Consider the following 93,888-nt stretch of genomic DNA (forward strand, 5'->3'; position numbering starts at 1 on the left):
CCGACGACGTCGAGCAACTCAACGACGCGGTTCACGAATCGCTCAACGATCAGGCACGCGACCACCGCCTCAAACTCTCCTTCTTCAAGACCGCTCAACTCAGACTGTAAAGGAGCTCGTTGGCGGCGCGAGGGGCAATAGAACTCATCGGGGGCGGCGCCGGCGCGGGTGGCACGGGCAGTCGGCCGCGTAAGGCTCAGTGAGCGAGTGTCGCGCTTCGGCCTACTGTCGGCGCTGCCCAGGTGAGAAGGCGCACGGCTCGGGGTGGCCAAAACGGGCCTGGCGACGCGCCGCCTGGGCGACAATGCCGGGTTCGCTGCGGCGCGACGAGGGCCGTTGCGGCGTCGTACGCCGCAGGCCCGTTGCGCAGAGCGACGCCGTTTCGTTACACCCCGGGGGGCTGTAACGCTTCGCTAAGTCGTTGGCGGCCAGGCGCTTAACGCCGTTTTCGACACGTTCAAGCGTGACAACGCGCTCGCGGGCGCGCCGCGTTTGTTTCAAACGAACTCGAATCGGAAGTTTCCCGAAGAGACATCAAGCCGGCCGCAGCGGGCTGAAGGCCAGCACGAAGCGCTTCTCGCCGTGGTCGGCGAAGTGCACGGTCGCTCGGCGGCCTTTGCCTTGGCCGCTGAGGGTGACCACCTCGCCGCGGCCTAGCTCCGGGTGCTCCACCGCCATGCCGACGCGGAACGCGTCGGGCGACACACGCGGGCCGCCTGCGGCGCCGCCGAGCAGGGTCGATGCGGTGGTGACCGCGGCGCGCTCGACGAGCGCCGGGTCGACGCCTGTCGGCTTCTGCTCTTGGGCGTAGACGAACTCCTCGGGCGACCAGTCGGGCGAGAATTCGGCGTCGGGGTCGAGGCCCAGCGCGTCGGTTTCGGCCAGTTGATCGACGGCCATCGCCTCGGCCGGCAACTCCATCAAGAAGCTGCTGGGGATCGCGATCCGCCGCTGGCCGCGGAAGTCGCGCCGCAGCGCGTGGCTGAGCTGCAGCTCGCGCTCCGCGCGGGTGATGCCGACGAACGCGAGGCGGCGTTCCTCTTCGAGCTGCGCGGGGTCTTCGGCGGACCGCTCGTGCGGCAGGATGCCGTCCTCCACCGCCAGCAGGAACACGACCGGGAACTCCAGCCCCTTGGCGGCGTGGAGCGTCATCATGGTGACCTTGTCGGTGTCGTCCTCCCAGCCGTCGGTCTCGTTGACGAGCCACGTGCGTTCGAGGTACGCCTCGAGGCTCGACTCGGCCGCGGTCTCTTCGTCGGCGCCGAACGCCTCGTCGAACTGCCGCGCGTCGGTCAGCAGTTCTTCGATGTTCGCCAGGCGGTTGAGGTCCTCCTCGCTGTCGCTCTGGCCGAGGTGCTCTCGGTAGCCCGACTCGTAGAGCACGGCGCCGAGGGCCTCCTCGGCAGGACCGGCGATGTAAGCGTCCAGCCGGTCCATGATCGCGACAAACTTGCCGACCATCGTGGCCGCGCGCTTGCTGAGGCCATCGACCTGCGGCGCGTCGCGGGCCGCTTCGAGCATCGACAGCCCGTGCCGCAGCGCGTACTCGCCGAGCCGCTGGACCGTCTTCGCGCCGACGCCGCGGGGCGGGCTGTTGACGGTCCGCTCGAACGCCAGGTCGTCCTTCGGGTTGTTCATCAGCTGGCAGTAGGCCAGCACGTCCTTGATCTCCTTGCGTTGGTAGAACTCCTGGCCGCGCACCATCTGGAACGGGACGGCCTCGCGCCGGAAGACCCGCTCCACCGCGCGCGACAGCGCGTTAACGCGGTAAAAGACGGCGAAGTCGCTCCAGCGCCGCTCGCCGGCGGCGACCGCCGCCTTGATCGCCGCGGCCACGCCGCGGGCCTCGTCGTCGCCGTCGGCGTAGGTGACCAGTCGGACCGGCGGGCCGTCCGGGTTCTCGGTGAACAGCGACTTGGGCTTGCGCCGCTGGTTGTGCGCGATCAGCGTGTCGGCCACCGCCAAGATGGCCGGCGTGCTGCGGTAGTTCTGCTCCAGCCGGACGATCTTCACGCCCGGGTAGTCCGACTCGAACTCGAGGATGTTGTTCAGGTCGGCGCCGCGCCAGCCGTAGATCGACTGGTCCGGGTCGCCGGTCGCGGCGAGGTTCGGGTGGTCGACCGACAGCGCGCGCAGCAGCACGTACTGCGCGCGGTTGGTGTCTTGGTACTCGTCGACCATCACGTACTGGAAGCGCTCGTCGAGTTCGGCGCGGAGTTGCGGGTCGTCGTGCAGCAGGCGGGCCACGTGCAGCAGCAGGTCGTCGAAGTCGACCGCGCTGGAGGCCAACAGCCGCTGCTGGTACGCCGGGTAGACCGCCGCGACGATCTCGCTGAGCGGCACGCCGGTCCGCGGGCGGTACTCGTCGGGGCCGATCAGCCGGTTCTTCGCTTTGCTGATCGCGGCGGCGATGCGGTCGGGCGTGTAGCCCATGACGGGGATCTTCAGCGACTCGACGACCCGCTTCAAAGTCTGCCGCGCGTCGCCGGCGTCGTAGATCGTGTAGTTCGGGTCGAGGCCGACGCGGTCCGCGTACCGCCGGAGCATCTTCGCGCCGAAGCGGTGGAACGTGCTGACCCACACCCGCTGCCCGGGGGCGAGGCGCTCGACCCTAGCGCGCATCTCGGCGGCCGCTTTGTTCGTGAAGGTCAGCGCAAGGATCCGCCACGCGGGCACGCCCTGCGAGATCAGGTAGGCGATCCGGTGCGTGACGACGCGCGTCTTGCCGCTGCCCGGCCCCGCGAGGATCAGCAGCGGGCCGTCGACGTGCTCGACGGCTTCACGCTGCGCGCTGTTGAGAGTTGTCAGATCGATCAATCTTGGCCTTCCCTGTCACGCCCACCGCGGAGGGCGGAGGGCTGCTAGCACCGCGGCGCCGAGATTCGCGAATTTTTCGCAGAAACCGGGGTTGCCCGGCGGCGGTTCGTGGTAATTTTTGCGGCTTCTGAAAGCGGCTCGGAGGGAGCTGACCGCTTGTCGCGGCCGGCGTGCCGAGCGGCGGCGATCTGGGCCAAGCCCAGAGCGGCGCCTCACCGCCAACATACGAGGGAGGGACCCCGCTATGAAGACACGCGTTCCGCTCGACCGCGTCCAGGCCGCCAGCGACGATCTGCAACGGCGGCTCGAAATGAGCACCGCCGAGATCGGATTGGCGGTCCGCACGACCAACTGCCTCGAGGAAAAGGGCGTCTTCACCGTCAACGACTTGCTGCACTGCTCTCCCGAGGACCTGCTGAGCATCTCGAACTTTGGCGAGAAGACCCTCGAGGAGGTCTACAAGGCGCTCGAGAGTTTTGGCTTCTACCGCCCCGCTCGCGACGCGGCGCCGATCGCTTCGGCTGCGGGCAATCCTCCGATCGAGCCGTCGCTGGCCCGGCGGGCCAAGTAGCCCGACACGCCCATCCGATCGGCGGGCCGCGCCGCTGAAGGATCCGCTCGGGGCCGGCCAAGTCGCGATCCTCCGCACGCCGGCGTTGGCAGCTTAGACTAGGGGGCGGGGCGCCCGCGGCAGTCGCCGGCGCCCCGCCCGACTGGTTCGACCCGCTCGCGATGCGCCGCCGTTTCCCATTGCTGCTGAAGAAGCGCGGCCGCCGCCGCACGGGCTCGCCGTTTTGGGCGCGGGTCGGCGAGGCGCTCTACCACGCGCTGTTCGCCGCGGCGGGGGTGATCGGCCTCTGGTGGCTGTTTTCTGACGTGCTGTTGCCCGAGTGGCGGCTCACCGAGGAGGCCCGCAGCTTCACCGAGACGACCTGCCGCGTGGTCGGCAAGCGCGTGGCGCCGCGGCCCGGCCTGGCCGGCGACGAGTACTGCCCCGAACTGCGTGTCGAGTACACGTCGGCCGGCGGCGAGTCGATCGAAGTCTGGACCCGACACGGCGTCGGCCGCGACACACCGAGCTTCGCCGAGGCGTCCGCGCCGCTCGAAGAGTTCCGGATCGGCGAGACCCGAGCCTGCTGGTATGACCCGGCAGACAACCGGCGAGTGCTGCTGAGCGTCAACCGGCGCTGGTGGCCGTGGCTCGTGGTGTCGATACCGCTCACGCTGCTGGTCGCGGGCGTTGTCGGGCTGGTTCGCACGCTGGTCACGTCGCGGAGCACGCCGGAACAACGTTCGGCGATGCTGGCGAGTGGCTTGGAGGTCGGCGCCCTGGAGAGCGACCGGCCCCGCCCCGCGATCGCGTCGGGGCTCCCGCCGCTAGACGAGCTCGACGACAGCCCCGGCGTGCGGCGCGCCTACCGGCTACCGGCCGACACGGCGCCCGGTTGGCGGGTGGCGGGCATGGCGATCTTGTGCGCGGTCTGGAACGTGCTCGTCGCGCTGTTCGCCTACCAGATCGGCTCGGGCTACTTGTCGTCGATGACCCGCTTCGGACTCGCCGCGCTGGTCGCCGCGCCGCTGGCGATCATCAGCGTGCGGCTCACGATGGCCGTCTGGCGCGACGCGGTCGGCGCGGGCTCGGCGGCGCCCACCCGGATCGAAGTGGACCGGCAGCCGATCCGCCTCGGCGAGGAAGTCAGCGCGACGCTCTTGCAGTTCGGGCAGGGCCGGCTCCGCGAGCTCGCGGCCACGCTCGTGTGCGAGGAGTTGGCCACCTACCGCCAAGGGACCGACGCGCGCACGGCCATCGTCGAAGCGTTGCGGTTGAAGCTGCTCGACGAGCGCCGCGTCACGCCCAGCGGCGACGAGCCGCTCACCCGCGAGCTGGCGTTCCGGGTCCCGGCCGACGCCCCGCACTCGTTCGCGTCGCCGAACAACGAGATCCGCTGGTCCCTGGAGGTGACGGTCACGCCGGCCGGCCGCGCGGCCACGGTGCGGCGGTTCCCGCTGATCGTCTACCCCGCGGTCGGGGCGTCCGACGCCGGCCCTGTGCCACAAACGGCGCCGGGGGTCATCGCATGAACGACGCCCCACCCGATGAGCCCGGCGCGCAGGTGTGGCTCGACCGCGGCGGCCGAAGGTACGCACCGGGCGAGGAGCTCACCGGCGGCTACCGGGTGGGCGACTGGCGCGACGAGCCGCTCACGGCCGTCGAGCTCTCGATCCTGTGGTACACGTCCGGGCAAGGCGAGGAGGACTTGTACGTGCACCACTTCGAGCGGCGCCGCGAACCGTCGATGCCGTCGCGCGCCGAGGAGACGCCCTACGAGTTCGCCGTCCGGCTGCCCGAGAGCCCCCTCAGCTACGACGGCGTGATCGTCAAGGTATGTTGGGCGGTGCGTGTGCGTGGCTGCTTCCGATCCGGTCGCACCCGCTTGGTCGAACTCCCGTTCTGGCTCTCCAATCACCACGCATGACCAGGCCGCCCGCCCCGCCGAGCCGCTCGACGAACCCCTTCGCCACCTGCTGGACCGCGCCCGGCCGCTTGCCGTGGATCGACTCGGCGGGCGCCAGCGTGACCGCCGTGCTGCGTGCGGCCGAGGGGTCTGCCGGCGGCGCGGCGATCGTCGGCCCGCACGGCGCGGGGAAGTCGTCGTTGCTGCGTGCGCTCGCCGAGCCGATCCGCCGACTCGGCCGTCACACCGCGACCATCGACGCCGCCCGCGACGAACCGCCAGCCGGCCCCGCCGGAGTGTTGTTGGTCGAAGGGTTCGAGCGGCTCACCTACGGGCAGCGGCGGCGCCGCTTGCGTCGCTGGCGCAGCCGGGGATTGCTCCCGATCGTCACCCTGCATCGCCCCGCGGTGGCGTGGTTGCACGGGCTCCCAATCGCGACCCGGGTCGCGCCGGACGCGAGCCTCGTCGCCGAGCTGTTCGAGCGCTTGACCTTGGACAGACCCACGCCGGTCGTGCTGTCGGACGCGCTGCACAGCCATGCCCGGCACGGTCCCGATTTGCGCTCGGTCTGGTTCGACCTCTACTACCTGCACGAGCTGCGACGCCGGTCCGAGCGAACCCCGGCTTCACACGCCGCGTAAGGTTCAACGGCAGGGGACCGTCGGGCCAATGGACCGACGAGCCCGCGGGGGGGCGTCCACTGCTGGCGCCACGCATGCGGCGCCGCGCGGGTCGACGCCGGGGCGTCGCAATCGGCAAGGTCGCTGCGACCGGAAAGGCCGGCCAAATTGCGGGTTTGTTCAAGCCGAGAGTTGCCTTCGGCGGGGCCCGCGAGGTAGATAAACAAGACGGCTCGAAGCCACAACCAGCTCCCAGGTGTAACCCCGATGCTCCGCGCTCTCACCCTCGTACTGCTCGCCGCGACGACCGCCACGGCCTTTGGTCAAGGCGCCTGTTGCGCCCCGGCGCCGCAACCGATGGTCGCCTTCTCGCCCGTCGTGGCGGCGCCCGCGCCGGCCGTTGTTCAAACGACAACCGTCTCCTCGGGCTGGTACCCAGGTAAGTACCTCTCTGATTTCACGCGGAATCTGTTCGGCGTGAACGACACGACGACGACGGTCGTCACCCCCGCGACATTCGCCCCCGCGACCGTCTCCGCCGGGTACGCGCCAACCTACACGGCCGGCTTCACCCCGTCGGTGGCGTACCGCCCGACCTACCCGGCCAGCTTCGGCCCCGTGACGCAAACGGTCAGCCGACCCGTCGTGCTCTCGCCGGTTGCCTCCTCGCCGGTGATGGCAGCCTCGGGTTGCGACGCTTGCAGCACATGCGGCGTGGAGCAGGCTTACTACTCCAGCAACGCAGGCTACTCCAACGACCCGGGCGGGTGCAGCGCCTGCAGCGCCGGCTCGAGCTACGTCGCCCCCGCGGCGACGCCCGAGTACGCAGCCCCCTCTTCGGGCGACAGCTACCCGTCGGGCGGCGGCTACGACAGCCTTGACAACCGCCCCGGCTTGCCTAGCGACGCCAACGTGCCAGACGAGCGGAGCAACCTGAAGCCCGAGCCAGCCGACGGCGAGCTGTTCGACGACGAGCAGACCGACCCGTCCGCCGCGAGCGATTACTTCTCGCCGCCGCCGCTGTTCGCCCCTCCGAGCAACAACAACGTGGCCCGTCGCACCCACCCGGCGCCCGTCCGCACAGCGGTCTACCGCCAGCAAGCGGACGCTAGCCGCACCGCCTTCCGGCCGGCCTCGGGCGCCGACGCGAGTCGCCCGCAGCCGGTCCAGCGGCTCGGCGCCGACGGCTGGCGTTCGGCGACCGACTGACGCGGCCCTCTGCCCGACGGACCGAGCGGCGCGCTCGCCTTGACCCGCTAGCCCCCCGGCTGCTACTACGCCCAGCGTCCGTAGCGTCCGACCAGAGGCGGCGTAAGTGTCAGTGGCAAGCGAACGACGTCGGGGCGTCAGCCTAATCGGATTGCTCAGCGCCGCCGCGCTGTTCTTGCCGGCCCGCCACGCCGCAGCGCAGCGCGTGCAGATCCCGGCGTCGGGCCCGATCGCCCCCGAAGCGCCGGTGTGGGGCGCGCCGCCGGTTGGGCCGGCCGCGACTTTCGCGCCGCCGGCCGACCCGTTCGGGGTGGCGCCCCCGGCGTTCGACGCGTATTCGACGGCCGCGCCGTCGATCATGGGGCCGCCGCCGGCTTCGGTTCCCTACACGTACGTGCCGCCCGCCGGCGGCTACGCGCCGCCGGCCGCCAGCGCGCCGGCCTACGCGTTCGACGCCCCGCCACCCAGCGCCGGCTTGTACCCGGAAGGCTCGGGCCTCGGATGGCAGTCCGGGACCTACGGCTTCCAGCAGCCCGACGGCACGGTGACCCGCTTCAGGAAATTCCTGGCCCGGTTGCGGGTAGAGCACACGCTCCTTCTGGGCGACGACACCAACGACTCGCTGACGATCAACCGGACGGAGCTGGCTTCGACCTTCGCTCTGCCGGTGGCCGGCTCGGTCGACACGCCGCTGCTCATCACGCCGGGATTCGCGTTCAACTGGTTCGACGGCCCGGTCAGCCCGCCAGACGCCATGCCGCGCGGGCCCGACATGCCCCCGCGCGTGTACGACGCTTACCTCGACTTCGCGATGAACCCCCGCTGGACGCCCGAGCTCGGCGCGGAGCTCGGCGTGCGGGTGGGCGTTTACTCCGACTTCGAGCAGTTCAACGGCGACACGATCCGCGTGCTCGGCCGCGGGCTCGGCGTGATCACGATCACGCCGCAGTTCGAGTTGTTGCTCGGCGCCGTCTACCTCGACCGGCTGCGGACAAAGATCCTGCCCGCGGGCGGCATCCGCTGGCGCCCCACGCCCGAGTGGGACCTCTACCTCGTGTTCCCCAACCCCAAGATCCGCCGGACGCTCTTCTCGACCGGCTCGGCCGATTGGTGGTGGTACCTGTCGAGCGAGTACGGCGGGGGCTCCTACACGATCGAGCGCCCCGGCCTCGGGGACCGGATCGACTACAACGACCTGCGCGTCGCGTTGGGAATCGAATGGCAAACCCCCGCCCAGGCGACCGGCCACCTCGAGGTGGGCTACGTGTTCGACCGGGAGTTGATCTTCCAGAGCGGGATGCCCGCCAACTTCGACCTCGACGACGCGGTCATGTTCCGCGCCGGGATCGGCTGGTGAACCCAAGCTAGGAGCGCGTGTGGCGACAGGGACGTACTTTCGTGGCTGGGCGATCGCGGCGATCCTGATCGCCGCTGGGGCGGCGCCGGCGCAGCCGCGTCGGGCGTATGGGGTCGTCGGCCGCATGCCGCCGGCCCTGGAGGGCGAGGCGGAGTGGCTCGTGAACGTGCCGAACGTCGAAGGCGTGCGTCTGGCTCAGAGCACCGAAGCGGTGTCGCGGCCCGACACGAACGTGGGCGCCGACCCGGTCCTCCGCACTCCACCCGAACGGGGTCTGCTGCAATCGATCGACTTGCTGGCCGACTGGGCGCCACGGCTGGAGGACGACAGCGTAGGCCGGTCGACGTTCTCCGCCTCGGTCGGGTTGGGCGTGCCGCCTCACCTGTTGGGGATCCCGCTGCTGTTGACGCCCCGCGCGGCGATCCACCTGGTTGACGGCCCGGCCGACGCCGACGCGCCGCCACGGCTGTACGACCTCGACTTGTCGGTCGGCACGTTCAAGCAACTGGGGCCACGCTGGTCAGCCCGCGGCAGCGTCACGACGGGCGTCTACGGCGACGACTACTCGCTGGGTGAGAGCGACGCGCTCCGCGTGAGCGGCTTCGGGATCGCCCTGTGGGACGCGGCGCCCGGCTGGCAATGGGTCATCGGGGCGGCTTACCTGAACCGCGACGACATCGCTGTCGTGCCCGCCATCGGCGTGATCCACGACCGGGGCGACTACCGCTACGAGATCACCGCGCCCCGCGGCCGCGTGGTGCGGCGGCTGCCGCAGTCGCCCTACGGTGAACAACGGGCGCTGTACTTCGCGGCCGAGCTTGGCGGCGGCGCGTGGGCCGTGCGGCGGGCCGACGGCCAGACCGACACGCTCAACCTGTCGCGTTGGGGTGTCTTGTTGGGCTACGAGTCGGGCCCGGCAGCCGGCGGCTCGCCGTCCGCAGCCGGGGCGTGGAAGCGGCGGTACGAGATCGGCTACCTGTTCGGCCGCGAGCTCGAGTTCGCCGACACCGAAGAAGAGTTCTCCCTCGACGACACGCTGATCGTCCGCGGGGGATGGAGCTATTGAGAGCGGCGAGGAGCGAGATGAGCCAGCTCCCTCACGCCTCACGCCTCACGCCTCACCCCTCCTCTGCTATCTCTTCGTTCACCGAAAGTCGCGCGACCTCATCCGCAGCTTGCCTAGTCGATCGGTCATTGAGTCGATCCGCCACACGACCAGGTGGATCACCCCTTCGGCATGCTGCAGCTCGCCTTGGGCGATCCAAGCCGGCGAGCGCTTCGCGGTGCGGTAGTAGCGTTCCCACGTTCGGGCGTGGATGATCAGGTTGGCGGCGCCGGTCTCGTCTTCGAGGGTGACAAACGTGACCCCTTTCGCCGTGCCGGGGCGTTGCCGCAGCAGCACAAGGCCCGCCACGGCGACCCGCTGGCCGCCCGCCAAGTCTTGGAGCTGCTCCGTCGGCGTGACGCCCAGCCGGTCGAGCCGCTCGCGGTGAAAAGCGACCGGGTGGCTGCGGAGCGACAGCCCGAGCGATCGGTAGTCGGCGAACACCTGCTCCTCGCCCGCCTCGTCGGGCAGCGCGTCCGCCGGCGGCTCGTCGTCGGCCAGGCCGTCGAACAACGGGCGCGGGGCTCGGCTCTGCTCGCGCCCCATCGCCAGCCACAGGGCCTGCCGCCGCCCCGCGCCGAGCGAGGCGAACGCGTCGGCGTCGGCCAGGGCCTCGGCGTCGCGCTTGGCGAGCCGCGTGCGGCGGTGGAAGTCCTCCAGCGAGGCGAACGGCGCGTGCCGCCGCTCGACGACGATCCGGCTCGCCGCTTCCTGGCTCAAGGCGTTGACCATCCTCATGCCCAGCCGCAACGCGAAGCGGCCTTCGCCGTCGGCGCCGCCGACCGGCTCCAGTGTGCAGTCCCAATCGCTACGCGCCACGTCGACCGTCAGCGTGCCCACGCCGTGCTGCCGCGCGTCGCGGACCAGTTGCGAGGGCGAGTAGAAGCCAAGCGGCTGGCTGTTGAGCATCGCCGCACAGAACGCCGCCGGGTGGTGGTGCTTCAGCCAGCACGAAGCGTACACCAGCAGCGCGAAGCTGGCCGCGTGCGACTCCGGGAAACCGTACTCACCGAACCCCTGCAGCTGCTTGTAGCACCGCTCGGCGAAGCCCTCGTCGAGCCCCCGCGCCCGCATCCCCTCGAGCAATCGCTGGCGGTACTTCTCGATCTTGCCGGGGGTGCGCCAAGCGGCCATCGCGCGGCGGAGCTCGTCGGCTTCGCCGGGGGTGAAGCCCGCGGCGACCTCGGCGAGCTTCATCGCTTGCTCTTGAAAGATCGGCACGCCGAGCGTTCGTTCGAGCACACGCTTGATCGCCGCGCTGGGGTACGAGACCGGCTCGTCGCCGCGGCGCCGCTTCAGGTAAGGGTGGACCATGTCCCCCTGGATCGGCCCGGGGCGGACGATCGCGACCTCGATCACCAGGTCGTAGTAACAACGTGGCCGCAGCCGCGGGAGCATCGACATCTGTGCACGGCTCTCGATCTGGAACACGCCGAGCGTGTCGGCGCGGCAGATCATGTCGTACACGCCCTCGTCGCCCGGCGGCAACGAGGCGAGCGTCCACCGCTGGCCGGTGTGCCGCTCGACGAGCTCGAAGCACTTGCGTATCGCGGTGAGCATGCCCAGCGCGAGGCAGTCCACCTTGAGGATGCCCAGCGCCTCGAGGTCGTCTTTGTCCCACTGCACGACGGTGCGGTCGGCCATCGCGGCGTTCTCGATAGGGACCATCTCGCAGAGGGGCCCGCGTGTCATGACCATGCCGCCCACGTGCTGCGACAGGTGACGCGGGAAGCCGAGCAGCTCGGCGACGACCCGCAGCAGACGCTGGCCGACCGGCGAGCGCGGGTCGACGCCAGCCTCGGCGAGCCGCAGGGGGAGCTTGTCGTCGGTCCGCCAGCCGTCGACCTGCTTCGCCGCCGCGTCGACGCGGTCGAGCGACAGGCCGAGCGCCTTGCCCGCGTCGCGCAGCGCGGACCTCAAGCGGTAGGTGATCACGGTAGCGGCCAGGCCGGCGCGCTCGCGGCCGTACTTCTGGTAGAGGTACTGCAGCACCTCTTCGCGGCGCTCGTGCTCGAAGTCGATATCGATGTCGGGCGGCTCGCCCCGCTCCTCGCTGATGAACCGCTCGAACAGCAAGTCGCTCTGCTCCGGGTCGACGGACGTCACTCCCAGGCAGTAGCAGACCGCCGAGTTGGCCGCCGACCCCCTGCCCTGGCACAAGATGCCGCGCGACCGGGCGAACCGAACCAGGTCCCACACGGTGAGGAAATAAGCCTCGTAGCGCAGCTTGGCGATCAGCCGCAGCTCGTGCTCGAGCTGCCCCCGGACCTTGGCGCTGACCCCCTCCGGGTACCGCTGTCGGGCGCCGTCCAGGGTGAGCTCGGCGAGCCAGCCCAGCGGTGTGCGGCCGTCGGGCGCGAGTTCGTCGGGGTACTCGTAACGCAGCTCATCGAGCGAGAACCGGCAGAGCCCGGTGATCTCGACTGTGCGACGCAGGGCCGACGGGTAGTCGGCAAACAACCGACCCAGGTCGCGGCGCGAACGCAAGCAACGCTCACCGTTGGGGAAGAGCTCTTGGCCGTCGGATCGCTCGACCGTTTCGCCGCGCCGCACCGCGGTCAGCACGTCGTGCAGCAGGCGGCGCTCGGGCGTGTGGTAGTGGACATCGCCGGCGGCGGCCATCGGCAGGCCGGTGCGGACCGACAGGTCGGCGAAAGCCGCGAGCCGCGCGCGGTCGTCGCCGCCGCGGTGCGCGTCGGCCAGCAGCCAGCAGCGGTCGCCCAGCAGCTCGCGGTGCGGCGCCAGGCGCGTCGGGTCGGTGCGCGGCTCGTCGAGCGCGACGCCCGCCAGCAGCCCCTCACAGTGGTTCACCAGGTCGTCCCAATAGAGCCGGCAATCGCCCTTCTCGGTGCGCCGCAATCCGAGGGTGAGCAGCCGGCACAGCCGCCCGTAGGAAGCGCGGTCGGTCGCCCACACGACCGTGGTCGGCGCGTCGCAGAACGTCAGCTCGGCGCCGATCACCAGGGGGAGCCCCGCCTGCTTGGCCGCCACGTGCGCGCGCACCACCCCGGCCAGGCTGTTTCGGTCGGTCACCGCCAGCGCGGAGTAGCCCAGCTCGGCGGCGCGGGCCACCAGCTCGTCCGGGTGCGACGCGCCGCGGAGAAAGGAGAAGTTGGTCCGGCAGCGTAGCTCCGCGTAGGGCGGCGCGTCGGGGTCGTCGGTCGGCGTGGCCACGCGCGGCGGCGCCGTCGGCCGGCGTTTCGCGAAGGGGGGCTGGTCGGGCACGGCGAGACTCCTCCTAGGAACGCCCCGAGTAGCGCCACTGGCCCGACGCCAGGTCGCACACGAGCCACAGCCGCGCGCCGCCGGCGAGCTCGACCCAGTACGCGTCGCGTCGCACCGAGGCGCCGCGCCACCAACCGGTCTCGATCCGTTCGGGTCCCCAGCACCGCGTGACGCGCCGCCAGCCGCCGTGCTCGACCCGGACCGGCGCGCCGTGCGGGTCCGACTCGACCCGAGCCGGCTCACCGGCCGCGTCCAGCAGCAGCGGCCGGCGGCGGGTTCGCTCACGCAGCGCGTCGGCGAGCGGGAACTCTCGGCCCGGTTCGTCGACAGCCGGCGACAAGCCGTAGGCACGCTCGGGGAGAACGCTGCGCCGCTTCAAGACGCGCGTCACCCGCTGGGCGCCGCAGCGAGTCGCCAAGCGGTTGACCAGCAGAGCCAACTCGTGGGGGTCGTCTCGGGGGTCGTCGTGGAATAGCCGGCGCTGGCGCCGCTCGACTGGCGCCGTCGAGCCGATCACCACGCCGACCGCGTCGACCGCCCCGCGGGGCCTCAGACCCCCGGCGTTAAGAGCGACGAGCTCCGAGAGTTCTCTCGCCGAGTTTGTCGGGCGGAACAGACGCAGCACGATCCTCTGGTGCTCGCCGCCGTCGGCGAACTCGTAGACCACGAGCCCCCGCAACGCGCCGCAACGCCGACGCCGCATGACGGCGCACAACCGAGCGATCAGCTCATCGACCGCCCGTCGCAACGGCTCGTAGCTGGAGACCGCGGTCTCGAACGGCCACCGAGCGGCCAACGGTGGAGCGGAACGGAACGACACGAGCGGCTCGTCTGCCTCGCCGGTAAGCTGCGCGAGCCGCTTGCTCAACAAGCGACCGAACCGGGCCGGCAGGCCGTCGCTCGGCAAAACGAGCAATTGGCTTAGCTGACGCACGCCCAACGCGTCGAGGCGCTCCAGCGTGCCCGCGTCCAGGCGGAGCGACTCGACCGGTAGGCCTTCGGCCCTCTCTCGGCACACGCTGTTGTCGACGGTCACGGCGGCGCCGCCGGGCGCCACCTCGTGGCGCGCGAGGGCAATCGCCAAGCCCACTGTCGGCGCCGCGGCGATCTGTGCGGACAGCCGCTGCTGCCGGCAATGCCCGACAAGAGCCGCGAGCAGCCGGGCCTCGGTCCGCCACAACGGCGCAAGGCCGGTCAAGTCGAGCAGCAGGGCCGAAGGTTCGGGGGCGTCTTCCAAGGCGACAACCGGGCTGTAACGCTCGCAACCGCCTGCCAGCCTCTGGAGAGCCCGCCGGTCGGCGCCCGGTTCGTGGGGGGCGACCGCCAGCACGCCGTGTCCGGAAAGGGCCTCGGCCTCCGAGACCGTCATGCCGGGCCGCACTCCCAAGCGTCGCGCCTCGTCCGACAGGGCGGCCACCCGCTCGCCCCGGCTGTCGGCCGCGCCGATGACCAGCGGCCGACGCGCGAGCAGCGGCTCGGCGAGCCGGCGCCGCTGCACGGGCCAATCAGGAAGCCACACGCAGGCGATGCGTCGGCTGCGGTGGGTCGGTCGGCCGGGCATCGGGGAGAGGCTCGCTGGAGTCGCTGGTCGGGGCGGGCGGGGCGTCGTCGATGTGGCCGGTCCGCCAATCGATCTGCAGGTCGGCGGTCTGGCCGGCCGGGCCGTGGCGGTTGTGGCTTTGCACCAGCCGGACGCGTCGCAGGTCTCCGACACCGCCCGGCGGCGTCGGCGCCGGCTCGACGCGCCACTGCGCGTCGGCCCAACTCGGCTCGGACTCGTGTCGCCGGCTCCGGACCAGCACGCCGACGGCCTCGCCCGCCTCGGCGGCGAGCACCAGGCGGCGCGACGTTCGGTCGTCGAGCCGCCCCACGTTCGCCCACACCGCCGAGACGGCGCGGCTCCGCAGCGCACACTCGGTCGCCGCGATCGCGTCGTGTTGATCCCCCGGGCGGACCAACAACAACCGACGCGCGTCGGCGCCCCAAGCGATCGCGCACGGCGGGTAGAACACGCCGCGCGGATCGATCACCACAAGCTGACCACGCCGGCCGCTCGCCAAACGGCACAGCCACAAACCGATTAGCGCGGCCCCGCTGCCCGGCTCGGCCTCGATCAGGTCGAGCAACAAACGGGGGCCGGGCCAGCCCGGCGCGAGGCGCCGCCAACTCGCAGCGGGCGCTTCGGGCGGCGCCGATAAGGTGTGCAACACGCCTTTAGCCCCGAGTTCCTCGCGGAGGCGTTGCAGCTTTCGGAGCTTTTCTGGGTCGGGCGCCTGCATGGCGAGAGAGTGTACTTTTGAACACTCCTGCGTCAAGCAAATCTTTTTCGGCGCTCGCCAAGCGAGAGACTGCGGGGGCTCGGCGCGTTCTCCGGCGTAACGCCGGCCGCTGGGCCACTCAGCCCGTGCTGGGGCCCCGGCGGAGCACGCGGCCCTCGTCGATCGGCGTGAAGCCGATTTCTTCGTAAAGGGCGAGGGCGGCCTTGTTCTCGGCCATCGTCTGCGCCTCGACCATCGCCGCACCGCGACGCTGCATAAGGCGCAGCGATTCGTTCAACAGGTGGGTCGCCGCCTTCTTGCGGCGGTGCGACGGGTCGACCCACAAATCGACCATGCCCACCGTGGGGATGCCCCACGAGGTCGCCAGGGGCTCGATGTCCCAGAACAACACGTGGGCGATCTCTGCGCCGGTCCTCCGCTCCCGGAGGCCGAACCGCAGCCGGTCTTGCCCGCTCGTGACGCAGGCCTCCCACCAGTGCCGGGGCGGCGGCAGCACCGTTTGCTCGACCGAGGTGTCGCGCTTGATCTGCCGCGTTTCGCGGGGGCCGCCGAAGCGGTAGCGTGTCAGCTCACGCTGCATCACCACGACCCGGGCGGCTTCCGTGTAGTCGTTGCGCACAAAATGCGCCATCTGCAGCGGGTCCGACTCCAGCACGCCGGGCAACTCGCTGCCGCCGTAGAGCCCCAAGTAGAATGCGTCGAGGGGGCGGATGCCGCCCGCGTAGTGCACCGTGGCGCCGCGGGATTTTTGGTAGGCCTCGCTCCGGGCGATCAGCTCGTCGGCTAGCGCGTCGTCTTGTGCGTCGGCCCGCAGCATGAGCAGGTGGGTCGTGCCGAGGGTGGTGTCGATCGCCTCGCCCCGCTCGTCGGGACCGAAGCCCGCGTGGGCGAAGCCGACGACCTCGCCGCCCCGCTCCGCGACGAGCATCCCCTCCGGGTCGAACACCTGCTTGGAGAACACGCACAGCTCGAGCACGCCGGCCGTGACCGGCCGGGTCAGCCCGCGGTGCGGGGGCTGGCTACGCCACACCGACGCGATGCCGGGCGGGTCCGAATTGCGGAACGGCCGGATCTCGAACACGACGCAAAGTGGGCTGCTTGCGACCAGGAAACCGCCACGCGGCGCCGGCCGCCGGTCATGGAGCGGTCGTCGCTGGCTTAACCCAGATCGTATCGCCCTCGACGCGGACCCGATAGCGGCTCTGGCGGATGCTGCCGCTGAGCACCTGCTCGCCGGTCCGCACGTCGTACTGCCAGCCGTGCCAAGGGCACGTGAGCACGCAGCCTTCCAGGCGCCCCTTGCCCAGCGGCCCCCCCTGGTGCGCGCACAGGCCGTCGAGGGCGTACAGTTCGCCATCGACATTGGCGATCGCTACGATCGCGTCGCCGACGACCGTCTCGACCACGTGGCCCGGCGGCACGCCGTCGAGCCGTGCGGCCGCTGCCCAAGGCTGTTGGTCTTCGCTGTCCAAGCGGTCGCTCTACAAGAGACTGGCGGGCGCCGCCCCCCGTGCGCGGCGTCGCATCCCGGATTCGCCCCCCAGTTGTAACGCGGCTTGGGACGCCCGCTCAGACCCGGTCCGAGAGCGCCGCGGGCGAGAGGGCTTCAAGAGCCTCGGCGTCGGACTCCGCATCGGGCTCGCCCGGCGATGGGGGCTGCTCCGCGTCGTCGGCGACCGACCACTCGGCGAACACTTCGTCAGCGGCCAACAGCAGCAGCGTGTCGCCAGCCGCCGGCGCCGGCGGGGCGGAACTTTGCATTTCGAGCGGATCTTCCGGCGCGTCGGCCAGCGGGGCGACGAGGGAATAGGCTGCGAAAGCGGTCGGCGCTTCGGGCGGGTCGACGGATGATTCAACGGCTCCCAAGGCCGGCGCCGCGTGCAATGCGTCTCGCCAGACGGAGTAATCCGCCGCGTCGACGCGGCCGTCGCGGTTGCCGTCGGCTAGCAGGCCGACCCCGAAAGTCGACCCGTAGTTGCGGCGCCACACGCCGTAGTCGGCCTGGTCGACCAGGCCGTTCAGGTCGTAGTCGCCGGCAACGAGCGAAGGCCGGTAATACTCGACTGTGAGCGTCGGGTGGTAGGTGCTGTTGGGGTGGTTCGACGTCGCGTAGGGCATGTAGTCCGCAACGCCGTCGCCGTCGTCGTCGTTGGCGTAGCGCACACGGAATTGGGTCCGGTCGGTGGTTGAGACCAAGGGCAGGTGCGGATCGTCCAGGCGGCTGTAGATGGTCTGGCGGTCCGAGTACGCGGGCCAAGCGAACTTGGACACCTGCTGCTGCGTCGCGGCCGCATGCCAGTCGCTCGCCTGCAAGGCCTCGGCGCCGAAAGCAGGGCTGGCCAGATCGACGATCAGGTCGCCCCACGGCGAGTCGGCCACGCCGATCGGGATCGTCCCGGTCGGTCCGCCGCGCCGTGTGATGCCGATTGTCGCCTGCGTGATGATGGCGTCGTCCGGCAACGAGCCGGTGTCGAAAGAGAGCACCGGGCGGTACGCGCGGTTGGACGCGTCGTCGCCGAGCCGGAAGTACCACTCGCCGGACGAGAAGCTGCCGCCGACTCCGCTGTCGCGCGCCGACTCGAGCACGTGGCCGTCTTCGCTCGCGATCGAAACCAAGCGCGCGCTCTGCGGTGCGGGCAGCGGCGCCGCCGGGGGCGACTGGGCGGGGTCGGTGCTGTCGGTGAAGCGGACGAAGTCGATGGCGAAGTCGTCGCCGGAGACCATCGAGGGGTCGATCCTGAGCCGTGAGATCACCTCCGTCGCGTACGTGACGCCGCCCAGGTCGACGAAGTAGTCGTGGAACTCGCCGTCGGCGATCACGCTGAACGCCGCGCTCTTGGCCTCGCTCCAGGTCGGGTCGTTCTCGGTCTGGTAGAACAGCTGCGCCGCGCCGGCCGTCGCCTGCCGCATGCGGATCCACACGTACGGCGTCTCGCGGCTGTTGGCCCACGTGGCGGGCGACTCCACGAAGGGGTCCGGCCCCGAACTGGCGCCGCCGAAGACCCCGCCGGCGACGGCGGCCCCCGCCCAGTCGTTGAGGCCGCCCCAGCCCTCGGTGTCGCCGTCGGTGTCGAACTCCCATCGGGTGGGGCGGTCGAGCGCCTCGCCGTATTCGCGGTACTGGTTGCCCGACTGCACAAAGCCCGACCAGTTGGCGCCGGGCGAGAGGAAATTAATCGACGGGTCGCCGCGGTAGAAGACATTGTCCCGCAGCACGCCGGTGTGCGTGTCGTTCGAGCCTTGCGCTTCGCTGTTGATCTCGCTGTTCCAGGGGTCGACGGCGTTGTTGTAGAACACGTTCCGCTCGATCACGAGGTTCGTGTTCCGCCCGCCGGTGCCGAGGATGAGCAGGCCCGAGCCCGCGTTGCTGTGGACCACGTTGTCGCGGAAGGTCACGTTGTCGGAGTTCCCCTCGAAGTCCATGCCGCTGCCGTCGGCCGCCTGCGCGCGGTCGATGTAGGCGAACTCGCTCTGTTCGATCAGCAGGTTGCGGGAGTCTTGGACGAACCCGAGCGTCGTGCCGCTCCACGTGTCTTGCCCGCCGCCGCCGATCGAGTGGACGCGGCGGATCACGCCGCCGTCGACGCCGAACAGCTGGAACGCGCCGGCCAGGTTGCCGTACGCGACGCTGTCTTCGATCAGCAGGTTCGTCACGCGGCTCTTGTACGGCGCGGGGAAGTACCAGCCCGTGCCGAACAGGTGCGCCGCGTTGGTGCTCGAAACGTTGCGGATCGTGAGGCCGTCCAGACGGGTCGAGAACTCGGCGTCGTTCCACGCCTGACCGCCGACCCAGATCGCGTCGGACCACGCGTACTCGAAGTTGTGCTTCGAGGGATCGAGCGTCGGGTCGGAGAGGTCGCGGAAGTGCGAGTCCTCGATCTGCACGTTCTCGCCGCCGGGGTCGTCGAACTCGTAGCGCAGGTAGAAGCCGATCTTGGCGCGCTCCACGTCGATGCCGCTGATTTGCGCGTGGCTGGGGTTGGTCCAGACCAGCCCGCGCCCGAACTCGAGGTCGTCCGGCCGGAGGATCGGGTTGGGCCCGTCGCCGTAACGCGACACCGTGATCGGGTCGGCCGGCGTGCCCTTGCCGCGGAGATTCAGCTCCTCGGTGAACACGTCGCCGGCCCGGAGCAGCACCCGCTCGCCCGGCAGCAGCGGCAGGTACGGCGCCAGGGCGGAGAGGCCCGCCAGCGGCGCGTCGGGCGTCGCTCCGTCGCCGGCGCTGCCGGGCGCGGCGCTCACGTAGAAGTCGCGTGCGTCGGCGTCCTCGACGAGCCGCACGTTGTCGACCGCATAATGCGAGCCGCCGACGCGGACCTCGAGCGTCTGGCCGATGAACGACGGCAGCGCGTCGCTGCTGAACCCGACGACCACCCTCGTCCATTGGCCTTCGGGGATGTCGACGAACCTGATCGCCGGGTTCGCCGAGACAAAGTCGCCCGCGCCGGCAACGATCGCCCCGTTGGCGCGCAGCAGCACCGAGAGGCTCGAGTCGCCGCTGGCCAACGGGGCCACGTCGAGCGACAGCAGGTACCGGCGGCCCGCGGCGACGGTCGGCCCGCTCTGGCTGAGCGACCAGAAGCTGGCGTCGCCGAGCAAGAACTGATCCCCTTCGGCGGCGCTGCCGGCGGGCGCCGCGGGGCTGTCTCGAGAGGTCCGCGGGGCGCCGCTGACCGACCAACCAGCGGCCCCATTTGCGGGCGGCGCGCCGTCCGCCAAATCGGGCTCTTCGAACCCGGCGTTCGCTAGCGGGTAGACCGTGGCGAGGACCGTCCGCGGTTCTAGCCTTTCGAGGCTCAGCTCCGCACGCCGTGGGCGCGCACGGGCCTTCCTCCGCCGGCCTCCGTGGGCCTGGATCCGATCTTGCACTGCTCTCCCCTTCGCTCGCCGCTCGTGTTCGAGCCAAGCAGCACTTGGCGCAGCAAGCGCGAGCCTCTCGGTTCCGTTGAATCGGCGGATTGCCGCAGCACAACCACGGACCGCCTCCTCGCTACTCGTTCCGGCCGGCCAGAAACTAACGAAGATTCCGTCCCAAGCCGTGTCGGCGTCGCTCAGGCGGCGACCGGCGGCTGCTTGCGACGCGCCGCGCCCGGCGCCCCTTTCCAGCGGCGGTGGACCCACCAGTACTGCGAGGGCTCGCGGCGGATGACGTCCTCGATCCGTCGGGTGAACCACTCGGTCATCAGCGGCGTGGCGCCGAGTTGGAAGTCCGCCGAGCGGGGGTCGACCGAGTCGACCCCCGACACACGGTAGCGGAGCGCCGCCCCCCCCAGCCGCTGGACGCCGACGACGACCGTCGGCGCGCGGTAGGTGAGCGTGAACAGCGAGACCGCTTTGTGGGTCGACGCGGGTTTGCCGAAGAAGTCTACCCAGCACCCCTTGCGTCCGGCGTACTGGTCCCCCAGGAGCGTGAGCACCCCGCCGGCCGACAGGACGCGCTCGACCTCCTCGCGGCTGCCGTCTTTCGGCAAGATGTACTGGCCGGTCCGGCCGCGAAACTCGTTGACGAACCGGTCCACGTAGGGGTTGTCGATCGTCCTGGCGATCGTGTGGGTCGGCAAGCCAAACAAGCCGAGCAGATAGCCACCGAACTCGAAGTTGCCGTAGTGGGCGGAGATTACCACCTTGGGCCCTTCGTCGAGCAACGCGCGGAGCACCACGTCGTCGTGCTCTAGCTCGACCCAGTCGCGCCAAGTGGTGCGGTGCACCTTGCGGGGCGCGTGCGCGATCTCCGCGACCATCAAGAACAGGTGCCGCCACATCGCCAACGCGGTGGCCTCGCGCTCCGCGGCGGACCAAGCCGGGAACGCCGTGGCAAGATTCTCGTCCACCACACGGCGGCGGAGCCGGAGCACGTGATGGGCGAGCCAAGCGACCCCACCCGCCGCTCGCTCGCACGCCCACAGCGGCGCGGCCTGCACCCCGGCGACAGCCACGCGGAGGGCGAGGTACCCGGCGTAGTCGATCGGAGCTTGTCGGGAGCGACGCATCGCCGCAGTCTGGCGGATCGGCCGGCTTCCTCAAATGGCGATTGTGCCGCTTGAGTCGACAGCCTCCCCGGCAACCGGAGCGAAATCCTCACGGCCCGCCGCCGCTGCGAGTCCTCCGGACGGATACTTCGGCGCCCCCGGTCCGAGAAAAGCACAGCTCATGGCCAACTCCGCGATCATCGACGAAACGCCTACCGACGGCCTCTTGATCGATTTCAACCGAACCCTCTGCGCGGCGGTGCTCGAATCGACGCCCAAGGCGCTGCTGATGTGCGGGGCGAAGGGGACCTGTGTCGGCGTGTCCCGCCGCCCGTCGCGTCAAGAGAGCGAGATCACAGGCCTGATCGGACTGCACGGTCAGGTCAGCGGCTTCGCGGCTCTGGGGATGTCGGCCAGCCTGGCTCTGCACCTGGTCGATGGCCTCCTCGGAGAGCCATACGACAAGATCAATCCCCAGGTGGTCGACGGCGTCGGCGAAGTCGCCAACATCCTCGTCGGCGGCGTGAAGTCGGCGCTGTCGAGCACCGACTGGGCATTCGCGCAGATAACCGTCCCCTCGGTCATCGTCGGCGACGGCTACCACGTCGCGTTCGCGCGCGGGATCGAACTGCTAGACGTTGTGTTCGAGGTCGACAACCACAACGCGATCATCGCAACCGATCGACTGCTCCACGTGACGCTGTCGCTACTGAAGCTTTGAAGGAGTTGGCAGAAGGCAGTAGGCAAGGAGCCGTACTGGCCAGCCGACCATTCGCCGCCCAACACACTGCCCTCTGCCCTCTGCCCTCTGCCCTCTGCCTACTGCCTACTGCCCTCTGCCTACTGCCTACTCATCGGCGGCCCGCATCCACGTGGCAATCGCCGGCGTGTTGGCCACGATCTCTTCTGGCTTGAAGTACAGCGCGATCTCGCGGTGGGCGGCCTCTTCGCCGTCCGACCCGTGCACCAGGTTCATCTGCCGGCTCGAGCTGAAATCGCCGCGGATAGTGCCGGGCGCGGCCTTGATGCCGCTGGTGGCGCCGAGCATCTCGCGGACAACCGCGATCGCCTCGAGGCCCTCTAGCACGCCCGCCACGACCGGCCCCCCGGTGATGAAGGCTTCGAGCGTGGGGTACCACGCCTTCTCGACGTGCTCCGCGTAGTGCTCCTTCGCCAGCTTGGGGGTGATGTGCAGCAACTTCAGCGCGACGAAGTTCAGCCCCTTGTCCTCGAACCGGGTGATGATGCGTCCCAGCAGCCGACGCTGGAAGCAGTCGGGCTTGAGCAGGATGAGCGTGCGTTGCATTGCGGGCGGGGTACTGTTGAAAGGGCGGGCTCGGTTCGGGGCCGCAAATCTTAAGCCTCCGCCCGCCGTTGCTCAACCACACCCTCGCTGTGGGCCGGGTCGCGGAGTCCGCCGTGGCCCGCCGCGCCGCGCGATCAGCGGCCAGCCGACTCGACCGGGCCGCGCGGCCGATCAGCCTAGACACAGCCCCGCAGGTTGCTAGCCTCCCGCAACAGTCGGCCCCTTCAGGGGCTTTCCACCCCGAACCCGGGCGCAGCGGAATGGACCGACGCCAACTCGCCCTCGTCGCCGGCGCAGTCGCCGCGTGCCTGTTGGGCTGCAGCAGCAGCACGACAACCGTGCCAAACCCGTTCAACACGGCCGATCGGGTGCCGCCCCCGCCGCTGCGTGCGGGCGCGCCGCCGGCGGCCGCGTCGCCTTATTACCCGCAGGCGCCGGGCTATCCTCAGGCGCCTGCGACCTTTGCGCCGCAGCCAGCGGCGCCGGCTGCCAGCCCGGCGCCGGGCTCCGCCACGCCGGTCTACGGCGACCAGGTCGCCCCGCCTGCCTACCCAAACTACCAAGGCGCCGACGCCGGCCGCTCGCCGAGTGGCTCGCAACTCGCCGCGTCGGGCGAAGCAATCGCGGTGCCGGGCGACAACTCGAGCGTGCGTTTCGGCAGCCCTAATCGGCCCGCCGCGGCGCCGACGACCGAGGCCCTCGCGTCGAACGGCCAGGGGGACGTCGTCGGCGGGTGGATCGCCGGTTCGGCGCCGGTTCGCGGAGCGAACGCGGCCTCGCCGCGGGTGCGCCTGCCGGGGGAGACCGGCGTCGAGTCGCCGCTGCGTGTCGCGTCGCCGGGGGGATCGACGACCGGCTGGCGTTGAGCCCGCGCGTCCCCACGCGGCTCGCAACGATCTAGAATAGAGCCGTCCGGTCCCGAAGCTCCCCGCAACGCCCCCCGCGCCCTTGAAGACGGTCCCGCAAGGCGCTACTCGTCAGCTGCAATCGCTCGCCGGCGGGCCGGTCAAGCGGTTGCTCGCGCGGTGGGCGGGCTACATCGACCCGATCAACCGCCGCGCCCCCGAGCTCGAGGGACTCAGCGACTACGACCTCCGCAAGGAGAGCCTGTCGCTCCGCTACCGGGCCCGCAGCGGCGAGCCGCTCTCGCGGCTGCTGGTCGAGGCGTTCGCCCTGGTGCGCGAGGCCGGACGCCGGAAGCGGGACATGCGGCACTTCGAGGTCCAGCTGCTCGGCGGCATCGCCGCGCACCACGGCTCGATCATCGAGATGCAAACCGGCGAGGGCAAAACCCTCACCGCGACCCTGCCGATGTACCTGGCGGCGCTCGAGGGCAAGGGCGCGCACCTGGCCACGGTCAACGACTACCTCGCCGCGCGCGACGCGGAGCTGATGGGCCCCGTCTACCAGGCGCTGGGCATGTCGGTCGGGGTGATCCAGTCGCAGATGCCGCAGCCGGCGCGGCAGGAGGCCTACGCGTGCGACGTCACCTACGGGACGGCCAACGAGATGGGCTTCGACTTCCTCCGCGACCGCCTGCTCAAGCGGCGGATCAGCGAGGGGGCGCGCGACCTGTTCGGCGAGATGCTCACCGGCTCGGTCGCCCAGGGGGAGAAGCCGGTGCAACGCGACCTGCACTTCATGCTCGTCGACGAGGCCGACAGCATCCTCATCGACGAGGCCCGCACGCCGCTGATCATCAGCGCGGCCCCCGGCGCGGACGAACAGATCGCCGCCGAGGCGTACCAGTGGGCCGCCGCCGAGGCCGCCGGCTTCGAAGAAGACGAGCACTACGGGTACGACCACAAGGAGAAGCGCGTCGACCTGACGCTCGCCGGGCGCCGGCGTGTGCGCGCGCTGACGAAGCCCGACGCGCTGGACCACATCCCGCTGCTGGAGATCTACGAGTACGCCGAGCGCGCGATCAAGGTCCGCCGCGAGATGATCCTCAACCGCCACTACATCGTCCGCGACGGCGAGATCGTCATCGTCGACGAGTTCACCGGCCGCCTCGCCGAGGGCCGCAAGTGGCGCGCGGGCATCCACCAGGCGATCGAGGCGCAGGAGGGCGTCGAGATCACCTTCGCGACTAACCAGGCCGCGCGGATCACGATCCAGGACCTCTTCCTCCGCTACCGCCGCCTGGCCGGCATGACCGGCACCGCCAGCACCAGCGCGCCGGAGCTGCGGAAGATCTACAAGGTCCACTGCCTGCCGATCCCCACCAACCGCCCGCCGATCCGAAAGCAGTGGCCCACGCTCATCTTCGGCACGGCCCAGGCCAAGTGGCGAGCCATCGTCGAGGAGATCCTCGAGGTCAACCGCGACGGCCGGCCCGTGCTCGTGGGCACCCGCTCGATCGACAAGAGCGAGACCCTCTCGGCCCTGCTCGGCGAGGCGGGCGTCGAGCACACGGTGCTCAACGCGCGGCACGTCGCGAAGGAGGCGGAGATCGTCTCCGCCGCGGGCCAGCTCGGCCGCGTCACGGTGGCGACGAACATGGCCGGCCGCGGGACCGACATCAAGCTCGGCGACGGCGTGCACGACCTGGGCGGCTTGCACGTGGTGTGCACCGAGCTGCACGAGTCGCGCCGCATCGACCGCCAGCTCATCGGCCGCTGCGGCCGCCAGGGCGACCCGGGCAGCTACCGCCAGTTCCTCGCGCTCGACGACGAGATCCTCCTGCAAGGCTTCGGCCCGAAACGCTCCGAGCGGCTGGCGGCGCGCGGCAAGTCGGCCGGCGACGCCCGCCTGACCGGCCTCGAAGCGATGTTCACCCGAGCGCAACAGAAGGTCGAACGCCGCCAGTTCCGCGAACGCAAGGTGCTGCTCTACCACGAAAAAGAGCGGCAAAAGATGCAGCGGCAGATGAGCCAGGACCCGTACCTGGACACGGCGGGTTAGAAGGAACCGCCAAGACGCCAAGAGCGCCAAGGCCGCCAAGGATTCGGCTTGAGCCGAACGCGCTAGCGTCGGGCGATCGAAGCCGGGGGCCGTCGCGACACGTCGCCCGCGGCCAACGCCATCGGCTCGCGCTGAATACGGTAGCGTGGGTGGTTTTATCGGCGCGTCGTGGGTCGGCGATGTCTACGCTCAACCGCCGGCGGGTTCACCTTACGGCTGGGGATCGAGCGCGTTGGTTGTGTCGCTGCCGGTGGGCGCATCAATGCCGGAGCGGTCGAGCCTCGGCAGCCGTCTGACGAAGCCATCTGAGACGCCGTACCAATTCGTGCTATCGATCAGCAGCGTGACGGTCCGCATTTCGGTTGTCCAGCCACGCTCCTCGAAATCAAGTCCCTCCTTAACTTTGCCTTGCGGCTTGCCCTCCTGGTCGTAAGCCACTCGCAACTCAACCGTCTGCGGCTCAACGGGGTGGAGGCCACGCGACCAAACTAATCCAACGTTCTTCCCGGCTAGCCGCTCAGTCGCTTGGAAGTTGAAGACCTCGTGTTCGAAGCCGTCGGGGTCGTAACCCAGAAGCTCGTGGTTGAACGGATCGAACAGCTCATCCTGGGGCAGGTATTTGGGCGCAAGCGCGTCTAATGACTCGGGATACACGCCTTCGCGGCGGTGGCAGGCGATCAGGGCGAGCCGAACCAACTCGACGCGCCGCCGCGCTGCGTACGCGAGCTGCTCATGAAACAGTTGCGCCAGGGTTCGATTTTCGATGGTACCCGCGACATCGTGCGAAACGGCGGCGCTCGACCGCGCATGCCGCAGCCACTCGATCCGCTCGGACGTCGGCGCCCGGCGGATCCCTTTCGTCGCGTTGCCCGCGAGAAACTCGTATTCTTGGGTCGCCATGACCAACGCTGTGGCGGTCGGTTCCCACCAAGGTTGCGTCCGAGGACCGGCGACGCGTTCCGAAACGGCGAACACGTCCATCGCCGCCAACCAATCGATCTGGGCGCTGGTAATCACGGCGAGCGCCCGCCCGGCGCGCTCTCGCTCGCCCGGCGCCGACAGCGACGAGTAAGCGAGCCAGCGGAGCGGCGTAGCAGTTCGATCCTCTCTAGCGAGGAACACCGGCGGAGAGTCGCCGCGTAGGACCTCTTCCGCTTGCAGGTACGCGTCCATTACCCGCGCAACGCCCTCACCGACATTGGCCCGCTTGATCGCGCGGATCTCCTGTATGAGTTTGAGAATTTGTTCGGAGACGGCGCTTTGGGCCCAATCGACGGTGGCTTTCCCCAGCAACCAGTCGCCGCGCCACGTGACACTGCCCAACGGCAGTGGCTGCTGCGCGTCGATCCGCCATGCGGCCCCAAGTCGAGCGAGCGCCGGCATAGCATCAGCATTGTCGCTCGCGTCGGAATCGGCCACGCCGTCTAGCAGCACCATGATCAACGAGCCGGAAACACCCCTGAAGGAGGATGCTCCAAACACGTCGCGCGGCAAGCGGCAATCCACCTTGCTCAATTCGATGACCTCTCCAAACCACGCGTCGAGCCGCTTCCCTTCCAGCCCTTCACTGGCCGGTTGAGTAGCGCGAATGCCAAACTCTCCGCCGGAGCCGGGATGCCGCGCCGCAAGGTACTCGCTCAAAAGCCGCCGGTACGCGTCGGCGACCTCTTTGCCCCGCTCGCGGCGCTCGCGGGCCTCTTCGGCGAGCGTGAAGATGTCGCCCCCTTCGTTCGGGAAGAACGAGCCCGCGTAGCCGTGCCGCAGCAGCACGGGGTCGTCGAGCTGAGCGAGCCGCGCCGAGGGGACGCTGCACACGACGATCGCGGTCGGCGCGACCACCAGAGCGGCCGGCGCGAGCCAGTTCTTCCAGCTACTGCGCTCGAACATCCAGTCCCGCGAACGGAGCCAGCCGGCCGCCAACAACAGGGCCGCGATCGGCCCGATGAACCACCCCGGCGGCAGCAGCCAGAAGCCAGTGACTAAGCCCCAAGCCATCACGCCGACCGACGCGACCAGCGCAACCAGGCCCGCGAGCACATCGCTCCGCATCGCGATCGACGCGAGTTGGCCGACCGCATAGGCCAGCAAGCCGGTCAGCCACAGCACCGCGGTCGCGTGCAGGCCGGTCCGCGTTTGATCGACGATGCTCGCCCACAGGCCCTGGGCGCTATTGTTCATCGTGTAGATATTCCCGTACCACAATCTGCCGACATCGAACTCGACGTACACGCCCCAGATGAGAACACCCGCCGTAACGAGTGCTCCAAAGAGGACCAGCGGCGTCAGCCAAACGACCTGCCGCGCGAGCCAGGTGGTCCGCGGGCGGCCGGCGTGCTCGGCGAGGAAGCGGTAGCTCTCGCCGCGTTGGTCGGCTCGGAAGACCAGCGCGCCGTACAGCGCCGGCGTGAAGCCGAGCGACAGCGCGGTCAGCATCGAGGCGGTCTGGCTCCAAACGCCAGAGAATCCGACGATCAACGCCGTCGAAGCGGTCAAGAACGGCCCGAGCACGAGCGCGGCGAGCATCGTCCGCCACGACTGCCGCCAGGTCTGCCAGCACAAGCGGCCGAACGTGGAGCGCCAGGGCCGCCGCTTCGGCGAGTCTGTCGTCGTCGGCTTGGCCGTGGCGCGTGGCCGCCACGATGGCATGGCGGCGGTTCCGCTGTCGAGCCACCGCAGGCCGAGGCCCACGTCGATCACGCCGACCAGCGCGACGATCGCCAGCCGCACGGGCGTGGCGGCTTGGAAATCTTGAAGCGTGAACCCGTGCGCCGAGGGCGCCCACGCGAAGATCGCGAGCTGCGAAGCGACCGAAGCGGCGCCGATGCCCAGCACGGCCGCCAGCAGGGGTTGCCGCACCAGCAACGACGACAGCAGCCCGAACACGAGCGCCTCGGCCAGAAAAACAAACCCCTGCCCCGCGATCGCTCCGCCACGCGGCGCCACGGCGCCCCGGTCGAGCAGGGTCGCGACCGCGACCAACGCGGCGAGCAGCACGAGCGTCACCGCGGCGGCGGCCGCCAGCTTGCCCACCACCAGCGCCGCGCGGTTGCGCGGCAGCGTGCGGAGGAGCGTCACGGTGTTCTCTTCGTGCTCGACGGCGAACACCGTCACGGCCGCCGCGACCGCCATCAAGCAAGCCGCGCCGAAAGCCACCACCAGCCTCACGCCCGGCGGCGCCGACGGCAATGCGAGCGCCGCGTGCGCGAGCATCAACAACACCGCGCCGACCGCGACCGCGATCGCGAGGCCCGTCAGCCGACGGCGCTCCTTCCAGAAGAACCGCCGCGCCAGGCGCCACGTGTCGGGCCGCGTCGCGGCGATCATCGGTTCAGCGGTGGCGGTTTGCATGTCCGGGTATCCCCGCTTCTACTTGGGCGGCGTGTGTTCCGGCCGGGTGGGGTTTTCTTGCTGTGGGAGGGGTCTCCAGACCCCTCCCACAACCAATGGACTACTGATCTTGCACGCCCAACGGCTGTTCAGCCGGCGCTGTCGACGTCGCCTGCGGCTCGGCCGTCATGTACGCGACGAAAAGCTCTTCGAGCGACGGCGTGCGCGACTCCACGGCGACGACCGACCCGTGCCCGCCGATGCGGTCGATCTCCCTCGGGTCCTCCACGTCGCGCAGCAGCGCCTGCCACTGCCGCCCGCGGTGGGTCTGGCGGAGCACGCGGCCCGGCGCGGGGGGGAGCTGGGCGGTGGCCGCGTCGGTCGTGATCGTGACCTCGAACGCGCCGCGTTTGAGTTCGGCCAGCGGGTCCACGGCGACGACCCTCCCGGCCCGCATGATCGCCACTTGGTCGGCGACCCGTTCGACCTCGCCGATCAGGTGGCTCGAGAGCAGCACGGTGCGGCCCTGGGCCGCGATGTCGATCATGCTCTGGAGGAACTCGCGCCGCACGAGCGTGTCGAGGCCGCTGGTCGGCTCGTCGAGCACCAGCAGCTCCGGCTCGTGCGCCATGGCGAGCGACAACGCGACCTTCGCGCGCATGCCCTTGGACATCTTGCCGATCTTCCGCTGGGTCGGCACGCGGTACTGGTCCAGCAGGTTGCGGTAGCGTTGCTCGTAGCCGTCGGCGTAGAAGCCGGCGGTGAACCAGCCGATCTCGGCGGCCGTCATCCACTCGTAGAGGGTGGGCCGCTCGGGCACGTAGCCGACGCGGCGCCGGATCGCCTCGCCGCTGCGGCGGCTGTCGAGACCGAGCACGCCGATCGCGCCGTCGTCGGGCGGGAGCAGGCCGAGCAGCATGCGCACCAGCGTGGTCTTGCCCGCGCCGTTCTCGCCTAGCAGCGCGAAAACGCAGCCGGGCGGCACGTCGAGCGACACGCCGTCGACGGCCGTCGTGCCGCCGAAACGCTTGGTCACCCCCTCGACTCGGATCGTAGGCGTCACGGCGAACCCCTTCGTTGAGAAGCTTGTTTCTTGACCCGCTCGAGCTCGCCCAGGACCAGCGACTCGATCTCGTCCGGCGCGAGGCCCGCGTCGGCCACTTCCCGGAGGGCGGCTTGGACTCGCTCCTTGAGCAACGAACGCCGCTCCGCGCGGCACGCCCGCCGCGCGCCCTCGCAGACCGCCAGCCCCACGCCCGGCGCGGTCTCGACCACGCCGTCGGACTGGAGGTCGCGGTACGCGCGAGCGACCGTGTTCGGGTTCACGGCCAGCTCCCGGGCGAGCTCGCGCACGCTGGGGATCAACTCGCCCGGCGCGAGCGCGCCGTCGGCCACGGCGAACTTCACCTGCCTGGCGATCTGGTCGTAGACCGCGACGCCGTTCGTTGGGTTGACGCGCAGGAACATGGCGGCCGGCGGGGCGAACTAGTGTTCTACTACGGTGGTACAGTACCGGCGAACGCGGGCGGTGTCAACAGCTCGTCTGAGAGTGAACCCCGCGGCGTCAGCGCGGGGGGTCGGCTGCCCGCCGGAACAAGAATCAGACCGTGCCGCCAGGATTGTCGCTGTCCGACTCGCTTGTGAGCAGCAACCGAACCCCGTGACCGAACCAGGCCTCGACTCCTCGGCAGCCGGCAAAGGTTGCGTCCGAAGTCCGAGGGCGGCTAAGCTCGGCGTTACAACTTTTCGGCAACCGCAACTCCCGCCGTCGCTCCCGTGAGCAACGGCCGCTTCTCTTCCCTCCTCGCGGCGGCGCCCCTCGCCGGGCGCGCCGTCGACCCTATCGGAGCAGCGCCATGCGCGGCCTAGCAATCCTTTGCTTTGCGTTAGCGGCTGTAACCACCCTCGCAGCGATTTGGAGCTTGGGGAACGGCCAAGCGGAACGCGATGTGTGGTACAGGATCGGCCTATTCGCGATGCCCGTCGTGCTGCTGATCGGCGGCGTCTCGGCGATGAGGAAGTCGCGCTCAGCGCCGTAGCCGACGACCTGCGAGGCGCGTCCGCACGACGCCACCGGCGGAATGGGAAGCCGCCAACTACGGCGGCTAACGCGAGGCGTCGGCCGCGCGCTCTGCGCGGAACTCCTCGACGGCCCGCACTGTGTCGAGCAGCGATTCGGCGCGGAGCCGCTCCCGCAGGGCTGTCGCGAGCGCCGCGTCCGCCGCCGCGGATTGGGATTGCGCGTTGCTGGAGGCCTGGCTCGCTTCGGATTGGACGGCGCGGGCCGCGGTCAGGCGCTCGCGTAGCCGCGCGAGTTGGCTCTCGAGCTCGGCGACCTCGCGTCCCGCCGCGTCGGCCGCTCCGGCCGCTTCGTCGCGCTGCTTGGCGAGGGCTTGGGCGTGCCGCTCGGCGGCTTCGGCGGCGGCCGTCGCCGCGGCGACTTCGCCGGTCAGCCGCTCTCCGCTGGCCGCGTAGGCTGCGGCCTCGGCGGCGGCCGCGTCGCGCGCGGCCACGGCGGCGTCGTAGGCCCTCGCTGCCTGCGCGGCCGCTTCTCGGCAGCGGTTCACGGCGGCGCGAAGGGGGGCCAGGTCGGGCAAACCGGCGGACTGATTGGCGAGCGTCGCGAGCCGACGCTCGGCAGCGTCGCGCTCTTGGGTCGCTGTGGCGACCGCGTCGGCGAGCTGCTGTGGGTCGGGCCCGGCTTCGTCCAAAGCCTCTGAAGCTTCGCCCTCAGCCACCGCGCCGTCGGCCGCTTCGACCTGCGCCTGGGCGTCGGCCAGGCTTTCGGCCGCGTCGGCCAGCGCGAGTTCCGCTTCGGCGATGCGGGCGTCGTGTTCGGCGTGCTGCTGCTCGGCGGTGGCGAGGGCCCGCTCGGCTTTCTCGAGCTCTCGCGCGGCCGCGTCGCGTGCAGCCTGCTGCTGGGCGAGACCTCCTTCGGCCGCGGTCAGTCGCTCAGCGAGCGTCGGCGGATTGGGCGCCAGCTCGGCAGCGGCGGCTTTGCTCTCGATGTCGATCAAGCGAACCGCGCCGGTCCAGTCGCTGGCGACGACTCGGGCGCCGTCGTGCGTGAAAGCGACCGACAGGCCGATGTCGTCGAGCTTCGCTACTTCGCCTGCGGCGGCGCCGTCGGGCTTCCAGAGCTTCACCGTTTTGTCGCGGCCCGTGCTGACCAAGCGGCCATCCGGCGCGAAAGAGACGGCCATCGCCCCGCCGGGGTGCGCGTCGATCGCTTTGATCGGGGCGCCGTCGGCGCTCCACAGGCGGAGCGCGCCGTCCTCGCTGGTGCTGGCGAGCAGGCCCGCGTCGCGCCGCCACGCGACGGCCGTGACCGCCGCCTTGTGGCCGCGGAGGTCGGCCCGCTCGTGCCCGCCGTCGGCCTGCCACAGCCGCAGGCCGCCTGCCCGGTCGGCCGTTGCGAGCAGCCGCCCATCCGGGCTGTAGGCGAGAGCCGTGATCCAATCCGTGTGCTTCTCGCACGTGTAGAGGGTCTCGCCGTCGGCGACCCGGTAGGCGCGCACCTTCTTGTTCGGTCCTCCAATCGCAACGGCGGCGTTGTCGGCGCGCAGGTCGGCGGCGAGCACCGCGTCGACCTCGTCGCCGACGGTGGCGAGCCGCGCGCCGGACTCGACGTCGTAGAGGGCCGCCGTGCCCGCCGCCGCGGGTCGGCCGCCGGCGACCAGCAAGAGCGAGCCGTCACGGCTGAACCGGACCACCCGGACCGCGCCGTCCAAGTAAGGCAGCACGCCGAGCAACTCGCCCGACGCCACATCGTACAGCGACGCCTGCCGCTGCCACGCCACGGCCGCCACGGCCGCCCACGGGCTGGCGGCGACCGCGTCGACCGGCCCGGGCGTCGGCGCGGTGACAACCGGCTGGCGGAACACCCCGTCGGGCACGGCGGGGTCTTCCGGCTCGCCGATGGGCCCCGCCTCGACGGCGGCGACCGCCGGCTTTCGCGAGGCCTTCGCCTTGGAGTCCTTGTTTTCGAGCAGCCCCCCCTCGATCCACGCGCGGATCACCGCGAGCTGCGCTTCGGGCAGCTTGTCGCCGCCGGGCGGCATCGCGGGCTCCTCTGCGCCGGTGATCAGCAGCCACAAGCGCGAGCCGTCCGGGTCGCCCGGCGCGAGCGACTCGCCGCCGGCGCCGCCGGCGAGCGCGCCGTCGTAGTTGTCCAGCGCGAGGTCGCTCGCCGCGTCGTCCTGGTTGTGGCAACCCGCGCAGTGCTCGCGCAGGATCGGCCTGACGTGATCGTCGAACGTGACCTTCTCGGCGCAAATCGCCGCCGAACCGATCGTCAGAAGGCCGGCGGCGAGCGCTGCGCGTGCCGGGAACGTGTGACTGAGGGGCATCGATTCTCCAAGCTGCGCCGCAACTCGGTCCGACTGTGGGAAGTCAGTTCAATTGGTGGGAGCCCGAAGTCCCCCCACAAAGAACTCGAAGGCTTATCAGTGGTTGAACAAGAACTCTCTCGAATTGAGCAGCGCCCAAAACACGTCGCGTAGCTCCTCGACGGGGCGTGGGGACTCGCCGACGATCGCGAGCAGCTCGCCCCGCTCCTCGTCGGTCGGCCGGCGAGCGAGCGACCGCAGGCAGAGATCTTCGAGAACCTCCTCCGGCGTGCGGCCCTCGTCGAGCAGCCGCTCGATCAGCTTCCCGCCCGCGATCTTGCTGCGCACGGTCGCTCCGTTCATCAGGTGCAGCGCCTGGGAGAGCGTCGGGTCGTCCTTCGCCTCGCAGGCGCAGACGGTCTCTCGTTTGGAGCGGCCGAACGTGGTGAGGAAGTAGTTTCCGGCGCGGCCGTCGGCCAGCTCGGTCGCCCGCGCGCCCAGCGGCAGGTTGGGCAGCTTCTCGGGGGCTTCGGTCGCCTGGCTCAGGCAATCCAGGAGGACCTCGGCCGGCACGCGGCGCGTGTAGGCGTGGGCGAAGTTGCGGCGGTCGCCGGCGTTGGAGTCGTTTGGCTCGCACGACCGCTGGTACGCGTTGCTCGTGGCGATGTCGCGCACCAGCCGCCGCAGGTCGTAGTCGTACTCCACGAACTTCTCGCCGAGCCGCTCGTAGAGAGCCGGGTTGCTCGGCGGGTTGCTGACGCGCACGTCGTCGACGGGCTCGACCACCCCGACGCCGAAGAAGTGCGCCCAAACCCGGTTGGCGACGCTCGTCGCGAAGTACGGGTTCTGCGGCGACGCGACCCACTCGGCGAGCACCCCGCGGCGGTCGCGGCGCTTCGTGTCGGGCTCTTCGCCGCCGAGGAAGCGGGGCTTCACGTTGCGGCCGTCGACCGGGTGCTTCGCCTCGCCCGTGCCGCGGTTGTAGACCATCCACTCCCGGTAGTCGTCGGTCCGCTTGCGGGTGATCTGCGTGAAGAACGCCGTGAACGCGTAGTAGTCGTCCATCGTCCAGCGGTCGAACGGGTGGTTGTGGCACTGGGCGCATTGCAGGCGGATGCCCAGCAGCGACTGGGCCACGTTCTCCGCGATCTTCTTTGGGTCGGGCTCGATCTGATAGAAGTTCGTCGCCGGCGTGTCGAAAGTCGTGCCGCTCGCCGACAAGAGGTCGCGCACCATCTCGTCGAGCGGCCGGCGGGCGGCGATCTGCTCGGTCAGCCACTGCGAGTACAAGAACATCGGCTTGTACTCGACGCGGTTCGGCTCGGTCCGCACCAGCAACAAGTCGGACCACTTTTGCCCCCACAGGTGGTCGAAGCCCGGGTCCTCCAGCAGCCGGTCGATCGCCACCGTGCGGCGGTCCTCCTCGCTGTCGGCGAGGAACGCTTCTAGCTCTTCGACCGTTGGCAAACGTCCGGCGATGTCGATCGTCGCGCGGCGGAGGAACTCCCCGTCGGTCGCGTTGCCGCTCGGGTGGACCCGCAGCGTGCGCAGCTTCGCGTCGACCAGCTCGTCGATGTAGTTGGCGGGCGGCTCTTCGCGGGGCTCGAATGCTTCGTCGGTGGGCAGAACCAGCACCTGCGATCCGACCGTGTGCGTGTCGAACCGCGCGGTGACGAACGCCTCGCCGCGGCGGTCGGAGGTGACCCTGCCCGACGAGTCGATCGCGGCGGACGACTCGTTGCTCGACTGGAAGACCGCCAGGTGGGTCACGTCGCGCGACCGGCCGTCGGAGTATTCGGCGACCGCGACGAACCGCTGCGTCTGCCCGCCCGCGCCGATCGCGGCCGCCGGCGGGTAGAGCGACACGGCGGTGACGGTCGGCGCGTCGCCGAGGTCGCTCGCCGCGCCGTCGGCGATCCACTTCCGGAGTCGGCGGTAGCCCCAGCTGCCCTCGTCGATCAGCTTTCCGCCGGTGTGGGTGACGCCGCCAACGGCCTTCAGCAGCAGCAGGCTCTCTTCCGGCACGGCGAGGTTCAGCCGGCGGTTGACTTGCTCGCGCGTGAGGTTGTGGTGGTCGCTTGCAGGGTCGAAACCGAAGAGCGAAAGCCGGAACCCGTCCTTGCCCCGCGACGCCCCATGGCAGCCGCCCGAGTTGCACCCCGCGCTGGTGAGGATGGGGATCACGTCGTGGCGGAAGCTGACGGGCTCGGCCGAGTCGCCACCACGGGCGAGGGCATCGGCCTCGGCGCGGAGGCCGGCGAACTCGGCGACGACCCGCGCGTGCCCCTCCCCTTCTGCGACGAGCCGGCCGTCGTTGAGCCCGATCGCCTCGGACGGCTCGGCCCCATCGACGACGCGCCAACTCGCCAAGTCCGTCACGTCGATCGTCAGCCCGTCGGCTTGTTTCGCGACGGCGATCACGTGCTGCCAAGCGTCGGCGCCCGACAGCTCCACGTGCGGCGGGTACACGGCCAGCTCCACCAGCCGCGTGGGCGAGGCCTCCTCGGCGGAGGCCGGACGCACCGCGACCGCGACGAGAAGCGGCAGCGAGTATCGGAGCAAGCTCATCGAGCGAGGCCTCGTGGGTTGGCGGCTTGTCGCGAGTCGCCGGGCGCCGGCGGCTCGGCCGGATCGATCCGCAGCTCCGCGTAGCCCTGCGTGTAAACGACCGGCGCGCCGTCGACCGCCAGCCGCACGCGGCACCGCACGCCGCGGTGGCGCCCGGGTTTCGCGTCGGCCGCGACGGTGATCGGCACGTCGGCGGCCTCGGCGCCCTCAGCGATCTCCACCGCCGGTGCGCTCGCGCCGGGCGGCAGGCCGATCAACTCCAAAGTGGCCACGCCCTCGAACCCTTTGCGCGGCGTGATCCCGATCGCCATCGTGGCCGATTCTCCCTGGCGTGTGGTGACGGTCGGAACCGCCACATCGAAGTAAGGCTCGGCCACCGCCAGGGAGACAAACCCGCTGGAGGCCCACAACCGGCCCCCGACGTTGGCCTCGGCCGTGACGACAATCGGCCACTCGCCGGTCTTCGCCTTGTCGTTCGCGGTCACCGGGATCATCACTTCGGTCTGGCCCTTCGCGATCGAACGCGACCGGTTCGAAGACACGCCCGGCGAGTGGTAGAGCATCAGCACGCGGATCGGCGCGTCGAAGCCCTCCGCCCGCTCGGCGGTCACCCGCAGCTCGGTCGATCCCCCGCGGCACAGCGGCGCTTTCGGCGGGTCGATCGCGACCGAGAAGGGCGCCGGCTCGGTGACCGCTACCGCCACCCGGTCGGCGAAGTGGCTCCAGACGGCCCGGTTGTTGCGTCCTCGGACGAGCCAGGTCTGCTGCTCGAAACGCGCAGCGATCGACGCGTCGACAGGCGGGTCGCCTGCCCCTTCCGCGGTGTCGCCCGACGCCACCCGCGGCCGAGCCAGCGCGCCCGCCAGCGGAGCGTCGGCCGCCGCGTGAAAGACCACCGGCACACGGTTGTAATCGGCCGCCAGCGGGAAGCACTCCGCGGTCACGCCCGGCGGCAGGTTATCGAAGGCGAACTGGAGCGGGCCGCGCGTGTCGCGCCGGGTGACCGTCCACAGCACAGCGGTCTTGCCGCCACGCGGCGTGTCGACCGTGGTTGCCTCGAAGCGGCGACGCTCGGCCAGAGTCAGCTCGACCTCCGGCGCCGGCGGGCTCGCCTCGAGGGCGTAGGTGCTCGACGCTCCGCCCCGCTTCAGTCGGTCTTCGACCTGCGCGAAGTACTCGCCGTCGGCCGGCGCGGTGAAGCGGATCGTCGGGTCGGGGTCGCCACGGTCGTCGTCGGCGCCCGCCAACCGCTTGCCGCTCGAGTCGAACAGTCGCAGCACCCCGTCTAGCGGCGAGCGCAGCTCCCGCGCGCGGACCCGCAGGTCGATCACTTGGCCCTTCGTTGCGGTGAATCGCCAAAAGTCCGTGTCGCCCGGCTTGCCGATCACCCCGACCGCTACGCCCGGCGCCGGCGTTGGTGTCGCGTCCGGCCGGCCGTCGTTCGGTTCGGCTTCGGGTGTCGGCGGCTCGCTCGAGAGCAGCACCGGCGCGCCGCTGGGCGCGACGCCGCGGTCGTCGACCGCGTACGCATCGACCACCCGGCCCGCCTCGTTCGGCGCGGTCCAGGGGGCCGACCACCGCTCGCCCGACGCCTCGACCCATTCGAGCCGGACGTCGGCGCCGGCCTGCACGGCCGGGGGGAAGACCGCTTCGGGCCGAGGAAAGTCGCCCACGTGCAGCAGGTACGAGGAGCGGTCGTCGCCGCGGTAGGCCGATTCGCGGACCCGCACGTAGACCCGCCCCGCCGCCCCGGCCGTGTGGGTCAGGTAGGGGTCGGAGTAGGCGGTGGTGCGGTCGTCGTTCTCCGCGAGCGGCGCGCCGTTCGCGTCGAGCAACTCAACGACCGGGTCGAAGAACGTGCGGCCGAGCCGCAAGCCCTCGACCTCCACGCTCAGCCGCTGGCCCTCGACCAGGTCGACGGCGAACACGTCCTCATCCTCGCGCTTCACCACGCCGTCGACGACCCGGTCGCAGGCGATCGCCTGCGCGGTCTCGACCGTGTTGTTCGGCTCCTGTTCGTCGACACGCTCGAGCGCGCCCACGTGGAGCGTGACCAGGTTGCTGAACCCGCTAGCCGTGCGGACGCGCACCGCGTGGCGGCCTAATTCGCACCGCTCGTCGATGGCGAGGGTGGCCTTCACGGCGTTGTCATCGACCCGCTCGAGCTTCTCGACCACCACGCCCGGCTCGTAGAGCACCAGCTCTTGCGGCTCGACGCCGACCCGCGCGCCGCGGATCAGCACGGCCTGGTCGGCGCCGCGGCGCACGCCCTGCGGCTCGAGCCGATCGATCTGCGGATCGGCCGCCAACGCCACGGCGCCGGCAAGCAGCAGCGCCGTCGCGCTCAAGGCTCGGACCAAGACAGACTCCACTCGGACACCTCGGTGTGGCAGGGGCGGGGCGGTGGCGGCAGGGGGCCGCAGCGGCCCGACGGCTACGCGAGCAACTCGTCGCGTACGCGACCGCCTTTGACGATCTCGATCGGGCGGTCGCCCGGCGCGATCAGTTCCTTCGCTGCGGGGATGCCGAGCAAGTGGAACACCGTGGTCGCCAGGTCCTCGGGCGAGACCGGCGTGTCCTCGGGCTCGGTGGCCGTCGGGCCCGACGAGCCGACGACCTCGCCCCGCCGCACGCCGCCGCCGGCCAGCGCGACGCTGAACACCTTCGACCAGTGGTCGCGGCCCGCGTCGGCGTTGACCTTCGGCGTGCGGCCGAACTCCGACGACACCATGACGAGCGTCTCGTCCAGCAGGCCACGCTCCTCCAGGTCGAGCACCAGCGTGCTGAACGCCTGGTCGAACGCCGGCGTCAGGCGCCGCATGTTGCTGGTGATCTGTTGGTGGTGGTCCCAGCCGCCGTAGGTGAGCGCCACGTACCGCGCGCCGGCCTCCGCCAGGCGCCGCGCGAGCAGCATCCGCTGGCCGGCCTGGTTGCGTCCGTACCGATTGCGGACCGCGTCGGGCTCCTTCTTGAGGTTGAACGCCTCGCGCGCCGCGGGCGAGCCGATGAGGTCTTTGGCCCGCTCGTAGAACGCGTCCATCGCGGCGACCGCGTCGGAGTCGGCCCGCGCGGTGAACGCGCGGTTGACCGCCTCGAGCGCCTTCAGCCGGCGGTGGTAGCGCTCGTCGGACACGCCCTCGGGCAGGTTCAGGTCGCGGACCTCGAAGTTGGCCTGCGCGGGGTCGCCGCCGACGCTGAAGGGGGCGAAGGCCGAGTTCAGGTAGCCCGCCCCGCCGAACGCGGTCACCTCACCGGGGATCGCGATGTACGGCGGCAGGTTCTTGCGCGGCCCGTACTCGTGGCTGACCACACTGCCGAGGCTCGGGTACAGCAGCGCCGGGCTCGGCCGGTAGCCGGTCAGCATGTTGTGCTGGCCGCGTTCGTGGGCGGCTTCGCCGTGCGTCATCGACCGGACGACGGTCAGGCGGTCGGCGATCTTCGCGGTGTGGTCGAGCAGCTCACCAAACCGCACGCCGGGCAGCTTGGTGGCGACCGAGCCGAGCTCGCCGCGGTACTCGATCGGCGCCTCGGGCTTCGGGTCCCAAGACTCCTGCGCCGAGAGGCCGCCCGTCAAATAGATGTGGATGACGCTCTTGGCCCGCACCGGCGGCGCGGAGTAGCGGTTGGCGGCGGCTTGGCTGGGGCTGGGAACCAGGAGCCCCCCCAGTTGCACGCCGAGCCCGGCGAGGCCGGCCCTAGCGAGGAAGTCGCGGCGGTCCAGCGGCCGCCAGTCGAGCGAGAGCATGTCGTCGCCTCAGCGAAGGAAAATCGGTGGGGAATCCGCGGCGAACGGCGTCAGAGTTTACCAACGCCGCCGCGCTTGTTCACGCAGTGAAACCCCATCGTTTCGCAATCCAGAGGATTTAAGGCGCGTCAATCTCGGTCGGCCGGGCGCTCTGGTGGAAGCTCGGAACCCCTCCGGGTCGCCGCGAACCCAGGGGCCGGGCGGCCTGTCAGCAGCCACAACCCGCCACCGCGAACGATGAGCACTACCACCCGAGCCGCCGATCACGCCTCGCTCGCCAAGCCCTTGGCGCCGGAAGACGTGCGCGCCGGCGACTACGTGGCGGTGCTCGACGAGGAGCTGCAGTGGTGCGCGGCCAACTGGTACTGCGACCCGCCGCCGCACGGCGAGCGGGTGATCCACGTGCGCCTGCGTCCCCGCGAGGCGGCGCCGCCGCTGCGGGTGCTCGACGCGTGCCTGCCGTTCGTGTTTGTCGAGCCGCCCGACGGCGCGGGCTACACGCTCGACCTCCGTGCCGTGCGCCTCGCGCGGCTGGACAAGGGCTACGCCCGCCGCGTCGTCAAAGCGATGCGTGGCGTCGCGCGGTCGAGCGGTAAGAATCGCAGCAAGCGGTAGTTGGGGGGCGCCGCCGACCGGTCGGCGGCGCCTCTTTCACTCTTCACGCCGCTTTCACACCACTACCCCACTGCGCCGGCCCCGGTCCGCGCGGCGATCAACTCGTCGAGCTCTTGCTTCAGCCGCACGAGGACCTCGTCGTAGCCGAAGCGGCCGAGTTCTTGCTCGCCGCGCTTGAGGTTCACGTAGTTCGGGCCGCACCACAGGCCGAGGTCGGCGTCGTCGGTCTCGCCGGGGCCGTTCACGCGGCAGCCCATTACGGCGATCGTGATCGCGTGGTCGCGGGCGTAGTGGGTCATCTCCTTGACCTGCTCCGCCAGATCGACGAACGCTTCGTTCTCGACGCGGCTGCAGCTCGGGCAGCTGATGATGTTCATCGTCGGCAGGCCGTAGTCGACCACGCTGCGTGTCCGCCCCGCGTGGATGTCGGCGACGATCTTCCGGCCGGCCTCGATCTCCTCGAACTTGCGGTGGTTGGGCACGGTCAGCGAAACACGCAGCGTGTCGCCGATCCCCTTAGAGATCAGTTGCTCGAACGCGATCCGGGTCTTGATCACGCCCTCGGGCGGGATGCCCGCTTCGGTCACGCCCAGGTGCAGCGGCACGTCGGGGCGCGCCTCGGCGAAGCGGGTGTTGGCCTCGATCACGTGCTTCGGGTCGCTGTCCTTGAGCGACACGCAGTAGCGCGTGAAGCCGAGCTCGTCCAGCCACGCGCAGTGGTCGAGCGCCGACTCGAGCATCGGACCGACCGCGTCGGTCGGCGGGTACTTCTCTTTCTTGGCCGGGTCGACGCTGCCGCAGTTCACGCCCACCCGGATCGCGCAGTCGTTGTCCCGCGCCACGCCGACCAAGTACTCGACCTTGTCTTGCCACGGCTTGTCACGCTCGTGGTGGTACAGGTGGCCCGGGTTGTAGCGGATCTTGTCCACGTGCGGCGCGACGACCTCCGCCAGGCGGTAGTTCTCTTGCAGGTCGACCGACAGGTTCGCGGTGGTCTGCTTGCGGATCTCGGCCAGGGCCGCCGCGTCGGGCTTGCTGTCGACCGCCACCCGCACCACGTCCGCCCCCACGCCCGGCCCCCCTTCGGCCATCAGGTTCACCAGCGCGACGGTCGCGTCGACGTCCTGCGTGCGTGTGGCGGTCATCGACTGCACGGCGATCGGGTGGCCGTCGCCGATGGTGACCGAGCCGATGCGAACGGGCCGGGTCGGGTTGCGTTTAATCTCGATCATTTTCTTTGGCAGTCTCGCCTGTCGCACATGGGAGCCACGAAGGCCTCAAGCCACCCCGTCCCAAAGGGCCGAGCCGACGCGGACGATCGTCGCGCCTTCGAGTATCGCCTCTTCGAGGTCGCCCGACATGCCCATCGACAGGGTAGCCAGCGGCCGCGCTCCGGTGGCGTGTCGATCGCGGAGCTCGCGGAGGTCGGCGAAGTTCCGCCGGGCCACGTCCGGCCCCCCTTCGCGGGCGGCCATCGCCATCAAGCCCTGGGCTTCGACGTGCTCTCGCCCGCTGAGTTCCTCAAGAACCGCAGGGAGCTCGTCCGGCGAGAAGCCGTGTTTCTCTGCGTCGCCGGAGATGTTCACCTCCAGGAGGATCGGCAGCCGCTTGCCGTGCCCGCCAGCCGCCCCGTCGACGGCCCGCAGCAGGCGGAGCGAGTCGATGCTGTCGATGGCGGCCGCTACGCCGACGGTCCGGTCCGCTTTGTTCCGCTGCAGGTGGCCGATCAGCCGCCAAGCGATCGGCAAGCCCGCCAGCTCCGGCGCGGCGGCCTTCTCCCAAAGCTGTTGGGGGCGGGCCTCCCCCAGGTCGCTGCAGCCGGCCCGCACCAGCGCGGCGGTCGCCGCGGCGCCGACGTACTTCGTCACGCCGACGAGCGTCACCTCGTCGGACGAGCGGCCAGCGGCGTCGCACGCGCGGGCGATCCGCTCGAGCACGGCTTGGAGGTTTCTCTGTACGAGGCTGTCGAGTTCGCCTGGCTGCATGTCGATCCCATCGCAAGGCGGCTCCGCCGGCGCCCCGCCGGCGGTCAGTCCTCCTCGCCCCCCTCGATCTCGAGGTACTCGTCGATCGTGCCGTCCGGCGCGACGAATCGGCCGACAAGGGCCTCGCTCGACAGGTTCTGCCCGAGCACCGTCCTATTACCCGCCGGCGTGAGCGAGCGATAAACCAGCCACTGCTGCTTCGCCGCTTGCACGCGGTAAGCCACCGCCACGTCGGACGACACGTTCTTCAGCGACTCGGCCACGGTCAGCCGCCGCCACGTGCGTTGCTTCGCGAAGCGTTTCGGGGCGAAGTCGATCCACAGGTGCGACGCGATATTCAGCCCTTCGTGCTCGCGCGTCAGCAACAGCGACCCGCCCTCGGCGGTCAGCTCGCCGCCGCGCGGGTCGTCGCGCCACTCGGCCAGGGACAGCGGCACGAGGCCGGCGACCGCTTCGCCGTCGGCGGTGAGCACCGCGTCGCGGGTCTCTCGCTCGGGACGCAGCGACACGCCCTCGCCCAGGGGCAGGCGCGAGGCCAGGCGGAGCTTCGAGGGCGCCTCGCGGCCCGACAAGAACACGTCGGCCAAGAAGCCGACACCGTCCTCGCGGGCGAGGAAGAACTGCCGCTCGAGTGTGCCGCCGCCCTCGAGCTGCAGCGCGAGCTCTAGGTAGTCGCACTCCTCATCGGAATACCAACACTGGCAGTCCCAAGTGTCGTCGATGGCCGTGCGCTGGCCGTCGACCTCGACCTCGACCGGCCACTCGCCGGCGATCAGTCTCTGCTTGCCGCTGTAGACCTCGACACGGCAGGACGCGTCCGGGTGGGCCACCACGATGCGCGGCGCCTTGTCGCGCCAGCCGCTGGCGAGCACTCCCAGCTCGGCCCACTCCGAGTGGTTCGACGGGCTGGGGGGCTCGAAGGAGTCGTCGCCGCGGAACCGGCGGAGCCGCTCCACCGCGGCCGACTCGTCCGACGGGTCGCCCCCAGCGGCGAGCGCCGCCCGCAGCAGCTCCGCCGCGCCGGCGAGCGGTTCGGCGGTGAAGGCCAGGCGGCCTTCGCGGTCGGCGATCCGCAGCGCTTGGCGGGCCAGCCACTCGTACTGCAATTGGGCGTCGGCCGACCACGGCTTGCGGCCCCCGGCCGCGGCCAGGCAGCGGGTCCAGCACGCGATGAGCAGCGAAGCGGCGGCGCCGTCGATCCACAGTTGCGCCGCGAGCAGCCCCTCGCCATCGGTCAGCCCCTCCAGCCCATCGGACAACGCGTCGCGCGACGGCGCCGCGAGTTCTTCCAGAGGGCGGAGCTCCGATAGGTGGCGGCTCAGCACGAGCGGCAACTCGCCCGCGAGCAATTGGCCGACGACGACCCGGTCGGGCTCGTCCGCGTCGGCCGGCGGCGCGTTGGCGGCTTCTTCGGCCAGATGGCGGAGGGCCTCGACCAGGCGCCACCAGTCCTCCGCGTCGAGCAGCCCGGCGAGCCTCGGCGCCGCGTCGGCTAGCGCGAGGGCCTCGAGTGCGGCCAGCGGCGTCAGCTCGCCGGCCGAACCACCGAACCACCGGCCGAGGGCGTCCGTCGCGTCCGACTCGTCGCGGGCCTGCCGCAGAGAGTCGATCCACTGCGTGAGCCGCTCGCTTTCGGCCGCCTTGAGGCCCCAGCATAGCCGCGCGGGATCGGAGGCCCGGTCGTCGCTACGCTGGGCCAGGTGCTCGCGCCACGCGGTCCAGGCGGCCTCGTGGTCGCCGCGGCGCCACGCTTCGCGCACCGCCGACGGCGCCGAGTTCCGCCACAGCGCCTTGGCGTCGAGTCCCCTGAGCGAGCCCGTCGCTTCAGAGAAAGGCTCGTTGGTCACTTCCGATTCGCGGGACGAGAGAGCAGGCGTAGCCGTGGGCGCCATAGCGATCCTTCGGGTGATGGCGGTAACATGCGGCCGAGCGAGGCGGCGTCGACCAGGCAGCGCCGCGTCAGGCGCCGATCCCTTTCACATCAGGCGAAGCGGTTAATGGATGCTTCCCTTATCACCGCGACACGACGGCACGCTCTCTTCGGGGCCCGCAGCCGCGTCGCGCCGCGAGTGTATCCGCGTGGCGGCCGCTCTGGTAGCCGTTGGCTCGTTATCGCGCGGCGATTGTCGCTGAGCCTGTGCGTCGCGGCCGGCCTCCTTGCGCCGGCGGCCAAAGCACAAGGGCCCGGCGCAGCGCCCGCCGCCAACCCTGTCGACGCCACCCCGCTCCAGCCGCCCGAGGGCGGCCGGCGTTTGGCGGAGGACTCGCCCGTGTGGATCGCCGACGGCGCGGTCCACGTTGACGGCAAGGTCGTGCTCCGCGAGGGCGTGCTCGAGATGTTCGCGTGCCCGGTCGGCACCAAGGAACACGAGTCGGTCGTCGCGGTCGACTCCCCCGCGTTCTTGCTGCACACGGGCCTGCTCGCGGTGGGCGCCGAGCCCGGCGCGACCGTCCAGTTCGACCCCGAGTACAAGCCGCCCACCGGCGACCGCATCGACGTGCTCGTCCGCTGGATCGATGGGGGCCAGGTCAAGACCGCCAAGGCGCAAGACTGGGTCCGCAGCGTCGAAACCAAGAAGGCGATGGAGCTCCCCTTCGTGTTCGCCGGCAGCGGCTTCTGGACCAACCCCGACACCGGCCGCCAACACTACCTGGCCGAGTCGGGCGACCTTGTCTGCGTGTCGAACTTCGGCGCGGCAATGCTCGACGTGCCCGCCCCCAGCACCCAGCAGAACGGCGAGCTCTGGTTCGAACCCTTCACCGAACGGATCCCGCCGATCGGCACGCCCGTGCGCCTGATCCTCAAGCCGGCTGGCGAGGCCGGCGCGGGGGGCGAACCGCCCCGCCCTGCGACGCCCCGCGACCAACAAACGAGCGCTGCCGGCACGCCGGACGCCCTCAAGGCGCTGCGGCAAGCCGAGATCGGCGTCGGCTCCGACCCAACTCTGCGGCGTGCCTGGGCGGAGGTCGCCGGCTGGAACGCCGACCGGTTGCCGGAAGTGCTGCGGGCCATGCGGGGCGCGACGCCGCTGGCGGAGAACTGGCTCCGCACGGCGGCCGACGCCATCGCCGACGCACGCGGCGCCCGGCGCCTGCCGCAAGCGGCGCTGCGGGAGTTTGTGCAAGACCGCGACCAGTCGCCCCGAGCGCGGCGCGCCGCGTGGGAGTACCTCCGCCGCGCCGACCCCGACGCGGCCGAGGCGATGCTCGACGACCTGGTCGACGACCCGAGCACCGAGATCCGCTACGACGCCGTCGCGCGGATGCTCGCTGCGGCCGAGCAAGAAGCCGACGCGGGCCGCAAGCAGGCCGCCTACCGCGAGGCGCTCGCCGCCGCTCGCACGATCGACCAGATCGAACAAGCCGCCGCGGCGTTGGAGGAGCTCGGCGAGCCGACCGAACTGGCCGACGAGCTGGGGTTCGTCACCCGCTGGCGTGTCGCCGGGCCGTTCGACAATCGCGGCGGCCGCGGCTTCGACACGGTTTATCCGCCCGAAGAATCCCTCGACCCCAACGCGAGCTACGAGGGCCACGACGAAGAAGGCCCGCAGGGTCCCTTCGGCTGGAAGCCGTTCGAGACCGACGACCGGCTCGGCGAGGTCGAGCTGAACGACGCGATCGGCCCGCACAAGGGCGCCGTCGGCTACGCGTGGGCCACGCTGCACGCCGCGGAGCCCACGCCGGTCGAAATCCGTTACGAGTCGAAGGCCGCGACCAAGTTCTGGGTCAACGGCCAACTGGTCGGCGCGAACGAGACCTACCACAGCGGCTCGCTGTTCGACCAATACGTGGCCGCAGCCGAACTCGGCGCCGGCGACAACGCCCTCCTCGTGAAGGTCTGCCAGAACGAGCAGACCGAACCTTGGGCGCAGACGTGGCCGATCGCCCTCCGGGTCACCGCCCCCGGCGGCGGCGCCGTCGAGGGAGTCGAGGTCGTCGCGCCCCCCTCGTTCGAGAGAACCGAAGAGCAAGACCCGGCCCCAACCCAACCCAGCAACAAGCCATGACCCGACCGCACGCCGCCGCCGCAGCAGCAGCGCTCGCCTGCCTCGTGATAGGTGGCGCCGATTGGCCCGCGTTCCGCGGCGACGGATCGTCGTCCGCGCCGCGGGAGGCCAACCCGCCGGCCGAGTGGTCGCTCCAGAGCGGCGAGAACGTCGCGTGGACGGCCGACCTACCCGGCCGGGGCGTCGGCGGGCCGATCGTCGTGGGCGACCGGGTGCTGCTCACCGCGTCGGACGGGCCGCGCCGCGAACGGCTCCACGTGCTCGCGTACGACGCATCGACCGGCGCGCCGCTCTGGTCGCGACAGATGTGGGCCACCGGCAGGCCGAACTGCCACCCGACCTCCGCCAACGCCGCGCCGACCCCCTGCTCCGACGGCCAGCGGGTGTACGTGTTCTACAGCTCGAACGACCTGGCCGCGTTCACCCTCGAAGGCGACCTCGCCTGGGTCCGCGGCCTCGCCCAAGACCACCCGGGCGTGGGCAACGACATCGGCATGGCCTCCTCGCCGGTGGTCGCCGGCCCGGCGGTCGTCGTCCAAGCCGAGTGCCAAGGCGAGTCGTTCGCGATCGGCCTGGACCGCGAAACGGGCCAAACCCTCTGGGAGGTCGACCGACCGCGGCAGAGCAACTGGGCGTCGCCCCTGCCTTGGCGGACCGACAGCGGCCGGCCGGCCGTGTGGCTGCAAGACCAGGGGGGCGTGTCGCTGCTCGACGCCGCGACCGGCGAGCAGATCACCCGTATCAAAGCCGACTGCCCAGGCGTGCCCTCCCCGGCCGGCGAGGGCGCGCGGCTGGTCCTCGCGGCCTCGGGCGTGAGCGTCTACGAGGGGCCCTTCGCCCCGGGCGAGCCGCCCGCGCCGGCGTTGCAAGCCGGCCGCCTGCAACCCGGCTCGCCCACGCCGGTGGTCGCCGGCGACAGGGTGCTGGTCGTCAACCGCGGCGGGGTGCTCGCTTGCGGCGATCTCGCCAGCGGCGACGTCGTCTGGCGCCGGCGGCTCGGCGGCTCCTACTGGGCGACCCCGGTCGTGGCCGGCGGGCGCGTGTACTGCGTGAACGACGACGGCGAAGCGAGCGTCGTTTCGCTCGACGACGGCGAGGTGCTCTCGGAGGCCGACTTCGGCCAGGCGGTGCTCGCCTCGCCGGCCGTCGGGGGCGACGCCATCTACTTCCGCGGCGTCGGCACGCTGTGGAAGATCGCGCGGGTCGACACGGCCACGCCCCCCCTGCCCTCGCCCGCCCCGCTGCGATGACCGACGCCGCCGACCCCAACCACCCAAGCCCCGCCGACGCTATCGAGATCCAGCCGGCGAGCGGCCCCGTCCGCGCGACGGTCCGCCCGCCCGGCTCTAAGAGCCTGACCAACCGCGCGCTGGTGTGTGCGGCGTTGGCCCAGGGCGAGTCAGTACTCACCGGCGCGCTGGTGAGCGACGACACGCGGGTCATGATCGACAGCCTGCAGCGGCTGGGGATCGCCGTGGAAGTCGCCGACCTCGGGACGACGCTCCGCGTGGCGGGCGCCGCGGGCCAGGTCCCCGCGACCGAGGCCGAGCTGTTCATCGGCAACAGCGGCACCACCGTCCGCTTCCTCACCGCGCTAGCGACCCTCGGCCACGGCGCGTTCCGCCTGACCGGCGTGCCGCGTATGCACGAGCGCCCGATCGGCGACCTGGCCGAGGCGCTCAACGCGCTGGGCGCGAGCGTGCTCTGCGAGTCGCCCGGCGGCTGCCCGCCTGTCCAGGTGCACGCCAACGGCCTGCCCGGCGGCGAGGCCCGGGTCGGCGGATCGATCTCGAGCCAGTTCCTCAGCGCGTTGCTGATGGCCTGCCCGTGCGCCGATACGCCGACCCGCCTGACGGTCGACGGCGAGCTGGTCAGCCGGCCGTACGTGACGATGACGCTCCGAACGATGCGCGACTTTGGCGTCGAGGTCGCCGCTCCGGAGGACCTGTCGCGCTTCGACGTGCCCGCCGCCGGCGCGTACCGCGGCCGGGGCTACGAGATCGAGCCCGACGCTTCGGCCGCCAGCTACTTCTGGGCGATCCCGGCCATCCTCGGCGGCGCGGTCACCGTCGAAGGCTTGTCGCGCAGCGCGCTGCAGGGCGACGTCGCCTTCGTCGACTGCCTCGAGCAGATGGGCTGCCGCGTCGAAGCCGGCGCCGACGCGATCACCGTGCACGGCCCGCCGGACAGCCAGCCGCTCCGCGGCGCGCGGCTCGACATGAACGCAATCAGCGACACCGTGCAGACGCTCGCCGCCGTGGCGCTGTTCGCCGAGGGACCGACCGAGGTCCGCGGCGTCGCCCACAACCGGCACAAAGAGACCGACCGCATCGCCGACCTGGCGACCGAGCTGCGCCGCCTCGGCGCGGAGGTCGACGAACTGTCCGACGGCCTCAAGATCACGCCCCGCCCGCTACGCCCCGCCCTGGTCCAGACCTACGACGACCACCGCATGGCGATGAGCCTCGCGCTCGTGGGCCTGCGGCAGCCGGGGGTGCGGATCGCGAACCCCGGCTGCACCGCCAAGACCTACCCGGGCTACTTCGCGGACCTCGCGCGCGTGGTCGGCTGACTCGCCCGCCGGGCGTCGAGGAAGCGAACCTGCCGGCAGCCGCTCGCCTGGGCTGCGGCTGCGGCTGCTGCGGCTGCGGCTGCGGCTACTGGGGCTGCTGCGGGGGCGCTGAGGATGCTGGCGGCGCTGCGGCCTACTAACGCAGCCGGGTCACTTCGAGGCGTCGGCCACGGCGGACTTTCCGTGCGTGGAGCCAGCGCGGGTGGAGCCATTGCTGCTGGAGCCATTGCTGCTGGACCCATCGAGGGCCGACCGCCCGTCGAGCCGCTCTTTCTCACGCCGCGCCTTCTCGACGGCCTTGAGCAGCTCGTCCGCGCGGTCGAGCAGCGCCAAGCCCGACTCGGAGGGACTCGGCGTGCGGCTCTCTTGCTGCGCGACGAAGTTCGCGTGGCAATGCTGGCAAGCCACGCCTTTGCCAAGGTAATCAACCCGCACTTGCAGACTCCGTCCGCAAGCGGGGCAAGCCTGTACGTAGAACACCGAGCTTGGCATTTTGAATCGCCTCCTTGAACTCGGGATAGGTCTCGCCCGCGGCCGACCAGTATACACACACTCCGCAAATCCGTCCAAACGAGTCCGCCGGGCGCCACGGGCGTCCGCTGCGCCGCCGGGGCGGGGCCGGTCGTGCGGCTTGTGCCGGACACGCCGGCCGCCGCCAGGCCGAGGCCCGCCCGCGGTGCTATCGCCCACGGCCAGTCGCAGTCCTGCGGTTCCGGGAGTAGGATCGCTGCTGACGACAACCGGTTCCCTTTTTTCTCGTGTGTGGCCAACCCGCCGCCAAACCGGCCTGCTAGCGACCACCGGCCGCTAGAAGGAGCACCTTTATGGGCGATCGACTCTACGCGGCCGTGGTGATCGTCCTCTGGCTCGGCGCGATGTCGTGGCTGGTGGCCGAGCGGATCCTTCCCCCGCTCACGGGCGACCGGGCGCCGATGTCGCAGCTGTCGCGGCAATCCGAACCGGTCGCGTGGCGGATCGCGATGGACGACGAGCCCTGCGGCGTGGCGGTCTTGCAGTCGGTCCCGGGGTCCGGCGGCTCGAAGGAGGTCCATAGTCTGCTGCGGATCGATCGGCTCGAGTCGCCCGACGCGTTGCCGCTGTGGATGCGCCCGTTCGCGCGTTCGCTCGACGGCATGTCGTTCGATATGCGAACCATCTTGATGTTCGACTCGCTCGACCGGCTCCACGCTTTCAAGACCCGCATCGACAGCGACAGCATCGGCGTGCCGATCCGCATCACCGGGTCGATCCGCAGCGAGAAGCTCAAGCTGCAGCTGAGCGTCGCGGAGATCGACAAGCAGTTCGAACACCCCTGGCCCAGCCAAGCCGCCTTTGGCGGCGAGCTCACGCCACTCGTGCGACTGAATCGCTTGTACCAAGACCGACGCTGGACGACCGAGGTCTACAGCCCGTTCGCCTCGCCCAATGCGCCGGTCGAGATGGTCGAGGGCCACGTGGAAGAGCGGCTCAAGCTTTTCTACGAGGGCCAGAACCTCGATACTTGGCTCGTCCAGTTCGAGTCGATGGAAAAAACCGGCAGCAGCCAGCAGGGGCGCTTGCGGGCGACCCTGTGGGTGGCCGACGATGGCCGGGTCCTGCAGCAGCAGACGCAGGTGTTTGGCAGCCGCCTCACGTTCCTCCGCGAACCCGAAGCCGAGTCGCAACGCCTCGCAGACGAACTGCTCGAGCTCGAGCGCTACGCGACCACCATCCCGCTCGAGCCGCCCCGCGCCGACGCGCCCGCCCCCTGACCGACTGCTTCCCGGCGTTGGAGATGATCGAGTTCCGAGGCGTCACCCGCAGCTACGGAGACACGCTCGCCGTCCGCGGCCTGGACTTGGTCATCCCGTCGGGCGAGCTCTTCGCCATGCTCGGCCACAACGGCGCGGGCAAGACCACCACGATCAAGATGCTCGTCGGCTTGCTCCGGCCCGGCGCGGGCCAGGTGCTCGTCGAGGGACGCGACGTGGTCAGCCAGGCGCGCGAGGCCGCCAAGCAGATCGGCTACGTGCCCGACCAGCCCTACCTGTACGAGAAGCTCTCCGGCCGTGAGTTCCTCCAGTTCGTCGCCGAGATGCACGGCATGAGCCGCTCGGAAGCCGGCCGCGCCATCGACCGCGAGATCTCCCGCTTCGGCCTCGGCCGCTTCGCCGACGAGCTCTCCGAGAGCTACTCGCACGGCATGAAGCAACGCACCGTGTTCGCCGCCGCGCTGCTGCACGACCCCCCGGTGCTGGTCGTCGACGAGCCGCTCGTGGGCCTCGACCCGCACAGCATCCGCCTGGTCAAGGACCTGCTCCGCGAACGGGTCGACGCCGGCGCGAGCGTGTTCATGTCCACCCACACGCTCGCCGCCGCGGAAGAGGTCGCCGACCGCGTCGGCGTCATGCAGCAGGGGCAGGTGATCTTCCTCGGGACCGTCGAAGAGATGCGCCGCCTGCACCCGGCGCGCGACATGACCCTGGAGCGCCTGTACCTGACGCTCGTCGGCGGCGAGGTCGGCGGCGTGTCGTCGCGCGAAGCGGCCGAGCAGGCGGACGCCGGGTCCGCCGCGCGCCCTCAGCGTGGCGCCCAGCAGGCAAGCGAGCGCGTCGCGCCGATCGACTCGCCCGGCCCCCTCGAGCCGCCCAACCCCCTCCAGCCGCCCAACCCCGTCGAGCCGCCCAGCCCCGTCGAGAACCAGCCGTGACCCCCGCGCCGGCCGCCGTCCGCGCGACCGCCGCCCCCGAGCGGCGCGACCTCGACACACGCACCGAGGCCGCCCTCTTCCGCCGCGTGCGCCTGACCGAGGCCCGCGCCCACCTGCGCCGGCTGCTCGGCCAGGCGCGGTTGCGTACGCTGCTGGTCGTCACGCTGAGCTTGTTCTTCTGGTGCGGGTTGTTCGCGCTGTTCTACCTCGGCTTCCAGTTCCTCAGCACCGGGATCGCTGCGCCGGGCTACCCGTTCCACACGAAGACCGTGGAGTTTGTCTTCCACCTGTTCTTCGCGTCGCTGAACCTGATGCTCATCTTCTCGTCGGGCATCATCCTCTACGGCGGCCTGTTCGCCTCGCCGGAGACGCGCTACCTGCTGACGACCCCGGCGCGCGACGAGCGTGTCGTGCTGCACAAGTTCCAAGAGGCGGTGCTCTTCAGCAGCTGGGGCTTCTTCTTGCTGGCCAGCCCGCTGACGATCGCCTACGGCCTGTCGGTCGACGCGCCGTGGAGCTACTACGCGTTGATCCTGCCGCTGATCCTGTCGTTCGTGTACATCCCCTGCGCGCTGGGCGCGATCTGCTGCCTGCTGCTGATCTACAAGCTCGCCCACGTGCGGCTGACGGTCCTGGCCGCGATCGCGGCGGTGTCGTTCGGCGCGGCCGTCGCGGCCGTGTGGGACGCCGTCGGCGCCACCCGCACGCAGGTGTTCGACGACCGCTTCTTCAACGACACGATCAACCGCTTCAGCTTCACCCGCGGCGAGCTGCTCCCCAGCTCGTGGCTCAGCGACGCGCTGATCGACGCCGCGCAGCAGCCCCCCCCGATCCCGATGCCCCTCGGCGAGACGCCCGTCGTCCGCGCGGTGATGTGCCTGCTGCTGCTGTTCACCAACTCGCTGATGGCGCGGCTCATCCTCAAGGCCGTCGCGCAACGCACGTTCCGCACGGCCTTCAGCCAGATGGAGTGCCGCCCGCGCCGCGCGCGGCGCGGCAAGACCGCCCTGGTCGACCGCGTCGCGGAGGCCGTCCTGCACCCCTTCCCGCCGCAGGTCCGCCTGCTGCTGCTCAAGGACTGGCGCCTGCTGCGCCGCGACCCGGTGCAGTGGTCGCAGTTCTTGATCTTCTTCGGCCTGCTCGGCCTGTACTTCCTCAACGTGGACCAATTCCGGGTTACCGCCGGCGACATCGACCGCGCCACGTGGGTCAACCTGGTGAGCTTCCTCAACCTGGCGGTCGTGGGCCTGATCCTCTCGACGTTCACCACCCGGTTCATCTACCCGATGCTCAGCCTCGAGGGGCGGCGGTTCTGGGTGCTGGGGCTGATGCCCGTCAGCCGCGAGACCATCGTGTGGAGCAAGTTCGTGTTCGCCGCGCTCGGCTCGTGGGCGCCGTGCGCGGCGCTGATCCTCGTCAGCGACCTGATGCTGCGGGTCTCGGCGCTGGTGATCGGCGTGCACCAGCTCACGACCGTGCTGCTGTGCGTCGGCCTGGCGGCTCTGGCGGTCGGCCTCGGCGCGATCATGCCCGACTTCCGCGAGGCCTCCCCGTCGAAGATCGCCGCCGGCTTCGGCGGCACGCTGAACCTGGTCCTCAGCGCGATCTACATCATCCTCGTGGTGACATTGACGGCCCTGCCGTGCCACTTCAAGCTCATCGCCGACAGCGCGTCGATCAACCCCGACTGGCTGCCGACCCGCTACCTCGACCTGTGGCTCGTGCTCGGCGCGGGGCTGGCCGTTGCGGTCGGCATGGTCGCCACGATCGTGCCGCTCACCCGCGGAGTCCGCGCGTTCAGCCGGCTGGAGTTCGACTAAACAGGGACACGCCGCCCCGAGAGCCCGGGAAGCGGCGCCCGCCTACAGGCGGCGGCGGCGCTCGCGAAGCGAAGCCCCCGTCGCCCGTGCAATCGATCGCCCCCGCAACCCCGCCGCCGTGGTCTCCCGGCGCCCTCGGCTCACCGCCGCCAGCCGCCCCGGTGTGAAGCCCGCCCCGCCCCCGCCGGTTAGCCTCCAGCCGACCCCGGCCCCGCCGCCCTCACCCCGCCCGCTCGCCATGCCCGATCGCGACCTGCCGCCGCCGCTGCGGATCGGCGCGGTGAACTACCTCAACAGCAAGCCGCTGATCTTCCGCTTCGCCGACCACGCGGCCCGGCTCGCGGGCGGGCGCCCGAGCCTGGCCGGCGCGCGGCTGCTGTGCGACCTGCCGAGCCGCTTGGCCGACTCGCTAGCGGCCGGCCGGCTCGACGTGGCGTTGGTCCCGGTCTTCGAGACCTTCGCCAACCCCGACTGGCAGGTGCTGTCGGACGCGTGCGTGGCGGCCGACGGCCCCGTGGGCAGCGTGAAGGTCTACTTCCGCAAGCCGCCGCACTGCGTGCGCACGCTCGCGCTGGACGAGGGCTCGCGCACCAGCGCGGCCCTCTGCCGGCTGCTGCTCGACCGGCGGTGCGGCGTGCGGCCCGAGCGCCGGCCGTTGCCGATCGGCTGCGGCTTGGCCGACGCCGACGCCGACGCGGTGCTGCTGATCGGCGACCGCGCGATGCACCCGCCCGCCGCGGCGATCCGCGACCGGTTCGTCGCCGCGTGGGACCTCGCCCACGAGTGGCGTATCGACACCGGTCAGCCGTTCGTGTTCGCCGTGTGGGCCGCGCGGCCCGGCGCGCCGGCGGAGGCCCTCACCGCGCTGCTGCAGGCTTGCCGCGACGACGGGCTCGCGCACCTGGATCACATCGCCGCGGCCGAGGGGCCGCCGCTCGGGCTTACCGCCGACCACGCCCAGCGGTACCTTCGTGACAACCTGCGGTACCGCTTCGGCGCCCGCCAGCACGACGCGCTCGCCCGCTTCCAATCCCTCTGCCGCGAGGCCGGCCTGCTCCCCGCGCCCGCCGCCGCTAGCTGACCGACCCCCGCTGGGTAGCCCATGATCGCGACGATCGCCGTCGACGAACTGCTCGCCAAGGCCGCCGCCGGCGACCGCCTGTCGCCCGAGGAGGGCGTGCGGTTGCTGCGCGAGGCGCCGCTCGCTTCGCTGGGCCGCGCGGCCGACGAGGCGACCCGCCGCCGCCACCCCGGGCCGGTCCGCACGTACAACATCGACCGGAACATCAACTACACGAACGTTTGCACGGCGGTGTGCGACTTCTGCGCGTTCTACCGCGGCCCGAAGTCCGACGAGGGGTACGTCCTCTCGATCGACGAGCTGCTCGAGAAGGTCCGAGAGACCGTCGACCTCGGCGGCGAGCAGATCCTGCTGCAAGGCGGCCTGCACCCCGACTTCAAGCTCGACTGGTACGAGCGGATGCTCGGCCAGATCAAGCAGGCGTTCCCGCAGGTCAACATCCACGGCTTCAGCCCGCCGGAGATCTACCACTTCGGCAAGGTCAACAAGCTGCCGCTCGAGACCGTCCTCGCGCGGCTCAAGGAGGCCGGCCTCGGCAGCCTGCCCGGCGGCGGCGCCGAGATCCTCGTCGACCGCGTGCGCCGCGAGATCACACGCGGCAAGGTGCTCACCGACGACTGGCTCGACGTGATGCGCGTGTGGCACCGCCTGGGGGGGCGCTCCAGCGCGACGATGATGTTCGGCCACGTCGAGACGCTCCAGGAGCGTGTCGAGCACCTGGAGCGGCTCCGCCGCTTGCAGGACGAGTCGCTCGACGCCGGCCACAAGGGCTTCACCGCGTTCATCTGTTGGACCTTCCAGCGCGACAACACCCGGATGGACCACCTCGAGCCGGCCGGCGCGCACGAGTACCTGCGCACCAACGCCGTCGCGCGGCTCTACCTCGACAACTTCGACAACCTGCAGTCTAGCTGGGTCACGCAGGGGCTGAAGGTCGGCCAGCTCGCGCTGCTCTACGGCGCGAACGACATGGGCAGCCTGATGATCGAAGAGAACGTGGTCGCCCAGGCGGGCACGGTCCACTACCTGACGCTCGGCGAGATCCGCGACGCGATCACCGAGCTGGGCTACCAGCCGCGGCAACGGAACGTCCACTACCAGCTGGTCGACCCGGCGACCGAAGAGCGCGCGATCCAGGCCGCCCGCCGCGCGGCCAGCGCCCCGGCCGCCCGCCTGCCCGCCTTGCCCGTGGTGAGCTAGGCTAGAGGGCCCCGTTGGTCTGCCCGCCGCGCCGCGGCGGTGCGACCCCCTCGACCCGTGCGACCCGCTCATCCCGACGCCGCCATGACCGACGCGCCGGGCGCGCCATCGCCGACGCCATCCCCGGGGCGGCAGCCGGTCGCGCAGCGGCCGATGGTGCAGGTCGAGGGCCTCACCAAGACCTACGACGACCTGGCCCGCGGCGAGATCGTCGCGGTCGACCGGCTCACGTTCTCCGCCCACTCCGGCGAGGTGTTCGGGCTGCTGGGGCCCAACGGCGCGGGCAAGACCACCGCGCTGCGGATCCTCACCACGCTGCTCAAGCCGACGGCCGGCGTGGCGCTGGTGAACGGCTTCGACTGCGTTCGGCAAGCCGAACTGGTCCGCAACCAGATCGGCTTCATCTCCGCCAACACCGCCGTGTACGACCGGATGACCGCCTGGGAGTTCGTCGAGTACTTCGGCCGCCTGCACGGCCTCGCGCCGGCCACGCTCCGCGAGCGGATGGAGGGGCTGTTCGCGAAGCTCGGGATGGACGACCTGCGCGACACGCTCGGCGCGAAGATGTCGACCGGCATGAAACAGAAGACCTCGATCGCCCGCGCGCTGGTGCACGACCCGCCGGTGATCGTCTTCGACGAAGCGACCAACGGCCTCGACGCGTTCGCCGCCCGCGCGTCGCTCGACGCGGTCGCCGAGCTCCGCGACGAGGGCAAGTGCGTCGTGTTCAGCACCCACATCATGAGCGAGGTCCAACGCAGCTGCGACCGCATCGCGGTGATGCACCGAGGGCGTATCATCGACTCGGGCCCCACCGACGAGCTCCGCGAGCGGCACGGCCAGCAGGACCTGGAGGAGCTGTTCTTCCAGATGGTCCGCTCGGCCGACCAAGCCTCCTCGCCCCTCGGGCCTCACCCCTCAAGCCTCAAGCCTCAAGCCTCCCCTTGAACTGGCGACACGTCCTCTGGATTTGGCGGCGCGAGATGCGCGACCAGCTCCGCGACCGGCGGACGCTGTTCATGGTCGCGGTGTTGCCCGTGCTCATGTACCCGCTGCTGGGCACGAGCTTCTTCCAGCTCGCGCAGTTCATGCGCGAAACCACCGGCCGCGTCGCCCTCTACAACGCCGAGGAACTCACCGACGCGCCGGGCGTGCCGCCGCTGGTCGAGGGCGACCGCTTCGCCGAGAAGCTCTTCGCCACGCCCGAAGAACGCGAGCGACTGATCGTCGAGCGCCGCCCCACTCCCGACGCCCCGGGCCCCGACGACCCGGCCGCCGCCGCCCGCGCTGCGATCGCCGCGGAAGAGATCGAGGTGGCCGTTGTCTTCCCAGCCGACTTCGCCGAGCGCCTGCAATCGGCCGGCGCGGCACCCTCCCCCGACGCGCCGGCCCCGCCCCCCCCGGCGCCCGCGGTGCTCTACAACTCGGGGCGCGAGCCCAGCCAGGTCGCCGGGCTGCGGACGAGCGACATCCTCCGCCGCTGGCGCCGCGCGCTGGTGCGGCAAACGCTCGAGGACTCCGGCGTGCCGCCGGCCGCCACCAGCCCGTTCCAGGTCGCCCAGCTCGACGTGGCCGACCAGAGCGTCCGCGAGGCGATGGTCTGGTCGAAGCTGCTGCCGTTCATCGTGTTCCTCTGGGCGCTGACCGGCGCGTTCTACCCGGCGATCGACCTCTGCGCCGGAGAGAAGGAACGCGGCACGCTCGAGACCCTCCTGGCCAGCCCCGCGCGGCGCAGCGAGATCGTCGGCGGCAAGCTGCTCACGGTGATGACCTTCAGCGTGTTCACCGCGCTGCTGAACCTCGCCAGCCTCGCGCTGACCGCCAAGATCCTCGTCGGCCAACTGGCCGGCGTGCTGGGCGGGCCGGTCGGCCTCGCCGCGCCGCCGGCCGCGGCGATGGCCTGGATCGTCGTGGCGGTCGTGCCGATCGCCGCGTTGTTCAGCGCGCTAAGCCTCGCCTGCGCGGCCTACGCGCGCAGCACCAAGGAAGGCCAGTATTACTTCATGCCGCTGTTCCTCGCGGCCACCCCGCTGATGGTCCTGCCCCTCTCGCCGGGCGTGGAGCTGAACCTGGGCAACAGCCTCGTGCCGGTGATGGGCCTGGTGCTCCTGCTACGCGCGTTGATTGAGGGCCAACTAGCCGACGCCGCGCTGTACGCCGGACCGGTCATCCTGGTGACCGCCATCTGCTGCTGGCTCGCCATGCGGTGGGCGGTCTCGCAGTTCAACCAAGAGAGCGTCCTGTTCCGCGAAAGCGAGCGGTTCGACCTCAGGGCGCAGCTCGCCGCGATGGTCCGCCGCCGCGGCGACACGCCCTCCCCCACCGCGGCGATCGCTTGCTTCGCGGCGATGCTGCTCGCGCAGAGCGCGCTCCGCTCGCTGTGGCCCTTGCCGTCGGAGGGCTTTAGCGGGTTCGGTTACTTCGCCGCGTTGGTGATCGCCGGTCAGGTGCTCTGCATCCTCGCGCCGGCGGTGCTCGTCACGTGGCTCCTCGCGCGGAGCTGGCGGGAGACCTGGCGATTGCAGGCCCCCCCGCGTGTGGCCGACATGGCGCTAGGGCTCGCCGTGGCCCTTGCGCTGCACCCCGCCGGCCAGCGGCTGGCGCTTGGGATCCGCGAGCTGTACCCGCTCAGCGAGTCGGTCAAAGCCCAGCTGGCGGGCCTGGCGGGCCTCGTCGGCGACGCCCCCCCGATCGGGGTGGTCTTGCTGCTGATGGGCGTGCTGCCGGCGGTGTGCGAAGAGCTGGCCTTCCGCGGCGTGATACTTACGGGCCTCCGCAAATCCCTCGGCGATGCCGGCGGCGTGCTGCTGACCGCGGTGTTGTTCGGCGCGACGCACACGGTGCTGGTCCAGTCGCTCGCGGCCGCGCCGGTCGGGGCCGTGCTGGGGGTCATCGCGCTGCGGACCGGCTCGATCGTGCCGTGTGTGCTGATGCACGCGGCCTACAACAGCCTGCAACTGCTAGCAGCCCTCAATGCCCCGCGAATCCGCAGCCTGACCTCCGACTGGGGGCTTTCCGACGCGGTTTTCGTCGAAATGCCTTCGGGAGAACTAGGCTACGCGCTGCCAATTGCTATTCTGGGGGGCGTTGCGGCGGCCTTGATGGTGTTGGCCATGGGCCGCCGTGGCCGCGGCGCCCCGCAGCCCGCTCCGGCTTTTGGAGCGGCTTCCTAAGAGCGTTTTCGACGGGTTTTCCACGCCTGGCGGGTTGGGGTCTCAGCGGTCCGGAGGGGAACCTCCGCGGTCGTCGGCGCGTCGGTAATACGGCAGACGCGCCACACGCCGCGACGGCCCCCGGCGTGTGCCCGTTCTCCGCGAACGGCCGCGGCCGGCAGCGGCAAAACGGTCGGCGAAGCCTCGCCGGCTGTCGTGGGAGTCGATCTTTAGGAATGCGATGAAACAGCAGGCTTTACGAGCCCGATTGGTCTGCCCCGTGGCGGCGCCCCCGATCGAAGACGGCATCGTCGTCTTCCAGGGCGACCGCATCACGCGGATCGGCCGCCAAGCGCCCGCCGGCGTCGAGGTCGAGGACCTCGGCGACACGGTCCTGTTGCCCGGCATGGTCAACGCCCACTGCCACCTCGAGTTCAGCTACCTGGGCCGCAAGGTGGGCAGGACCGGCTTGTCGCTCCCCGACTGGATCCGCCAGGCGATCGAGAAACGCCCCGGCGCGGACAAGATCGGCAAGGCGATCGCCAGCGGCATGGAGGAGAGCCTCGCCAACGGCGTCACGACCGTAGCCGAGATCTGCCGCACCGAGACCGACGCCTACCGCGTCGAGGGCCCCTGCCCGCGGCTGGTCCTGCTGCAAGAGTCGATCGGCTTCTCCCAAGCCCGCGCGGCCAGCGCGCTCAACGCGGCCGAAAACCGCCTGGAAGAACTCCACAGCCTGCTCCGCCCCAGCGACGCGGCCGGCAACGGCCACGCGGCCGCCGCCCCGACCGTCAACGGCAGCCACGCCAATGGGAGCCGCGCAAACGGCAGCCGCGCAAACGGCAGCCACGCCAACGGAAAGGCGGTAAACGGCCATGCCATCAACGGGCACGGCGCGAACGGGCACGGCGCCAATGGCCACGGCGCAAACGGTCACTCGCCGGGCGGCGCCCACTCGAGCATCCGCGCGGACCACCGCGTGCGGATCGGCGTCAGCCCCCACGCGCCGTACACCGCTTCGCCGCAGCTGATCCGCGAGCTGGTGTCGGTCGCCGCGTCGCGCGGGATGCCGGTCGCCATGCACCTGGCCGAGTCGCCCGAAGAGCTGCTCTTGCTGCAAGAGGGCCGCGGCCCGTTCCAAGAGATCCTCGAAGAACGCGGCATGTGGGACCCGTGGGTCATCGGCCGCGGCTCCGCGCCGCTGGACTACCTGCGGATGCTCACCCGCGCGCCCAAGTCGCTCGTGGTCCACGGCAACTACCTCGACTACTCCGAGCTGGCGATGATGGCCCGCCAGGCCGGTTCGATGTCGCTGGTCTACTGCCCGCGCACCCACGCGCACTTCAAGCACCAGCCCTACCCGCTCGCGGCCGCGCTGGGCCTCGGCGTGCCCGTGTGCCTAGGGACCGACAGCCGCGCGTCGAACCCCGACCTGTCGATCCTCTCCGAGATGCGCGAGGTCGCCGAGCGTTACCCGAGCGTGCCCCCCGAGACCATCCTCCGCATGGGCACCCTCTCCGGCGCCGAGGCCCTCGGCCTCGAGGACGTCGGCGCAATCCGCCCCGGCGCCCTGGCCGACATGGTCGCCGTGCCGCTCCCCAAGGGCGCAAAGGGCCGCCCCGCCGAACTGCTCCGAGCGCTGCTGTGGTGCGAAGAGCAGCCCGAAACGGTCTGGATCGGCGGCGAAGCCCTCGAACCAATCGCCGCCTGAGCGACCTGCCGCCCAGGCTCACATGGCGAGCCGCGTGGTGAGTTTTGCCCGCGAATGACGCGAATAAGCGCGAATTCCTGTCGGCGCCTTCGCGTCATCCACGGGCAGATCCTATCCGCCCTCTAGAGGACGGCCGGCGGTTATAATCGCAGTCGTCGAGAAACCGCCCCCAACCCCGTTCGCGCTTAAAGATTCTTGCCTGGCATGCGGCGACTACGCGGACTGATCACCGCCCTCGCGCTCGGCGCGGCCCTGCTGCTCGAAGCGAGCGCTAGCGCGCAGCTGCCCACCGCCGGCGGGCGGCAGCTCTCGATGAGCCGGTCGCAGTGGCGGCTGTTCATCCCCAGCGACTACCGCCACACCGGCGAGCGGGTCGACCTGCTCGTCCACTTCCACGGCGACCCCCAGACGGTCTGGAACAACGCCGCGTACGCGTCGCTTAACGCGGTCGTGGTGACGGTCAACTACAGCGGCCTCTCGAGCGCGTACAGCACGCCGTTCGCCGACACGACGCTCTTCCAAACGCTGCTCGACGACGCCCGCTCGCGCCTGGCCGGCCAGGGCGACTTCGGCCCCGGCGTGGCGTGGGACACGCTGGCGGTCTCGTCGTTCAGCGCGGGCTACGGCGCGGTGCGGCGGATCTTGGGCGTGCCGTCGTACGCCGACGCGATCGACAGCCTGCTCGCGGCCGACTCGCTGTACGCGACCACCGCGGGCGACGGCACGGCGCTCGACTCGCAGATGGCGCCCTACAAGGCGTTCGCCAGCCGCGCGGCCGCCGGCGAGAAGCGGTTCGTGTTCACCCACTCGCAGGTCCCTACGTTCACGTACGAGAGCACCGAGGAGACCGGCGACGAGCTGCTCGGCCACCTGGGCCTCGCGCCGCGCGCCTCGTCGGCCGACGGCCTCGGCCCGCTGCGTTTCTACCGCGAGGCCGAGCTGGGCGGCTTCCAGCTGTGGGGCGCGCTGGGCGCCGACGCCGACGCCCACCTCGCCCACCTCCGCTACATGGGCGAGTGGCTCGACGAGCTGGGCCTCGCCACGACCGCCCTCACGGCCGACTACAACGCCGACGGCCTGATCGACGCGGCCGACTACACCGTTTGGCGCGACAACTGGCTGCTCTTCGACGCCCCCGGCGACGGCGACGGCGACGGCTTCGTCGGCAACTCCGACTACGGCCTATGGGCCGACCAATACGGCCAGCGCACCGGGGGCCGCTGGAGGGCCGTCCCCACGCCCACCGCCGCGGCGCTAATGGTCCCGGCTATCGCCGGCGCCCTAGCGCGGCGAACCCGCCGTCGGGGCCGCGCATAAGCCGTACGCGCTAGCGTCGGGCGATCGGAGCGCCGGGCCGCCGCCCTTCGTTCGCCCGCGGCTAGCGCCGTCGGCTTAAGCGCGCTCGGCTAGCGCCGTCGGCTTATGCTGACGCGGCTAGCGCCGTGGGCTTGATTCGAGGGGACCTGCGCCGACTGGCCGTGCGACTGCCGGCGGCGGTCGCGTCAAGCGACCGGGGTGCGGTCTTGCGGCTTGCGGCGGTCCTGCCACCCGCGGCCGGAGTCGCCGCGGAGTGAGAGGGCGAGGCCCACGATGGCGAAGGCCGCGCACGCGGCGGTCGCCGCCTGCGGGGTGAACGCGCCGGACCGGACCAACTGGGCGACCACGGCGCCGCCGACCCCGACGCCGAGCATCAGCACGCCGGCGAAGCTCCAAGGGACGGTCTGTAGCAGTTTTCCCATGAATACACGCGCGTACGGGGGACTCGGGGAGGGGGCTCTCCCTCAAGCCTAGCTCGCTGTGCGTCTCGAACGAAAAAACGGGCGGGTGGCCGCGTTGGCTGGCGAATCCCGCCGGAGCGGCCCCCGAGTGAGCCAACGCGGCTCAGGGCTCGGCCCGCCGCCAAGCGACCGCGGCGCGGTAGGTCGGCAGCGGCAGGCGGAACTCGGCGTCGAGGTGGCCGCCGGCCGCGGTGACCCGGAGCCGCGCGGGGGGCGACTCGGCCATCGGCGGGCGGTCGGGACCGGCGGTCACCGGGTCAACGAGCTCGACCTGGCGACTCCAAGCGAGCCAGCGGTCGAGCCAGAACGCGCCGGTGAGGAGGGCCCCGTCAGTCGTCGTCTCGTCGGCCTCTGGTGCGTTGGCAGACTCGGCCTCCGGCGGCTGGCCCATCGTGACCAGGTAAGCGGATTCGCCCCTCGGGGTGACGAGCATCTGCAACTCGCCGCCGGCGCCGTAGTAGCGGTCGAGCAGAGCGGTGATATCGGGCGTGGGGTCGAGGCCGAACGCCTTCACCAGGTCGACCGACAGCCGCCAGCCGGCCGGCTCGAGCCGCTCGATCCCGACGCGGTGCGGCGTGGACGCATTGGCCGCTTCGTTGAGCAGGTTCCAGCGGACCACCAGCAGGTGGAGCAGGTTGCCGAAGCTGTCGGCGTCGCCGCTCCAGCGGAACGCGAGCCGCTGGTTCGCCGCGACGGGGCCGTCGGCGGCCGGCGTGTCGAGCACCGCGCGGAACGACCGGTAGCCCTCGAGCAGCTGGCGGTAGGCGTCGGCGAAGTCGTCCCAGTAGGGCTGGGGGAACTCGGCCGCTTCGATGACCGAGGGCCGCGATTGATGGGTAGCGAGGATCAGGTCGATCACCAACGCAGGCAGCGGGCCGGCCGACTGGGCGACCAAGATCGGCCGATTCGCAGGCACGGCAGGCGGAGGGAGGGGCTCGGCGGCTTCGGCCGGCTCGGCGTGCGGAGCGCGGACCGCGGCCACCAGCTCGTCGGCGGCCGCGTCGAGCGAGAACGCCACGGAGACCTCACCACGCACACGGCCCAGCGACTCGACGACCGGCCCGTAGGGCGCCAGCCAATCGACGGCGCCTTGCACGCCATCGGACCACCGCCACGGGTCGCGTCGGCCCCGCGAATCGATGGCCGCTCGGCGCCGCTCGCTGAGCCGCTCGGCGAGCCACCGCCGGCCTTGCTGAGATGTCCGCACCACCAGGTCGCCCTCAGGGGCGGGGCCGAGCGGGTCGGCGGCGCCGTCGGCGAGCCGGTCGGCGTCGTCCAGCAGCGTGAGCCGCGCCCAGGGGCCACGCTCCGCCAGGGCGATCTCGTACTGGCCGAGCTTCGCGATGGCCAGGTCGCCGGCCCTTTCGGCAGCGAGCCCGCGGCGGAACGCGTCGAAGTCGTCGACCGGCGCGAACACCACCGGCACGAGGTGGCCGCCGTCGGCCCGTGTCAGCACAGCCAGCCAAGGCCCATCGCCCAGCGCCTGCTGGCCGAGCCGCTGCTCGGCCAGGCGGACCACGTCGGGCAGGTTGCGGTCCCACGGCTTCAGCAGCAAGCGGGCCCGTTCGGTGAGGGCCGTCAGGTCGGCGACCTCGACCACCACCAGCCAGCCGGCCGGCGGCGCCCACTCGGCTTGGGCCGGCGGCGCCACCACCGGTGGTTGGGCCGGCGCGGCGGCCGCGCAGGCGAGCAGGGCCACGGCCCCGAGCCCGCGTGCGGCGGCGGCGACTCGCCGACGGACGATCACCCCAGCACCCGCTTGGCGGCCTGGGCCACCGCGTCGGCCGTGATGCCGCGGTCGGCGAAGACCTCGTCGCCCGGCGCGGAGGAGCCGAAGCCGTCCATGCCGATGAACTCGCCGGCGAGGCCGAGGTACCGGTCCCAAGGCTGGCGGATAGCGGCCTCGACGGCGACCCGCGCGGCGACTTTCTTCGGAAGGACCGACTCCTTGTAAGCGGCGTCTTGCTTCTCGAAGAGCTCCATCGAGGGGAAGCTGACGACACGGGCCTCGACGTTCTCGGCGGCCAGCTTTTCGTGGGCTTCGATGGCGAGCGAGAGCTCGCTGCCGGAGGCCATCAGGATGACCGACGGCTCGCCGCTGGGCGCCTCGGCGATGACGTACGCGCCGCGGGCCACGCCGTCGGCCGACTCGTACCGCTCGCGGCACAGCGTGGGCAGGTTCTGCCGGGTGAGGATGAGCAGCGTGGGCCCGTGGGTGTTCTCGATCGCGGCCCGCCACGCCTCGCGGACCTCGTTGGCGTCGCCGGGGCGGAGGACCGTCGCCCCGGGGATCGCGCGGCACGCGGCGAGCTGCTCGACCGGCTGGTGGGTGGGGCCGTCTTCGCCGACGCCGATCGAGTCGTGGGTGAACACGAAGATCACCGGAACGTTCATGATCGAGCTGAGCCGGATCGACGGCCGGTTGTAATCGCTGAACACGAAGAAGGTCGCGCCGAACGGCCGCAGCCCGCAGAGGGCCATGCCGTTGCAAGCGGCGGCCATCGCGTGCTCGCGGATGCCGAAGTGGAAGTTGCGGCCCGCGTACTCGCCGCGGTTGAAGCCGGTCTCGCCGTTGATCAGCGTGTTGGTGCTCGGCGCGAGGTCGGCCGAGCCGCCCAGCAGCCACGGGTGGTTCTTCGCGATCGCGTTGAGCACCGCGCCGCCGGACTTGCGGGTGGCGACCCCCTTCTCGTCGGCTTCGAAGGTGGGCAGCTCGGCGTCCCAGCCGTCGGGGTGCTTGCCGGTGAAGATCGCCGTCAGCTCGGCCGCTTCTTTCGGGTGGTCCTTCTGGTACGCGGACCAGGTCTTTTGCCACTCGGCGTGGGCCGCGGCGCCGCGCTTGCCGAGGGTCTCGGCGAAGTGCTCGGCCACGCCGTCGGGCACGTAGAACTTCTTGTCGGGCGAGACGCCATACACCTCTTTCGTGGCCGCGATCTCTTCCTCGCCCAGCGGCGCGCCGTGCGCGCCGTGGGTGTTGGCCGCGTTGGGGGCGCCCCAGGCGATCACGCTCTTGACGATGATCAGCGTGGGCTTCTCCTCTTCCTTGTGGAACGCCTTGATCGCGTTGTCGAGCGCGTCCAGGTTGTTGGCGTCGTCGACGGTGTGCACGGCCCAGCCGAGGCCCTCGAAGCGCGTGGCGACGTCCTCGCTAAAGGCCAGCGACGTGTGCCCCTCGATCGTGATCTGGTTGTCGTCGTAGATCCAGCACAGGTTCGACAGGCCCAGGTGCCCGGCGAGCGAGGCCGCCTCGCACGCGACGCCCTCCATCAGGTCGCCGTCGCTGCACTGCGTGTACACGTTGAAGTCGAACAGCTCCTTGCCCGGCTTGTTGTAGTTCGCTGCGAGCCAGCGGCTGGCCATCGCGAAGCCGACCGAGTTGCCGCAGCCCTGCCCGAGCGGGCCGGTGGTGGTCTCCACGCCGACGGTGTGGTGCACCTCCGGGTGGCCGGGGGTCCTGCTGTGCAGCTGGCGGAAGTTCTTGAGGTCCTCGAGCGTGAGCGCCGGCGTGCCGTCGGCCTTCTTGATCCCGGCCAGGTGGATGACCGAGTAGATCAGCATCGACGCGTGGCCGCACGACAGGATGTACCGGTCGCGGTTGGGCCACTCGGCCGCCGCCGGGTCGTACCGCAGCACGTCGGCCCACAGCTTGTAAGCGACCGGCGCGAGGGCCATCGGCGTGCCGGGGTGCCCCGAGTTGGCCGCCTCGACGGCGTCCATCGCGAGGGTCCGGATGGCGGTGATCGCGTCGTGCGCGGCGTCGGTCGTGGCGGCGGGCATGTGCTTGCGGAGTCGCTGTAAGGGTTGCCTGACTAATGACTTGCGGAGGCCGGCAGTTTACGCCGCGGGTCGCTCGGCGGTCAACGAGCCACACTTAACCGCCCCCGTGGGTTCAACTAGACTGGCGTGTGACATTGCTACTCCCGGGAAGGATCGGATGTCTCGCTTCGACGATGCGCTGGCCGCCGCGGCGGCCCTGCCGATAGGCGACCAGGCCCGCCTGATCGACGCGATCTGGGCCAACGCGGCGCCCCCCTTGAGTCAGGCGTGGAGGGAAGAGATCGCGCGGCGATCGGCGGAACTCGACGCCGGCGCCGCCCAGACCGTAGCGTGGTCGTCGGTCCGCGACGAGGCCTTGCGCCGGCTCGATGAGACCGCAGCGGAAGCCAAGCAGAATGGAAGCTAGGCTCCTGCCCGGAGCGGCGACCGACTTCGACGAAGGCTTCGACTGGTATGCTTCGCGCAGCGTGGAAGCGGCGCGGTCGTTTGCGGCGGCGATCGATGCGGCGATCGAGCGGGCCTGAGACGCCCCGGAGCGTTGGGAGCGAATCGATGACCGTCACCGCCGAACTCTGGTCGACCGATTCCCCTATTCCATCGTTTACCGTTCGGATCGCGGCTGCGTCGATGTCGTGGCGATCGCCCATGCGGCGCGCGAACCGAGGTACTGGGCAAAGCGAGAAGCGTGACTAGCAGCCGACCCACGCGAGCTCGCCTCTGCTTGCTCCTGCCGCTCTCCTTAACGATCGTGGGCGTGGCGTTGCTCGCTGCTCTGGCCCTGGTCGGCTGGCCCGGCGTGGTCGGGTCGGCCGGGGTGGACTTCTGCGAGGCCAACCGGCCCGGCCCCATCGCCCAGCCCATCAACACGTGGAGCAACGCGGCGTTCCTCGCCGTGGGGCTGGCGATCGGCTACCGCTCTTGGCGCGACGTGGCCGCGGCCAAGGCCCCTGGGTGGGGCAACTGGCTCGTGACCACGGTCCGCTACCCGGCCAGCTACGCGGCGGCCGTCGTGGGCATCGGCCTGGCCAGCGGCGCGATGCACGCGTCGACCACCGCGTGGGCGGCCGAGCTCGACCTGCTGTCGATGCACCTGTGGGGCGCCTGGTGCATCGCGTTCGCGACCACGCGGCTGTTCCGCGCCGGCGACCCGACGTTCCTGCGGGTGTTCGCCGCGGTGACGACCGTCCTGCTGGCGAGGATCGCGCTGGGCCACCCGCTGGGCGTGAAGGGGTCGACGCTGTTCGGCGCGATGATCGTCACGGCGATCGGCGTGGAGGTCGTCGGCCGCTTGCGCAACTACCGCCGGTACCGGATCGAAACGGGCTACCTGGCCTGGGCGGTCGGCATGTTCTTGGTCGCGTACGCGACGAACCTCGTCGGCAAGAACGGCGGCCGCTACTGCGACCCCTACTCCGTGTGGCAAGCCCACGCGGTCTGGCACGTGCTCTGCGCGGGCTCGGCGGGGTTCGTGTACCTGTACGGCAGGTCGGAGCGATCGCGCACCCCGGCGGCGGCGGGCGACCCGTCGGACGGCGGCTCGTGCGTCTAACGCGGCCGCGCCGGTCGCTTCGAAAAAAAACTCCGGTGGCCGACCCAAATTCGTTTGAAACAAACGCGACACGCTCGCGCGCGTCGTGTAACGCTAAATCGTGTCCAAAACGGCGTTAAGCGCCTGGCGGACAACGGTTTAGCGAAGCGTTACGCGTTGCCCTGGGGTGTAACGAAACGGCGTCGCTCCGCGCAACGCGCCTGCGGCATTCAACGCCGCAACGGCCCTCCTCGCGCCGCAGCGAACCCGGCATTGTCGCCAATGCGGGACGACGCGACGTGCGTTTTGGCCAGGCAGGGCAACGAGTCCTTATTTACCGGCTCGACTCGACCGGCGCCCCTGCAGCAGAGGTAATTTGGGCGCCCCCGGATTTGCCGGCGGCCGGCGGTGCGTAGAAGTTTCGCATCCAATCTGCTCTCAAAGATCGGAATCTCGACAGGCAATACCCACCGCTGCGGGGTCGTCGGTCTACAAAGGCGGAAACCCGTTGTAGGACTTCAGTTCCGATATGCTCTCACACCGGGATGCACGCCGAGTCTCTCTCGGCTGATCGACCCCAAAATTGGTAGACATGCTAATGACCTCGCATCAATCCGGCCACAAAGCGATGGCCGCTTACCTGGCAGTGGCAATCTCGTTTCCGCTGCTACACTCCTCTGCTACCGCACTGCAGTTGGTCGACGTACGAGAAGCGCCGGGTCTTAACAGCCCGTCTCTCGAGGCCCCATCCTGGGTGTCTGAAGATGGGCTCTACGCAGTAATCGAAAGCACTCGATCATCTGGGAGTTCGACGCTGTACGATCTTTTCGAGGCAGAGCGCTATTCGATCGATGAGCCGTTCTCAACACCATCGCAAGGGGATTTCAGAGACATCAACCTCGTGCCACGCAACGCCGGCTTTGCGGTGGTGAGTTCGGATGAATTGGAACTGTTCTACGGCCAAGAAATCGTCGCAAATTCTGTTGGGATTCCGGTTACCGGCACGACAGGCAACATGTATCGGTCTGTTCGAGACACTGTGGACGAGGCGTGGCCGGTCGGCACGAGGCAATCCGCGATACACAGCCTGGGCGATCACATTCGACCCCTCGCTCTCAGTACCGATGGGCTACGGCTGTATCTGTCGGTCGGTCCTCCACCGGCGCGTCAGACACCCGACTGGGACCTCTGGGTGGTTTCGCGGAGCTCAACACAAGACGAGTTTCTGCCATCGAATGCGGAGGTCTTGGCGTCGCTGAATAGTGACGCGTCGGAGTCTGAACTGACGATTTCATCTGACGAAACCACCGTGATCATTTCTAGCTCGCGGCCGGGAGTCGGTGGAGCCGACCTTTGGTACTCGACACGCGATTCGATCGATGACGCCTTCTCACCGCCGTCCCTGCTGCCAGGGGCGAATACTTCCTTTTCTGATCGCCGCCCCGTGCTTGCCGGAAGCCAGCTCTTTTTTAGCTCGACGCGAAGCGGCGAACAGCAGATCTACGTCGGTACATTGATCCCCGAACCAGGCAGCCTCGGAATCGCGGTTTGCGGGGTCATCGCTGCACAGCTGTTGGGCGTACGCCGGTCGCGTTCCAAAATCAATCCGTAGGATGGGTGCTCGCACCCATCTTCCCGGTCTCCGCGCCGTCGCCGTGACGAACTACCGCCGAGCACGAATCGCCGGAGGCACGTTCTTCTTCACGGTCGTCACGCACGAACGCCGAAGGGTTCTCGTGGATCCACCGGCGCGTGGGGCGCTGCGACAAGCCTTCCGTGAGGTCCGCGCGCGACGCCCCTTTTCGGTTGACGCGATCGTGCTGCTACCGGATCACTTGCACGCCGTCTGGACGCTCCCGCGCGGCGACAGCGACTACTCAACTCGTTGGCGTCAGCTCAAGACGCTATTCACGAAGCGGTGGCTGGCCACGGGCGGCGTCGAAGGGACGCGGTCCGTCAGCCGGCGGATCAAGGGGGAGCGCGGCGTCTGGCAGCGGCGCGGGTACGAGCACGCGTGCCGGGACGAAGCGGACCTGAAGCGGTGCGTCGATTACCTGCACGCGAACCCGCTGAAGCACGGCCTGGTCGATCGCGTGCGGGATTGGCCGTGGTCGTCGTTCCACCGGCACGTCCGCCTCGGCGAGTACGACGCCGATTGGGGTTCGGCCGACGAGTGGTGGGGCGACGAGTGGGAGCGGATGGAGTAGGCAACGGGCCCGCCGATCGACGCCGGGAAGATGGGTGCGAGCACCCATCCTACGGACTACGGACTTTTTTACAGGGTGCAACGGACGTAGACTCCAACCGAGCATCTCGGCGATCGTATCGCCAACGCCGACTCTGGTTGATCGTCCTCGTTTCCCATGTTGACTACCACCGTGAAGAGCTCGCAGGTTCTTGCATTGCTTGCTGGCATCGTCGCGATCGGCGATTGTTGCGTGGCAGAAGACACCAAGACTCAGTCGTTGCTAACGCAGTCAGATCCTCTTGTCCAGCAGCGAATCGGCGACTTAATTGATGCTCTTAAGGCAGAGCGTAGTTTGGAAGCGGTACGGCGTGCAGAAGCGTTGCGGCGCGCCGTCGAGGACGATGATGACCTCGTTAGGCAGGTGGCAGTTTTTGTCGCCACAACCGATTATTGGTCTGAGCCAGCAATCGGATGTGTCGTTGTGTACCGCATCTTGGACCGACTCGAGGTTCAGCCAAAAGCCGTCATCCGGACGTTCGCCGAATACCTTGATTCGGAGAACGAATTGCTGCGGGGGTTCGTCCGCGACTGGTTTCGGGGCTTTGGTCCGCCAGGCGATCCCCTCGATGATGAGTACAAAGACTACCTCATCGACAATCTCTGTCGGGGGCAAGAGGTTCCGTCAGAATTTATCGAACTGCTCTTTGAGGAATCGCCGGGGCGAGCCCTGCTGGTGTTCAATCGGGTAGCTCATTCAGGCAACGCGATGGACCAGCTTGTTGAGCTGCGTAGGAGGCACAATCAAGAAATCGCCGCACGACGAGAACGAGGAGAAGACGTCCCCCTACTGCCGGCTGTAGACGATTTACCATGCCCCAGGATGCCTCGACTTTCCTTCGATGAGATCAGAGCGATTCGACTGGCGGAACGCCTCGTTAGCCACACAATCTGGCTTAAGGAGAACCGATTCGAGGGACGGCACCTAGAAGCAGCGGCAGTCGACGCCCGAGGGCAGCTGGCAATGCTGTCGGAACATGAAGCTTGGTGGGCGCGTCGTTACGCGGTTGAGATTATGCGACGCCACCGTGACCTTCGGCTCCCCGAATCCTTGAGTAAGCTTCGTCAAGACAGCGACCTGCTCGTCAGGGAAGCCGCGATGGCCGCAACAGACTGAGTCGGTAGTCCCGCACGGTCGTCGCAGCGACTCGCCGGTGTGACTCCCTGAGGCAATCTGACGCAGCGATTGGCGAGCGGCGGCTTGCTACAATCGCCGATGAAATAGTTCGGCGGCGGGCGCTCCTTCTGAGCGTCGGCGGCGCCGCCGGAGAGGTCTTCTCTTTCAGAGGGGCCGTGGCGGCCCCGGGAGGGTGATGCGATGGACGCCGTTTCTTCTCGCCACGCCGAGTTGACCACCCGGCGACTGGCTCAGTGGGGCAGCGTGGCGGCCGCGGTGCTGTTCGCGGGCGCGTTCTTGACCGACGACAAGCGTCGGCTCGTCGACCCGACGGTGATCGCGTACACCGCCTGCGTGGTGCTGACGTTCGTCGGCTACGCGATGGCGTGGCGCCCTCGCTACGAGGTGATCGGCAGCCTGTTGGCGATCGCCGGCTTGGTGGCCGCGTTCTTCGTCGCGCAGTGCTACGAGCAGTGGTGGCCGCACGTCCTGATGCTCGGCGCCGCCGCGCCGGCCGTGCTGCACTTGACGGCTGTCGGTTGGCGCCGCGCTCGGCACGCGCGGGTGCAAAGGACGCACGGGGCGCGTGCGGTGGCTTGAGACCACCCCATGAGCCCCGGGGCGGTCCCGGAGTTGTGGGGGCGTGTTCAGGCGGCGGGCTTTGGCGCGCCGGCCGAGCTACTCTGGCGGCGCGTCATCGGCGTCTGGAGACGCCTCCCACAGGCGAATCGGCTGGCGACGCCTCCCACAGGCGAGTCGTGCGCGTCATCGGCGTCGCTTTATCTGGCGCCTGATCAAGGGCATCCGACTCGCCGGCCGTCGGCCGCGCTGCGGCGGGCGGCGTGTACGACGTCCAGAGCGGTGAACGCGTCGTCGAGGCTCGACGAGCGGAGCACCAGGCTCGACACGCTGCGGTGGAACATCATCAGCAGCCGCTCGCCGAGCGGGCGGTCGTCGTCGACGTGCTCCGTGTGCTGCCCCGCGTTGTCGAACCAAGTGACCGTGCCCGGCAGGTCGACGAACGCGATCCCTTTCTCGCAGACGACTTGCAGGTCGGCCGGGCGGCGGAACGCGGCCGCTTCGGTCCAGCCGGTCGGCACGTAGCCCCCGCACGCGATTTGTGCCAGCGCCCGCGGCGCGGCGGGCGGTTCGTGCGGCGCGGGGGCGAAGTCGAGGGTCACGAGCGAGTAGTCTTCGGGCTCCGCCGCGGTGGGGCCGCGGTGGGTCACGCACTGCACGCCGGCCGGCTCGCGCCCGGCGACATACCGGCACCAGTCGACCATCTCGATCAGACGGCGCGTGTGGCTGGCGGGGGCGGTCGGGCAGTCGCCGCTCGAGTCGGCCGCGGCCGCGTGCCGCTCGTTGCAGAAGAGCAGCCGCGGCTGGCCGAGCCGCGTGGCGATCAGCTCCTTCAGGCGGATCGTGGCCGGCGCCAGCCGGTGGGGCAGCTCGGCCATGAACGCCACGCCCGCCGTACGCACCCGTTGTCGGAGCCGGCGGGCCTCTTCTTCGGCCAGGTCGACCGACGCGCCGCAGTAGACCGCCTTGCCGTGGTCGCACGCGGCGAGGATGGGCAACGCGCCGAACCAGCGGCCCGACAACATCAGGATCGCCTCGACGTCGGGCGACGCGGCCAACGCGCGGAAGCCGTCGACGGGCCGGGCGCCGAGCTCGTGGGCCGTTTGCTCGGCGCGGTGGGCGATCGGGTCGCAGACCGCGCGGACGCAGAACCGATCGGCGAGCGCCGTGATCGCAGGACGGTGGCGGCTTTGCCACGACGGGCCGAGCCCGACGAGGCCGATGTTGATCTTCAAGACATTCGCCCAGCTTCGCGGTGTCCGGTCGCGTGTCCCGGCACGACAGGACAAGTATAGCCGCCGGGCGGCCGCTAGGACGAGGGACGAGGGACGAGGGACGAGGGACGAGGGACGGGGGAAAGCGAGCCCCCGACGTGAGTCGGGGGTGCGAACGGCCCGACGCCCGAGGCCCGAGGCCCGAGGCCCGAGGGACGGGGGAAAGCGAGCCCCCGACGTGAGTCGGGGGTGGGAGCGACCCGAGGCTTGAGGCAAGCCGGCGGAGAGGCGAACCTGGGGCGGTTCCGCCACGGCGCCCCACAGTCGGACCCGCCCCTTGCTGCTATCGGTCGTCATCCCGACGCTCAACGAGGAGCGGTCGATCGCCGGTTGCCTCGGCTCGGCCCGATCGCTCGAGGCCACTTGGGGCGGGCCGCTGGAGGTCGTCGTCAGCGACGGCCTCAGCGTCGACGCCACGCAAGCGATCGCCCGCGAAGCGGACGCGGTCGTCGTCGCCGGCCCGGCCGGCCGCGGCGCGCAGTTGCGGCGCGGCGTGCAGGCCAGCCGCGGCGAGGTGGTGCTGATGCTGCACGCCGACACGACGCTCGCCGCCGCGGCGGGGGGCCAGCTACGGGCGGCGCTGGGCGACCCGGCGGTCGGCTGCGGCGCGTTCCGCCAGCGGATCGACGCGCGGGGGCTGCGTTACCGGCTGCTGGAGCGCGGCAACGCGCTGCGCGCGCGGCGGTGGGGCGCCCCATACGGAGACCAGGCGATCTTCGTCCGGCGAGGGCTGCTCGACCGCGTCGGTGGCGTGCCGGACCTGCCGCTGATGGAGGACGTCGAGCTGATGCGCCGGCTGCGCCCGATCACGCGCCCGGTGCTGCTCGACGGGCCGGTCGTGGTGTCGGCGCGGCGGTGGCGCCGCCGCGGGGTCGTCCGGCAGACGGCGCGGAACTGGTCGCTGCTGGCGGCCTCGTCAGCCGGCGTCGCGCCGGAGCGGCTGGCGCGGTGGTATGGGTGAGGAGTGGTCGGTGGTCAGTTGTGAGTTGTGAGTTGTGAGTCGCGAGTCGCGAGTCGCTCTGCCGCGTTACTCGAGCAGCTTGCGGACCGTGGGGCTCTGGAGTTCCTCGACCACTTGCGGCAGTGATTCGCCGATCGGGCCGAGCTTGCCGCGGCCTTCGCGGAGCCGCTCGTCGACGTCGCGGGCGACCGACTCGTCTTCGGCGTTCCAGACCCTCGACTGCAGGTCCTCCGGCAGAGGCCCCAGCATTCGGACCACTCGGAAACCGACGCCGGTGGCGGGGTAGTCGGAGAACCACCAGGGGCTGAGCGGCAGGTTCGGGTCGGAGCTCCGCCATTCGTCGAAGTCCGTGAGCGTCCGCGCGGCGAGGGTGACCTTGGTGGGGTCGGCGTCGTACCAGCCCCCTTTGGCGATCCGCGGGGCGTCGTCGCGCGGCCACGCGATCCCTTCGGCCCAAGCGACGCGTTTGCCCGCCAGGTCGGGGCGGCCCGCTTCGTGCTGCGCGTCGAGCACCAACTCGGCCACGTTGCCTAGCGTGTCGTGCAGGCCCCATGCGTTGGGCTCTTTCTCGCCGACCTCGTGCGCGACCCAGTCCGAGTTGTCGGTGTGCCAAGCGACGGCGTCGAGCGCGTCGGCGTCGCCCTCGGCCTGGAAGTCGACCCCCTCGCCCGCCGCCGCGGCCCACAGCCATTCGGCCTCGCTCGGCAGGCGGTACGTGTGGCCGGTCAGCGCGCTGAGCCACTTGGTGTACTGCCGCGCGGCGAAGGGCGTCATCGTGACGGCCGGCAGCCGTGGGTCCTCGCCCGACTCGTAGGTGGTCGACGGGTCGTACAGCGGCGTGGGAGCGGTGACCGCGTCGACGCCCATCTGGTCGGTCGGCGCGGTGCGCGAGCGGGAGAGCTCTCGGGCCAGGTTGGGCATCTCGCGCAGCTCGTCGGCGGCTTCTTTGCCGAGGGTCGCGAGCTGCTGCAGCCGCGCGTACTGGCTGTCGAGCGCCATGTACTGCTTGTACTCGGCCCAGGTGACCTCGCACTCGCCGATCCAGAACGGCGGCAGCTCGACTTCGCAATACGCGGCGGGCTCGCCGTCGGCGTGGACGGGCAACCGCGCGACGCCGCCGGGGACGGGGACCATGCGGAAACGCGCGTCGGTCCCCGGGATGGTCTGGGTGTAGGGAACCATCCAGCCGCGGTCGGTCGGCACGGCGCGGTCGCTATCGGCGCGGCCGGCGTCGGCGGGCGGCTGGTCGACGAGGCCCGGGTCGGCGGCGGCCGCCGCGGCCGCGAAGAGTAGGCAGGCGGACAGCAGATTAACGAGCACAGGCGGCCTTTTCTACGAAGCGTGGCAGTCGGCGGACGGTCGGCCGGGAGCGGGAGCGGTGCGCCGCCAGCGGGGCCGAGCACCCGATTATGCTTGCCCGCCCGCCGTGGGGAAACAACCCGCTTCGGCCAGGCGCTCGGTGAGGTACTCCATCGGCAGGCCGACCACGTTCGACTCGCTGCCCGACTCGACGTGGACGAAGCCGAGGCCGTCTTGGTAGCCGAACGCGCCGGCCTTGCCTTCCCACTGGCCCGACTCGAGGTAGGCGTCGATCCATTGCTCGGAGAGGGGGTCCATCCGGAGGACGGTGGCGATCACCTCGGCGGTGACTCGCTCGGCGTGGTCGGCGGCCTCGATGGCGAGGGCCACCCCGGTGTAAACGCGGTGGAGCTTGCCGCTCAGGCGCTGGAGCATCCACCGCGCGTGGTCCTCGTCGCGGGGCTTGCCGAGGATCTCGCCGTCGCACTCGGCGACCGTGTCGGCGGCGACCACGATCATCGGCCCGTCGGCGCCCTGCCCTTCGAGCTGCTCGAGCACGTCGTCGAGCTTGCTGACCGCCAGGTCGACGACCACGTCGGCCGGCCCGCAGCCGGAGCAGAGCCCCGCTTGCTCGGCGCCGTCGCGCGGCGCCACGACCGTGAAGCGGTAGCCGGCCTCCTCCAGCAAGCCGCGGCGCCGCGGCGAGCCACTGGCCAGGACAAGCTGTGGCTGCGACATTGCGGCTCCGGCCCCGTGCGGGCGAGTTGTCGAGAAGCGTAGGGAGAGAGCCCCGAAGTGGCGTGCGACCGACTCTCCATTCTGTATGAAGATAACCACCTGCTGGCGGTGGAGAAGCCCGCCGGCGTGGCGACGATGGGCGCGCGGTCGGGCGAGCCGTCGGTCCTCGACATGGCGAAGGGCTACATCAAACAGCGCTACGACAAACCCGGCGCGGTCTACCTGGGCGTGGTCAGCCGCCTGGACCGCCCGGTGACCGGCGTGCTGATCTTCGCACGAACGAGCAAGGCGGCGGCTCGGCTGACCGACGCGTTCCGCACGCGGCGTGTCGTGAAGACCTACCTGGCGAGCGTCGTCGGGCAGCCGCCGGCGCCGGAAGGGTCGCTCGTTCATCACCTGAACAAGGACGAACGGCGCCGGCGGATGTACGCCACCCACGCCGACGCGCCCGGCGCGAAGCGGGCCGAGTTGACCTACCGGGTGCTGCTCAGCGAGGGTGGCCGCGGCCTGCTGGTCGTCGCGCCGCAGACGGGCCGCAAGCACCAGATCCGCGTGCAGCTGGCGAAGGCCGGCGCGCCGATCCTCGGCGACGCCAAGTACGGCGGGCCGGCCGCCGAGGCCGCTGGGATTGCGCTGCACGCTTGGCGGCTGGAGTTCGAGCACCCCGTGCGACGCACGCCGCTGGTGATCGGCTGCGACCCGCCGACAGACCCCGGCGGCGGGTGGGGCGGGTGGGAGGGGAAACGGCTGGCGGAGGCTCTCCGATCGGCCGCTACGGCGTAGACTATTGGCGCCGCCACGACACCCCCCGACCGACCCGCGTGACCAGACCGACTGACAGACCGGCCTCGGCCCCGTCGCGCGGCGCCGGCGCGACGAACGCCGCCCCGACGCCGCTCGTGGCCACGCTGGTCGCGAGCCGGTTGATCGACCCGCTCGCCGTGCACCGGGTGGCGGCCCACGTCGAGTCGCAGCGGCCCACGTCGGTGGAGGACTTCGAGCGGCGGCTGGCCGATCGGCTCGTAGAGACCAAGCTGCTCAACCGCTGGCAGGTCGACCAGCTCAAGCGCGGACGCACGAAGTTCACGCTCGGCCCCTACCGGATCCTCGACTCGATCGCCCGCGGCGGCATGGGGCACGTGTTCAAGTGCGAGCACGAGCTGCTCGGCCGTGTCGAAGCGGTGAAGGTCCTCCCGCTCCGCAAGAGCACCCCGGAGACCATCGCCGGTTTCCGCAACGAGATCCGCTCGCAAGCGGCGCTCGACCACCCGAACCTGGTGCGGGTGAGCTTCGCCGACCGCGACGGCGGGGCGTACTACCTGGTCACCGAGTACGTGCCGGGCATCGACCTGCGGCGCCTGGTGCGTCGCGACGGGCCGCTCGACGAGGCGGTCGCCGCGTGGGTGGTTTCGCAAGCCGCCGAGGCGATCGACCATGCCCACCGACGCGGCTTCGTGCACCGCGACGTGAAGCCCGGAAACATCCTGCTCACTCCCAGCGGCGCGGTGAAGGTGACCGACCTGGGCCTCGCTTGGAGCCTGCAAGCGGCCTGGTCGCTGGAGCGCAACGACGGGCCCATGCCGCCGGAGCTCGCCGGGAAGGTGGCCGGCACGGCCGACTACCTCGCGCCGGAGGCGATCACCAGCCCCGACCGGGTCCGCCCCGAGAGCGACCTGTACAGCCTCGGCTGCACGCTCTACTACGCGGTGACCGGCAAGGTCCCCTTCCCCGGCGGCGCGAACGTCGAGAAGCTGCGCCGGCGGCTGCGCGAGGAGCCGCGCGACGCGTCGGAACTGCGCCGCGGCCTGTCGGACGAGCTGCTGGCGATCATCCGCCAGATGATGGCCCGCCGCCCGGAGGACCGCCCGGCCTCCGCACGGGAGGTGATCCAGCGGCTCGAGCCGATCGTCGCCGAAGACTCCCGCCGGCAATTGGCGGCCGTCGTCACGACCGCCGTGGCCGGCCGCGTGGCGGCCGAGGACAGCGCGTCCACCTGGGGCAGCGGAGACCCGGGCGACCTGCCCGAAACGGTCGGCCTGCCGCTTCACGACATCGACCCCAACGCGCCCGATGCAAGCCGCCACGGCGACGCGCCCGCGTCGGCCACGGATCCCCAACGCAGCCCGGGAGGCCCCTCGGCCCGCTCGCTCGGCAGGGTGTCGTCGTCGGCCCCGATGGTCGTGACGATCGTCGCCCTCGCCGTGGCGGTCGGCGTGCTGCTGTTCGCGGTGCTGCAACGCGTCGGCTAGAGTGGCGGACGACTCGCCCCCCGCGCACGCGCGGGCTGCCCAGCGACACCCCGTTCTAGGAGCACCGTCGTGGCCAACTCGCCCTTCTCCAGACGCACCTTTCTTGGCGCCGGCGCGGCGGCGCTCGCGTCGCAAGCGCTGCCGCTGCGCGGGCAGGGTGTGTCGCCGAACTCCGAGCTCCGCACCGCCCATATCGGCGTGGGGGGCATGGGGTGGAGCGACTTGCGGTCGGTGGCCTCGCACCCGGCGGTGGAGGTCGCCGCCTTGTGCGACGTCGACGCCGAGCGGTTGCAACGCGCGAAGAACGCCCACACGGCGGCGCGCGAGTTCGTCGACTTCCGCGAGCTGATCGCCGCGATGGGCGACCAGGTCGACGCGGTGGTGGTCTCGACCCCCGACCACACCCACGCGCCGGCCGCGATGACGGCTCTGCGCGCCGGTAAACCGGTCTACTGCCAGAAGCCGCTCACGCACGACATCGACGAGGCCCGCCGGCTGGCCGACGCGGCCGGCGAGCGCAACCTGCCCACGCAGATGGGCATCCAGATCCACAGCGCCGGCGTGTACCGCCAAGCGCGGGAGATCCTCCGCTCCGGCGTGCTCGGCAAGGTCCGGCGTATCGACTGCTGGTGCAACAAGGGTTGGGGGTACGAGGGGGGCACGATCACCGGGCGCCAGCCGCCGCCGGCGTCGCTCGCTTGGGACCTGTGGCTCGGCACGGCCGACTGGCGGCCCTACGCGGCCAAGCACTACCACCCCGCCGCGTGGCGCCGGCTGGTTGACTTCGGCACGGGCACGCTGGGGGACATGGGCGTGCACATCCTCGACACGCCGTACGCGGCGCTGGGACTGACGGCGCCGGTCTCCGTGACGGCCGCCTGCCGCCCGCCGACGGGCGTGGGCCACCCGAGCCAGGTCGAGGTCCGCTGGGAGTTCCCGGGCACGGACCTGACGAGCGACCCGCTCACCTGCGTGTGGCGCGACGGCGGGCTGGCGCCCCCCACGCTCGACGACGCCGCGCTGCCGCGCGGCTTCGAGTTGCCGCCGGCCGGGTCGTTCGTGTCCGGCGAGGAAGGGGGCATGCTCCTGCCGCACATCGGCGCCGCGCGCCTGTTCCCGGAGCAAAAGTTCGCGTCCTACCAGGCGCCGGAGGTCGAGTCGATCGACCACTACCACGAGTGGGTCGACGCGTGCCGCGGCGCCTCGCAGACCAGCGCTCCGTTCTCTTACGGCGGCGCCCTCACCGAGGCGTTGCTCGTGGGCGTGGTCGCTACGCGCTTCCCGGGGCAGACGCTCGCTTGGGACGCGGAGCGGATGCGGTTCACGGACGTTGAAGAGGCCAACGGCCTGATCCGGCGGACTTACCGCGATGCCTTCGGCGTCGAGGGCCTGTCCGGCGGTTAGTCGCCGCCGCCCTGGGCCGATTGCCGCGCGCGGTCGATCTCGACGGCCAGGTCGCGGATTTCGCGTGGGTCGAGCGCGGCGTTGAGGGCCGAACTGGTCTGGGAGAACAGCCGGTCCAGGCGCGCCTCGGCCAGGGGTCGCCCCGCTTGGGCCGCGCGTTGGATCTCTTCGAGCCGACGCAGGAAGAAGGTCCGGCCCGGCAGGTTGTCCAGCTCCGAGTGCAACGCGTCCGCCTGGTCGAACCGCTCGGCCTTGAGCGCCTGGGCGATCCGCTCGGCAAGGATCTTGCGTCGCGCGACGGTGTCGATCAGCTCTTCGCGGAGGCTCGTGAGGTCGACCTCGGCGCGCAGCCGCGCGCGCTCGTCGATGAGCGGCAGGACGAGCTCCTGGGTCACGCCGCTCGCCGCCGGCAGCGACGCCACGACCAACGAGCCGCACTTCACGTACAGCTGCTTCACCCCGTCGAACGGCGGCAGCGTCAATCGGCCCTCGGCGTCGGTGTAGCCGAGCGACTCGACCGACGACTCCGAGCCCCGCTCGCCGACGAGCACCTCGTAGCCCGGCAGCGGCGTGTCCGGCGCGTCGAGCGCGTGCAGGTAGAGCTCGGTCGGCGCGTCGGGAGTGCGGATCGCCTCGATCGCGAGCAGCTCTTGCCGCCCGCGGGGCCGCCGGCCGAACGGGCGCCGCGTGTGGCTCAGCACCCGGGCGGCGTCGGACGGGGCGTCGGGCTCGTCGGGCGCCTGGACCATCAGATAGGTCCACGGCACGCGCTGGGCCGGCCCCTCGGCCACGCCGCTGCGGTCGAGCTCTTGGCGGTACGGGATCAGCAGCGCGCCGGGCGGGCTCGACGCGAAGCGCGGCTGCGGCGCCAGCCGCGCCGCGCGGTACGCGACGCTCACACCGAAGCGGTCGGCCGGGTCGCGCGTGATTCGCGCGAGGGGGCGGAAGGCCTGGACCAACGCGTCGAGCAACCGGTCGGGCAGCTCGGCGGCGGTGGGGGCGTCGGCCTCGACCGCTACCGGGCTCTCGCCGAGCGCGACGTCGGTCTCGCGCACCGTCAGCCGGAAGCCGGCCCCGCGGCGCGAGATGTCGACGCGGAACCGTTTGTCGAACCGCGGCGACGGCGTGGCCTCCGAAGCGGCCGGGGGCGGCGCTCCGGGGGGCGCCTGCGGCTCGACTTCTTCTGCGAGCTCCGTCGCTGAGGGACGCTCGCCGGGCGCCGCCGCCGCCACGCTCGCCCGCCAGAACCCGCCCAGCCGCGAGCGGATCCGCTCGGCCAGCCGGTCGCCGACCGCCGTGATCGGCGTCCCCGCGGCGGCCTCGAAGCCCGGCGCAACGAGGTTGATCGAAACCCGGTACGGCTGGCTGTCCCAGAGCACGTCGTCCGCCGCGCGCGCGGCCGCGCCGACCGACGCCGCGAGCAGCGCGAGGAACAGCGTCGGCGAGCGACAGGCGGAACGGGTCACGGGCCTGCCCCCGGCGCGAGCCGCCACTGATCGACCGTTTGGTAGAGGCCGACGGTCTCGGCCGGCGCGTTCCGCACCGCGGGCGAGAACGCCGAGTGCCCGACGGTCTGCCAGAGCGGCACGACGGGCGTCTCGGCGAAGGCGATGCGGTGCACGTCGCGCAGCGCGGCGGCCGCCTCTTTGCTGTTGGGCGCCGAAACGGCCCGGCTCAACCCGGCGAGCATCGCCGGCGAGCACTCGCCCGACAGCCCGCCCGGGCCCAGCAACCGCCACGCGTCGACCAGCGGTTCGGTCATCCGGATCTCGGCGTAGCGGAGGTCGTAAGCGACGCGGCCGCTGGCGAGCTCCGCCTCGCTCGCTTCGATCGGCTGGACCGGCAACCCGATCGCGCCCAGCTGCTTGTCGATCGCGTCGACCGCGCTCCGCGCGGTGGGCGTCGGCGGGTGGGCCAGGCGCACCACGTCGGGGACCGGCGCGGCTCGGGTCGCGGACTCGGCGTCGGCGTCCGCCTGGCGCGCGGCCGCCACGAGCAGCGCGGCCAGGCGGGGCTCGTAGGGCCGCGGCTCGACGCTGTCGTTGTACGCGTAGCGGAGCGCGTCGCTGAGCGACAGGCCGCGCGGCAGGGGGCCCGACAGCGGCTCGAAGCCGGGCCGCGGCTCGCCCGAGACCAGCAGCGTGTTGAGCGTGTCTTCACGGGCGAGGCCGTAGCACAGCGCGCGGCGGAGCTCGCGGCGTTCGCGGAGCGGCGTCTGCTCGGCGAACAGCAGGCAGTGCAGCACCGGCAGCCGCTGCTGGGCGATCTGCACGCCGGGGATCGCCTCGACGAGGCCGAGCTTCGCAGGCGGCACGTCGGCGATCACGTGCGCGGCGCCGCTCCGCAGGGCCTCGATCGCCGCGTTGGCGGTCGCGTAGCGGGTCTCTTCGATAGCGGTCAGCGGCCCTTCGCCGGCGGCTCGCTCGTAGCGAACGAGCTGCGGATCGCTGCTGTCGGGCGACACACGGCGCCAATTGCCCAGGGCCAGGTCGGCGACCGCCGCGGGCAGCGCGACGCTGGCCAGGGCCTCCGGCAACGCGTGCGGCGCCTTCAACCGCATCACCACCCGGTCGCCCTCGCCGAGGGAGACCGTGTCCAGGCGCTCACGTAGCGGCCCGAGCAGGTCGGCGCCGGTCGGCGCGGCGAGCAGCAACGCGCGGGCGAAGCGGAACGGCCCGTCCCCCGCGCCGGGGCGGGGGCGGAGGGTGATCGAGCGGCGGTCGGGCCCGACGTCGATCTGGCCGGCCGACGACTCGTAATCGCCGCCGGTCGGCGCGTAGTCGACGAGCTGCGAGAGCCGCCCGCCGAGCAGGTCGCTCTGACGCGACGCGGCCGGCCGGTCGATCCGAGGCGGCACGTCGGTCGGCGCGGTCTCCCACACGGCGACCCACAGCGTCGGCTCGGCCAGGCTCAGCCGCGTTAGCAAGTCGGCCACGGCTTTCGACTCGGGCGCGAGGTCCGCGGCCGCGGTGGCGAGCCGCAGGGCCTCGCGGGTCTGTCCTTGCTCGGCCAACCGCTCGGCCTGGGCGGCCTGCTGTTCGGCCCGCTGCTGGATGCGGTCGATCCAGCGGTCTCCGATGGAGAGCTCGAGGCCGCCGAACTGGCTCCGGATCGTGTCGATCGTCTGCCGCACGCCCGCGTAGTCCTCGTCGCGCCAGCGCTGCGAGAGGATGGCGTCGCCGATCGAGTCGACCGCGCCGGCCAAGCCGCGCAGCCCCGGCGAGCGCTCGTTGATGGTCTGCAACAGGGCGAGCGCGTGGTCGTGCTGTCCGTCGCGGAACTTGGCCCGCGCCTCGCCGCTGAGCGCTTTGAGGAACGCCTGCTCGAAGCCGGGCGTGTCGGCGTAGTCCTTCTCCAGGCGCGCGAAGTAGAAGTAGGCGTCGCCGTAGCGGCCGGCGTCCGCCAGCCTTTGCGCTTCGGCGAGCAGGCGTTCTTCGAAGCGCTCGACCGACTTGATCGAGCCGTACGGGATCTCGATCTCGGTAGCCGGGCTCTCGACCAACCGCCCTCGCAACGCGCCGGCCTGCGGCAGCGGGCGCGGGGGTTGTCCCGGGGGGAGCGGCAGCAGGACCAGCTCGGCCGAGTCGTTCGCCTCGTTGAGGACGACCCGCGTGGAGGGCGTCTGCTCGTAGAGCGGCGGCTCGGCGACCGCCGCGGAGGCAATCAGCCACAGCGCGATCGTCGTGAGCCGGCAGCGGTTAAAGCGGATTGCGGACAAAACGAAGAGCAGTAGGAGCGGCGGGGGGAACGGAGTTGGTCGGCGGCGGCTACGGCTGCGACGCGACGAGCACGGTGCCGTCGGCCGCCGCCACGAGCAGGCGCGGGCCGTAGGCGGTTGGGCCGGTGGCGATCGGCTGCCCGAGGTCGATCTGGCCCAGTTGCTCGCCGTCGGCGATGCGGCGCCGGCTCACCACCCCGCCGAGCGACGCGATCAGCACGTCGTCGCCGTCGACCAGCGGCGGGCCGACCAGCGGGCCGGCTTGCGCGGGCGTGCTCCAAGCGACCTGCCCGTCGGCCGAGACAGCGACGATCTCGCTGGACTCGGTGGCCAGCAGCACCAGGTCGCCGGCCGCGTAGGGCCCCCACGCGATCGCGCCGGGCAGCGGCGCCACGCGAGGCGCCGGCAGGTCGGGCAGTTGGTAGAGCGCGAGGCCGCGGGCGAGGCCGACCGCGGCGGTCGAACCGACGATCGCCGCGCGGGTCAGGGGCTGGTCTTCGGTCATGCGGTGCATGCCCGCCTGAACCAGCGCCGGCGAGTCGCCCGCCTGATCGACCCTCAGGCAGTAGACGTCGCTCTGGCCGTCGCTCAGCACGACGACCGTTTCGCCGGCGGCCTCGCCGACGGCCGGCGCGGTCCACGCGACGCCCTCGCCGGCGCGGACCTCGGGCTGGAACGGCTTCGCGACCGAGCGGCCGAGCGGGTCCAGCACGTGGACCTGGCCCACGCGGAGCGGCGCGACGAGCGCGCCGCCCAGTGGCGCCGGGTCGGTCGCGAGTTGTCCGACGAGCGAGGCCGCCCGCGCGCGGTCGGGCGCGGCGAGCGGGACCGCGAACCAGCTGGAGGACTCCGGCCGCGCGAGCACGACCGCCGCGCCGACCTCGCTGGCCGACGAGTACGCCTCGGCGCCCTCTGGCTGGGCCGCGGGGCGGGGGGACAGGCCGGCGCGGATCTGCTCGGGCCCGATCTCGTGCACCGCGCCGGTCACGGCCGTCGCGAGGACCGCGCGGCTGCGTTGCGAGACGATCGGCGCGGCCAGCGGCGGCGTGGCGACCGCGGTCTGCCAGACCAGCTGGCCGCTGGAGCGGTCGGTCGCCGCGATCGTCAGGCCGGGCCGGCCGCGGCGGATCCGCGCGTGGAGGATCGCGTCGCCGCGGTGGGCGATCGGGCCGACGAACCGGTCGCCGTCGCAGGGGTCGGCCAGCGGCCGAGCGACGAGCGTCGAATCGGCCAGCGACGCGGCCGTCCGGCGCAGACCGTCACCGGCGATCCAGACCTCGCCGCCGACCTCGACGACCGATTGGCTCCCCAGCCGGCTGCCGGTGGCGGTCGACTTCGCGAGCAGCGAGAGCGGCTGGTCGCTCACGCCGGGCGTGACCTCGAACAAGTACACCGCGCCGGAGTCGGTCGCCACCAGCACGCGGCGCCCGTCGACCCGCATCGGCCGGCCCGCCACGCCTTCCAGGCGCCAGTCGGCGACTTGCTCGGCGACGTGCCCCTGCTCGTCGGTCCGGAACACGGTGAGGCGGCTGGTCTCGAGGCCTGTGTTCTGGAGGAAGAGCACACGGCCGTCGAGCGCCACGGGGGGGACGGGCGCCTCGCCGGCGGCGTGGCCCGTGTAGCGGACCGCGACGCACTCGAGCGACTCGAGGTCGAGCGTGTAGAGGCTCGACTGGCGACCCGCCACGTAGGCCACGCCGCGCTCGGCGTCGACCGCCGGCGCCGCCCGCAGGGGCTGCGCGAAGTCGGCGTAGCCGTCGCGGTCGCCGGTCTGCGCGTTGAAGCGCCAGAGCTTGCCCGACTCGGTGGCGACCAGCACGCGATCGCCGGCTGCCACCGGCTGGGTGATCGCGCCGGGCGGGGGCTCGATCGGCGTGCGCCACTCGAGCGCGCCGTCGGCCGAGCCGACGCGGAGCAGTTCGCCGTGGCGGTGGTCGACCAGCAGCAGGCCGTCGCCGACGCGGACCGGGTCGACCTGCGAGAGGCTCTCGCCCAGGTAGCGCCGCCAACGGAGCGCGCCGTCGTCGGCCGCAACGGCGTACAACGCTCCGCCCAGCGGCGCGAGGTAGAGGCCGTCGGCCGCTACCCGGCCGTCCTCGATCGGGTTGGCCAGCGGCAGCGCGAGCGACACCGGCGTGGGGCGTGGCTCTTCGGTTGCGGCGGCGGGCTCTTCGACGAAGCGGATCGTTTGCCGCTCGGCCTCGACCGCGTCGGCGAGCGCCGCGGCGAGCCGCTCGTCGTCGCGGAGCTCGGGGCGGTTGGCGATAAACTGCGCGTGGGCCTCGTAGGCCACGGCGGGCTCGCCCGCGTCGGTGGCCGCGGCGATCGCCTGGAGCGTTGTCTCCAGCTCGCCGGCTGCTTCGCGGCGGCGTTCGACGCGGGTGAGCAGCTCGCCGATCGCGGCGATCTCGCCCTCGTCGCGGAGCCGCTTGGGCACGTACTTGGTGTTCGCGACAAGCACCAACGCCTGCTCGGCCGCATTGGCGAGCCGCTCGACCTCCTCGCTGCCGGGCGCTGCCTCGGACTGGCTCGCCGCCTGGTCGGCGAGGCCCCTGGCGATCCGCGGCAACAGCGACGCGAACTCGCCGCGCTTCTCGGGGAACGCGTCCTCGTCTTCGACGAGCGGGATCTCTTGCTGGGCCACGGACAACGCCTTCTGCCAATCGCGCGCGGTCTCGGTCAGTTGGCGCAGGCGGACGATGGCCAGGTTGACGCGGGCGTCGCTCCAGCGGGCGTGGCTGGTGTAGTCCTCGACGAACTGCTCGTAGCTCTCCCGCGCTTGCGCGTAGGAGCCCGCGGCGTAGGCCTCCTCGGCTTGGCTGAGCACCTGGTCGCCCGACTGCACGTTCATCAGCACGAGCATGCCGAGGCCGCCGAGCAGCAGCAGCGCGAGCGCGCCGCCGCCGATGAGCAGCAGCGGCGAGTCGAAGTCGTTCTTGTGCGTTTTCTTGACGTGCTTGCGGCGGCCGGCCGCGTCGCGCTCGACCTTCTTGCTGCCTCGCTTGGTGTCGAGTTCCGAGTCGAACGGGTCATCGGCGACCGGCTCGGGCTTCTTGGGCGTGTCGGAGAGGCTCGCCGCGTTGACCTGGATGAAGCTGTCGCTGGAGGTCAGCAGCAGCGAGCTTGCCTTCTGCTGCGAGATCTCTCCGCGCGCGACGAGCCGCTCGGCCAGGGCCTCGGCGGTCATCGCGCCGCCGCTCGAGTGGTAGTCCTCGTAAAGGTCGCTCAGCACGTCGGCCGAAACGAGGTTCTCTTGCTCGATCGTGTCGAGGAATTGCTTGGCGGTCGCCATCGGTCGCGTTGGGGGTGGGCGTGCTCTTCGGTGTTCGCTCGGGGAGCGCGGCTGGGTCGAGGGGGGCTAGAAGTCGTCCTCGACGCCGACCAGGCGGATCTCTTCGACGCCGGCGCCGCTGCCCGCGTCGAGCGCCGCGACGACGAACTCGTGGGTCGCGTCGCCGCTGGCCTGCACCAGCATCTTCGCGTAGCCCGAGCCGGCGGCGGCGGCCGCGCCGCCCGAGGGCGCCACGCCCTGCCGCGCGGCCCGGACCAGGTTGCGCATGTCTTGTTTGCTGACCGCGCGCTCTTCCTCCGGCCACGCGGGGCAGATGACCCAGTAAACGTTGTCGCCGTCGACGCGGACCACGATCGAGTCGTCCTCCAGGTCGTCCATCGACATGGCGGTGGCCTCCTCTTCTTCTTCGACCGGCGGCACGGCGATCGCCTTCTGCAGCGCGAACGCCGCCGTGATCATGAAGAAGATCAGCAGCAAGAACGTCACGTCGACCATCGGCGTCATGTCGAGGTCGTCCTCTTCCTGCTGCGCGCGGGCCCGCTTCCAGGTGTCGCCGGGATGGCGGACCTTGGTCGACGGGTGCACGCCCGACAGTTCGGCGGATGACGAGCTGGGGTCCATCAGTCGGTGTCGGTCACGGCCAGGTGGATGTTGGCGCCGGGCGCCTTCGAGACGCTCTGGACGACGGCCGCCACGTGGCGGTAGGCCACGCCGCGGTCGGCCTTGATCACCACGTTCTCTTTCGGGGGGCTCGCGTCGCGGCCGGCGCGGATGGCCTCGAGGATCGCCTCCTCGCGCGCCGGGGCGTCCTCGGGCAGGCGGTCGGCCTCGACCTTGCCGTCGGCCGCGTACACGGGGGCGGTCTCGAGCCCCCCCTCGGCGACGGTGAACACCACCGACTCCAGCTGGCTGACGGCGTCGCCGTGGAGGGCCTCGGGCAGCTCGATCGCGGTCTCTTGGTCGGGCGTGCTGGTGACCAGGAAGAAGATCAGCAGCAGGAACGTGATGTCGATCATCGGCGTGATGTCGACGTCGTCGCCGCCGGCGCCGGCGGAGCGCCGGCGGGCCAGACGGGATTCGGAGAGCGACTTCGCGGCGTTCAAAGCGTTCGGTTCAGCAGAGGGCGGGGGTCGGCAACGGACGGCTCAGCGGAGCCGCAGCACCTCGAGCACCTGCGACACGCCGGCCGTGACCAGGTCTTCCATCTTCCGCAAGCGCACGTTGATGCCCTCGCGCGCCAGCAAGAGGGGCACCGCGATCGCCAGCCCGCACGCGGTGGTGATCAACGCGAACATGATGTCCTCGGCCATCTGCCCGGTGTCGACCTTCTCGCCCGACGACAGGTTCGAGAACGCGCCCATCATGCCGATGACCGTGCCGAGCAGGCCGATCATCGGCGCGCTCTTGATGACGGTCGAGACCCAGCTCAGGCGGTAGTCGATGTCGGCCATCACGTCGAGCTGGAAGCGTTCGGCGAGCTGCCGCTCGACGCGGTCGGCGCCCTGGTCGCGGTTCATGATCGCGTACATGGCCAGCTGCGGCATCGCGCGGCGGTCCTCGCCGCACAGGGCGATGGCGTCGTCGTAGCGGTTGCTGCTGAGCGGCTCGTCGATCGCCTCGATGAACGCGTCGAGCTCCTCCTCGTCGTCGAAGCGGGTCGTCGCGACCCGCCGCCACACGAGGATCAGGTTGAACGCGCCCCACAACGCGATCCACGCCAGCGCGCCGTAGACCACGTAGCCGACGATCGTAAACAGGATTTCCAGTTGCATAGCGGATGAGCCTGAATGGTCCCTTCTGGCGAACGCCGCGCGCCGGCGCGCGGGTCGGTTCAGCGGTAGTAGGTTTGGTTCTCGACCTCGAAAGCGAACGATCCGCCGCGCTTCACCACGCGGAACACGGTCCGCATGATGTCGCTCGGCGGGCGGCTGTCGGCCGCGTCGCGCTCGAGCGTCAGCAGCCGCTGCTGAGTCTCGGGCGTGCAGAACTGCAGCACCAGGTCTCCCCGGTCGAGGATGCCCGCCTTGCGGGCGAGCTGCCGGTCGAGCGGGTGGAGCGGGCCGCCGGTCGAGTTGAAGTACAGCCGGCCCTCGCCGCCGGGTTCGCCCACGCGCACCCGGGGGCTGGGCGTGCTCAGCGCGGTCGCGTAGTACACGCGGTTGTCCGTGCCGAGCACGCCGATCTCGAGGCCCGCCTCGTCGAACCACCGCGCGTACTCGTCCATGCTCTCGGGCTCGAAACGGATCTCCCTGATCGGCTCGCGCGAGCCGGGCCCCTCGCCCCGGCCGTCGCCGGCGCCGCGGCTGTCGCCCGGCGCGGTGGCCGCGGTTTGGGCCTCGGCGGCGCGCTCCTGGGCCATCATGACAGCCTCGTCGGCGACCGCCAGCGAGACCTGCTCGAGCAGCTCCTCGAGCTCGGGCTGGAGGACCTCCGGCACGTCCTCCACGGCGGGCGTTTCCTCCGACACGTCGCCGCCGGCCGCGCCGCTGTCGTCCGACGGCGCGGAAACCGGGGTGACCGGGATCGCGGGCGGGAGGGTCTTGATGCGGCTGCTGAAGAACACGATCACGATCGCCAGCACCGACGCCCCCACGAGCAGCAGCATCGCGATCAGCAGGCTGCTCGAGCGGTCGTACGCGCTCACACGCAAGCCGTAGGCCGCCCGCTCGGGCCGGTCCTGCAGCTCGTCCATACGTTGGGGCGCTCTAACGGCCAAAGTCGAGGATCGCCTCCGGCCGCAGCGCGAGGTACCAACGCTTCCACTGCTCGAGCGCGGCGTAACGCTGGTCGTCGTTGTAGTCGTCCGGCATGCCGAACCCGGCCGGCCGCCGAGCGATGGCCCGCAGCGCGTCGCGCGACGCCAACGCCACGTCGCGGTCCGGGTCGGTCAGGCCGTACATCAGCGTGGGCGCGCTGTCGAGGCTCGCGATCCGCCCCAGCGCCCTCGCGGCGACGAGCCGCGCGGTCGGCTGGCCGGTGCGGAGGACCTGCTGGAATCGCTCTGCGTCCTCGGGCGACACGTCGCCGAGGACCAGCGCCGTGGGGTTGCTCGCCAGCTCGTCCAAGCGGCCCGCCTCGCCGGCGTCCATCAGCGCGAAGAAGTCCGCCATGCCGACCGGGTCGACGTCGACCACCACCTGGCCGCCCCGCAGGCGCGCGCCGGCCAGGTTCTTCGGGAGCCCGCGCCCGCTGACCAAGGCGCCCTCGCCGATGCCGCGCTGCAGGCTCTTTTGCGTGGAACGAATCAGGAACAACACCGCGAACGCCGTGTCGCAGGCCTCGCCGCACGACGCGTTCCAGACGCCCGGCCGCTCTTGCGAGTCCTCGAGCCACTTGACCCCCTGCTCGTACCACTTGGGCTCGGGGTCGAGCTGATTCAGCCGCACCTCGCGGAAGGCGTGGTAGCGCTCCAGCGCGTAGAGGTAGTAGCACGCGTACACGTTCGGCGGCTCGACCGGTCGATCGGCGATGTAATCGTCGCCCATCTCGAGCGACTGCTGCACCCGCGTCCAGTCGACCCCCTCCTTGGGGAGCGGCGCCACTTCGCGGTTGGCTTCCTCGACACGCTTCACGGAGGGGGGCAACTCGAGCGCGCTGAGGTCTTCCTCACGGGCCAGTTCGGCTTGCGAGAGCAGCCCGTGCAGGTCCGCGCCGATCATCAGGCTGGCCATGCCGGCGGCCGACATCGTGTCGGACACGCCTTCCTGCTGCACCCGTTCCTTGGAAGGCGAGTAGATGCCCTGGTAGCCCCACGCGCCGGAGGGGTCCTGCGTGCCGTTTAGCCAGTCGATCATGCCCCGGGAGAGCGAAGCGTCGGGGCGGACTCCGTTTCGGTAGGCTTCCCAGAGCGCGAGGGCCACGTACTGCGTCTGCGAAGTGTCGCCGCGCCCGGTGAGTTGATAGCCCCATCCGCCGTCGGGTTGCTGCCGCGCGGCGAGGGCGGTGAGGTACTGGCCGAGCAGCGCCCTTTCGCGTTCGGGGCGGGTCTCCGCCAGGAAGACGATTGCCAGACCGTGGCTGTAGGTGTCGAGCTTGGCGACGTCGGCCGCTTCGCCGACTCGCTGCTTGCAGGCGGCCACCGCCTCGGCGACCCGCGGGTGGTCCGGCCTGCCGGCCTTGTGCAGGGCGAGCGCCACGAGGCAAGCCGCGCCCAGCTCGGGGCGGAGCGGGATAGTCTCGAGCGTGTCGGCGCCCTTCTCGACGAGGTCCGTCACCCGCGAACTGGTGGTCAGCAGCGCGTGGGCCGGCGCGGCCGTGAGCGTGCAAGCGACGAGGGCCGCGGCGCCGACGCGCAGCGTCACGCGGCGAACCCGGCGCGGTCCGAAGCGGTCGATGGGTCGTCGGCGGTGGATACAGTCGGGCATCGAGTCAAGCGGGCTCGCGGTCAACGAGCCGTTCGGCGTCGGCGCGGCCGGGGCCGCCGAGCGCGCAAATAAAGCCAGGCGTGCCGACGCACGGTGCGTCGGGTCGGCCAACCGGGCGACGTTGGGTCGATCCGTGGAGGGCTCGGTCCTCCACCACCGGCAGGCGGGTCCAGCGGGGCGGATCGCGGGGGGGCAGGTCGTAGGGGATGTTCCGTTCGCCGTAAACCGAGTACCTCATGGTACTTTCGCGGATTCCAAACCGTCAACCGATCGGACCGCCGCCCCCCTTTTTGCGTCGCGGGGGCTAACCTAGAATACCGTGCTCGCGCGAGCCGTCCGGCCCTCCCGAGGGCCAGCGGCAGCCGCGTCGGGTGTATAGCTCAGTTGGTTAGAGCGCTACCCTGATAAGGTAGAGGTCCCAAGTTCGAGTCTTGGTACACCCACTGCGTCGAAGTGCTTATGGCGTGGGACGTTACGCCCAACCCTCCGATGGTCGGAGGTGCTGCCTGCAAGCTCAACAGGGGTACGCCGTACCCCCGGGGGGATTTTTCGCATGGCAGCTACCCGTACGAAGGGGCCGAAGGTCCCTAGCTACTCGCTCCACAAGGCCCGCGGCTTGGCCTGCTGCAAGGTCGGCGGCAAGCGCATCTATCTGGGCAAGTACGGCTCGCCTGAGAGCCGCGAAGCCTACGCCCGCGTTGTGGCCAGCGTGCTCGCCGGCGCCCCGGTGACGGCCGACACGGTGAAGACCACTGGCGCCAAGCCCGCCGCGACGATCACCGTCGCGATGCTGGCGGAGAAGTACCTAGAGCACTGCGCCGCCTACTACCGGCGCAACGGGGAGCCGACCGAGCAACTGATCTATGCGCGGATCGCGGTCGAGCGACTGGTCGACCGTTTCGGCGAAGTTCCCGCGCACGAGTTCGGGCCGTTGGCGTTCACGGCCTACCGCGACGGATTGGTCGCGATGGGGCTCTCCAGGCGCTACATCAACGCCACCTGCCAGCGCGTGCGCCGCATGTTCCGCTGGGGCGGTTCGCTGGAGATCATCCCGGCGACCGTGGCCCAGTCGCTCGCGCTCGTGGAGGGGCTCAAGCAAGGCCGGACCGACGCCCGCGAGCCCGGGCCCGTCCGGCCCGTCGACGACGCTGTTGTCGACGCCACGATCCGCGAGCTGCCCGAGGTGGTCGCCGATATGGTCCGCTTCCAACGGCTGACCGGCGCCCGCCCCGGCGAGGTCTGCAAGCTCCGCCCGTGCGACCTGGACCGCACCGGCGACGTTTGGACCTACCGGCCGGCGTCGCACAAAACGCAGCACCACGGGAAGTCCCGCACCGTGTTCATCGGGCCGCAGGGGCAGGCGGTGCTCTTGAAGTACCTCGCCCGCGCCGCCGACACGTACTGCTTCCGCCCGTGCGACAGCGAAGCCAAGCGGCGAGCGGCGCAGCACGCCGCGAGGACGACACCGTTGTCGTGCGGCAACCGGCCGGGGACGAACACCAAGCCCTCGCCGCTGCGGACCGCTGGGGACCGCTACACGAAAGACTCGTACGCCCGCGCCATCGCCCGCGCCGCCAAGCGGGCAAAGGTCGAGAAGTGGACGCCGAACCAGTTGCGGCACACGTACGCGACCGCCGTTCGCCGAGATCACGGCCTCGAGGCGACGCAGATTCTCTTGGGACACTCCGGCGCCAAGGTCACCGAGATCTACGCCGAGCGGGATATGGCGAAGGGCGCCGCCGTGGCGCGGCTGATCGGTTAGAACAACATGATCTCGCCGGGCGTGGGGTAGCTCCCCGCACAGACCGGCCGGCGCCCCGTGAGCACCTACACGGCGCGTCGGTCGGTCGGCCCGGTTCAACCCGTAGGTGCGAATATGGGGATTGAAGTCGACGCGGGCAGCCGGTTGTGGGCGTTCTATGCGATGCTCGATCGGCACGCCGATCTAGTTGCTAAAGCCACAGACCGCGACCGCCAAGCGCTCGCGTTGTCGACGACGCGGGGCATGAAGGCCGCGGCGACTCGCGAGCTGGCCGAGCAACGGCGGGCGGCGGCGCGCGGCCCCTCGAGGGTCTGGACGCGGGCCGACAGCCGATGGCTTGTCGCCGATCGGCGAACCGACTTGCCGATTAAGTTTTACCCCCGGCGCCGGCTAGTGCGGGTGGTCTGTTGGTGCAAGCGCGACGCGGCGCTCGACGTGTACCGCGCGGCGATCACGGAGGCGAAAGGCGACCCCAGGGCGAAAGAGTTGGGCTCTCGTCTACTGGCGGCGTGGGAAGCGAATGAGGCACTCTCCGCGAACCTCGAGGGCGGGGAGGCGACGTCGCGATGGCTCGCACTGAATCAGGCGCAGGGGGAGCTGTACGAGTTCCTGGGGGAGCCGCCGGAGCCGCCATCGCTGGGTATGAAACTGACCCCGGCGGAGAAGAGGATTTGTGAGGTTCTCGCCGAGTTGTACCACATGAACCCGGACGAGTGGCACTCGTGGGAAGAGGTCGCCGACCGAGCGTTCGGCGAGTTCACGCTTTCGACTTGCAAGAAACGATCGACAAATCTCCAAGAACGCGGCGTGGTGCAAAAGCACCCTGACGGCCGCGGATTCAGAATAAATCCACATCGGTACCTAGTTGGTACCTAGTTGGTACCCGGCCAAGCAGCGGCCCCCCTTACCTTGCTAAGCGTTGGCTTTCCCGCCCCCGCGTAGCGAGGTTTTTTCATGGTCCTGCGAAGCGATTCTGAGCTGCCCGAAGACGAACACCTTGTCCCCGTCCCGGTCGCGGTCGAGCGTGCGACCGGCTGGCGTCCGACGCCATCAACGGCGTGGCGGTGGGCCAAGAAAGGCGCACGTGGTCACCGGCTGAAGACCGTCGATCTCGGCGGCCGGCCCGCGTCCTGCGTCCGGTGGGTCAACGAGTTCATCCAGAACACCACCGAAGCGCGCGACCGCTGCTAACCCACAAGCCCACGATCACCGCACGGCCCGCGGCGATCGGTGGGCTTTTCTTCGTGGGCCGATCGGAGGAAGCCCGGATGGTTCCCCGTTTGTGGATCACCACCGAGGCGGAGCTGCACGCGTACGCCGACTCCGCCCCGTTCCGCAACGTGCTCAAGGGCATGCCGCCCGTCGACCGGCTCGCCGTGGTGCGACTGGCGGTCGAGACGTGGCGCAGGCAGCGGATCACCGGCGTGAGGAAAGCCTCGCTCGCCAAATGCATCGGCGACGCGAGCCGCGCCTACCACCAATGGCGGCGCGAACGACCCGACGACTACCAAGCCTGGCGCGACCGCCAACATGGCGGCCCGCTGCACACGACGCCGACCGGCTCCGGCGACGTGGAAGAGAACCCCGAGCCGACGGGAGACGAGTTCGATGGTTGCCGTTGCTAAGAGACCGACCCGAACTACCAAGGCCGCCGACACCGGCCTCAGTGGCTTTCTGGTCACGCTGCACCTGTTCCCCGGCGACGACTTGCCGCAGGGGCTCTTCCCGACGCACGCGGCCGCTAAGCGATACGCCG

Annotated in this window: 73 protein-coding genes and 1 tRNA gene; 39 read left to right on the plus strand and 35 right to left on the minus strand. The window is 70.9% G+C overall.

What is annotated here, in order from left to right:
- Positions 1 to 534: 534 nt before the first annotated feature.
- Positions 535 to 2,817: an ATP-dependent helicase gene (locus RIC11_RS03700; RefSeq protein ID WP_350208493.1), complete on the minus strand. Its 2,283-nt coding sequence runs from the start codon at positions 2,815 to 2,817 to the stop codon at positions 535 to 537.
- 244 nt (positions 2,818 to 3,061) lie between these two features.
- On the opposite strand from RIC11_RS03700, the gene RIC11_RS03705 reads away from it, so the two are divergent.
- The 7 genes from RIC11_RS03705 (at position 3,062) to RIC11_RS03735 (ending at position 9,525) form a co-directional block, all read left to right on the plus strand.
- Positions 3,062 to 3,388 (plus strand): DNA-directed RNA polymerase subunit alpha C-terminal domain-containing protein, encoded by a 327-nt coding sequence (locus RIC11_RS03705; RefSeq protein ID WP_350208495.1) that lies wholly within the window; start codon positions 3,062 to 3,064, stop codon positions 3,386 to 3,388.
- Positions 3,389 to 3,549: 161 nt separating this feature from the next.
- On the plus strand, positions 3,550 to 4,899 hold the full coding sequence (locus tag RIC11_RS03710) for a DUF3592 domain-containing protein (RefSeq protein ID WP_350208497.1): 1,350 nt from the start codon (positions 3,550 to 3,552) through the stop codon (positions 4,897 to 4,899).
- Positions 4,896 to 5,294: a hypothetical protein gene (locus RIC11_RS03715; RefSeq protein WP_350208499.1), complete on the plus strand. Its 399-nt coding sequence runs from the start codon at positions 4,896 to 4,898 to the stop codon at positions 5,292 to 5,294. The genes RIC11_RS03710 and RIC11_RS03715 overlap by 4 nt, the downstream gene beginning before the upstream one ends.
- Positions 5,291 to 5,914 carry a P-loop NTPase family protein gene (locus RIC11_RS03720; RefSeq protein ID WP_350208500.1) on the plus strand — a complete coding sequence of 208 codons (624 nt, stop codon included), beginning with the start codon at positions 5,291 to 5,293 and terminating at the stop codon, positions 5,912 to 5,914. The genes RIC11_RS03715 and RIC11_RS03720 overlap by 4 nt, the downstream gene beginning before the upstream one ends.
- Positions 5,915 to 6,160: 246 nt before the next feature.
- Positions 6,161 to 7,102 carry a hypothetical protein gene (locus tag RIC11_RS03725; RefSeq protein ID WP_350208502.1) on the plus strand — a complete coding sequence of 314 codons (942 nt, stop codon included), beginning with the start codon at positions 6,161 to 6,163 and terminating at the stop codon, positions 7,100 to 7,102.
- 112 nt (positions 7,103 to 7,214) lie between these two features.
- Positions 7,215 to 8,459 (plus strand): DUF6268 family outer membrane beta-barrel protein, encoded by a 1,245-nt coding sequence (locus tag RIC11_RS03730; RefSeq protein WP_350208504.1) that lies wholly within the window; start codon positions 7,215 to 7,217, stop codon positions 8,457 to 8,459.
- A gap of 19 nt (positions 8,460 to 8,478) precedes the next feature.
- On the plus strand, positions 8,479 to 9,525 hold the full coding sequence (locus RIC11_RS03735) for a DUF6268 family outer membrane beta-barrel protein (RefSeq protein ID WP_350208506.1): 1,047 nt from the start codon (positions 8,479 to 8,481) through the stop codon (positions 9,523 to 9,525).
- Positions 9,526 to 9,603: 78 nt separating this feature from the next.
- Here the strand turns inward: RIC11_RS03735 and RIC11_RS03740 are convergent, their stop codons facing one another.
- The 7 genes from RIC11_RS03740 to RIC11_RS03770 form a co-directional block, all read right to left on the minus strand.
- Positions 9,604 to 12,789, minus strand: coding sequence for an error-prone DNA polymerase (locus tag RIC11_RS03740; RefSeq protein WP_350208507.1), 3,186 nt, complete (start codon positions 12,787 to 12,789; stop codon positions 9,604 to 9,606).
- Positions 12,790 to 12,802: 13 nt separating this feature from the next.
- Positions 12,803 to 14,350 carry a DNA polymerase Y family protein gene (locus RIC11_RS03745; protein WP_350208509.1) on the minus strand — a complete coding sequence of 516 codons (1,548 nt, stop codon included), beginning with the start codon at positions 14,348 to 14,350 and terminating at the stop codon, positions 12,803 to 12,805.
- Positions 14,295 to 15,068 (minus strand): ImuA family protein, encoded by a 774-nt coding sequence (locus tag RIC11_RS03750; RefSeq protein ID WP_350208511.1) that lies wholly within the window; start codon positions 15,066 to 15,068, stop codon positions 14,295 to 14,297. The genes RIC11_RS03745 and RIC11_RS03750 overlap by 56 nt, the downstream gene beginning before the upstream one ends.
- A 118-nt stretch (positions 15,069 to 15,186) precedes the next feature.
- Positions 15,187 to 16,149, minus strand: a complete 963-nt coding sequence (locus tag RIC11_RS03755; RefSeq protein ID WP_350208513.1) for a GNAT family N-acetyltransferase — start codon at positions 16,147 to 16,149, stop codon at positions 15,187 to 15,189.
- A 55-nt stretch (positions 16,150 to 16,204) separates the two neighbouring features.
- Entirely contained in the window at positions 16,205 to 16,540 is a 336-nt protein-coding gene (locus tag RIC11_RS03760) for a Rieske (2Fe-2S) protein (RefSeq protein ID WP_350208515.1), read from the minus strand.
- Positions 16,541 to 16,637: 97 nt separating this feature from the next.
- A complete protein-coding gene (locus RIC11_RS03765; protein ID WP_350208517.1) occupies positions 16,638 to 19,937 on the minus strand; it encodes a right-handed parallel beta-helix repeat-containing protein in 3,300 nt (1,099 codons plus the stop codon).
- Positions 19,938 to 20,119: 182 nt separating this feature from the next.
- Complete coding sequence (locus tag RIC11_RS03770; RefSeq protein WP_350208519.1) at positions 20,120 to 21,058, minus strand: lysophospholipid acyltransferase family protein; 939 nt, start codon at positions 21,056 to 21,058, stop codon at positions 20,120 to 20,122.
- Positions 21,059 to 21,218: 160 nt separating this feature from the next.
- On the opposite strand from RIC11_RS03770, the gene RIC11_RS03775 reads away from it, so the two are divergent.
- Positions 21,219 to 21,758 (plus strand): chemotaxis protein CheX, encoded by a 540-nt coding sequence (locus RIC11_RS03775; RefSeq protein WP_350208521.1) that lies wholly within the window; start codon positions 21,219 to 21,221, stop codon positions 21,756 to 21,758.
- Between the two features lie 126 nt (positions 21,759 to 21,884).
- On the opposite strand, the gene ndk is transcribed toward RIC11_RS03775, so the two are convergent.
- Positions 21,885 to 22,343 (minus strand): nucleoside-diphosphate kinase, encoded by a 459-nt coding sequence (ndk, locus tag RIC11_RS03780; protein ID WP_350208523.1) that lies wholly within the window; start codon positions 22,341 to 22,343, stop codon positions 21,885 to 21,887.
- Between the two features lie 260 nt (positions 22,344 to 22,603).
- Here ndk and RIC11_RS03785 point away from each other — a divergent pair, with 260 nt between their 5' ends.
- Together RIC11_RS03785 and RIC11_RS03790 are read left to right on the plus strand one after the other, a co-directional pair.
- Positions 22,604 to 23,209, plus strand: coding sequence for a hypothetical protein (locus RIC11_RS03785; RefSeq protein WP_350208525.1), 606 nt, complete (start codon positions 22,604 to 22,606; stop codon positions 23,207 to 23,209).
- A gap of 82 nt (positions 23,210 to 23,291) precedes the next feature.
- Entirely contained in the window at positions 23,292 to 25,247 is a 1,956-nt protein-coding gene (locus tag RIC11_RS03790; RefSeq protein ID WP_350208527.1) for a preprotein translocase subunit SecA, read from the plus strand.
- Between the two features lie 210 nt (positions 25,248 to 25,457).
- Here RIC11_RS03790 and RIC11_RS03795 read toward each other — a convergent pair whose 3' ends face one another.
- The 7 genes from RIC11_RS03795 to RIC11_RS03825 form a co-directional block, all read right to left on the minus strand.
- Positions 25,458 to 28,595 (minus strand): ABC transporter permease, encoded by a 3,138-nt coding sequence (locus tag RIC11_RS03795; RefSeq protein WP_350208529.1) that lies wholly within the window; start codon positions 28,593 to 28,595, stop codon positions 25,458 to 25,460.
- A gap of 100 nt (positions 28,596 to 28,695) precedes the next feature.
- Positions 28,696 to 29,637: an ABC transporter ATP-binding protein gene (locus RIC11_RS03800; protein ID WP_350208531.1), complete on the minus strand. Its 942-nt coding sequence runs from the start codon at positions 29,635 to 29,637 to the stop codon at positions 28,696 to 28,698.
- Positions 29,634 to 30,041 carry a GntR family transcriptional regulator gene (locus RIC11_RS03805; protein ID WP_350208533.1) on the minus strand — a complete coding sequence of 136 codons (408 nt, stop codon included), beginning with the start codon at positions 30,039 to 30,041 and terminating at the stop codon, positions 29,634 to 29,636. The genes RIC11_RS03800 and RIC11_RS03805 overlap by 4 nt, the downstream gene beginning before the upstream one ends.
- A gap of 638 nt (positions 30,042 to 30,679) precedes the next feature.
- On the minus strand, positions 30,680 to 32,923 hold the full coding sequence (locus tag RIC11_RS03810) for a c-type cytochrome domain-containing protein (RefSeq protein WP_350208535.1): 2,244 nt from the start codon (positions 32,921 to 32,923) through the stop codon (positions 30,680 to 30,682).
- Between the two features lie 96 nt (positions 32,924 to 33,019).
- The gene (locus RIC11_RS03815; protein WP_350208537.1) at positions 33,020 to 35,470 is read right to left on the minus strand and encodes a DUF1549 domain-containing protein; all 2,451 of its coding nucleotides are present in this window, start codon (positions 35,468 to 35,470) and stop codon (positions 33,020 to 33,022) included.
- Positions 35,467 to 37,830: a PPC domain-containing protein gene (locus RIC11_RS03820; RefSeq protein WP_350208539.1), complete on the minus strand. Its 2,364-nt coding sequence runs from the start codon at positions 37,828 to 37,830 to the stop codon at positions 35,467 to 35,469. The genes RIC11_RS03815 and RIC11_RS03820 overlap by 4 nt, the downstream gene beginning before the upstream one ends.
- A 74-nt stretch (positions 37,831 to 37,904) precedes the next feature.
- Complete coding sequence (locus RIC11_RS03825) at positions 37,905 to 39,215, minus strand: DUF1501 domain-containing protein (RefSeq protein WP_350208541.1); 1,311 nt, start codon at positions 39,213 to 39,215, stop codon at positions 37,905 to 37,907.
- A 237-nt stretch (positions 39,216 to 39,452) separates the two neighbouring features.
- Between RIC11_RS03825 and RIC11_RS03830 the strand changes: the two genes are divergently transcribed.
- Positions 39,453 to 39,830 (plus strand): hypothetical protein, encoded by a 378-nt coding sequence (locus tag RIC11_RS03830; RefSeq protein ID WP_350208543.1) that lies wholly within the window; start codon positions 39,453 to 39,455, stop codon positions 39,828 to 39,830.
- A 62-nt stretch (positions 39,831 to 39,892) separates the two neighbouring features.
- Here the strand turns inward: RIC11_RS03830 and RIC11_RS03835 are convergent, their stop codons facing one another.
- The 3 genes from RIC11_RS03835 to RIC11_RS03845 are packed head-to-tail and all read right to left on the minus strand — an operon-like array spanning position 39,893 to position 43,707.
- Positions 39,893 to 41,062 carry a flavodoxin/ferredoxin-dependent (E)-4-hydroxy-3-methylbut-2-enyl-diphosphate synthase gene (locus RIC11_RS03835; protein WP_350208545.1) on the minus strand — a complete coding sequence of 390 codons (1,170 nt, stop codon included), beginning with the start codon at positions 41,060 to 41,062 and terminating at the stop codon, positions 39,893 to 39,895.
- 45 nt (positions 41,063 to 41,107) lie between these two features.
- Positions 41,108 to 41,815, minus strand: a complete 708-nt coding sequence (locus tag RIC11_RS03840) for a YggS family pyridoxal phosphate-dependent enzyme (RefSeq protein WP_350208546.1) — start codon at positions 41,813 to 41,815, stop codon at positions 41,108 to 41,110.
- A 44-nt stretch (positions 41,816 to 41,859) separates the two neighbouring features.
- Positions 41,860 to 43,707, minus strand: coding sequence for a hypothetical protein (locus tag RIC11_RS03845; protein ID WP_350208548.1), 1,848 nt, complete (start codon positions 43,705 to 43,707; stop codon positions 41,860 to 41,862).
- A gap of 231 nt (positions 43,708 to 43,938) precedes the next feature.
- On the opposite strand from RIC11_RS03845, the gene RIC11_RS03850 reads away from it, so the two are divergent.
- Genes RIC11_RS03850 through aroA form a run of 3 tightly spaced genes read left to right on the plus strand, consistent with a single transcriptional unit; the run spans position 43,939 to position 48,394 of the window.
- Positions 43,939 to 45,822 (plus strand): YdjY domain-containing protein, encoded by a 1,884-nt coding sequence (locus RIC11_RS03850; RefSeq protein ID WP_350208550.1) that lies wholly within the window; start codon positions 43,939 to 43,941, stop codon positions 45,820 to 45,822.
- Positions 45,819 to 47,072: an outer membrane protein assembly factor BamB family protein gene (locus RIC11_RS03855; protein WP_350208552.1), complete on the plus strand. Its 1,254-nt coding sequence runs from the start codon at positions 45,819 to 45,821 to the stop codon at positions 47,070 to 47,072. The genes RIC11_RS03850 and RIC11_RS03855 overlap by 4 nt, the downstream gene beginning before the upstream one ends.
- Positions 47,069 to 48,394 carry a 3-phosphoshikimate 1-carboxyvinyltransferase gene (aroA, locus tag RIC11_RS03860; protein ID WP_350208554.1) on the plus strand — a complete coding sequence of 442 codons (1,326 nt, stop codon included), beginning with the start codon at positions 47,069 to 47,071 and terminating at the stop codon, positions 48,392 to 48,394. Before RIC11_RS03855 ends, aroA begins: the two co-directional genes overlap by 4 nt.
- A 150-nt stretch (positions 48,395 to 48,544) precedes the next feature.
- Here the strand turns inward: aroA and RIC11_RS03865 are convergent, their stop codons facing one another.
- Complete coding sequence (locus tag RIC11_RS03865; protein WP_350208556.1) at positions 48,545 to 48,802, minus strand: hypothetical protein; 258 nt, start codon at positions 48,800 to 48,802, stop codon at positions 48,545 to 48,547.
- Positions 48,803 to 49,218: 416 nt separating this feature from the next.
- Between RIC11_RS03865 and RIC11_RS03870 the strand changes: the two genes are divergently transcribed.
- The 9 genes from RIC11_RS03870 to RIC11_RS03910 all read left to right on the plus strand — a co-directional run bounded on the left by RIC11_RS03870 (position 49,219) and on the right by RIC11_RS03910 (position 61,364).
- Positions 49,219 to 50,145, plus strand: coding sequence for a hypothetical protein (locus RIC11_RS03870; RefSeq protein WP_350208558.1), 927 nt, complete (start codon positions 49,219 to 49,221; stop codon positions 50,143 to 50,145).
- A gap of 23 nt (positions 50,146 to 50,168) precedes the next feature.
- A complete protein-coding gene (locus tag RIC11_RS03875; protein ID WP_350208560.1) occupies positions 50,169 to 51,083 on the plus strand; it encodes an ABC transporter ATP-binding protein in 915 nt (304 codons plus the stop codon).
- On the plus strand, positions 51,080 to 52,903 hold the full coding sequence (locus RIC11_RS03880; RefSeq protein ID WP_350208562.1) for a putative ABC transporter permease subunit: 1,824 nt from the start codon (positions 51,080 to 51,082) through the stop codon (positions 52,901 to 52,903). Before RIC11_RS03875 ends, RIC11_RS03880 begins: the two co-directional genes overlap by 4 nt.
- 238 nt (positions 52,904 to 53,141) lie before the next feature.
- On the plus strand, positions 53,142 to 53,984 hold the full coding sequence (locus RIC11_RS03885; protein ID WP_350208564.1) for a menaquinone biosynthetic enzyme MqnA/MqnD family protein: 843 nt from the start codon (positions 53,142 to 53,144) through the stop codon (positions 53,982 to 53,984).
- 21 nt (positions 53,985 to 54,005) lie between these two features.
- A complete protein-coding gene (gene mqnC / locus RIC11_RS03890; RefSeq protein WP_350208566.1) occupies positions 54,006 to 55,184 on the plus strand; it encodes a cyclic dehypoxanthinyl futalosine synthase in 1,179 nt (392 codons plus the stop codon).
- A gap of 57 nt (positions 55,185 to 55,241) precedes the next feature.
- Positions 55,242 to 56,132, plus strand: coding sequence for an ABC transporter ATP-binding protein (locus RIC11_RS03895; RefSeq protein ID WP_502879368.1), 891 nt, complete (start codon positions 55,242 to 55,244; stop codon positions 56,130 to 56,132).
- The gene (locus RIC11_RS03900) at positions 56,129 to 58,357 is read left to right on the plus strand and encodes an ABC transporter permease subunit/CPBP intramembrane protease (protein WP_350208568.1); all 2,229 of its coding nucleotides are present in this window, start codon (positions 56,129 to 56,131) and stop codon (positions 58,355 to 58,357) included. The genes RIC11_RS03895 and RIC11_RS03900 overlap by 4 nt, the downstream gene beginning before the upstream one ends.
- 259 nt (positions 58,358 to 58,616) lie before the next feature.
- Complete coding sequence (locus RIC11_RS03905) at positions 58,617 to 60,047, plus strand: amidohydrolase family protein (RefSeq protein ID WP_350208570.1); 1,431 nt, start codon at positions 58,617 to 58,619, stop codon at positions 60,045 to 60,047.
- 204 nt (positions 60,048 to 60,251) lie between these two features.
- A complete protein-coding gene (locus tag RIC11_RS03910; protein ID WP_350208572.1) occupies positions 60,252 to 61,364 on the plus strand; it encodes a hypothetical protein in 1,113 nt (370 codons plus the stop codon).
- A 185-nt stretch (positions 61,365 to 61,549) separates the two neighbouring features.
- Here RIC11_RS03910 and RIC11_RS03915 read toward each other — a convergent pair whose 3' ends face one another.
- From RIC11_RS03915 to tkt, 3 genes are all read right to left on the minus strand, one after another.
- The gene (locus RIC11_RS03915) at positions 61,550 to 61,786 is read right to left on the minus strand and encodes a hypothetical protein (protein ID WP_350208574.1); all 237 of its coding nucleotides are present in this window, start codon (positions 61,784 to 61,786) and stop codon (positions 61,550 to 61,552) included.
- A 142-nt stretch (positions 61,787 to 61,928) separates the two neighbouring features.
- A complete protein-coding gene (locus RIC11_RS03920) occupies positions 61,929 to 63,524 on the minus strand; it encodes a hypothetical protein (RefSeq protein WP_350208575.1) in 1,596 nt (531 codons plus the stop codon).
- A gap of 44 nt (positions 63,525 to 63,568) precedes the next feature.
- The gene (gene tkt, locus RIC11_RS03925; protein WP_350208577.1) at positions 63,569 to 65,602 is read right to left on the minus strand and encodes a transketolase; all 2,034 of its coding nucleotides are present in this window, start codon (positions 65,600 to 65,602) and stop codon (positions 63,569 to 63,571) included.
- A gap of 157 nt (positions 65,603 to 65,759) precedes the next feature.
- On the opposite strand from tkt, the gene RIC11_RS03930 reads away from it, so the two are divergent.
- The 7 genes from RIC11_RS03930 to RIC11_RS03960 all read left to right on the plus strand — a co-directional run bounded on the left by RIC11_RS03930 (position 65,760) and on the right by RIC11_RS03960 (position 71,092).
- Positions 65,760 to 66,008 carry an addiction module protein gene (locus RIC11_RS03930; RefSeq protein WP_350208579.1) on the plus strand — a complete coding sequence of 83 codons (249 nt, stop codon included), beginning with the start codon at positions 65,760 to 65,762 and terminating at the stop codon, positions 66,006 to 66,008.
- Positions 65,998 to 66,126, plus strand: a complete 129-nt coding sequence (locus RIC11_RS03935) for a hypothetical protein (protein WP_350208581.1) — start codon at positions 65,998 to 66,000, stop codon at positions 66,124 to 66,126. Before RIC11_RS03930 ends, RIC11_RS03935 begins: the two co-directional genes overlap by 11 nt.
- 197 nt (positions 66,127 to 66,323) lie before the next feature.
- Positions 66,324 to 67,151 (plus strand): ceramidase domain-containing protein, encoded by an 828-nt coding sequence (locus tag RIC11_RS03940; RefSeq protein ID WP_350208583.1) that lies wholly within the window; start codon positions 66,324 to 66,326, stop codon positions 67,149 to 67,151.
- Positions 67,152 to 67,758: 607 nt separating this feature from the next.
- The gene (locus RIC11_RS03945) at positions 67,759 to 68,742 is read left to right on the plus strand and encodes a hypothetical protein (RefSeq protein ID WP_350208588.1); all 984 of its coding nucleotides are present in this window, start codon (positions 67,759 to 67,761) and stop codon (positions 68,740 to 68,742) included.
- 1 nt (position 68,743) lies between these two features.
- The gene (locus RIC11_RS03950) at positions 68,744 to 69,337 is read left to right on the plus strand and encodes an REP-associated tyrosine transposase (protein WP_350208590.1); all 594 of its coding nucleotides are present in this window, start codon (positions 68,744 to 68,746) and stop codon (positions 69,335 to 69,337) included.
- A 156-nt stretch (positions 69,338 to 69,493) separates the two neighbouring features.
- Entirely contained in the window at positions 69,494 to 70,492 is a 999-nt protein-coding gene (locus RIC11_RS03955; RefSeq protein WP_350208592.1) for a hypothetical protein, read from the plus strand.
- A gap of 201 nt (positions 70,493 to 70,693) precedes the next feature.
- On the plus strand, positions 70,694 to 71,092 hold the full coding sequence (locus tag RIC11_RS03960) for a hypothetical protein (protein ID WP_350208594.1): 399 nt from the start codon (positions 70,694 to 70,696) through the stop codon (positions 71,090 to 71,092).
- A 194-nt stretch (positions 71,093 to 71,286) separates the two neighbouring features.
- Here RIC11_RS03960 and RIC11_RS03965 read toward each other — a convergent pair whose 3' ends face one another.
- Entirely contained in the window at positions 71,287 to 72,306 is a 1,020-nt protein-coding gene (locus RIC11_RS03965; RefSeq protein ID WP_350208596.1) for a Gfo/Idh/MocA family protein, read from the minus strand.
- 316 nt (positions 72,307 to 72,622) lie between these two features.
- Here RIC11_RS03965 and RIC11_RS03970 point away from each other — a divergent pair, with 316 nt between their 5' ends.
- Positions 72,623 to 73,306: a TIGR04283 family arsenosugar biosynthesis glycosyltransferase gene (locus RIC11_RS03970; protein ID WP_350208598.1), complete on the plus strand. Its 684-nt coding sequence runs from the start codon at positions 72,623 to 72,625 to the stop codon at positions 73,304 to 73,306.
- Between the two features lie 66 nt (positions 73,307 to 73,372).
- On the opposite strand, the gene RIC11_RS03975 is transcribed toward RIC11_RS03970, so the two are convergent.
- Together RIC11_RS03975 and RIC11_RS03980 are read right to left on the minus strand one after the other, a co-directional pair.
- The gene (locus RIC11_RS03975; RefSeq protein WP_350208600.1) at positions 73,373 to 74,626 is read right to left on the minus strand and encodes a formylglycine-generating enzyme family protein; all 1,254 of its coding nucleotides are present in this window, start codon (positions 74,624 to 74,626) and stop codon (positions 73,373 to 73,375) included.
- An 87-nt stretch (positions 74,627 to 74,713) separates the two neighbouring features.
- The gene (locus RIC11_RS03980; RefSeq protein WP_350208602.1) at positions 74,714 to 75,343 is read right to left on the minus strand and encodes a Maf family protein; all 630 of its coding nucleotides are present in this window, start codon (positions 75,341 to 75,343) and stop codon (positions 74,714 to 74,716) included.
- Between the two features lie 57 nt (positions 75,344 to 75,400).
- Between RIC11_RS03980 and RIC11_RS03985 the strand changes: the two genes are divergently transcribed.
- From RIC11_RS03985 to RIC11_RS03995, 3 genes are all read left to right on the plus strand, one after another.
- Positions 75,401 to 76,126, plus strand: a complete 726-nt coding sequence (locus RIC11_RS03985; RefSeq protein ID WP_350208604.1) for an RluA family pseudouridine synthase — start codon at positions 75,401 to 75,403, stop codon at positions 76,124 to 76,126.
- 38 nt (positions 76,127 to 76,164) lie between these two features.
- Positions 76,165 to 77,592: a serine/threonine-protein kinase gene (locus RIC11_RS03990; protein WP_350208606.1), complete on the plus strand. Its 1,428-nt coding sequence runs from the start codon at positions 76,165 to 76,167 to the stop codon at positions 77,590 to 77,592.
- Positions 77,593 to 77,661: 69 nt separating this feature from the next.
- Positions 77,662 to 78,996 (plus strand): Gfo/Idh/MocA family oxidoreductase, encoded by a 1,335-nt coding sequence (locus tag RIC11_RS03995; protein ID WP_350208608.1) that lies wholly within the window; start codon positions 77,662 to 77,664, stop codon positions 78,994 to 78,996.
- Here the strand turns inward: RIC11_RS03995 and RIC11_RS04000 are convergent.
- From RIC11_RS04000 to RIC11_RS04040, 9 genes are all read right to left on the minus strand, one after another.
- Complete coding sequence (locus tag RIC11_RS04000; protein WP_350208610.1) at positions 78,993 to 80,462, minus strand: hypothetical protein; 1,470 nt, start codon at positions 80,460 to 80,462, stop codon at positions 78,993 to 78,995. The genes RIC11_RS03995 and RIC11_RS04000 overlap by 4 nt on opposite strands.
- Positions 80,459 to 82,714 (minus strand): ABC transporter substrate-binding protein, encoded by a 2,256-nt coding sequence (locus RIC11_RS04005; RefSeq protein ID WP_350208612.1) that lies wholly within the window; start codon positions 82,712 to 82,714, stop codon positions 80,459 to 80,461. The genes RIC11_RS04000 and RIC11_RS04005 overlap by 4 nt, the downstream gene beginning before the upstream one ends.
- Before the next feature lie 49 nt (positions 82,715 to 82,763).
- Positions 82,764 to 86,006, minus strand: coding sequence for an outer membrane protein assembly factor BamB family protein (locus tag RIC11_RS04010; RefSeq protein WP_350208613.1), 3,243 nt, complete (start codon positions 86,004 to 86,006; stop codon positions 82,764 to 82,766).
- 66 nt (positions 86,007 to 86,072) lie between these two features.
- Positions 86,073 to 86,627, minus strand: coding sequence for an ExbD/TolR family protein (locus RIC11_RS04015; RefSeq protein ID WP_350208615.1), 555 nt, complete (start codon positions 86,625 to 86,627; stop codon positions 86,073 to 86,075).
- Positions 86,627 to 87,109 (minus strand): ExbD/TolR family protein, encoded by a 483-nt coding sequence (locus tag RIC11_RS04020; RefSeq protein WP_350208617.1) that lies wholly within the window; start codon positions 87,107 to 87,109, stop codon positions 86,627 to 86,629. The genes RIC11_RS04015 and RIC11_RS04020 overlap by 1 nt, the downstream gene beginning before the upstream one ends.
- Before the next feature lie 42 nt (positions 87,110 to 87,151).
- Positions 87,152 to 87,778 carry a MotA/TolQ/ExbB proton channel family protein gene (locus tag RIC11_RS04025; RefSeq protein WP_350208619.1) on the minus strand — a complete coding sequence of 209 codons (627 nt, stop codon included), beginning with the start codon at positions 87,776 to 87,778 and terminating at the stop codon, positions 87,152 to 87,154.
- 59 nt (positions 87,779 to 87,837) lie between these two features.
- Entirely contained in the window at positions 87,838 to 88,698 is an 861-nt protein-coding gene (locus tag RIC11_RS04030; protein WP_350208621.1) for a hypothetical protein, read from the minus strand.
- A gap of 13 nt (positions 88,699 to 88,711) precedes the next feature.
- Positions 88,712 to 90,370 carry a prenyltransferase/squalene oxidase repeat-containing protein gene (locus RIC11_RS04035; protein WP_350208623.1) on the minus strand — a complete coding sequence of 553 codons (1,659 nt, stop codon included), beginning with the start codon at positions 90,368 to 90,370 and terminating at the stop codon, positions 88,712 to 88,714.
- A gap of 4 nt (positions 90,371 to 90,374) precedes the next feature.
- Positions 90,375 to 90,608, minus strand: a complete 234-nt coding sequence (locus tag RIC11_RS04040) for a hypothetical protein (protein ID WP_350208625.1) — start codon at positions 90,606 to 90,608, stop codon at positions 90,375 to 90,377.
- 131 nt (positions 90,609 to 90,739) lie between these two features.
- On the opposite strand from RIC11_RS04040, the gene RIC11_RS04045 reads away from it, so the two are divergent.
- The 5 genes from RIC11_RS04045 (at position 90,740) to RIC11_RS04065 (ending at position 93,757) form a co-directional block, all read left to right on the plus strand.
- Positions 90,740 to 90,813: transfer RNA gene (locus RIC11_RS04045), tRNA-Ile, on the plus strand.
- Between the two features lie 110 nt (positions 90,814 to 90,923).
- Positions 90,924 to 92,132 carry a tyrosine-type recombinase/integrase gene (locus tag RIC11_RS04050; protein ID WP_350208627.1) on the plus strand — a complete coding sequence of 403 codons (1,209 nt, stop codon included), beginning with the start codon at positions 90,924 to 90,926 and terminating at the stop codon, positions 92,130 to 92,132.
- 114 nt (positions 92,133 to 92,246) lie between these two features.
- Positions 92,247 to 93,008: a hypothetical protein gene (locus tag RIC11_RS04055; RefSeq protein ID WP_350208629.1), complete on the plus strand. Its 762-nt coding sequence runs from the start codon at positions 92,247 to 92,249 to the stop codon at positions 93,006 to 93,008.
- A gap of 78 nt (positions 93,009 to 93,086) precedes the next feature.
- Entirely contained in the window at positions 93,087 to 93,323 is a 237-nt protein-coding gene (locus RIC11_RS04060; protein ID WP_350208631.1) for a DUF1580 domain-containing protein, read from the plus strand.
- A gap of 77 nt (positions 93,324 to 93,400) precedes the next feature.
- Positions 93,401 to 93,757 carry a hypothetical protein gene (locus tag RIC11_RS04065; protein ID WP_350208633.1) on the plus strand — a complete coding sequence of 119 codons (357 nt, stop codon included), beginning with the start codon at positions 93,401 to 93,403 and terminating at the stop codon, positions 93,755 to 93,757.
- Positions 93,758 to 93,888: the final 131 nt, after the last annotated feature.

This window comes from Botrimarina sp., from assembly GCF_040219535.1.
Lineage (GTDB): Bacteria > Planctomycetota > Planctomycetia > Pirellulales > Lacipirellulaceae > Botrimarina.

Coding starts and splice junctions, on each gene's coding strand:
- RIC11_RS03705 (WP_350208495.1), top strand. CDS start 3,062: ATGAAGACACGCGTTCCGCTCGACCGCGTCCAGGCCGCCAGCGACGAT.
- RIC11_RS03710 (WP_350208497.1), top strand. CDS start 3,550: ATGCGCCGCCGTTTCCCATTGCTGCTGAAGAAGCGCGGCCGCCGCCGC.
- RIC11_RS03715 (WP_350208499.1), top strand. CDS start 4,896: ATGAACGACGCCCCACCCGATGAGCCCGGCGCGCAGGTGTGGCTCGAC.
- RIC11_RS03720 (WP_350208500.1), top strand. CDS start 5,291: ATGACCAGGCCGCCCGCCCCGCCGAGCCGCTCGACGAACCCCTTCGCC.
- RIC11_RS03725 (WP_350208502.1), top strand. CDS start 6,161: ATGCTCCGCGCTCTCACCCTCGTACTGCTCGCCGCGACGACCGCCACG.
- RIC11_RS03745 (WP_350208509.1), bottom strand. CDS start 14,350: ATGCCCGGCCGACCGACCCACCGCAGCCGACGCATCGCCTGCGTGTGG.
- RIC11_RS03750 (WP_350208511.1), bottom strand. CDS start 15,068: ATGCAGGCGCCCGACCCAGAAAAGCTCCGAAAGCTGCAACGCCTCCGC.
- RIC11_RS03770 (WP_350208519.1), bottom strand. CDS start 21,058: ATGCGTCGCTCCCGACAAGCTCCGATCGACTACGCCGGGTACCTCGCC.
- RIC11_RS03775 (WP_350208521.1), top strand. CDS start 21,219: ATGGCCAACTCCGCGATCATCGACGAAACGCCTACCGACGGCCTCTTG.
- ndk (WP_350208523.1), bottom strand. CDS start 22,343: ATGCAACGCACGCTCATCCTGCTCAAGCCCGACTGCTTCCAGCGTCGG.
- RIC11_RS03785 (WP_350208525.1), top strand. CDS start 22,604: ATGGACCGACGCCAACTCGCCCTCGTCGCCGGCGCAGTCGCCGCGTGC.
- RIC11_RS03795 (WP_350208529.1), bottom strand. CDS start 28,595: ATGCAAACCGCCACCGCTGAACCGATGATCGCCGCGACGCGGCCCGAC.
- RIC11_RS03805 (WP_350208533.1), bottom strand. CDS start 30,041: ATGTTCCTGCGCGTCAACCCAACGAACGGCGTCGCGGTCTACGACCAG.
- RIC11_RS03810 (WP_350208535.1), bottom strand. CDS start 32,923: ATGCCCCTCAGTCACACGTTCCCGGCACGCGCAGCGCTCGCCGCCGGC.
- RIC11_RS03815 (WP_350208537.1), bottom strand. CDS start 35,470: ATGAGCTTGCTCCGATACTCGCTGCCGCTTCTCGTCGCGGTCGCGGTG.
- RIC11_RS03825 (WP_350208541.1), bottom strand. CDS start 39,215: ATGCTCTCGCTCGACTGGCGGCCGCTGGACCGCCGCGACTTCCTCGCT.
- RIC11_RS03830 (WP_350208543.1), top strand. CDS start 39,453: ATGAGCACTACCACCCGAGCCGCCGATCACGCCTCGCTCGCCAAGCCC.
- RIC11_RS03835 (WP_350208545.1), bottom strand. CDS start 41,062: ATGATCGAGATTAAACGCAACCCGACCCGGCCCGTTCGCATCGGCTCG.
- RIC11_RS03840 (WP_350208546.1), bottom strand. CDS start 41,815: ATGCAGCCAGGCGAACTCGACAGCCTCGTACAGAGAAACCTCCAAGCC.
- RIC11_RS03845 (WP_350208548.1), bottom strand. CDS start 43,707: ATGGCGCCCACGGCTACGCCTGCTCTCTCGTCCCGCGAATCGGAAGTG.
- RIC11_RS03855 (WP_350208552.1), top strand. CDS start 45,819: ATGACCCGACCGCACGCCGCCGCCGCAGCAGCAGCGCTCGCCTGCCTC.
- aroA (WP_350208554.1), top strand. CDS start 47,069: ATGACCGACGCCGCCGACCCCAACCACCCAAGCCCCGCCGACGCTATC.
- RIC11_RS03870 (WP_350208558.1), top strand. CDS start 49,219: ATGGGCGATCGACTCTACGCGGCCGTGGTGATCGTCCTCTGGCTCGGC.
- RIC11_RS03875 (WP_350208560.1), top strand. CDS start 50,169: ATGATCGAGTTCCGAGGCGTCACCCGCAGCTACGGAGACACGCTCGCC.
- RIC11_RS03885 (WP_350208564.1), top strand. CDS start 53,142: ATGCCCGATCGCGACCTGCCGCCGCCGCTGCGGATCGGCGCGGTGAAC.
- mqnC (WP_350208566.1), top strand. CDS start 54,006: ATGATCGCGACGATCGCCGTCGACGAACTGCTCGCCAAGGCCGCCGCC.
- RIC11_RS03910 (WP_350208572.1), top strand. CDS start 60,252: ATGCGGCGACTACGCGGACTGATCACCGCCCTCGCGCTCGGCGCGGCC.
- RIC11_RS03915 (WP_350208574.1), bottom strand. CDS start 61,786: ATGGGAAAACTGCTACAGACCGTCCCTTGGAGCTTCGCCGGCGTGCTG.
- tkt (WP_350208577.1), bottom strand. CDS start 65,602: ATGCCCGCCGCCACGACCGACGCCGCGCACGACGCGATCACCGCCATC.
- RIC11_RS03930 (WP_350208579.1), top strand. CDS start 65,760: ATGTCTCGCTTCGACGATGCGCTGGCCGCCGCGGCGGCCCTGCCGATA.
- RIC11_RS03935 (WP_350208581.1), top strand. CDS start 65,998: ATGGAAGCTAGGCTCCTGCCCGGAGCGGCGACCGACTTCGACGAAGGC.
- RIC11_RS03945 (WP_350208588.1), top strand. CDS start 67,759: ATGGCCGCTTACCTGGCAGTGGCAATCTCGTTTCCGCTGCTACACTCC.
- RIC11_RS03950 (WP_350208590.1), top strand. CDS start 68,744: ATGGGTGCTCGCACCCATCTTCCCGGTCTCCGCGCCGTCGCCGTGACG.
- RIC11_RS03955 (WP_350208592.1), top strand. CDS start 69,494: ATGTTGACTACCACCGTGAAGAGCTCGCAGGTTCTTGCATTGCTTGCT.
- RIC11_RS03960 (WP_350208594.1), top strand. CDS start 70,694: ATGGACGCCGTTTCTTCTCGCCACGCCGAGTTGACCACCCGGCGACTG.
- RIC11_RS03980 (WP_350208602.1), bottom strand. CDS start 75,343: ATGTCGCAGCCACAGCTTGTCCTGGCCAGTGGCTCGCCGCGGCGCCGC.
- RIC11_RS04010 (WP_350208613.1), bottom strand. CDS start 86,006: ATGGCGACCGCCAAGCAATTCCTCGACACGATCGAGCAAGAGAACCTC.
- RIC11_RS04015 (WP_350208615.1), bottom strand. CDS start 86,627: ATGGACCCCAGCTCGTCATCCGCCGAACTGTCGGGCGTGCACCCGTCG.
- RIC11_RS04025 (WP_350208619.1), bottom strand. CDS start 87,778: ATGCAACTGGAAATCCTGTTTACGATCGTCGGCTACGTGGTCTACGGC.
- RIC11_RS04030 (WP_350208621.1), bottom strand. CDS start 88,698: ATGGACGAGCTGCAGGACCGGCCCGAGCGGGCGGCCTACGGCTTGCGT.
- RIC11_RS04035 (WP_350208623.1), bottom strand. CDS start 90,370: ATGCCCGACTGTATCCACCGCCGACGACCCATCGACCGCTTCGGACCG.
- RIC11_RS04040 (WP_350208625.1), bottom strand. CDS start 90,608: ATGAGGTACTCGGTTTACGGCGAACGGAACATCCCCTACGACCTGCCC.
- RIC11_RS04050 (WP_350208627.1), top strand. CDS start 90,924: ATGGCAGCTACCCGTACGAAGGGGCCGAAGGTCCCTAGCTACTCGCTC.
- RIC11_RS04055 (WP_350208629.1), top strand. CDS start 92,247: ATGGGGATTGAAGTCGACGCGGGCAGCCGGTTGTGGGCGTTCTATGCG.
- RIC11_RS04060 (WP_350208631.1), top strand. CDS start 93,087: ATGGTCCTGCGAAGCGATTCTGAGCTGCCCGAAGACGAACACCTTGTC.
- RIC11_RS04065 (WP_350208633.1), top strand. CDS start 93,401: ATGGTTCCCCGTTTGTGGATCACCACCGAGGCGGAGCTGCACGCGTAC.